This is a genomic window from Pseudomonas putida (genome assembly GCA_041879295.1).
GTDB classification, from domain to species: domain Bacteria; phylum Pseudomonadota; class Gammaproteobacteria; order Pseudomonadales; family Pseudomonadaceae; genus Aquipseudomonas; species Aquipseudomonas putida_Y.
The window spans coordinates 2,120,997-2,232,616 of record CP047152.1; the positions used below are offsets into that span (position 1 = coordinate 2,120,997).

The following is a 111,620-nucleotide window of genomic DNA, read 5'->3' on the forward strand; positions in this document are numbered from 1 at the left end:
TCTGTTCCTTTGACAATTGAGAAGGCAAAAAGCCCGTAGAGGGTCATCTACGGGCTTTGCTGTGGTTCCACATGACCTGGCTCGGCCTGTCAGCCTTCGAACTGTATCACCATCCGGCCTTTGATCTTGCCCTCCAGCATCTCGTCAAAGATCTGGTTGATATCCTCGATCGGTCGCAGCGTCACCTTGGGCACCACTTTGCCTTCAGCGGCAAACTGGAAGGCTTCATGCAGGTCCTGGCGTGTACCTACCAGCGAGCCCACCACTTCGATCCCATCAAGCACCAGGCGGGGAATATTCAAATCCATGGATTCCGACGGAAGCCCGACGGCCACCAGTCGCCCGCCAGCGCGCAAGGCATCGACGGCTGAGTTGAACGCGCCTTTGGCCACAGCAGTAACGACGGCAGCATGTGCGCCGCCGGTTTTGGCCTGGATGACCTTCGCAGCATCTTCGTTGAGCGGGTTGACCACCAGATCCGCGCCCATCTCGCTGGCGAAGCGCAGTTGCTCTTCGTTGACGTCGATGGCGATGACTTTGGCGTTGAACACATTCTTGGCATATTGCAGGGCCAGGTTGCCCAAGCCGCCGAGCCCGTAGATGGCGATCCATTGGCCGGGGCGGACGTTGGAGATTTTCACTGCCTTGTAGGTCGTGACGCCGGCGCAGGTAATGCTGCTGGCGGCAGCGGAGTCGAGGCCGTCGGGCACTTTAACCGAGTAGTCGGCCTTGACGATGCAGGCCTCGGCCATGCCGCCGTCCACGGTGTAACCGGAATTCTTCACGTCGCGGCACAGGGTTTCGTTGCCGCTGTTGCAATATTCGCAATGTCCGCAACCCTGGTAGAACCAGGCAACGCTGGCTCGGTCGCCTGGCTTGAGCGAGGTGACGCCCGGGCCAACTTCCTGGACCACGCCAATACCTTCGTGGCCCAGTACTACACCGGTCTTGTCACCAAAGTCGCCATTTTTCACGTGCAGGTCGGTGTGGCACACACCGCAGCACTGCATCTTCAGCAGCGCTTCGCCGTGTTCGAGAGGGCGCAGGGTTTTCTCTACCACGTCCACGCGACGGCCTGGTGCAACGACAGCAGCTTTCATAAGAGCCTCCGTGTCTATCCGATGTGAGCTTGGGGTATCGCCGGGACAGCATAGACCTTGCCTGCCCAGGCAAAACTGCTTCAGGTCATGGTCGTGGTGGACGCGCCCATAAAATGCCTGCGTATGCCTGACTGGCATGTGCGGAAAAAAGAAAAGCCCGCGGCAATGATGCGGCGGGCTGCAAGAACGTACGGAGCAGGGTCAGTGTGCCAATCCGGATGTCGGCATTTCGTGAAGAACCATAAAAAAGCCCGCCATGAAAGGCGGGCAAAAGACGTTTGAAGGGAGAGCTTGCAGGCTGCGCCGTGCCGGTTAACCCAGGATTAAGCGACAACGCATTGACCCGGCACCCTGATCAGCCTATACAGGCCTGCCATTATCCCAGGAGCCAGCATGCGCGACGAAGACGACCTGCACGAACCCGAGCACGATCACCTGCTCGACCACGAATTCCTCTACGACGACGTGGCGCCCGAGGCAGATGCCCAGGGCGCCGAGGATGAAGTGGAGGAGGACGAAGAAACGCTGGACGACCTTGATGACGAAGAGCGCGATCACCCAGCCTGGTTCGACGATTGCGACGACTGACTCAGCGACCATCCACCGAGAACCGGCCGGGCCCGCTTACCGCCAGCAACAGCAGGCCGCCCATGATGCTGAGGTTTTTCAGAAACTGGGTCATGTTGGCGCTGCGCTCGGGGTCGACCATGTTCCAGAACGGGTGGCCAAGCAACGCGGTGCCCAGCACGAACAGTGCGAACAGGAACGCCAGCGGTCGCGTGTAGAAACCGAGGATCAACAGGATTGCGACGACAAACTCCATAATGACGGCAATCCCTGCCGCCAGCATCGGTGCAGGGGCGCCGAGTGAGGTCATATAGCCTACCGTGCCATCGAAGCCGGTCAGCTTGGCCCAGCCGGACAAGACGAACAGGATCATCAGCAGTATGCGGGCGATCAGGATAATAATGTCGCGTTGACCATCGAACAGGGAGTAGCGCATGGCGGCGTTCCAGTGGACGAGTACAAGCTCCACTTTAGCAGCTGCGCAAGACATTGCCGTCAGGCAGCAAAAAGGCGCCGCAAGGGCGCCTTTTCAACGAAGTTTGGTGCGAGTGGCGGGACTCGAACCCGCAAGGCTCACGCCGACAGATTTTAAGTCTGCTGTGTATACCAATTCCACCACACTCGCACGCTTGAAGGGGTCGCAACGACCAGCTCGCTTCTAAGCAGAAGGGCTTCGCAATCAAGCGCGCTTTATAACCCATTGTTATAGTTGAGTCAACTGCAGCACCTATGATCAACAGATAGAGGGGTCGATCAAACGGGCAATTGACACCTTGCCATCATCACGCAACTGTTGCCCGGTAAATGGCCCCGTGGGTGTTCCGCAATGACGCAGGGTGGAGTTGGCGAAGACATGGTGCGTCCACGGTTGTTCTGGCGGCTGCTGTTCGCGCAGGTGCTCGTGCTGGGTGCTTTTCTTTACATCAGCCTGATCAGCCTGGGCGGGTATCTGCTGTTGCTGGGCTTCGATGCAGAGCACTCACAGCAGCAGCGTATGTTGGCCCTGGCCGGCGGTGGTATGATCATGCTGCTTAGCCTGTGGTTGCTGAAAGTGGCCATGCCACGGCGCATCGGCCCGGTGCTGTCCGAGCCGGAACGCTGACTGCCTGTAGTGGTTCAACTGTCTACTGGCAGACACTCCGGGCTACGTTCATTTCCTCCCTCCTGCTGTGCCAGTGGAGTTTGCATGGTTCCAGCTGACTGTCTCGAATCTCCCGTCATGCCTGCCCATCGTTATGAACAGCTGGTTCAGTCGGTGGTGGATTATGCCATCTACATGCTCGACCCCTCCGGCCATGTGGTGTCGTGGAACGCCGGCGCGCAACGGATCAAGGGTTACCGTGGCGATGAAGTGATCGGCAAGCACTTTTCGTTGTTCTTCACCCCACAGGATTGTGCGGATGGCCGCCCCGATCAGTTGCTGCGCCAGGCGCTGGAGCAGGGTGTGGCGCAGGACGAAGGCTGGCGGGTGCGCAAGGACGGCACGCAGTTCTGGGCCCTGGCTGCACTGGATGTGATCCGTGATGAAAATGGCCAGATCATAGGCCTGGCCAAGGTGACACGCGATATCACTGACCGTCGCGAGTCGGCGCTGCAGCTGGACGCAGTGCGCGCCCAGCTGTTCCAGGCGCAGAAGCTTGAAGCCCTCGGCCAGTTGACCGGTGGTCTGGCGCACGACTTCAACAACATGTTGACCATCATCATCAGCTCGGCGCGCCTGGCGCTGGCCACCCAGGACCCGGCACGCGCCCAGCGCATGTTGCAGCACATCCTCGATGCCGGCCAGCGCGGCACCGAACTGACCCAGCAACTGCTCAGCTTTGCCCGGCACCGCAAGCTCGATGTGGCCAGCGTTGCCCCTTCAGACTTGGTTACCGCTACGCGTGGCCTGCTTGAGCATGCTTTGCCAGGCTCAATTGACTTGGAGGTATTGCTGCAACCGGACCTGCCGCTGATCGAGGTGGATGCCGGGCAACTGCAGATGGTGTTGCTCAACCTGTTGTTCAATGCCCGTGACGCCATCGAGGGGCATGGCCGGATCAGCCTGACTGTCGATGTGGTCGAGCTGCTCGGCGAAGTTGAAGGGCTCAAGGGCAGCTTCGTGCGCTTCAAGGTGGAAGACAGCGGCGAAGGTATACCCACAGAAATACTGCCGCGTATCTTCGAGCCGTTTTTCACCACCAAGCCTTTTGGCAAGGGTACCGGCCTGGGGCTTAGCCAGGTCTATGGTTTCGCCCGGCAAAGCGGCGGCGCCATTTGTGTCGATAGCGAGCCTGGCCGGGGAACTTGCATGCAACTGTACTTGCCAATGTATCAGGACCAGACGGATAGCCCACTCGACAGGTAGACAACATGGCACAGGCACTGAAGCGACTGGTAACGGGGATCGACGGGCTCGACGCGTTGCTCAAGGGTGGCCTGGTAGCTGGCGCCTCCTACATTATCCAGGGGCCACCGGGGGCTGGTAAGACCATCCTCGCCAATCAGTTGGCCTGCGGCCATGTGCGGGGCGGTGGTCGGGTGCTGGTGGCCACCTTGCTGAGCGAGTCGCATGAACGCTTGTTCCAGTACCTGTCCACGCTGGACTTCTTCGATCCGGCGCTGGTCGGCGACCAAATCCAGTTCGTCAGTGCCTTTGATACCCTTGAGCAGGACGGGCTGGAAGCGGTGGTGCGGTTATTGCGCCAGGAAATCGCCCGGCAACAGGCCAGCCTGCTGATCGTCGACGGTGTGCTCAATGCCCGGGTACGTGCGGAAACCGCGCTGGACACCAAAAAGTTCGTCTCTGAACTGCAGGGGCATGCAGCCTTCGCCGGCTGCACCGTTCTGCTGTTGACCAGTGCCCGGCTGGACGAAGGCAGCCCGGAACACACCATGGTCGATGGCGTGATCGAACTGGGTGAGCAATTGGTGGGCAGCCGCGCCGTGCGCCATGTTCAGTTGCGCAAGACCCGTGGCAGTGGCGCGTTGTCGGGGCGTCACGAATGCCTTATCGATGAGTCCGGCATGCAGGTCTATCCTCGCCTGGAAGCCTTGTTCAGCCACCCCAGCCAGTTGGGCAGCGGCACCTTGGCGCGTGTCAGCAGTGGTGTGCCAGCCTTCGATGAAATGCTTGGCGGGGGCTTGGCCACTGGGTCAGTCAGCCTGTTGATGGGGCCTTCAGGAAGTGGCAAGACGTCATTGGGCCTGGCCTTTCTCGGTGCCAGCACCCCGCAGGCGCCGGGGTTGCATTTCGGTTTTTACGAAACGCCCGAACGTCTGCGCAGCAAGGCCGCTTCGCTCGGTTACGATTTTGCCGCGATGGAGCAGGGTGGTAGCTTGCAACTGTGCTGGCAGCCGACCACCGAGGGCTTGCTGGACCAGGTTGGCGCGCGGCTGCTGGAGCGTGTGGCGGCGCAGGGCAGCAAGCGCGTGGTGATCGACAGCCTTGGTGCATTCAGCCGGCTGGCAATTGACTCGACGCGGCTCAATGCGTTTTTCCGCGCGCTGGCGGGTGAGTTGCGCGCGCGCGATGTCAGTGTGATGCTGACCTGGGAGATGCGCGACATCTTCGGCGCGGAAATCAGCGCCCCCGCACCGGACCTGTCGAGTATCGTCGACAACCTTATGCTGATGCGCTTTGTCGAACTGGACTCGCAACTACGGCGCATGCTGTCGGTCCTCAAAGTACGTGACAGCCACCATGACCCGGCCTTGCACGAGCTGCTGATCGGGCCGCAAGGCATTACCTTGCGCAAGGCGTTCGAAGGTGCCTGTGGTGTGCTCTCGGGAACGCCGATGCCGCAGGGGAGCGGGTGACGGACGAGCTGATGAATACCATCCTGATTGTCGATGACGAATACCTGATCGCCGATATCCTCGGTTTTGCCCTTGAGGACGAAGGTTTTCTGGTGGAAAAGGCGAGCAATGGCTGCAAAGCACTGGAGGCGTTAAAGGAAAAACGCGTGCAGCTGGTGATTACCGACTACATGATGCCGCTACTCAACGGCGAGGAGCTGGCGCGTGCCATACGCGAGGACCCGGCGTTAAGCGAGTTGCCGGTCATCCTCATGAGCGGCGCACAGGCCAGCCAAGGATGCCCGGCCCTGTTTGCCGCAATATTCGACAAGCCGTTCGACATGGATGAGATGATCGCCACTGTGCATCAGTTGCTGGGCACCTGAGACTGGCGGTCGAGCGCATCCATGCCCCTCGGGGGGAGGCTCAGTGGGAGTCTTCGTGCTTCTCCGGCGCCGGGCTACCGGCCTGGATGCGTTTGAAGATCTCTTCTCGATGGACCTGAACATCTTTCGGTGCATCGATACCAATCCTCACCTGCATCCCTTTGACGCCCAGAATGGTGACTTTGATGTCATCGTTGATGACGATGCTTTCGCCAACCTTACGGGTGAGTATCAGCATGTAGTTCTCCTTGGTGATATAAAAATCCGCAGGGCTAGTTGCCCCGGCGGCGGGAGCTTGTCCCTCTTCCTTCTCATTAAAGACGCTTTCGGCGGATATTAATTCCCCGACAGACAAATTCTGTTGCGTGTCTTCAGTTGCAGGTGCCAAAGCAAACCGTCAACGGTTTGTCGGCCAAGGCGCTCGCTGCCAAGAATAGGGGGGTTGGCGGCTAATGGGAAATTTCTTCGCATCATGGGCTGAATAGACAAGCTTAATGGTCCTCCTGTTCCTCGAGAGCCTGAAGAAACAACAGCAAGGCCACTTCCTCCGGGTCCAGGCCTTTGCGCACACGGTTTTTCGGCAAATTGGCCAGGCGCCCCAACGTATAGTGCTCCAGGACTGCCGGGTGGATGTAGCAGCGCCTGCACACTGCCGGCGTATTGCCCAGGCGCGTGGCTACCTGGCGGACTATCGCGGCGACCTGACGCTTGGCTTCACTCTCCGGCTCCCAGGCCAAGGGCCTCAGCAGGTGCAATGCCAGGCTGCTGCCGGCCCAGGTGCGATAGTCCTTGGCGGTGAAGTCGGCGCCGGTCAACTGCTGCAAAAACTGATTGACCTCGCTGGAGCCGACACTATGGCGCTGGCCGTTTTCGTCCAGGTACTGGAACAGCGCCTGTCCAGGCAGTTCCATGCAGCGTTTGAGCAAGTTGGCCAGGCGCCGATCGTTGAGGGTGACGTTGTGTTCGACGCCGCGCTTGCCGCGGAACTGGAAGCGAATGTTGCTGCCTTTGACCTGCACATGGCGATTGCGCAGGGTGGTCAGTCCATACGACTTGTTATCGCGCAGGTAGCGCTGGTTGCCAATCCGAATCAGGGTGTGGTCCAGCAGGCTCACTACCAGCGCCATTACCTTTTCCCGGTCCAGCCCTGGCCGCGCCAAGTGAGCTTCCAGCTGTGCGCGCAGCTTTGGCAGGGCCTGAGCGAACGCAAGCATGCGCCCGTATTTGTGCTGGTCGCGCAGTTCGCGCCACTGCGCATGGTAGCGGTACTGCTTGCGGCCACGGGCATCGCGGCCAGTGGCTTGCAGGTGGCCTTGCGGATCGGCGCAGATCCACACATCGGTGTAGGCTGGGGGAATCACCAGTGCGGCGATGCGCGAGAGGGTGTCGCTGTCGCGTACCCGTTGGCCATCGGCATCCAGATAGATGAAACGGTCGCGCCAGCGCCGACGGGTCAGGCCCGGCTGGCTGTCGTCAACGTAGTGCAGGGTGCGCGGCAGGGGGCAGTCGGGCATGGGCTGCAGGCCTCGATCGGGTCACAGCTCAATGGACAATACGCGCGCGAAGGATGCTCAACCCAAAAGGGCCACCGACTTGATCTGGGCGAACAGTACCTGCCCTGTGTGCAAGCCGAGCTGGTCTGCCGAGAAGCGGGTGATGCGTGCAAGCAAGGCATTGCCCCCGGCATCCAGGCTGACCAGCACATGCGCCGGGTTGGCCGCCGGGCGGCTCTCGCGCATACGTACCGGCAGGCGGTTGAGGATGCTCGATGCGCTGTCCGCCGCCAGTGCCAGGCTGACGTCCCGGGCCTGCACCTTGACGCGCAGGGTGCTGCCCATCACCTGTGCCGCGTGGGTGATGCGCAGCAGCGGCCCGCTGCTGCCGGGCAGGCGCAGGTCAAGCAGGCCATAGTGCGGGTCGTGCCCTACCACCATACCCTCGAACACTACCCCGGCATCGTCGCCCTGGGCCAGCGACAGGTCGAGGCGAGCCAGGGTTTCGCCGATCGGGCCGCTGGCGATCGCCCGGCCTTGTTCCAGCAACACCAGATGGTCGGCCAGCCGCGCGACTTCATCCTGGGCGTGGCTGACATATATCAGCGGGATGTCCAGTTCGTCATGCAGGCGCTCCAGGAAGGGCAGTATCTCGCGCTTGCGCGGGCCGTCGAGGGCTGCCAGCGGCTCGTCCATCAACAACAACCGTGGGCTGCTGAGCAGGGCGCGGGCAATACCCACCCGCTGCGCCTCGCCACCAGACAGGGTTGCCGGGCGGCGGTCCAGCAAGTGGCCGATACCCAGCAGTTGGCAAGCCTGGTCGAGGCTGACCTTGCGTTCAGCGGGTGCTACCCGGCGCCAGCCGAACGCAAGGTTGCCGCGCACCGACAGGTGTGGGAACAGGCTGGCCTCCTGGAACACATAGCCCACCGGACGCAGGTGCGGTGCCTGGAAGTGGCCACGGGTGCTGTCTTCCCAGACTTCGCCGTTGACCTCGATATAGGCGCTGGCGGCCCGTTCCAGCCCGGCCAGGCAGCGCAGGCAGCTGGTTTTGCCGGAGCCAGAATGGCCGAACAGCGCGCTGATGCCGCGCCCGGGCAGGTGCAGGTCGACGTCCAGGGTAAAGTCGTCGCGCGCCAGTTTCAGGCGCGCCACAATCGATGCGGTCATTTCAGCTCCAGCCAGCTTTGCCGCGGCGTCCAGCGTACAGCAGAAGCAGCACCAGGAAAGAGAACACCAGCATGGCACCGGCCAGCCAGTGGGCTTGCGAGTACTCCATGGCTTCGACGTGATCGAAAATTTGCACCGAAACCACGCGGGTCTTGTCGGGGATGTTGCCACCGATCATCAGTACGACGCCAAACTCGCCCACCGTGTGGGCAAAGCCGAGGATGCTGGCAGTGACGAAGCCAGGGCGGGCCAGCGGCAGCACCACATGAACGAAGGTGTCCCATGGGCTGGCGCGCAGGGTGGCGGCGACTTCCAGGGGCCGCTGGCCGATTGCGCCAAAGGCATTCTGCAGTGGTTGTACCACGAACGGCAGGGAGTATACCGTCGAGCCAATCACCAGGCCTGTGAAGCTGAACACCACAGTGCCCAGGCCCAGCGCCTGGGTGGCCTGCCCGAGCCAGCCGTGCGGGCCAAGGGCGATCAACAGGTAAAAGCCGATCACCGTAGGTGGCAGTACCAGCGGCAGTGCCACTACCGCACCCACCGGCCCGCGCAGCCATGAGCGCGTGCGCGCGAGCCACCAGGCGACGGGTGTGCCGATAACCAGCAGGATCAGGGTGGTCAGGCTGGCCAGTTTTACGGTCAGCCAGATGGCACCCAGGTCACTGGCATCCAGTGGCATCAGCGTTCATAACCATAGGATTTGATCACCGCTTCGGCTTTCGGGCCTTTGAGGTATTCGACCAGTGCCTTGGCGGCCGCATTGTCCTTGCCTTTGTTGAGGATGACAGCGTCCTGGCGGATCGGGTCGTGCAGGTCGGACGGCACGATCCAGGCCGAGCCATTGGCCACCTTGCCATCCCTGTAGATCTGCGACAGGGCGACGAAGCCCAGCTCGGCGTTGCCGGTGGAGACGAACTGGAAGGCCTGGGTGATGTTCTGGCCTTCGACGATCTTGCCTTTGGTGGCCTCGGTGAGCTTCAGCCTGTCCAGTACCTGCGTGGCGGCCAGGCCGTAAGGTGCAGCTTTCGGGTTGGCGATGGACAGGTGTTTATATGCGTTTTTCTTCAGCACTTCACCCTTGGCGTCTACGTAGCCTTCCTTCGCAGACCACAGGGCCAGGGTGCCGATGGCGTAGGTAAAGCGCGAACCGGGTACGGTTTCCTTTTCTGCTTCAAGCTTCTTGGGGGTGGTGTCGTCAGCGGCGAGGAACACGTCGAACGGAGCACCATGCTTGATCTGCGCATAGAACTGCCCGGTGGCGCCATAGGCCGCGACCAGTTTGTGGCCAGTGTCTTTTTCGAAGGCCTTGGCGATGGCCTGGACAGGGGCTGTGAAGTTGGCTGCGACCGCGACCTGGACTTCGTCGGCCCAAGCCGTGTTGAGGGCCAGCAGGCTGAGCAGGGCTGTAAAGGTCAACTGGGGTGAGCGCAAGCGCATGAAGACAGATCCTTGAGGTTATCGTTATAGCCATAACTATATAGCGATAAACCAGTTGCCGTGAAGAGGCCTGGCCTGCCTGTCAGAATGCCTGGTGACCGATCACTGCCAGTGCCTTCCCGGCGATTTCCCGGGTCAGCTCACCTGCTGGCATGTGCCGCCCCAGCCGCAAAGCCTGCCCCGACCAAAGATTACTGAAGTCACTATTACCCTGCGGATCGGTGATCGCCCGTAAAGGCATCAATGCCCCACCCGCCAGCGGAAAGCGCGGTACAAGTTCGCTCATCGGCCCCAGCTCGCGCATGATGCGATTGTTGATGCCACGTGCCGGGCGGCCGGTAAACAGGTTGGTCAGCGCGGTGTCGCTGGCAGGCGCGCTGTCCAGCGCCCGGCGATGCGCTGGCGACACCTTGGCCTCGGGGCAGAACAGGTAAGCCGTGCCGATCTGCACTGCCGAGGCGCCCAGGGCCAGTGCCGCCAACAGCCCGCGGTGGTCGCCGATACCACCGGCGGCAATCACCGGCACGCCGACGGCATCGGCCACCTGCGGTACCAGAGCGAAGGTGCCTATCTGGCTGGTGATGTCATCGCTGAGGAACATGCCGCGATGGCCACCGGCTTCATAACCCATGGCGATGATCGCGTCGCAGCCATTGCGCTCCAGCCAGACCGCTTCTTCCACGGTCGTGGCGCTGGACAGTACCTTGGCACCGCTGGCCTTTACCCGCTGCAGCAGCTCGGCCTTGGGCAGACCGAAGTGGAAGCTCACCACCTCCGGGCGCAAGGCTTCGACCAGTTGGCAGCTCTGCTCGTCGAAAGGCGCGCGGTTGGACACCGGGGTGGGCGCTGCGAAATCGGCGCCCACTTCGCTGTAATAGGACTCAAGTGCCTGCTTCCAGCGTGCATCGCGTTCGGCATCGGGCGCTGGCGGCTGGTGGCAAAAGAAGTTCAGGTTCAACGGGCGCCCCGGGCAGCCAGCGCGGAATGCGGCGATCTCGGCGCGCACCTGCTCGGCGCTGAGCATGGCGCAGGGCAGGGCGCCCAGGCCACCTGCCAGGCCCACGGCAATGGCCATGGCCGAGCCGGTGGCCCCCGCCATGGGGGCCTGCAGAATGGGCAGCTCGATGCCCAGCAGGTCGAGGATACGGCGGTCGGGCCAATGGCTCATGCGATTCTCCTTGCGTGGGGCGAGCGGTGCGGCGGGGGCTTGCGGAGAGTCTTACAGGGCCTTGCTGACCTGAATGTCGCTGATTTTGTCGGCGTCTTCGCCGTGGATCTTGCGCAGGGCCTCGAGGGCTTGCTCTTGCGAGGCATCGGGCATCAACGCGAAATCCCAGCGACGCTGGCCGTCGAGCTTGTATTTGATGACGTACTTGATGGTCTGGGTCATGGTGGCCTTATCTGAGTTTCGACGACGAGCGACGGATAATCTTGATCTTGTGGGTCAGGGTTGGCTTGCGGGTGACCGAGATCGGGCGAGTGGTCACGGTATCGATGGTGATGTTCCAGAAGCCGGTGCTGGGTACGGTTATCTTTGCCGGAAACTTCTCGAAATGGCCGCCGTGGTAAGTATGACGGCCGCCGTTCTTGAAGCTGCGGAAGTTGGCGTCGTTCATCAGGCGGATATTGCAGCGCTGGGAGCACTCGATGACGACGATATCGTCCTCGTTGAGGTGCTCGCGCTGGTGTACGAATTTCATGTGATGCTCCGCAAGGTTTGGATCTGCAAAAGCAAAAGATACCACGATGTGCCGTTACACTGCCGCGCTGATCACCAGGCGTGGATAATTCTGCCAAAGCAGGGAGCAAAACCGCCTGGATGTGGTCGAAGCGAATTCTTGAAGGCAGAGGTGCTGCAAATGAAGTGGATGGTGGCGGCGTTGTCGGTGGCGCTGGGTGGCTGCGTGAGTGTCGCGGAGCTGGAACAATCGCATGAAACGCTGGATGTGATCTCTGGCAAGAGCCCGCGTGCCTATGCCGATTGCGTAAAGCAGAAGCTGGCCGATACGCGTGACCCGCTGACCGAAGAGCAGCGTGGTGACGGTCTGCGGCTGATCGTACCGCAGAAAATCGCATCAAGTGCTGGCCCGGCGGCGCTGGTGGATATCGACAAGCGGGGCAGCGGCAGCAGCATCAAACTGCACGAGCGGCTGAATAACTTCCCACTGCGCCTTGGGGATGTGCGCACTGCCGCAACCGAATGCATCTCCGGAAGTTGATCTGAGGCAAAGGGTCTACCTTTCTCTGCTTATATGTTTTAAGCCTAAACATATAACAAAAGAAAAGGAGATTCGTGATGACACCGTTGAGACGCGTGATGATCGGCAGCCTGCTGATCCTGATCTGGCCCACGGCACATGCCGCTGACGGTCAGAAGGTCTTCACCCAGGGGGGAGCCAACCCCGCTGCCATGGCCTGCCTTGGTTGCCATGGCCCGGATGGCAAGGGCATTGCCGCCGCCGGCTTTCCACGGTTGGCCGGGCTTCCGGCCGGTTACCTTGCCAAGCAGTTGCATGACTGGCGCAACGGCAGCCGCAAGCAGCCAGTGATGGAGCCCTTGGCCAAGGCCTTGAGCGACGATGAAATCAAGGCCGTCAGTACCTACCTGGCCAGCTTGCCGGCAGCGCCCGCTGGCGACCTGCGCCGGCAGCAGATTGCCAATGACCCTGCCACCCGCATGGCCCTGTACGGCGACTGGAGTCGGCAAATTCCTGGCTGCGTGCAATGCCATGGGCCGGGAGGCGGCGGAGTGGGCGAACACTTCCCGCCCTTGGCCGGCCAGCCCGCCAGTTACCTGGTGGCACAGCTCAACGCCTGGCGTGACGGCAGCCGCAGCAATGACCCCAATCAGCTGATGGTCGGCGTGGCCAAGGCCATGACCGATGAGGAGGTCAAGGCCGTTGCCGAGTTCTTCGCTCGCCCCGCCAGCCAGGAGGTCACGCCATGAAAACCATGATTCCAGTCTTGTTGCTGCTGACCGTGGGCAGCGCCCAGGCCACGCCGATCGCCATGGAAGACCAGTCGCAGTTGAAGGTTCCCGCTGTGCAGGCGGCACCGCAGTTCGTGCCGCCCGCAGAGAGTGAATTGCCCGATAATGCCTTTGGCAAGATGGTGCGTGAAGGCCATGCCTTGTTTGTCGATACCCGCCGATTGATGCCCGAGGCTGTGGGCAATGGCATGAACTGCAGTAACTGCCACCTCGATCAGGGGCGGTTGGCGCATTCGGCGCCGCTGTGGGGCGCCTACCCGATGTACCCGGCGTATCGCAAGAAAAATGACAAGGTCAACACCTTCGCCGAGCGTATCCAGGGGTGTTTCCAGTTCAGTATGAACGGCAAGCCACCGGCCGCTGACAGCCCGCAGATGACGGCATTGGCAGTGTATTCATACTGGCTGTCGACCAAGGCACCGACCGGTGTGGAGATTGCCGGACGTGGTTATCCGGAGGTGGCACAACCCAAGGGCGGTTATGACTTCAAGCGCGGCCAGCAGGTTTACCGCGAACAATGCGCGATTTGCCATGGCGATAACGGTGAAGGGCAAAAGGTCGCAGGCGAGTACGTAATGCCGCCGCTTTGGGGCAAGGACTCCTATAACTGGGGGGCTGGCATGCACCGCATCAACACCGCTGCGTCGTTCATCAAGTACAACATGCCGTTGGGCAAGCCAGGCAGCCTCAGCGACCAGCAGGCCTGGGACGTGGCGGCGTGGATCAACCGCCACGAGCGGCCACAGGACCCGCGGCTGGTGGAGGGATCCATCGAGAAAACGCGGGTGAAGTTTCATGCCAATGATGGGGTGAACCTGTATGGTCAGCAGGTTGATGGGGTGCTGATCGGACAAGGGACGGGGAGTTGATGTAAGCCGGTGGCGGCCTTTTCGCCGGTGAACCCGTCGACGAGGCCGCCTCAGGCACGCTGATTTGCCTGTCATCCAACGGTCATGTATGACAGCAATATTCACGATCCCCCGGAACTATCTACACTGGGATATCTCTATGATGGCAATGGTCGTTATCGGGGGCATTGTAAGGTGACCGCCGCCTGATTAGACTGCGCCGAATTCCACAGGCCTAGCCTTTTGTAAGGACGTATATGATCAAAAAATGCTTGTTCCCGGCAGCCGGCTACGGCACTCGCTTCCTGCCTGCTACCAAAGCCATGCCCAAGGAAATGCTGCCGGTGGTCAACAAGCCACTGATCCAGTATGGCGTTGAAGAAGCATTGGATGCTGGTCTGAACGAGATCTCCATCGTTACCGGGCGCGGCAAGCGAGCCCTGGAAGACCACTTCGACATCAGCTACGAGCTGGAGAACCAGATCAAGGGCACCGACAAGGAAAAATACCTGGTCGGTATCCGTCGTCTGCTCGACGAGTGCTCGTTCTCGTACACGCGCCAGACCGAAATGAAAGGTCTCGGCCACGCCATCCTCACTGGCCGCCCACTGATCGGCGACGAGCCGTTCGCGGTGGTGCTGGCGGATGACCTGTGTGTCAACCCGGAAGGTGACGGCGTGCTGACGCAGATGGTCAAGCTGTACAAACAGTACCGCTGCTCGATCGTCGCCATCCAGGAAGTCGACCCGCAGGAAACCAACAAGTATGGTGTGATCGCCGGTGAAATGATCCGCGACGACATTTTTCGTGTGACCAACATGGTCGAAAAACCGGCTCCGGAAGACGCGCCTTCGAACCTGGCGATCATCGGCCGTTACATCCTGACCCCGGATATCTTCGACATCATCGCCAATACCAAACCAGGCAAAGGCGGTGAAATCCAGATCACCGATGCCCTGCTGCAGCAGGCCAAAGATGGCTGCGTGATTGCCTATAAGTTCAAAGGCAAGCGTTTCGACTGCGGTGGTGCCGAAGGCTACATCGACGCGACCAACTTCTGCTTCGAGAACTACTACAAGACTGGCAAGGCTTACTGACAAGCCCTGCTGGCCTCAAAGCCATCCTTCGGGGTGGCTTTTTTGTTTGCTGCGGCCAACGGCGGTATGCTGGACGCCTGCCTAGGAGAGTGAATACATGGCCTTCGATTTTGATCTGTTCGTGATTGGCGCCGGGTCCGGTGGTGTACGCGCAGCGCGTTTTGCTGCCGGTTTTGGCGCCAAAGTGGCAGTGGCTGAAAGCCGCTACCTGGGGGGGACCTGCGTCAACGTCGGTTGTGTGCCGAAAAAGCTGCTGGTGTACGGCGCGCACGTTGCCGATGAGCTGGAGCAGGCCGCGGGTTTCGGCTGGACGTTGGAAGAGGGGCATTTCGACTGGGGTACCCTGATTGCCAACAAGAATCGGGAAATCGAGCGCCTTAACGGCATCTACCGTAACCTGCTGGTCAACAGCGGGGTGACCCTGTTGCAGGGCCACGCGCGTCTGACGGGTGCCAATGAAGTGGAAGTGGACGGTCAGCGCTACACCGCCGAACACATCCTCATCGCTACCGGTGGCTGGCCGCAGGTACCGGACATCCCCGGCAAGGAACTGGCCATCACCTCCAACGAAGCCTTCTACCTCAAGAGCCTGCCGCGCCGCGTGCTGGTGGTGGGCGGGGGGTATATCGCCGTCGAATTTGCCGGCATCTTCCAGGGCCTGGGTGCCGACACCTCACTGCTGTACCGTGGCGACCTGTTCCTGCGCGGCTTCGATGGCTCGGTGCGCACCCACCTGAAGGAAGAGCTGGAAAAGCGCGGCCTAGACTTGCAGTTCAACGCCGACATCCAGCGCATCGACAAGCTTGAAGATGGCCGCCTCAAGGCCACGCTCAAGGACGGCCGCGAGCTGGTAGCCGACTGTGTGTTCTATGCCACTGGCCGGCGCCCGATGCTGGACAATCTGGGCCTGGAAAACACCGGCGTCGAGCTGGATGCGCGCGGCTACATCCGGGTTGATGAGCAGTACCAGACCACCGCGCCCTCGATACTTGCCATTGGCGATGTGATCGGCCGTGTGCAGTTGACTCCAGTGGCCTTGGCTGAAGGCATGGCCGTGGCGCGGCGCCTGTTCAAACCCGAGCAATACCGCCCGGTGGATTACCAGAACATCCCCACGGCGGTGTTCAGCCAGCCGCCAATCGGTACCGTGGGCCTGACCGAAGAGCAGGCGCTGGAGGCCGGGCACAAGGTGCAGGTATTCGAAAGCCGTTTCCGGGCCATGAAGCTGACCCTGACCGACATTCAGGAAAAGACCCTGATGAAGTTGGTGGTGGACGCCGAGACCGACAAGGTGCTGGGCTGCCACATGGTCGGTCCTGACGCTGGCGAGATCATTCAGGGCCTGGGCATTGCGCTTAAAGCCGGTGCGACCAAGCAGCAGTTCGACGAAACCATCGGCGTGCACCCGACGGCGGCTGAAGAGTTCGTGACCATGCGCACAGTCACCCGCTGATAACGCGGAGCCTGCTGTACAGCCTGTAGAAGCAGCCTTGTGCTGCGATGGGGCCCTTGTTCGGGCCTCTTTGCAGCAAAAAGGCTGCTACAGGGATGTGTACAGGGCCGGATCAATACACCCACACTTCGACCCGCCGGTTGCGCAGCCGGCCTTGCTCCAGTTCATTCCCGGCCACTGGCAATTCATCGCCCATCCCGGTCACCTGCATCACCTCCACCCCTCCGCGCGCGAGTTCGCGGCGCACCGCTTGCGCGCGCAGGCGGGAGAGCAGGGCTGCGCGCCCGGGGGTTTCCTTGGGGTCGCCGAACCCAACCAGCACTGCCTTGCCCTGTAGCTTCCCGGCCTGGCGCAGGTACTCTGCCACCCGCTGCACATCGCGCAGGGCCTTGTTGTCCAGGCTGGCGCTTCCTTCCTGGAAACGGAAGTTCACACTCAGGCGCTGCGCTTGCCGGGCCAAGGTACGATAGCGCGGTGGCATGTCACGTTGGGGGGCGACGGACACGGCCTTGACCTGCTGCGAAACGAAACCCTGCTGGGCGATGATCGCCTGGCCGGCCGGGCTCTGAGCGAAATCCGCCAGGGCCTTGGCCTGGGGCTTGGGGTTGGCTGGCAGGTAAAAGTACAGGCGCCGCGAGAGCGGGTAGTCCTCGCTGGCCACCCGTGCGCGCTCCGGCAGCATGGCCGGCGCGTCGCCCTCGGCCACCGCGAGCACCTTGGCCCCGTGTACGGCGGCCAAGCTGCTGAAACCGATGGCCTGGCGGTCGTTACCCACTCGCTCCGCCAGTTCGTCGCTGGACTCGAAGCGCCTGGCTTTGGCCGAAAGCTCGCCGTGCTGAGGTTCCAGCACCAGTGCCTTGAAGGTCTCGAAAGTCCCGGAACGGTCGTCTCGGGCATACAGGTGAATGGCCCCGCCCGGTATGCCCAGTTGTTCCCAGCGCTGAATCTGCCCGGAAAAAATTTGCGCCAGTTGCCGAGTGTTCAGTTGGGGAATTGGGTTGTCGGGGTGGACGAAGACTGCGACGCCGTCGAGGCCGATCACGTGTTCGGCGCCTGCTGCGCGCAGGTCACCCAGCGCCTGCAACTGGCGGACTTCACTGTCGTTGATCGGCCGCGAGGCAGCGGCCAGGTCCGCTTCGCCACGGCCCAGCGCGACAAAGCCGGTGCTTGAGCCGTGGGCGGCAATGTCGATGCGCAAGGGCTGGCCGTGCTCGTCGCGGGCGGTAATCACCCACTCGTTGGCAACCTTGCCCGGCTGTTGTTCGATGGCTGTGGCCTGCTGCGCGCGCAATTGCCCCTGTACCAGCGCCGGCAGCAAGGCCGCGCCGATGGTGTTGGAGCCTTGCACGCGCAGGTGCAGGGGCTCAGCCAAGGTCGCGAGTGGTAGCAGGGTGAGCAGCAAGACAAGCAGGCGGAGCATGCCGGGTGGCCTGTGGCATAGAGTTGGCCGGCAGATTACGACAATGGCGTGATGATAATGTGACGGGGTGTACGCCTCCAATCGTGCAGCGCCTGCCAGGTCGTGCGCCGCGCGGACGGTGCTCGATCTGGCAGGCGCTGCAATGCAGAAGAGCGTTAATGCGCCCCGGCCGACTTGCTCAGGTCACTCTCGGCCCATTCGGTATAAATGCAAGCGTCGGTCACTGCCCAGCGCACCTTCACGTTGTCGCCCGGCTGCATCGGCATGCCCGCCGCCGACAGTGCCTTCACGGTCAACTCGGTACCCCCTGCAGTTACCACGTGGCAGGTCTGGCTTTCACCCAGGAACAGCACTTCACCAACCTTGGCACTGACCTCGTTCCAACCCGCCGGCAGCGGCTCGCGCGTGGCCTGCTCAGCGGTCAGGGCCACGGCTTTTTCCGGGCGCACCATGATCAGTGCATCCTGCGAGGCGGTCAGCCCCGGGGTCAAGCGAATGGCCACTGGCTGGCCTTCGAAGCTGCCCGCGCCGTTGCTGCTGGCCTTGATCCGCAGGAAGTTGGAGTTGCCCAGGAACGATGCGACAAAGGCATTCGGTGGGTTCTGGTACAGGTCGTAACCGGTGCCCAGGCCGACGATCTTGCCGTGGCTGAAAATGGCGATGCGCTGTGACAGGCGCATGGCTTCTTCCTGGTCGTGGGTGACATAGACGATGGTGATGCCCAGGCGGCGATGCAACTGGCGCAGTTCGTCCTGCAGGTCTTCACGCAGTTTCTTGTCCAGCGCGCCGAGCGGCTCGTCCATCAGCAGGATACGTGGTTCGTACACCAGCGCCCGGGCAATCGCCACGCGCTGCTGCTGGCCGCCCGACATTTGCGAGGGTTTGCGGTGGGCGAACTGTTCCAGTTGCACCAGCTTGAGCATGGCGTCGACGCGCTTGGCGGTTTCGGCAGCGCCGAGTTTGCGAATGGCCAGTGGGAAGGCGATGTTGTCACGCACATTCAGGTGCGGGAACAGCGAGTACCGTTGGAACACCATGCCGATGCCACGCTTGTGCGGTGGCACGTTGACCAGCGACTGGCCGTCGACCAGGATCTCGCCGCTGCTCGGTGTTTCGAAGCCGGCCAGCATCGACAGGGTGGTGGACTTGCCCGACCCGCTGGAACCGAGGAAGGTCAGGAACTCGCCGTCCTGGATCTCCAGGTCGAGGTTGTCCACGGCGGTGAAGTCGCCGTAGTGCTTGTTCAGGCCGCGCAGGCTGACCAGGGCCTTGCCGTGCGCGTTGTCTTTGATCACTGCACTCATTGTTGTTATCTCCGCGCGCTCAGGCGTTGGTTTCGGTGCGCCGGCGCAAGGCGGCGGCAATGAACATGACAAGCAGCGACAGGCCAATCAGCAGGGTCGAGGCCACGGCGATCACCGGGCTGAGGTCCTGGCGCAGGGTGGTCCACATCTTCACTGGCAGGGTCTGCAGGTCGGGGCTGGCCATCATCACGCTCAGCACCACTTCATCCCATGACACCAGGAAGGCGAACAGGCCACCGGCGATCATGCCGGGGCGAATGGCCGGGAAGGTCACCTTGAAGATGGCCTGCAGGCGCGAGGCGCCGCAGATCACCGCGGCATCCTCTATCGACTGGTCGAACAGTTTCAGCGAGTTGATGATCGAGATGATGGTGAACGGCAGGGCGACGATCACGTGGCTGACCACGAACGCAAACAGCGTGCCGGTATAGCCAAGCTTGAGGAACAGCGCGTACACCGCCACGGCAATGATCACCAGCGGTACGATCATCGGCATGGTGAAGAGCCCGTATAGCAGCTCGCGGCCCGGGAAGCGGCCACGCACGAGGGCGAACGCGGTGGGCAGGCCCAGCAGCACGGCGGCGACCGTGGTCAGCATGGCCACCTTCAGGCTGGCCAGCGCGGCCTCCATCCACTCCGGGTTGGAAAAGAACTGGCCGTACCACTTGAAGGTCCAGCCCGGTGGCGGGAACACCAGCCACTGTGACGAGCCGAATGACAGCAACACGATGAACACCACCGGCAGCAGCAGGAAGGCCGCGATGACCCCGGTGGTCAGGTACAGGCCCGTACGCAGCGGGCGGCCCATGGCATTGGGAGACAGGAGCATGGCGGTTTACCTCGCGTTGCCAACCGGGGATTCCGGCTGCAGCTTCAGGTACAGGTAGAAGAGCACCAGGGTGATCGCTACCAGGAGTGCGGCGGCAGCGCTGGCCAGGCCCCAGTTGAGGAACGACTGCACCTGCTGGATGATGAATTCGGGCAGCATCATGTTCTGCGCACCCCCCAGCAGCGCCGGGGTGACGTAGTAACCGAGCGACATCACGAACACCATCAGTGCCCCGGAGAACAGCCCCGACCGGCACAGCGGCAGAAACACCTTCCAGAAGTTGGTCCACGGGCTGGCGCCACAGATCGAACCTGCCTGCAGCACCATCGGGTCGATGGCGTGCATGGTCGCCTGCAGTGGCAGCACGATGAACGGGATCATGATGTAGCTCATGCCGATCACCACGCCGGTGAGGTTGTGCACCATTTCCAGCGGGGCATCGATGATGCCCATGGCCATCAACGCCTTGTTGATCACCCCCGAGCCTTGCAGCAGCACCAGCCACGAGTAGGTGCGCGCCAGCAGGCTGGTCCACATCGACAACAGCACGATGTTCAGCAGCCAGCGGCCCCAGCCCTTGGGCACCAGGGTGATCGCCCAGGCCAGCGGGAAGCCCAGCAGCACGCTGATCAGGGTAACCACGCCGGCCACCGAAAAGGTGTTGAACAGCACACGCGCGTAGGCCGAGTTGGCAAACAGCTGCTCGTAATTACCCAGCCCCGGGGTGGGTTCCAGCACCCCGCGCAGCAACAGGCCGATCAGTGGCGCGAAGAAGAACACGCCAAGGAACAGCAGGGCGGGCAGCAGGTTGCGGCTGCCTTTCCAGCGCTGGCTCAGGCTTGCGCGGCGCGGGACGGTGCCTGGGGCGCCGGCACCCGTGGGGGCACCTTGCGCATTGTGCAGGGCGTTGATGGCGACTTTCATTTGACCAACCACTCATTCCAGCGGGCCGCGATGGCTTGACCGTTTTTGGCCCAGTAGGCGAAGTCGAGGGTGACCTGGTCCTGGGCGTAGGCAGTTGGCAGGTTTGGCGCGAGGTCTTTGTCCAGTTTGGCCACGCTGTCGACGTTGACCGGCGCGTAGGCGGTCTTGTTGGCGAATTCGGCCTGGCCTTCGGCGCTGCTGGCGTTGGCCAGGAATTTCATCGCCGCGTCCTTGTTCTTGGCGCCTTTGGGGATGACCAGGAAGTCGGCCATGACCAGGTTCTGCTTCCAGCTCACGCCCACCGGTGCACCGTCTTGCTGCAGGGCGTAGACGCGGCCATTCCAGAACTGGCCGAGCGAAGCTTCACCTGAGGCCAGCAACTGCTGCGACTGGGCGCCACCGCCCCACCAGACGATATCTTTCTTGATGGTGTCGAGCTTCTTGAAGGCGCGGTCCAGGTCCAGCGGGTACAGCTTGTCGGGGGCTACGCCGTCGGCCAGCAGGGCCAGTTCCAGCACGCCTGGGCTGGGCCATTTGTACAGGGCTCGCTTGCCGGGGTAGGTCTTGGTGTCGAACAGCGCGGTCCAGTCCACCGGCTTGTTGGCGCCGAGCTTGCCTTCGTTGTAGCCGAGCACGAAGGAGAAGAAGAATGAGCCGACGCCATGATCGGAGACGAAGCGTGGGTCGATCTTGTCGCGCTTGATCTGGGTGAAGTCGAGGGGTTCGAGCAGGCCTTCGCTGGCGGCACGCAGGGCAAAGTCGGCTTCGACGTCGACCACGTCCCACTGCACGTTACCGCTCTCGACCATGGCTTTGAGCTTGCCGTAGTCGGTGGGGCCGTCTTGCACGACCTTGATGTTCGTGGCTTTGGTAAACGGTACAGCCCACGCTTCTTTCTGGGCGTCCTGGGTCGTACCGCCCCAGCTGACGAAGTTGAGGCTGTCGGCGGCCTGGGCGGCCTGACATGCCAGGGTCAGCAGGCTGGCAGACAGCACTGCGGTTACACGTTTGCTTAACAGCATGGTTACGCCCTCGTTGCTTTTGTTATTCGAGGCGGGGCTTTTGGTGCGCCCGCCAATAGTGTTCGGGGAGCAGCTAAAACAAAGTGTTCTGGTGGCCGTTTTTAATTGTAGATGCCGGCCTGTAGACTCAAGGTCTACGGGATATCATATTATGGTATTCCAAGATTTTGGCAAGAGGTATGGGGCGACCGGCCATCACTCCGCCCTGTCAAAAGCACCAAGGGCCCTGTAGGAGCGGGTTTACCCGCGAATGCGTCGGTGGTGTCACCCTCGCATTCGCGGGTAAGCCCGCTCCTACAGGGCCCCGCTAAATCAATTGCTTGTGTGTTCTCAGCCATCCATCCCCGGGTCGAACGGGATGCTCTGCACCACCTCCAGCTCATAGCCCGCCAGCCCCGCGTATTTCAGCGGTGGCCCCAGGTGACGCAGCTTGCCCACGCCAAGGTCCTGCAGAATCTGCGCCCCGGTACCCACTTCGGAATACACCTTGGACTGGCCACGTTGATAGGGCCGCACAGGGTGGGTCAGTTGTGGCACGCGCTCAAGCAAGGCCTGGGAGGATTCGTGGTTGGCCAGGATCACCACCACGCCAGTACCTTCCTCAGCCACCTTCTGCAGCGCCGCCCACAACGTCCAGTTGGCAGGGCCTGCGTATTCGGCACCCACCAGGTCGCGCAGCGGGTCAATCACATGCACCCGCACCAGGGTCGGTTGTTCGCGGCGAATGTCGCCCATGACCATGGCCATGTGCACGCCTCCTTCGATGCGGTCTTCATAGGTGACCAGGCGGAAGGTGCCATGCACGGTCGGAAGCTCGCGCTCGCCGATGCGTTTAATGGTCTGCTCGGTGCTCAGACGGTAGTGGATCAGGTCGGCGATGGTGCCGATCTTGATGCCATGCCGGGCGGCGAACACCTCCAGATCGGGGCGGCGGGCCATGGTGCCGTCGTCGTTCAGCACTTCAACGATGACCGAGGCCGGGCTGAAACCGGCCAGTCGTGCAAGGTCGCAGCCGGCTTCGGTGTGGCCGGCACGCGTCAGCACGCCGCCTTCGCGGGCGCGCAGGGGGAAGATGTGGCCAGGTTGTACCAGGTCTTCGGGGCGAGCGTTGGGGGCCATGGCCGCTGCCACGGTGCGAGCCCGGTCAGCGGCGGAAATGCCGGTGGTGACCCCGGTGGCCGCCTCGATCGACACGGTGAACGCGGTGCTGAACACGCTACCGTTGGCCGGAACCATCTGCTCCAGGCCCAGGCGCTGGCAGTGATCGTCGGTCAAGGTCAGGCAGATCAGCCCGCGCGCCTCGCGGGCCATGAAGTTGATGGCCTGGGCGTCGCAACGCTCGGCGGCGATCAGCAGGTCGCCTTCGTTTTCCCGGTCCTCGTCATCCACCAGCAGGACCATCTTGCCTTGCCGGTAGTCCTCGAGAAGTTCCTCGATGGTGTTGAAAGCCATGGTGCACGCTCACTGTGGTGGGGTGAATTTTATGGTATACCATCATACACAAATATCGCCGTAACAGGAGAGCAGCACATGAAGGCCTACTGGATCGCCCATGTGGACGTGACCGACCCCGAGCAATACCAGCAGTACACCCAGCGCGCCCCGGCTGCCTTCAAGGCATTCGGCGGTCGCTTCCTGGCCCGTGGCGGGCGCAGCGAGGCGATGGAAGGGAGGGCTACACCTCAGCGTAGCGTGGTGATCGAGTTCGATTCGTACGCGCAGGCCGTCGCCTGTTACCGCTCCGCGCTGTACCAAGAGGCATGCAGCCATCGCCAAGGAGTGGCGAAGGCTGAGGTGATCATTGTGGAAGGGTTTGAGCCCTGAGCAGGATTTGCCGGCCCTTTCGCGGGTAAACCCGCTCCTACACAGGCCACCACAAAATTTGACGGTTGTGGTGGCCTGTGTAGGAGCGGGTTTACCCGCGAAAGGGCCGGACCTGCCGCACCGATGGCAGATTCATTGAAGCCTGCGGGCCGTTTCCGCAAATAGAAGCAAAAGACCCGCCCAGGCGGGTCTTTTGCTCATCGCCTCACTGCAGATGCACTTTAAGTTCGTTGCCCGCCTGCCGCAGCGCCGCCTTTACTGCCGGCACTTGGCTCAACGGGTTGAGCAGCCCATAGTCATGAATCATTCCGTTGTAGCGCACCGAGGTTACTGTCACGCCCGCCGCATTCAACTTGCGGGCATACGCCTCACCTTCATCCCGAAGCACATCGAACTCAGCCGTTTGCACCAGGGCCGGTGGCAAGCCCTTCAGCTGTTCGGCGGACGCCCGCAGCGGCGAGGCGTAAATCTGCGCCCGTGCCTTTGCATCAAGGGTGTAGTTGTTCCAGAACCACTTCATCATCCCGGTGGTCAGGAAGTGTCCTTCGGCAAACTGCTTGTACGACGCTGTCTCGAAGCTGGCATCGGTCACCGGCCACAGCAGCAACTGGAAGCGCAGGGCAGGGGTGCCGGCTTCTTTGGCCTTGAGTGCAACCACCGCCGCCATGTTGCCGCCAACGCTGTTGCCGGCTACAGCCAGGCGCTTGCCATCCACGCCGATCTCCTTGCCATGCTCGGCCACCCAGCGGGTCGCGGCGTACGCCTGGTTGATCGCCGTCGGGTAGTGCGCTTCTGGTGACGGGGTGTAGTCCACATAGACCGCCACTGCACCCGAGCCGACCACCAGGTCGCGGATCAGTCGCTGGTGGGTCGGGAAGTCGCCCAGCACCCAACCGCCGCCGTGGAAGAACATGAACACCGGCAGATCACCTTTGACATTGGTCGGGCGTACCACTTGCAGCTTGATCGACTGGCCGTTGGCCTCAATGGTGCGTTCCTTCACTTCGATGCCTGAGAGGTCGACCTTGACCGAGGCTTGGGCGCCGGTCAGTACTGCGCGGGCGTCGTTCGGGGTGAGCTGTTCCAGCGGCTTGCCACCCCCTTTCTCCAGGGCTTCGAGGAAGGCCTGGGTGTGTTGTTCGACACCTGGGCTGCCTGCGGCGAAGGCACTGGAAACGGACAGGGCCAGGAGGGAGGTGGTGAGGGCTTTGTGGACAATGTTCATGAGCGAATCCTTTTCTGTACAAGTGTTGGTAGTGGGCGTCTTGCCTGGCCTGTGGGGCCATCGCTGCGACTTGTGCGTAGATTAGGCAGATGCACTCGTGGGAAAAAGCCGCTATAAAGTGTTTGACTGTCAGCAAGAGCGAGACAATGAACCCTTACGAAGACATGCGGATCTTTGCCCAGGTGATGGAGGCCGGCAGTTTCACTGCTGCCGCCGACCGTCTGGGCATGTCCAAGCAATCGGTCAGCCGGCGCCTGATGCAGCTTGAAGAGCGCCTGGGCGTGCGTCTGCTCAACCGCTCCACCCGGCGCCTCGATGCCACGCCACTGGGGCAGCACTACTACCAGTCGGCCCTGCGCTTGCTGGGTGAAGTGCAGCAGGTCGAGCACGACATCAGCGGTCAGGCCCAGGTCCTGCGCGGCACCTTGCGCCTCAGTGCGCCGCTGTCGTTTGCCATGGCGCACCTGGGCTGCCTGCTGACCGAGTTTCTGCAACTGCACCCCCAGGTCGATGTGGAGGTAGACCTGAGCGACCGCGCCGTGGACCTGATTGGTGAAGGCTATGATCTGGCGCTGCGGATTGGTGCACTGGAGGACTCCAGCCTGATCGCCCGGCGTATCGCCAGTGTCGAGCGCGTCTACTGTGCAAGCCCGGCGTATTTGCAAGCACGGGGAGTGCCGGAAAAACCGGATGAGCTCGCCGCACATGACTGCCTGCCCTATGGCCATTCGCGGCAGGTGCAGTGGCAGTTCCACAAAGGTGGTAAAGCCCAGGCAATTCAGGTGACCGGGCGCATGCGGGCGAACAATGGCGAGTTGCTGCGGGGCGCTGCGATTGCCGGGATGGGGGTTACTTACCTGCCGACCTTTATCGTTGGGCAGGCGTTGGCGGAGGGGCAACTGGTGACGGTTCTGGATGGGTGGCGCCCGCCCGCGCTGCAGCTGTCGGCGGTGTATCCGCAGCACCGGCAGGTGGCGCGGCCGGTGCAGGGTTTTGTCAGCTTCCTGCGTGCGCGGCTGGCGCAGCTCTGACCGTCGGTACAGGCTATGCTTGCCCTATGAGTACCCCTGTTCCTTTACGCCAACCTTGCCCCCCTGGCGCCTGCGACTGCGGCCGCGAACAGCTGGCCGACCATCCGCAGGCGGCCCAGCGTATCCTCCTGCTGACCCGGCAGGAGGAAAAACGCCTGCTCGAACGCCTGGAAAACCTGAAGGATCTGGAAGACCTCCAACGTCTGCAGCAGCGCCTGTACGAAAACCTCGGCATCCGCGTGCACATCACCCCCGGTTACAACGAGGTACGGACCATGCGCGGCATCGTCATCGAACTGGACGACCAGCCCGGGCTGTGCCGCAAGACCCGGCAGTCTATCCCGGCGGCGATCCGGCGCGGGCTGGAGCGTAATCCGCAGGTTGCGTTCCGATTGCTCGATACGCACGACCTGTTGCGTGATACCTGAGCGTTGATACCGGGACCGGCCGCGCCCGCATGGGAGCGAGTCAATTCCGTTAATTTTTACACCGCTTGCTACGTCTACTTGAAAGCCACTTTGCGCCAGGCGCGCAGCGGCATCATCATTAAAGGAGACAGGCAATGACTTCCGTTTTCGACCGCGACGATATCCAGTTCCAGGTAGTGGTCAACCACGAAGAGCAGTACTCGATCTGGCCCGACTACAAAGCCATCCCCAACGGCTGGCGAGCCGTGGGCAAAAGCGGCCTGAAGAAGGACTGCCTGGCCTACATCGATGAAGTCTGGACCGACATGCGCCCGCTGAGCCTGCGCCAGAAAATGGCCGAAGCTGCCGCCCAGTGACCGTGCTGAACCTGCTGTGCCTGCCGTACTCCGGGGCCAGCGCCATGGTCTACAGCCGCTGGCGGCGCAAGCTGCCGGCCTGGTTGCAGGTGCGCCCGGTAGAGTTGCCCGGGCGGGGTGCGCGCATGGGCGAGTCGCTGCACACCGACATGCAAGGTCTGGCCCGGCAACTGGCCAGCGAGCAGCGGCTGGCGGCAAGTGCTCCTTATGCGCTGCTCGGCCACAGCCTGGGTGCACTGCTGGCCTTCGAGCTGGCCCATGAGCTGCAGGCGTTGGGCTGCCCGGCGCCGCTGGCCTTGTTCGCCTGCGGCACCGCTGCACCTACCCGGCGTGAAGACTACGACGGCAACAACTGGCGCGAGCCCAAGAGCGACGCTGAGCTGATCAGCGAGTTGCGCGAGCTGCAGGGCACGCCTGAGGAAGTATTGGCCAACGCGGAGCTGATGAGCCTGACCTTGCCGACCTTGCGTGCCGATTTTCTGTTGTGCGGCACTTATACATACCGCCAGCGACCGGCGTTGCAGTGCCCCCTGCATGTGCTGGGTGGCGTGGATGACCGGGCCAGTGATGAGCAACTGCGGGCATGGCGCAATGAAACCCACGGCGCGTTCTCGCTGCAGATGTTCCCAGGTGGCCATTTCTTCATCCATGAGCAGGAAGACCGTGTGCTCGCTGCGCTGACCGCGTCACTGCAGCCGCTTCGGCTGTCCGCCTGATTGACGTCACCGCTTGCTTGGGGGAGGCTAGGGTTTTTCCCAGGCAAGAGGCAGGCAATGCTGATCGATCCACTCAAGGCCACGCTGCTGGTCGTCGACATCCAGGAAAAACTCATCGGTGCCATGAGCGATCCCGAAGGCACTCGGGCACGGGCCCGCTGGTTGCTGGCGGCGACTGCCGAGCTGGCGCTGCCGACAGTGATTTCCGAGCAGTACCCCAAAGGCCTGGGCCATACCCTGGCTGAACTGCTGGCCGCAGCCCCGACAGCCGACGTGGTGGAGAAAAGTCACTTTTCCTGCGTGGCCGCCGAGTGCCTGCCAGCCAGCGTGATGGCGCGCGATCAAGTGATCGTCTGCGGCATGGAAACCCATGTTTGCGTGCTGCAAACCGTGCTTGGCCTGCTGGCGCTGGGCAAGCAAGTGTTCGTGGTCGAGGATGCCTGCGACAGCCGCACCCCGGCCAGCAAGGCCGCAGGCCTGGCGCGCATGCGTGCCGCCGGCGCGCAGGTGGTGACCCGCGAGATGGTGTTGTTCGAATTGATGGGCAGTGCCGGGCACCCGCAGTTTCGCCACATCAGCAAAACCTATCTGGTCGGTGAACAGCCCTGAACGGCCGGTTACTGGCCATTTCGGTGATGGCCCTGGTGCTGTTGCAAGGCTGTGCCGGGCGCCGCGAAGAAGCGCCCGAAGCGGACCCGGCGAAAGTCCGTGCGCAGCTGTTGCGGCTGTTACCCGCCCAGGTCAAGGACCGCGAGGGTTGGGCCAAGGATATCCAGGCAGCCTTCGAAGCCCAGCGCATAGCGCCCAGTAAAAGCAACCTGTGCGCAGTGCTGGCGGTGACCGAACAGGAGTCGACCTTCACTGCGGACCCGCAGGTGCCCAACCTTGGGCGTATCGCGCGCCAGGAGATCGACCGCCGCGCTGCGCGCCTGCATATTCCCAAACTGCTGGTCGACGGTGCGCTGAAGACGCCGTCGGGCAACGGCAAGAGCTACCAGCAGCGGTTGCAGACGGTGCGCAGCGAAAAGCAGTTGAGTGAACTGTACGACGAAGTCGTTGCACGCCTGCCGCTGGGCAAGACCTTGCTGGGCGGGCTGAATCCGGTGCACACCGGCGGGCCGATGCAGGTCAGCATCGACTTTGCCGAAAAGCATGCAAGGGATTACCCCTACAGCCATGAAGGCACGATTCGCCAGGAAGTGTTCAGCCGGCGCGGCGGCATGTATTTCGGTATTGCCCACCTGTTGGGCTACCCGGCCAACTACGAGCGTCAGCTTTACCGGTTTGCCGACTTCAACGCGGGCTGGTACGCCAGCCGCAATGCGGCATTCCAGGCGGCATTGAGCAAGGTCACGGGGGTGAAGTTGGCACTGGACGGCGACCTGGTGGCGCCGGGGGCGATCATGCCGGGAAGCACCGAGCTGGCCGCGCGCAAGCTGGGGGTGAAGCTGGGGCTGCGTAACCCGCAGATCCGAAGCCAGTTGGAGGAGGGTGACAGCCTGGCGTTCGAAGACAGCAAGCTGTACAGCGGGGTGTTTGCCCTGGCGGATGCCAAAGTCGGCAAACCGGTGCCCCGCGCAGTGCTACCGGGCATCGAGCTGAAGAGCCCGAAGATTACCCGCAAGCTGACCACGGCCTGGTTTGCCGGGCGGGTGGATGAGCGCTATCAGCGGTGCATGAAGCGTTAGTCATGTGTTGCCTCTGCCGGCCTCTTCGCGGGTAAACCCGCTCCCACAGGGTTAGCACTGACCATGAGGTCAGTGCAGTACCTCAAGGCCTTTGCAGGGATACCATTGGCTCGGAAGGCAGTGAGGTCCCTGTGGGAGCGGGTTTACCCGCGAAGAGGCCGGCGCAGGCACCATCAGCTTTCGCCCAATGCCCCCACCACCTGGTCGACACTGGCCTTCAACCCTGCAAACGCATCGTCAGGGTCACTCTCCACCACCACCAGCTTGGCTCCGGCTGCCTTGATCACTTCGGCCACCGCCGCGTCCGGCTGGCGGTGGTCCAGCACCAACGCGACATCCTGCGCTTTAAGATTTTCCTCCAACGCCTTGAGCGCGGCAGCATCCCACTCGGCCGGCAGCGGCTGCTCCACCACGTCCAGATTCAACCCGCTGGCGAGGTAACCCAGCCGGTCGGACAGGCTCACCACAGTCAGGTTGTCGACCTTGGCCAGGCGTGTCTGGCTGCTGGCCGAAAGCTCCAGCAACTGGCGTTTGAGGCCCGCCAGGTTGCCCTGGATCTTCGCTTTGTCACTTGGGGCCAGGCGCTCCAGATCGTTGGCCACCACATCGGCCATACGCCCCAGGTTGGTCGGGTTGAGCCAGGGGTAGGCGCCATAGGCGTCATCACCCGAGACCGCAATCCCTGGCAGCGCACCGTCCACCGGCCGTGCGGCATCGATTTCGACGATGCGGATGTTGCTGCGCCGGGCCATTGGGTACAGCGGGTCGTCTCGCCAGATCGAACGCACGCCGATCACCGCGTCGGCCTGCTGTGCGGCTTTCTCCAGGCTGGCGCCACCGCGCCCGCTGAAGTACGACGGCTGGCGGCTGGCCGGCAGGTTGGCCGGCGCCGCACGTTTTAGCTGTACTGCAGTGCCGTCGAGCAGGGCGCTGGCCAGGCTGTGGGTGACGGGCAGGGTTGTCAGCACTTGCGTGGCGAAAGACAGTGACGGCAGGCCGGCCAGTGCCAGCGCCAGGGTCAGGTGTTTGAAGTTCATGCCGGGTTTCCTTGCAGGCGGGGAACGAGGGCGCGGGCCAGGGCGGCCAGGGCAAAGCAGATGCCGGCGACCAGGATGATCGCGGCCCCTGAGGGTACTGGCAGGTCGAAAACGATCGGCAGCAGGATGCCGAACAGGGTGCTGATGGTGGCAATCAGCACCGACAGGAAGAAAAAGCCCTTGAGCGACTGGCTGACCAGGCGAGCGGCGGCGGCCGGGATGACCAGCAGCGCACCGACCAGGATGGCCCCGATCACCTTTACCGCAGCCACGGTCACCAACGTGACCAGCACCACGAACAGATAGTCCAGGGTCTTTACCGCTACCCCGCGCACAGCCGCCAGCTGCGGGTTGAAACTGGCCAGCATGATGCGGTTGTACAGCGGCAGGGCCAAGGCCAGTACCAGCACCGCGACGATGCCCAGCACAAGCAGGTCCTGGGCGCTAACGGTCAGCACCGAGCCGAACAGTACGTTCTCGAGGATGTGCACGTTGATCTTGCCCGCCAGCATCAGCAGCAGGCTGGCGCCCAGCGCCAGCGACACCGACAGGAACACGCCAATCAGTGTGTCCGGTGACAGCCCGGTGCGGTTGCGCAGGAAGTTGAGCAGGATGCCGAACAGCAGGCAGTAGCCGAAGAGGCTGCCGTAAGGGCCGGTATAGGGCTCACCCAGCAGGATACCGATGGCCACGCCGGTCAGCGCCGCATGGCCGACCGCTTCGGAGAAGAAGGCAAACCGCTTGACCACCACCAAGGTGCCCAGGCCGCCTAGCACCGGGCCGATCATCAGGCCGGCCAACAGGGCGTTGACCACGAAGCCGTAGGCCAGCGCCTCGGGCAGATAGCCGGCAGTGGCCCAGTCCTGGACCGTTTGGCGAAAGAATTCAAAACTCATCAGGCAAGGCTCTCGCTACGCGGGTGAACGGAGAACAGGCCAAGCAGGCGCTCCGGGGTCAGGGCTTGGGCAGGCGGCGCATCGAACAGCACCTGGCGGTTAAGGCCTGTTACCCGGTCCGCCAGACGCAACACGGCTTCCAGGTCATGCTCGATCCACAGAACGGTAGTGCCGGCCTGGCGCCAGCCCTGCAATAACTGTTCGAACACCTGGATACCGGCTTCATCGAGGGCCGACATCGGCTCGTCCAGCACCAGCAACTGCGGCTCGGGGATCAGGCCTTGGGCCAGCAGCACGCGCTGGCGCTCACCGCCGGACAGTGCACCCATGCGCCGCGTGCGCTTGTCGAGCATGCCAACCTGAACCAAGGCTGCATCAATGGCTGGCTTCACGCGCCGCGACAGGCCGAGGAAGGCCGGGCGGCGCTGGCACATGGCGGCCATGAAGTCGTCCACGGTCATTGGCAGGCCGCGGTCGAACTCCAGTGCTTGCGGCACGTAGCCAATCACTTCGCGCTCACCTGGCCAATGCAGGGTCAGCTGGCCCTGGTGTGGCATCTGCCCGAGCAGGGTCTTGATCAACGAGCTCTTGCCGCCGCCGTTGGGGCCGACGATGGCGTGCACGCTGCCTGCTGCCACGCTGAAACTGACCTGTTCGAGGATGCGTGTGCGGCCCAAGGTCAGGTCGATGCCGGCGAATTCGATGCGCGGCCCGCAGGCTGTCACCAGCTTGGCGGCAGCGGTCATGCGCGGTTCTCCTGAATGGCGCGGACTACCGTGTCGAGGTTGCGCTTCATTTCCACCTCGTACTTGTCCTTGGTGTAATCGCCGTAGGAGATATGCGTCAACGGATACAGGCGCACGCCGGACTCACGCTGAATGGTTTCGACATAGGCCGACGGGAAGTCCATTTCCGAGAAGATCACCCGCACGTCCAGTGCCTTGAGCTGGTCGATGGTCTTTTTCAGCTGTGCCGGGCTGGGCTCGATGCCATGGGCAGGCTCGACGACGGCCGTCACCTCTAGACCGAAGTCGCGCACCAGGTAGTCATAGGCAGCATGGATGGTGGCGACCCGGAACGTTGCGCCAGGGGCTTCGGTGACCTTGGCCAGGGCGTCGGCACGCAGGGCGCGCAGGCGCTTGGCGTAGGCACGGGCGTTTTGCGTGTAAAGCCTGGCGTTGTCCGGGTCGAGTTTGCCCAGTTCACGGGCGATGTTGTTCACCTGGGCGATGGTGGTGCTGATCGACAGGAAGGTGTGCGGGTTGACCACCTTGCCGGCACCGCGCGCGGCAATGCCGGTGGCCGCCAGCAACGGCACGTTCTGATTGGCTTCGATAGTGGCGATGTCGGGCTTTTCGCTGGTGGCGATCATGCGGTCTGCGAAATCGTCATGGCCAACACCGTTGAGCACCACCACGTCCAGGGTGCCGATGCGCTTGATGTCCTCGGCCCGCGGCTCGTAGGCGTGCGGGTTGAAGCCCGCCGGAATCAGGGGAACCACCTCGGCCTTGTCGCCGACAATATTGCTCACGTAGCTGTAGTAGGGGTGCAGGGTGATGCCGATACGCAGCGGCTTGCTGTTATCGGCCAGGGCCAGTGCCGGCAGGGCAAGGGCCAGGAGCAGGGCGAGGGCGGAGCGAAACATGGGCGAGTCCTTGGGTTCAGTGACGGTGTTCGCGGGTGACCCCGGCGTCGTAGTGGCTGACCACTTGTTGCCAGCCAGCGGCGATCAGGGCGGCCTGGCCGAGGTCGTCCGGGATCACGGCGGCGCTGTCGCGGCGCAGCCAGACATCGGCTTGGCCTGAACTGTCGGGTGGCAGGATCAGCAGCAGGCTGCCGGCAATTTCCGGGGCCTGGCTGCGGCCCAGGTAAGCGCCGGGTTCCAGCCATGACCATTGGTGGCCGCCACGGCTCTGGCTGCCGGCGTCGACCACGAACGGCGGCAGGCCTTCTTCGGCCAGGGTTTGTACGCTGGGGGCGACGGCGTTTTCTTCGCGCAGTAGCTGGATCTCGTCGAAGGCCACCCACAGGTCGGTGTACAGGCCTTGCTCGGCAGCGGTGAGGTCGCGGCGAGCGTCGATCTGGTGGCTGGCGATGGCCTGTTCGTCCTCGCGCTCACCGCGCAGCAGTACCACGCTGGCGGCGAGCACCACGATAAGCAGGCTTGCCAGCAGCACGTACAGGGTTTCGTGCCCGGCACCGGCCGGGCGAATGATTTGGGCGCGGCTCATGGCTGGGCGATATCGGCGTAGTCCACTTCCACCACGTGCCCGGGGCCAGCATCGAACAGCACGTAGAATTCGCCGTCCGGGCGCTTGAAGGTCAGCGTCGAGTCGTCGCCAAGCTTGCCGCCGACCAGCACCTCTTCGTCATATCCGATCACATCCAGGGTCACCCCGGGGGCACCGCTGCCGTCCGAGAAACCACCGGTACACTTGACCTGGCCGCTGGCCAGTTCTTCGCATTCGCACATCGGGTTGTGCGCCAGCGCAGGGCCGGCGGCCAGTACCAGGACGGGCAACGCCAGCGTGCGCATCAGGTGATTCATTTGTTTTCTCCTTGTTTCTCGAGCCATGCCACAGTGGCTGGCGATGCCTTGGTCAGGGGGATTGACGCCTGGTGCAGGGTGCCGTCCCAGCCTTCCAGGGTGATCCAGATGTGCGCGTCGGGTTTGGTGCGCGGTGGGATCGGCAACGAGGTACCCATGCTGTACGGTGCACCGAAGAAAAGGGTGCCGGCGGCGCGCAGGCTGCGTGGCTTGCCGATGCGCAGGTAGGCTGCCTTGACGTCCTTTATGCAGGCCTTGCACAGCGATGCATTGAACGATTTGAAGTAGCCGGCCGGGCCGTCGGCGCGTGGCGCCTCGTCACGCAGTTCGGCAAGGTCGAGGCTGTAGGGGCCGACCTGAATGTCACTGATCAGGTTGGCGCCAAGGCCAGCGTCACCGCGAAACAACCTGGCGTCGGCGAAGTATTTGGGCATGAAGCCCAGCGGAATCAGGATCAGCAGAATGTTCAGGTGAAAACGCCACTTCAGCCAAAGCTGCTTCAGCCGGCTGGTGGGCAGGGCCTTGGCCTGGCTCATGTGTGGGCCTCCACGGTGGTTTCACTGCGTAACGCACGCGGTGCGCGCTCGGTGCGCTTGAGGGCTGCGGCCGTGGCCTGGGCGGTGCGTTTGGTCCAGATCAGCAGGCCGCTGAGCACCATCAGGGTGAGGATCAGGCCGAAGAAGAACCACACCAGCTTGATCGGCAAGCCGCCAAAGTCGCCGGTGTGCAGCGGGCGCATGGACTCGGTGACGAACTCCAGGGCCGAGCGGTCGCTGATCAGGAACTGGCTGTCGACATCGCGTGTGTACGGATTCACCGAAGCACTCTGGAACATCAACGGGTACCAGCCCGGGCCTGACAGCGTGACGTGGCTGTAGGCGGTGGCGGGGAGCGAGATGGCGCTCACTTCCAGCCCTGGGATCGCCTGTCTGGCAAGGCGTGCCGCTTCATCCAGATCGATGCGCGAGGCGGGGCTGCCATCTGGCGTTTGTGGCACCTGTTCACGGGCGATCACTGGCACGTTGGGCCGGCTGGAAAGGGTGATGTGGTTGTCGGACAGGATCGCCTGGATCAGGAACCACGTGCCGGTGACGGAAATGACCGCAATGAACCAGATTGACCACACCCCGGACAGACGGTGCAGGTCACCCCAGAAAATCCGCGACCCGTGGCCGGTGCGTACAGGTTTGAAGAAGCCCTTCCAGAACTTTTTGTAAACCACCAGGCCGGTGACCAGCGAGGCCAGCATCGGCAGGCCGAGCAGCGAGACCAGGTACCAGCCCCAGCTGAAACCGTTGGTGAATGGCACCAGCCACCAGCCGTGCAGGGCGCGGGTGAAGGCTTCGAAGTTGAAGTCCGGGGTCTTGCCCTGAATGGTTCCGGTATAGGGGTTTACATACAGCGTCGGGCTGGTTCCATCAGGCAGGGTGACATTGGCTTTTACCGCGAAGTGCGAACCATCCGGCTGGCTCAGGCGCTCCACCACCATGTCCGGCTCGGCCTTGTTCAAGGCCTCCAGTACCTGCTGAAAGCTCATGCGCTCGGTGTCCGCGTCTGGCTTGTTGGCGCGCACAGCCGGATCGGCGAGCCAGACGATCTCCTGGCTGACCACGGCGAGCATGCCGGTGAAGCAGACGATCAGGACAAAGAACCAGATCGGCAAGGCGAGCCAGCTGTGGACCAGGAACCACAGCCTGGATTTGGATATTTTTGGTGATTGGGCCATCAGACGGTCTTCTGCCATGGGTGGTCGAGCGTGTGCCAACCAAAGAGTGCTGTACTGATAAGGACGAATGAGAATCGAAAACCTGCGGGTTAAAATGAAAGCAAATGTTTCAAAGCACAGACACCGGACTGCGCACGAGGCACCAGTCCGGCCTTGAAGGCTGTTTGTAGAGAGGGGTCAGGCGCGGGTCAGTGCCACTGCTGCTTGGGGCTTTTCGTGCAACTGCTCCAAGTCCTGGTACAGCGCTCGGCCAATTTCCGCAGCGCGGGCCGGCAGGACCGAAAGCAGGGTGTCACTCAGGCCGTGGCTGTTTTCGCAGAAGCCTTGCAGGTACACCGAGGCTTGCAGGTCCGGGCTGGCCAGTACGCGGTAGTTGCGGTCGACGCTGAAGTCCTCCAGGTAATCGGCCAGCGGCGCCAACAATTCACGGTGCGAGCGGCGCTCGTAGCCGGTGGCGAGGATAACGGCATCGTAGCGGTGGGTTTGCTGCTGGCCGGTGGCGAGGTCGCTCAGGGTCAGTTCCAGGCCTTCGCGGGTGGCCACCACCACTTCCACCTGGCGCCGACACAGCACGTTGTGGCGGTGCTGATGGGCAACTTTCTGCCGGTAGAGGATGCCGTAGATGCGCTCGATCAGGTTGAGGTCGACCACCGAGTAGTTGGTGTTGTGGTATTCGCCCAGCAGTTTGCTGCGCTGTTCGGCCGGTTCGTTGTAGACCAGGTCGGTATAGTCCGGCGAGAAAATCTCATTGACGAAAGGGCTGTCGTCGGCGGGCTTGAGGGCCGAGCCGCGCAGAATCATGTCGACCTTGACCGACGGGTAGCTGTCGTTGAGGTCGATGAACGCCTCGGCGGCGCTCTGGCCTGAGCCGATCACGGCAATGCGCATGGGTTTGCCAGCCGTGCACGGCAGTTTGGTCAGGCTGCTCAGGTACTGCGAGTGGTGGAAGACTCGTGGGTCGTCCTTGAAGGCACCGAAGTTTTCCGGGATTTTCGGCGTGCCACCGCTGCCCACCACCACCGAGCGAGTGGGGCGGCTGTATTCGCGGCCTCGTCTGTCACGCGTGATCACGCGCAGGTGTTGGGCCCGGCCTGCATGCACATACGGTTCGATGCGCAACACCTCCTGCCCATACACCGCCTGGGAGGCGAAATGCTCAGCGGCCCAGCGCAGGTAGTCGTTGTACTCCAGGCGGCAGGGGTAAAAGGTGCCGAGGTTGATGAAGTCGGCCAGGCGCTGCTTCTGGTGCAGGTAGTTGACGAAGCTGTAAGGGCTGGTCGGGGTGCGCAGCGACACCAGGTCCTTGAGGAACGAGATCTGCAACTCGCTCTGGGTAGCCAAGGTCTCGCCGTGCCAGTGGTAGTCTTGCTGCTTGTCGATGAACACTGCGTCGAGCGCATGGCCCCGGGATTCGGCGAGTTCTTCCAGGGCGATGGCCAAGGCCAGGTTGGAAGGGCCGAAGCCCACGCCGATCATGTCTTTGATGGTTTCCTGCTGTGAGGACTGGCTCATGGCTGCGATTCCCTGAATGGTCGAATATGACGCCCGCCGGGGCTCCGGCCCCTGCGCAAGTACATGAGTTGGAACGAGCCAACCGGGGGGGAATTTAAGCGGGCTAAAGAACAGCGCGAGGCGGCCGATGTGGTGGTTACGGCAAGGACCAGTCTTTCAGGCAAGGAATCGACATGAGCGGCATCACGGCAAGCAACCTGATGATCAATGGCGTTTCAGCGCAGACGCTTAGCACGAACGCAGCCACCGAGCGCGAGCAGGCGAAACAGGCCGGTGAGGCGGCGGGGCCGGTGAGCGTCAGCAGTGACAGCATGAAGGTGTCGGCGGGTAGCCAGGCGCAATCCGCCGACACTCAAAGCAGTGGCGAGTCGGTGGCGGTGGCCGAGCTGCGTCAACTGATCAAGGATCTGCAGAAGCAACTGGCAGAAGAGCAGAAACAGTTGGCTGCATTGCAGGACAGGAAGATGGACGAGGCTTCCAAGGCGGCAGCGGTTGGTGCCAAGCAGGCGAGCGTTGCCACCCTCAACGGGCAGATCATGGCGGCCACGGCGCAGTTGCTGGAGTTGTTGCAGCAAGAGGGCGGCAGCAGTGCGGGCGGGATGGTCAGTGCTACGGCCTGACAGTGATCTTGCTCAAAATTTGAAAAGCCTGCGCGGTCGCCTGTAGGGGAGGGTTCACCCGCGAAATGGCCGGGACTGGTGGCCAATTTCCACCCGCCGTTCACCGTTGCCGCCGCTACCGTATTCGCGGGTAAACCCGCTCCCACACGTTCCAGGATATGGCGGTTATTCGACCGCCAACCGCCCCTTGTTTTGCCGCTCTGCCTTGTACTGCATGGCCACTGCCGGTGCCGGCTTGGCGGCACCGGTTTCCAGCCATTGACGCATGCGGCTGGCATCGGCGAAGTGGGTGTACTTGCCGAAGGCATCGAGAATGACCATGGCCACCGGGCGGTTGTCCATGCGGGTCAGCAGTACCAGGCAGTGCCCGGCTTCGTTGGTGAAGCCGGTCTTGGTCAGCTTGATATCCCAGTTGCTCTTGTTCACCAGGTGGTCGGTGTTACGGAAGCCCAGGGTGTAATTGGGCTTGCGGAAGGCCACGGTCTTTTCGCGGGTGGTCGACAGCTCACTCAGCATCGGGTATTTGCGCGAGGCCATCAGCAGCTTGGCCAGGTCGCGGGCAGTGGAGACGTTCTGCGTCGACAGGCCGGTCGGCTCAACATAGCGGGTGTGGGCCATGCCCAGGCTGCGGGCTTTGGCATTCATTGCCTTGATGAACGCCGGATAGCCGCCGGGATAGGCGTTGGCCAGGCTGTTGGCCGCACGGTTTTCCGACGACATCAAGGTAATCAGCAGGGTTTCGCGGCGGTCCAGCTGGCTGCCCAGGCGCACGCGCGAGTACACGCCTTTCATTTCCGGGTTGTTGGCGATGGTCATGGTGAGCATTTCATCCATGGGCAGCTTGGCATCCAGCACCACCATCGCCGTCATCAGTTTGGTGACCGAAGCGATTGGCACTACGCGGTCCGCGTGGCTTGAATACAGCTCCTTGTTGCTGTTCAGGTCGATCAGCAGAGCGCTGCCTGAAGCCAGATGCAGTTTGGACGGGTCTCGTTGAACCTGGGCCGGGGGTTGTGCAGCAGCAGTCGACGGAAGGGTCGCGGTACCTGTGAGCAACAGCAGCAGGCTGAGGATAGACAGGGATGTTTTCACGTTGAGGCTCACTAAAAGTTTGTATGTCGTTGGCTGTGCAAGGGTTTTCCCCCTTAAAACCGATGCATTCTGGAGTATGGCTGATTTGCTGTCGAATGCCTTATGACTAAAGGGCGCAAGGTGAACGATATTTAATCCTGTACCCCTTCTGTATCCATAACGTTCTTTTCCAGTTTCGCCGGTTCCGCCCAATCGTTGGCAGAGTTCAACCACTTGGCGCGGGTCGAGAGAAGCACCTGCATCGAGTGCCCAAGCTGCCCAGCAATGAACGCTGGATTCGTGGTGACTAGCCAGAAGGCTGGAAGGTGAATGGCGACTCCGTCGAGGATCGTGTCCCGGGAAGTGGTGTAACTCATCATGGTTCTGGCCGCTGAGTTCGCCGTGTAGTTGATCACGGCCGACAGCTTGGCCTGTGGATTATCGCTGACAGCCTCAAAGGCCTCCAACTGCATGTAACGCCGTTGCAGGCACCATTTGTCGTTCTGCTCCAGCAGCATCGCGCTTACCAGATCGAGCGCCGCCCGCGCGGCGCATCGCGAGCTGGCGCTCGCTCCTACGTTTTTTTCGGGCCAATAACGCCTGTGCGGGAGCGCGCGACCGCCTGGTTTGTACGACGCGCTATCGAGCCATGCGCCAAGGCGTTCGCGCGCAAAATCCTCAGGAACAATTGGCCCGAAAAAAACGTAGGAGCGAGCGCCAGCTCGCGATGCGCCGCGCGGGCGGCGCTCGATCTGGCAAGCGCCAAAAACCTCATGACGAACAACTCCAGGCCCCACCGAACCCAACGCCATGATCGTCCGCTTCGGGTCCAGGCTGCGCACCGGACGTTTTCACACAGCCTGGGTCGATAGCCGCAAACCGCACCTGACCGCATTCGACCCTTCGCAGCCGTTCGAGGTGTCCAGGATACCTGTGGCGATTCAAATCAACGGCCAGGGGCGGCCTCCGAAGTCAGCGCTAATCAGGACGGGACAACTATCCGTCGAGTCAATATGGCCTAGTTCGAAGTCGCAATCTTGGTTCTGTCAGGCAGGGCCATGCATCACTACAGTGGGCACCGACAACACCTTTCCACTGCGAGCAACTACCCATGAAAAGCCGTATCGATTACTTCAAACTGTCCCCCCAGGCGTCCAACAAGTTGGTGGACCTTACCCTGCACCTGAGCAAGAAGCCGCTACTGGCCGAGCTTGCTCACCTCGTCATGCTTCGGGCGTCCCAGCTTAATGGCTGTGCGTTCTGCGTGGACATGCATGTGAAAGAGGCCAAGATTCATGGCGAGCGCGAGTTGCGTCTTCACCACGTTGCCGTCTGGCGTGAGTCGCAGCTGTTCTCGCCTGTCGAGCGCGCCGCGCTGGAGTGGGCCGAAGCTCTGACCCAGTTGCCACCCCATGGCATTCCTGAAAGCTTGTATGCGAAGGTGCGTGAACACTTTTCGGAACAGGACTTGTCGGATTTGACGTTCCTGATCGTCGCGATCAATGGTTGGAATCGCCTGAACGTGGCCTTTCAGGCGATCCCGGGTTCGTCCGATGAGGCATTCGGTTTGACCAAGGCCAACCTCAACTGAGCATCTTGCTGATCAAAGCGCCAAGCTGCTCGCTTTGGGCAGCCGTGGCGCAGTTTGTAAAGCTCAGCAGCAGCCCCGAATGACGTTGAGACGATAAATACCAGCGCGACAATGCCTGTACCGACACGCCCCTTGCCAACAATTGCTCGGCCAGGGCCGTGTCGCTTGTCTCTTCTGGTAGACGCAGCAGCAAATGCATGCCGCCTGGGGAGCGATCAACCTGAATGTGCTTCGGCAAACTTCGTTCCAGCGCTTCAATGGTCATCACTCGTCGTTCGTTATAGAGCCGGCGCATGCGCTGGATATGGCGGGTGAAATGACCCTCTGCGATGAACTCCGCCACCAGGGCCTGGGTAATCGATGGTGAACCGGCGGAAAATAACGTCCGACCCACGCGTTCAAACGCCGCTACCTGCGCCTGGGGCACCACCAAGTAAGCCAGGCGGATACCGGGAAACAGCACCTTGCTGAATGTGCCGGCATACAGAACCCTCCCATTGCGATCCAGACTGGCGAGCGCCGGAAGCGGACGACTGACATAGCGATACTCGCTGTCGTAGTCGTCCTCGACAATCCAGGCGCCGGTGCGGGCCGCCCAATCCAGGAGCAGCTGCCGTCGAGGCAGCGATAAGGCCATTGACAGCGGGCTCTGATGCCCCGGTGTAACCGTGGCTACCTGCGCAGGCTTGGACGTAGCGATAGCCTGTTCCACATTCATACCATCACCATCAACCGGGACTGCCTCCAAGTCCATCCCGAACTGGCGAAGTACCTGGCGCGTAATGGGATAACCCGGGTCTTCCACCCACGCGCGCTCGCATGACTGCAACAACGTCTGAGCGACGAAGGACAGGCTGTTTCGCCAACCACTCGTGATAAATACCTGATGGGCACCGCAATCGATACCTCGGGACATCTGCAAATACGAGGCGATGGCGCTGCGCAATGCCGGCAGACCGTGGGGCGCCGGATAATCCAGATCGCCCAGACGCATGCCGCGTAGATATCGAGCACCGAGACGTGCCCATATCTTTCGCGGAAATGCATCCATTGCGGGCACACCCATCTGGAACGGCAAAAGCTGGAGCGGTCGACGTATGGAGTCAGAATCGTCTGTAACCTCCAGCGTAGGGGGCATTGCGCTGACCGCCCTTTCAGGCGTGCGCAACTCGGGATTGACCACTGTGCCTCTCTGCCCGAGCGCCAGTAGGTAGCCCTCACTGGTCAGTAAAGAATAGGCAAGTTCGACGGTGCCGCGCGCAACACCTAATTCCTTTGACATGGCACGCGCGGACGGCAAGCGATCACCGGGAGACAGGGTGCCGGCAGCGATAGCGGTCAGCACTCGGTGGTAGAGCTGACGATACAAAGGAGAGCTGGATAGCTCATCCAGAGGCGCGAAAGGAGGCGAAGAAGAATTCGTCATGGCCTAGTTCATATTCCATTTCTTGGCTCAATCAAGTGGGCTAATCCTAGTTCAAGATAGCGCCATCACCTACTGGCAGAGGCTGGCTTTCATGACACTCACTCCTCACCAATTTGTACCCAGCGTGCTTGATCTGGCTGACGCCAACCTGCGCCCTCTGGATACCTCTCACGACCTGCACGCCGCGTTTCCGGTGATGCAGCAATTGCGCCCCCACCTGGCTAGCGAAGCCGACTTCATCAGTCGTGTCGAGCGTATGCGCACCGAGGGATATCTTCTGGTTGGTGCCTTCGACTCAGGCAGTCTGGTGGCGCTGGCTGGTTACCGCCTCCAGGAGAATCTGGTCTACGGCACATTTCTGTATGTCGACGATCTCATAACCGCTGAAACCCAGCGAGGTCATCAATGGGGAGCGCGGTTATTGAAGGCCTTGGAGCGGTTGGCGCGCGCCAGTGGCTGTGCCCGCCTTGTGCTTGATACCGGTTTGGCCAACGCCCGAGCCCAACGCTTCTACTCCCGTGAAGGCCTGCATAACAGTGCACTGCGCTTTCAAAAACAGTTCGACGCACCATGACTCTCGCCGTTATCAAACTGAGGCAATTACATGACTTCCCAGAAGCAGCCAATTGTTCCGTTGAGAGTTCTTCGCCTGGTCGCCAGCCCCAATGGTGACAGTTCGGAAAGTCTCAAACTGTCCCAACAAATTCTGTTTGCCTTGGCCCTCCATGCTGGCAGACGCGGTATCGAAGTGACGGATTTCGATCTCCACACATTAGCTCCAGTCGATGCCTCATACGCTCAGACTCTGGCCAATCAGCGAGCGGTCTCAGCGGGAGAACAAGAGGGGACGCTGAACCGTTCGAACGCACTCATCAATCAATTGCAGGAGTGCGACGTACTGCTGATTGCCACTCCAATGCACAACTACAGCGTGCCCGCCCCGCTCAAGGCCTGGATTGACCATGTAGTGCGCGTGGGCAAGACGTTCCTGAGCACCAGCGGAGGGAAGGTCGGTACGTTGGTGGATCGACCGGTCTATGTCGCCATTGCTTCCGGTGGCTACATCAATGGGCCGAGTGCCCGACAGCCCGACTTTCTGCGCCCCTACCTGACCGCCGTCCTTGCGACCATCGGCCTCAACCAAGTGCATTACTTCAGCGTTGAAGGTACTGCCAAGGGAAAGGCGTCCCTGGATGCTGCTAGAGAGCGTGGATACGGTGAGGTACAGGCTTTCTTCTCCAGTGTCACTAACGCTTTGCAAGGACAACGCCTATGAGTCGCCTCAATTGGTTTGCAGCATCGCCCGGCGCCGCCAAGGCCCTCGGGGGACTGCATCATTTCGTAACCACTGGGACAGACCTGCCGGCTCCATTGATCCATCTGGTTTTTCTCAGGGTTTCTCAACTCAACGGTTGCGCACATTGTATTGATCTGCATTCACGTGATTTGATCAAAGAAGGCATGTCGGTGGACAAACTGCTGCTGATACCGGTGTGGCATGAGGCGCAGTATCTGTTCTCGGAGCAAGAGCGCTCGGCATTGGCCTGGGCTGAGGAAGTCACGCGGGTAAGTGAAACTCACGTCTCTGATGAAGCATATGCAGCCGCATCGGCGGTATTTGCAGAAAAGGATCTGGTCGACCTGACAACGGCGATTGCCGCAATGAACGCTTTCAACCGTATGGGCGTCAGTTTCCGTGTACGGCCTGCTGCCAAGGCGTGATGGCTATGTTGGGGCCGCGCAGCGGCCTTGACCAAGATGTCTGCAATGGGTTGATTGCGGTCAGTTGCGGTTTTCCGCTATCGACCCTTACCAGAAATTGACAGCTGTCCTCTTCCCGGTTCGTTGCTTGTGCACGACTTTCTCATGCGTCGCTGAAAATGCAGGACTAGTGGAAAACCACCCAGCGAGTGCACAATAACTGTGCCCACGCAGCGCGGAGTTTTTCCGGCCATCTTTCGTCACAGGAGTGAGCATGAAAGAACACAGTTATGCTGTCACCGTAAATTGGATAGGCAACACGGGTGATGGTACTGCCAGCTACACGGCATACCAGAGAGACTTCAATGTGGAAGCTCCAGGCAAAGCACCTATCCTTGGCTCCGCCGACCCTGCCTTTCGCGGAAATCCCGAACGCTGGAACCCGGAAGACATGTTGCTGGCCTCGATCTCGGCTTGTCACAAGCTTTGGTATCTTCATTTGTGCGCAGTCAACAATGTGAACGTATTGGAATACGTCGACCACCCGATGGGCCGGATGGTTGAAGCTGACGGCCAGCGCAAAGGCCATTTCAAGAACGCAGAGTTAAGGCCTTCGGTCATCATTAGCAACGAATCGGATCTGGATCTGGCAAAACGTCTCCATGACGATGCTCACCATGAGTGTTTTATTGCCAATTCGGTCAACTTCCCCATCACATGCAGTGCTGTTGTCAAGCATCGAAACTAGATCTTTTGCGCGCACTGGCTGCGGCTCTGATCTGATCGTACGGTACTCAATTCCCGGCCCCTGGGCGCGACTAGTATTGAGGCAAGTGTCCACTATGGGTCGGTAGTAGCCGATCGCGACAGCCCGCCATCGACCCAAACGGATATTGCCGGTCTTTTTGGTCCGATTCGAGGCAGGCGAGCAGGATGGTTCATATTTTTACAGATGCTTGGCATCATAAGGTCTTTATGACCCACCGAAGGATCACCATGCTGCGCATTCTGCTTGTGTTAGCAGTGCCACTAACCATCACCGCCTGTTCAGGTAGCGTTTACCAGTATGAGAGTCCTGAGGCTAGGCACCAGATGAAACAAGACTTGAAATTGAACACCATCATCGACTCTTCGAGAATGAACTGGTGCCTTCATCCATACGGCAGCGCTCCCGGGTGCAAGCCTGAAAAGGGAATTGGCATCGTCACACCGGATGCTCTGGTGATGGCCCATTTTGTCAATGGCCAGTATGTACTGGACCGCGTTCTCAGATCCAAAGATGTCCTCTGCTCAACCGTCCCGGGCGGAAGAGCTGCGAATGGCATTTTTTTTGCTTTTACGGCCTCTGACGCATACATGCTGGGACCACTGCAAGCAGACCGAGATGAGATCAACACTCGCTTCAAAAGCCGAATGTTTGATTACTTGCACAGTGATGGACAACAAAGCTTCAGCGGGCCGGAGATAAACTTCCAAAGGCCTTCCGGAGTAAAAGTAAGGAAGACAACGATTGCTCCAGCTGGTCCGTCTACCTTGATTTTGAATGACATGGTTGATGTGCTGGAGGTCTATAGCCCATGCTCACATACGTAAGTTGAGGGAGGACGCCGACGACACCTATCCCTGAAAGTGCGTGATCTGGTGAGGGCGTTGATACCGTGTATCGACCACAGCATTGCTCATACGGAACCACTTGAACTTCTCAGGGCGGTCGCCCAGGTTCAGGGCCCTTTGCTCGGCGTACTCTTGTTAGGAGCGTTGGGATTTTAAATGCCGTCGCTGGCCCAGGAGCCAAAACCATAGGCCGCCGAACTTGCTTTGGGCGCTTAGATACTCATCCTGAAGGGCAACTATGGGTCGTTAGCTGCCTGCAATGAAGGGCAGCTTCCGGCCAACAGCAGTCATTAGCCGCCGAAAAGCTAGGCCACCGGCCACGTCATTCAGCGCAGAGCTAGACTGAGCCCAGTATTCTGAATCGCTAATGGTGGTTCCCATGAAGCACTGGCTTCCCCTGCTGCTCACCCTGCCTCTGTCGCACACCCAAGCTGCGGGACCTGCCTTCAACTGCACTCAGGTCGAGGCCGGCAGCATCGAACAACAGATCTGCCAGAGCGAGCCGCTCTCGGCACTGGACCGGAAAATGGCCGAGGTCTACACAGCCGCGCAGCAGAAGGCCGGCAATGAACATCCGCCGGTGCTCAAGACCGAGCAACGGGGCTGGATCAAAGGCCGCAACGATTGCTGGAAAAGCGCGGACCAGCCCGCCTGCATCGCCGACAGCTACCGCCTGCGCATCGCCGAACTGCAGGCGCGCTACCGGCTGGTCGAGGCCACCGGCCCGGTGTTCTACCAGTGTGACGGCAACCCGGCCAAGGAAGTGGTTGCCCGCTTCTTCCGCACCGAGCCGCCCACGGCCATCGTCGAGTTCGGTGACCGCAGTTCGCTGATGTACCTAGAACAGACCGCAAGCGGCGCGCGCTACCAGGGACAAAATGAGAGTTTATGGGAGCACCATGGCGAGGCCATCGTGGTGTGGGGCTATCAGGAGCCGGAAATGCACTGCACAGCGCGTTGAAAGCCGCCGCTATGACCCATTGCAGAAATTCTCCAGGGGTAGCTATCGGCCAATATCGAACTTTGATGTGGTCCGCCACGAGGACATCATCCAGAACACAGGCGCGCCCTGCTTCCTTAAAGCTGCATTACGGCGAGCGCCCTGCGCAGAGGCTCGTCGGATATCTGGATAGGACCGTGAAATGGTACGTCCATATCCAATACCAGATACACGGAGGCCGCGATAAGCATTGAAGAAACGACGAACATTCCTGTCACCATTGAATTACGTGGCGCTCGGTATCCAAAACTGGCGAAAATGAGCGTCAACCACGCAACCAGCATCCCAATGAGTGGGCCGGGAATTGCCCCCTCTGACTGCTCGACGATCCTCCAGCGTTGCTCGATAAGCGAATGATATTGCTGACGAATATCCTGAAGCATAGTTTCATGGTAGCGGTCCGGCGGCTTTATGGCAGCCAAAGATTTCCCTATGTCATCCAAGTATTTAGCTGCCTCGCTGTTACGATGTTGCAGCGCCTCGTCCCCCCGGTATGGCGTCTCGATAGCGTGCTCAAGATAGGTGACCAGTCGGTTGCGGGTGTCTTGTGCCGATTCGCCATAGCCCCGCAGTGTCCGATCAAATATGATCATGCTGGTTGCATACCCATGAAAGTTAGCGTCAATGGACTCGAAGGTATTTTTGGCAGAATTGATCATCAATCCAAAGACCAGCGATGTCATAACCACAAAAATGTTAGCTACCAGGCGAATCACTGTATTTGTGTCTTCGTCTCTGTGGTGGGATGCCAGCTTTGGGTACCACTGCATCATGAGAAGCGAGGCGGCAACCAAGCACCCAAAAATGGCCACTGCGATCCAGAGAGAATTCATGCATCAAGGCCTCGATCAATCTGACTCAAGTCTTAAAAGATAGACCGTGGCCGACCGCTTTGGGTCGGTTGCAGCCATTCGCGAGTGACCGCTAACGACCCAAAGCGGACATCTACATACTCTGATTGACTAAGCTATCGCCCACCGCACGATGGTGATCAACACTCGGACTTGAACGAATGACAGACAATCCTTTCCGTATTCCAACGGATGCTGAAATTGCTGACGCAGAGAGCAGGCTCAATTTTCGCTTTCCCGATGAATACATCCGCTTCCTGAAAGGTGGCAGCGATGTCGCAAACGCCGCATTTGAACCAGCGGTGATTTTGGGGGGATGCAGCCATCTGGATATCTTTGAAATTACCGAAGCCGCCTGGGCCCAAGGCGTTCCTCGAGATTGGTTGCCTTTCATTGAAGACAACAGCGACTACTTCTGCATATCGCGGGCTGGTGTTGTCCGGTACTGGTCACACAACGGAAGCACAAACGAAAGTTGGCCAACCTTTGCCGCCTGGTTCAAACAGGTCTGTATAGCCCTTGAGTAGCGTCTGTACGATATCTGCAACCCGTACCAAATGTTCGATTCTGGCCGAACACTGCCTTTCGTCCCCGGCAGCTATGGGTCGACAGCGGACTGTGGGAGGTGGATGTAGCTGACGACCAGGACAGATCTTGGTTGGCAGAACGCTTGGATGGGGGAGTAAAGCTGTCTAAAACCGCCCGAAAGCGTCTCGGTTTTATTGGGCCAAAGTCGCTGAAACTGGCTGAACCGTATTAGACAGGCCAGATGGTCCACCAGGCGGTCAAGACTCGGAAGGTAAAAGGGAGCAGCCCGAGGATCGCGACGATTGCGCGCAGACTCGGCCCTTTCGAGGCAGGCAGAGACCAGGCCCGCCGGACCCATCGCGGGCATCCAACGCCGAGCGCTATAGTTGTCACAAGCGCCCACTGGAGTAACTGCCAGTACAGTGTGTAAAGGCTGGCAGAAGTACTGTTCAGCCCAACTGATTGAAGCCCAGCCCCGCGCTGGGTTTTTGCATTCATGCGACGCCATGAGGCGCTTGTGATAGCAGGGCCGGGCATCGACGTTCAGCGGTGGATGAGCGAGAGCTCGCTGATGATGCAGATTGAGCCGTCCTCGACGGGTGTTGCGTCGGTGTAATCGACCTGGTTGTAGACCCCGCCGTGGAACTCGAACAGGTGTGAAGCCCAGGTGCTGTCGAGCTGCAAATTGCCCGACGAGGCGGTTACCCCGTTGCATTCGGCCGTCACGGTTACCACGCCTTCAGACGTGGTGTGAAGGCTGATGTGGAACGTCGCACCCAGTGGCACCCCCTTCAGGACTGTGGAATTCACCGGGTCGGTCTGGTTGAAGGTTCGCCGAAACCCCAGGGTGATGTTGCCCTTGTTCCAGAACACCTTTACCGGCGGGCCGTCATCCCCGCGTACGTGCATCTGGGCAATGACCACCTTCTGCGCGGAGTTGACCTTGGTCAGCGTCATGGTCTGGCGATTCCAGTGATTCTGGGCGCTGGCCAGCGTCCAGTCATGCGTTTCTGTCCATTCGCAGCGTGTCCTGTGGGTGCTTTTGCTCGAAGCACCTTTGGTGGGGGCTGAGAACTGGATCGAGCCATCGCTGAGCACCGTCACGATGCTGGGAAAGCGGGCAATCGCTTCAGCACCGTTTAGCTCCAGAGCAACGGGATTGGTTGAGGAGACGGCTACCGGTGTGGCAATGGTGAGGTTGCTGATATCTACGGCCATGGGGAACTCCTGGCGAAAGGGTTTGAGTGGTAGAGCAGCCGTGCAAATGGCTGCTGAACACAAAGTTAGCCCACGGCTAAAATCAAATCAATAGCTTTGGGCTAAAATAATTTCGCTTTGGGGGTATGTTACCTATTGGCGAAATTTTTAGCGGTGGGGCTTTACGCTGTATTTGGCGGTGAGATAAGCTTTCGCTGAGCACTGTACGAATATACAGCTATCAGGATAAGAATATGTCTAGGCACATGCAGTCGGAACCTCAACAGCGCCAGGAAATGACTGGAATAGAGCGGCTTAGCCTGCGGGTATCGTCAATGATCAACCACCCGCTCGCGCAGACGCAGCGTTGGGTAGTGGTGCACCGCCTGGATAACGACGGTGAAGCGGAATGGGAGGAGGTGATGGGCCAGTTGCGGGAAACGCCCGAGTTGCAGCTGACGTTTAATGATGACGCTAGCGTGACGGTGCGATGGGCGCGCAGCAGCGTGGAAGAGCGTGATGATTTTGTCGTCGAGCGCGACTGCGAGGTGCAGGTCGAGGAGGCGGCTCCTTTCTGAACTTCAGCAAAAGCCCGCCGGTCAGGGCGGGCTTCGGTTTATACCAGGTGGGCATTCCACACCAGGAGGACCCTGGCCTGTATGTAGGTCTCTTCCCGACGAATCATGCGATCTTTGTGCCGCGAGTTGTCGGAGATCATTTCGAAGTGGTCCTCGTCCGCGATCTGTAACCGCTTGATGTAGATGTGGTCGCCCCAGGAAAAGAAGTAGATGCCATCGCCGACGAACTCTCGGATGCTGACATCGACGATCAGCGGGTCGCGGTGCCTGATGGTTGGCTCCATCGACTGACCCCAGCCGGTCACCATCTTCAGGTGATAGTGCTCGCTGAACTCTACGCCCAGCTCGCGCAGGTGGCTGGGGCTGACGCGAACGTCCTTGAACATCTCAGGGTAGTCGTGGGGTATCTGGCCGCCGCCCATGGCAGCCCGCACGTCATAGTGGGCAATCCACACTTCGTCACCGACCAGGCCGGGGCGAAGCGGCTCGGCTTTCAGCAGCGTGGCATCTGCAGGCTCTTGCGCAGCTGCCAGCAGCCTTTGCCGGGTTTCTTCAGAAATCCCTTTGCCGCTTCGGGCAAGCATCTGCTTGACCAGGTCGGCTGCGGAGAGCCTGTTATCACCTGACTCGACTGCCGCTTGCACGTGTTCGCCTGGTGACAGTGCGTCGAACCAGCCCCGTGGCAAGCCTTCGATGCCCTCGATGCGGCGGGCCACGTCATCGCCCAGGTTTTTCACGGTCTTGTCGGAAAGAATCTGGCTCAGGTGTGCAGGCGCCATCCCCCAGCGCTCTGCGCAGGTGCCCTTTCTCTGGCTGCCGATCAGTTTCACCAGGTTGTGCTTGCGAATTTGGTAAATGTCCATGGGGTGAAGCATGCCAGTGTTTAGCTTGCTGCTAAATGTGCGCACGGCTAAATCTGCTCTTGTAGTAATGTTAGCTGTAGGCTAAATTAAACGCGCGAACAAGGAAAGCTATCGAGACATTTTTCTCCAGGGCTGATCACACCATCATCTGTAATGAGGTTCACATGGATCCGACCGACCTCGGCCCGGGCACCGTCACTTGGTTGGGCGGTACGGGGACTGTACTGCTAGGTGCGTTTCTTTGGCTGCGCAAGTGGTTGTCCCGCGATGCAGTCGACCGTGCGATGGACAATGCCGAGATTGCAGTCATCCGTCGTCTGACAGAACTCCTGGATATCGAACGGGACGCCCGAAGAGAGGCGCAGGCAAAAGCTGATCTGCTGACCAAGGAACGAAACGAGCTGGTGATGACCGTGGGCCGGCTGCAGGGCAAGGTCATGGTGCTGACCAGTCAGCTGGGCAGTAGCGGCCGAACACGAGGTGGCAACCCCGGCAATCCGTGAAGAACAAAAAAAAGCCCGCCAGTTTGGCGGGCAACAGGGCTTAGGGAGCAACGCACAACAAATTCGGGTCAGGCAGCCAAGGTGCCTGGCTGCAACTGTTCGGCCAGTGCCCGGGCTGAGGCGAGCGTCGGCATCGGGCCGCTGACGGCTTCACCGTTGCGAACCAGGTACCAGCACGCCAGCAGGCCCTGCTCACGCAGTGAGGCGGGAACGGCGCTACCGACAACGGACATGATCTGGATAGTGGCCATGGGGACCTCCTGTGAAACATGGCTTCACCATACGCAGCAGCCGGGGCTGTTTGAAATTAACTTCCTCGATAGTGATCATTGGTTCTATCAACCGTTACCACGTCCGGCCTTGTTACTTTGACTCCGTTGTTTGTCAACCGAGCACAGTGAAGCGGTAAAGGTTGTGTCAGGGGCGACCAGTGGCTGACTCTGTTACGCTGGATAAACGTTTCAGTCATGACTAAGGAGCCTGTTATGCCGACAACTCCAAGCCGGGACACCGTGCTTTGCATCTCTCTGGCCGGTCGCCCGGGGACCTTCGGTGTGCGCTTTCACAACCACCTGTACCAGCAGCTGGGCCTGGACTTCTACTACAAGGCCATGCGCACCGATGACCTGCCGGCGGCGGTGGCAGGGATCCGCGCTTTGGGTATTCGCGGCTGTGGGGTGTCGATGCCCTACAAGGAAGCCTGCATGGCTTTGGTCGATGAAATCGATCCCTCGGCGGCGGCCATTGAGTCGGTCAATACCCTTGTCAACTGCAATGGCCACCTGAAGGCTTACAACACCGATTACCTGGCCGTGCGCCAATTGCTGGTGCAGCACCAGGTCGATCCGGGCACTGCGTTTGCCCTGCGAGGCAGCGGGGGCATGGCCAAGGCCGTGGCCAGCGCCTTGCGCGATGCCGGCTTTGCCGAAGGCATTATCGTTGCACGCAACGAGCAGGCCGGGCGTCAGTTGGCGGATGTCTGTGGTTATCGCTGGATGCCTGAGCCTGGCGATATCTGCCCGCCGATGCTGGTAAACGTGACGCCGATCGGTATGGCAGGCGGGCAGGAGGCAGATGAGCTGGCGTTTCCCGAGCACGCCATCGCGGCGGCGGAGCGGCTGTTCGATGTGGTGGCGATGCCGGCGCAGACGCCGCTGATTCGTCGGGCTCAGGCGTTGGGCAAGCCGGTGATCACTGGGCTGGAGGTCATAGCGTTGCAGGCGCTGGAACAGTTTGTGTTGTACACCGGGGTAAGGCCATCGCAGGAGCAGGTGGATGCGGCTGTGGCGTACGCGCGCGCTATCTAGTTGCCCCGGCCCCCTTCACGGTTTCAACTGCGAAGGGGGCTGGCGAAACCAGGGTCAGAACACCTTGTTCCCGCCATCGAGCTGCTTGTCGACCAGTGCACGGCCGTGGGCCAGTGACACATGCTGCGCATTCTCAAGGTCGGAGAAGAACTGCATTGGCATCGACATGCGCTTGCTGGTGTGCCCATCAGGGGCCGTGATCAGGCAGCCGGCGGCATAGGGCAGGGGTGAGTCGGGGTGGGGCATCACGCTGGCGGTGATGGTGTGCTCGCGGTATTCACAGTGAAGAGATTGCATCGTCCTTACCTCGCTGTGGCATGTGAAGCAGTTACCTTCGTATACCACAGCAAGAGGCCGGGAGTTCCCGGCCCGACGAACGCGCCGCGACGAACGCTCAGCCTTTGAGCTCGGTTGGCTGGATTACTTCGACCCAGTAACCGTCCGGGTCCTTGACGAAGGCCAGGTGGTTCATGCGCCCGTCTTGCAGGCGTTTCTGGAACGGTACTTCCAGTTCCTCGAAGCGCGCGCAAGCGGCGCGTACGTCGGGTACCGAAATGCAGATATGGCCAAAGCCGCGTGGATCGGTGTTGCCATTGTGGTAGGCGAACTCGGCATCGTTTTCGGTGCCATGGTTGTGGGTCAGCTCCAGCACGCCGGGGATCGACTTCATCCACTGGTGGCGGGCGTTGTCATCAGCGGGGATCTGTGCCGGGTCGACCAGGGCCAGGAAGTACAGGCTGAAAGCGGCTTCAGGGAAGTCACGCTTGTCCACCAGGCGGAAGCCCAGCACGCGGGTGTAGAAGTCCAGCGACTTCTCGATGTCCTTGACCCGCAGCATGGTGTGGTTGAAGACGAACTGGGCGGTGGCGGCGTCAGGTTGTGCGGTGACGCCAGGCAGGGTTTGCAGATCGTGCAGGCTCATGGGAACTCCTGAGACGGGGCCGGGCGCAAGGCGCCGGCAAAACAGACAGGCTGGCCATGATACGGCAGTGCGACGATTGCGCAAATGAAAGCGCCCTGCAAAGGCAGGGCGCTGAAATTAGAGGCCCGCATGTGCGGGCGCGTGATGGGGTCGCTAATCCTTTAGCTGTTTCGATACTGAGCCAGTCCTTGTGAAAAAAGTGTGAAGCCTGTGTGCACATTTCATCAGCGTACCCAGCTTTCTACCGTGGCGGCCCCATACTGTTCTTTCCAGGCTTTGAGGCCGCGGTGGTTGCCGCCTTTGGTCTCGATTCGCTCGCCAGTGTGCGGGTTCTGATAGACCTTGACCACCCGCGGGCGGCGTTGTTGCTTGGGCGGTGTGCTGGAAGTGCGGGCCACAGCCTTCGGGTCGAGGATGGCGATGATATCGCGCAGGCTCTTGTCATAGCTTTTCATCAGGCCGACTAGTTTCTGCTCGAATTCGATTTCGCGTTTGAGGCCGGCATCCTTTTTCAACGCTTCCAGTTGCGCCATCTGTTCCTGGAGCGCTTTTTCGGCAGCACGAAACTCTGCAAGTCTGGACACTGTAATCACTCCTGTACGTCAGTCGTGGCAGGGCGTGACGAACATTGAAGAAGAGTAAAAACGCCGGCCACGCAGGTGGGTTCCACTGTTCGCTGATATCGAGTGTAGTCATTCATGGCTACTGGGTAAACTGCTAACTTTTTGTAAGTAATCCGGGAACTTTCCCAGTTTTGCGGGCGATATTTTGCAGTTTTTCTGCGGTTGCGCGACCGGATGCCTAGACCATGGTCCAATGGCCCGCACCAGAGCCTTTGCGCGATCATTTCAGATGATGGCCGACCCATGTTCGGACCTGCCGCAGTGCCGTGGCCAGCCTGTGCCACAGGTTGTTAACTCGTCTTCATTCTGGATGTTTCCTCGCATGTTTTCCCCTTTCCCCCTCGCTCCCGGGCGCCGTGTTACCGGCCTGTTTCTATTGTGTGCCGGTGTCAACGCCCAGGCTGCCGGGTTTCTTGAAGACAGCAGTGCCAGGGTCGAAGCACGCAATGTCTATTTCAACCGGGACTTCCGGGACGGTTACAGCAGTTCCAGCCAGGGCGCATCCAAGCGCGAAGAGTGGGCACAAGGCTTCATCCTCAATGTGCAATCGGGTTATACGCAAGGCCCGGTAGGTTTCGGTGTGGATGCGCTGGGCATGTTCGGCTTCAAACTGGATTCCAGCCCGGCCGACAGTAACAGTGGGTTACTGCCCTCGTCCGGTCACGATCCCCGGCACTCGGCCGACCAGTATGCGAAGATGGGCCTGGCGGCCAAGGTCAAGGTCTCCAGTACTGTGCTGAAGTACGGCTCAATGATGCCGGATGTGCCGTTGCTCAAGTACAACGATGGCCGTCTGCTCCCGACCCTGTTCCAGGGTGCCATGCTCACCTCCGAAGAACTGCACGACCTGAAGTTCACCCTGGCTCGCCTGGACAAATACACGGCTCGGGATTCCACCGACCGCCAGGACATCCGCGTGCATTGCAAGAACAAGCGTTATGCTTGCGGTACCGAAGCCGACCACTTCGACCTGGCCGGTGTCGACTATCGCTTCAACGAGCGTTTCAGCGCTCAGTACCAAGTGGCCAGGCTGGAGAACATCTATCGCCAGCACTTTCTCGGGCTGGTGGCCAGTCAACCGCTGGCGGTGGGCAGCCTGTCGGCTGACTTACGGCTGATCAAAAGTGATGACATCGGCAATGCCCGTGCGGGCGAAATCGACCATCGCGCCTTCAGCGGCATGTTTGGCTACAGCGTCGGTGGCCACAAGATCAGCGCCGGCTGGCAACGCATGTATGGCAATAGCGCCATGCCGTACCTGGATGGCAGCAACCCGTATCTGGTCAACTACGCCCAGGTCAATGATTTCGCCGCTGCCCAGGAGCGCTCCTGGCAAGTACGCTACGACTACGACTTCAAGGCGCTGGGTGTGCCCGGCCTGACCTTCTTCACCCGTTACATCAACGGCGACAATATCAAGGTGCCGGGCAGCCGTGCCGAAGGCAAGGAGTGGGAACGCGACACCGAGTTCAAGTACCAGGTACAAAGTGGCACTTTCAAGGATGTCAGCGTACGCCTGCGTAACTCCACCTACCGCAGTAACTATGAAAAGTGGGCGCGTGACATGGATGAGACGCGGGTCATTGTAAGTTACAATTTCTCGCTGTTCTAGACATCCTAGGGCAACGCATTCAATACTGCTGGCGCGCGGGGATGCAGGTGAGGACACCACGTCGTGTGAAGAAGTGCCCGAGCCTGTATCCTGTGCTGTGGTACTTTGCCATGTGGCGCAGTTTTTAATACCGGCAGCCCGACTTGAAAATATCCTTGCCTGCCAGTTGTGCCAAGGGGCTGTGCCCCTCGCTCGAGCTCCAGTAATAGACGTTATAGTTCATCGCAAAGGGGTCTCGACCATAGAGGCCGAAGAAGATTGTCTGTGTAGTACTGCGGTTGTCGTCTGCCACGCTTCGCACGACCCACAACGGCTTGTCGGGTTCGGTCGCTTCCACCTGAATGTAATAAGGGATCCGGAAGTTAGGATTTGGGTCCTTCCATTTTAACGTCATGGTGCCTGAGATTCCGTTGATGTTGTCTACGCACAAATCAGTAGGGGCTTTTTCAAGAGCAGGCGTTGTAAACGTTCCTTTGTCCTCGCGATCAGGTGCCTGGCCTTCGCTTTGATATATCTTGATGGTGTACTCGTACCGTGTGTCAGGGCGCAGATCATAAAGCGGTGTGGCGTTATTGGACAGGTTGTGGCGAGTGAAGGGTTGGCCATTCAAGGAGATTTCCACGAACGGTAGGCGAACGTCCCGCGGCCTGTTTTCGTACATAAGCAGTCCGCTGATTGCATTACCGCCTGGCTGGGTACTGAATTTGAATGTCGGCGGGGGCGGGAGCAGGTGCAAGGGAATCGTGGTCGGCGTGGCGTTATCGGTGTCGTTGTTGGTGACGACATTGACAACCAAACGGCCTCGCCCCTCGTCCAGCTCGGCCGTGAGGAACCCTCGCCGGAAGCTTGCCCCAGCGTCATATACTGGCGTGTCGCCAATGGGTTGCTTGACTCCGACGTTGTGGTGGTGGCCATGGAAGATGCTCAGGACCCGGTATTGTTTGACCAGGTTGTAAAACCGATTCCTGTCGGCTGCCGATCCGAATGTGGCATCCCCGGGCGAGCGATGCATGTTGATGACAATATATTTGCCATTTTTGTTTGCCACCTCCATCTGCTGCTCAAGCCAGGCGAGTGAAGAGGTAATTTCGAAACGGACCTCTCTGGGGTGAAGTGGGCTGCTGTTGCTGGAAAAACTGTTGGTGTAGTTATAGTGGTCGTTAAGCTGGATGAACATGATGCTGCCAATGGTTTTGCTGTAACCGTAGCTTCCGGTCCAGCGTCTGTAGTCAGGCCGGTCTTCATCTGTTATGTGGAATGCGTCAACCTGCCATCCTCTCACCGCGGCCTCAAGGTGCTGGATGGAGTCTCGTGCGCAGCCGTTGTTGGCGCACTTGCCAACATTGTTCTGATAATCGTGGTTTCCCAAACTCCAGTAAGTGCCGGGCACCGTCGCCAGGTGTTGGAACATCACGCCCCATTCGCTGCCGTGGCCGAACTCCGTCACGTCACCATTCAGAAAAACAGGGATGGTACCGCCTGAGGCATTTCGCCAGTGGTTGATAGCGTTATCTTGTTCTGTCATTAACTGTTTCGACAGTACCGGTTCGTCGGAGGAGTTTGGCCCACGAGGGTATTGGGTGTCCGCGCGTATGATGAAGCGTTGAATAGAATCTTGAGGGCTTGATACGTTCAATGCTTTCGGTGGAGCAAGCGAAGCGCATGCGGCCGTCGACAGGCCGGCCACAATCAGGGCAGCGCGTATCGTGTGTGTTGTAAGGTGCATTACCGGGAACCTGCATTTCAGACAAGGTCCCCGAGCGTATGGTTTTCCTTTGTTTTGAAATACTATCAGGTCCACCAGTTGCTGATGTACAAGGTATAAGGTAGATAAATGAATGCCAACATACTGTTGATAGGCATTGGGCCAGGCGATCCACGCCAGGTTACCTACGAGGCGGTGGAGGCGCTGCGACGCGCCACGCTGTTCTTCGTCCTTGCCAAGGGCCCGGAAACGGATGAACTGGTGCGCTTGCGCAAGGTTATCCTTGAACGGTACCGACCCGAAGGCGGATATCGCTTGGTGCAGGTGGATGACCCACGTCGCGAGGCTCAGGCCGAGGACTATGTGGGGGCTGTGCATGATTGGCACCGTCAGCGTGCAGCGCTTTATGCCCGGCTGATCGGCGAAGAAATGGCCCCTGATGATATTGGTGCCTTCCTGCTGTGGGGCGAGCCCACCCTGTACGACAGCACCCTGCGTATCCTCGACCTGGTCCGCGAGCGCGGCGTGACGCTGCGTTTGCAGGTCATCCCTGGCATCAGCAGTGTGCAGGCGCTGGCGGCGCGGCACCAGGTACCGCTCAACCGCATCGGCGAGCCCCTGACTGTGCTGCCGGGGCGGCGCCTGGCCGGGCAGGGGCCAATCGACAATGTGGTGGTGATGCTCGACGGGCAGTGCGCTTTTGCCGGGCTCGATGACCCGGCGTTGAACATCTATTGGGGTGCGTACCTGGGGACGGAGGATGAAGTGCTGATTGCCGGGCCGTTGCAGGCGGTGAAGGCACAGATATTGGAAGTGCGTGCGCGAGAGCGGGCGCGCAAGGGGTGGATCATGGATACCTATCTGCTGCGCAGAGCGCTGTGAGGTGGGTCGCCTGTGCCGGCCTCTTCGCGGGCAAGTCCGCTCCTGCAGGCGAAACAGGCGACACCGTGCTCAAGGGTTACCCAGAATACCTACTACCGTGTCCCGCAACTTGTCGATGCTGAAAGGTTTGCCGATCAGGTGCATGCCCTCCGGTACATTGAAGCTGTCGGCGTAGCCGCTGGCGAACAACACCGGTAATAGTGGCCGCAGTTCGCGCGCTTTTCCCGCCAGCTCTTCACCTCGCATGTCCGGCAGCCCCACATCGGTCATCATCAGTGCCAGCGCCTGGCTGGGGTCTTCAAGTACACGCAGGGCGGCTGTGGCGTCTTCTGCCTCGATGACCTTGTAGCCCAACTCGTCGAGCACTTCGACCATCAGCATGCGTACGATGTCGTCGTCTTCGACTACCAGAAGGTGCATGGTTCAAATCCTGTACAAATGAGTGTCTTTAATCTGTGCACCGCGCGGCATCAGAAGTTCCCGAGGATACCGCTCCATGCAAATAGATGGAACGATTGCCGAACGCAACCTTCAAATACTGGCTCAATGCCCTGCCAGACCTGTCAAAGCTGGTTAGACTCGCTTATCAGGACAGTGCAGTGGCAGATAACAATAACGACTGATCGGCCACTCTTTTCAATGGACTTTTCTAGCTCGGGCGTTTTCTCATGATTCAAGCAGCCTCGATGGACCAGCGAAGCTTTCGCAAGCTGTTGAGCCGCAACATCGGCCTTCCCCTGGGGGTTGGCCTGCTGGGGGCCGTGGCCTTCGTCGCGGTGATCAACTATCTGCTTTCGGCCATGCAGTGGGTCGAGCACACCGACCGGGTGATCGGCAATGCCAACGATACGGTCAAGCTGTCGATCGACATGGAAACGGGCATGCGCGGCTTCCTGATCACAGGCGACGAGCGCTTCCTTGACCCCTACGAAGTGGCCAAGCCACGCATTTTCGGCAGCCTGCAGAGCCTGCGCGGCATGGTCGAGGACAACCCCCAACAGGTCGACCGCATCGATCGGCTGATCGCCTTGCAGCAGGCCTGGAACGACTTCGGCAACCAGATGATCAACCTGCGCCGCAGCCAGGGCGATTACCAGACCTTGATCGGCAACGGCCGGGGCAAGCGCATCACTGATGAAATCCGCAAGGAATTCGACGACCTGATCAGTACCGAACAACAACTGCGCATGGCCCGCAACGAAAAAGTCAGTTCCGTCACTGTGATGGCGATCTCGTCTTTCGTGCTGTTCATTGTCGGCCTCAGCGCATTGCTGGCTTACCTGGGCCGTCGTGACCTGCTGGCACTTTCGGCCAGCTATGACGAAAACCTGCAGGCCCAGCAACGCTCGGCGCAGCGTCTGGAGCACCAGGCCTGGTTGCGCACCGGCCAGACCCAGCTGGCGCAGCAGGTGCTCGGGCAGCTGACCTTGCCCATGCTTGGCGAGAACATCCTGCGCTTTTTTGCCTCTTATCTGGGCAGCGTGGTGGGCGCCGTGTACGTGCGCGACGAGCATGGCCGGCTGGTGCGCGTGGCCTGTTATGGCCTGGGTGCCGAAGAGCAGGCCCGCGAGCAAGTCGAGCCGGACCACCATGGCCTGTTGGCCCAGGCGGTCCGCGAAGGCCGCTTGCTGCGCCTGGACGACCTGCCCGAAGACTTCTATCGCCTCAGTTCCGGCCTGGGTAGTGGCTTGCCGCGCAGTGCGCTGCTGATGCCGGCGACCGAAGACGGGCAGATCAACGGGGTGATCGAGCTGGGTTTCCTGCGCCCCTTGCAAGAGCGGGATGAAGAGCTGCTGGAGCGGGTCGGCGGCAACCTGGGCATGTCGATCGAGAGTGCCCGTTATCGTCAGCGCCTGCAGGAAGTGCTGGCCGAAACCCAGCAACTCAACGAAGAGCTGCAGGTACAGCAGGAAGAACTCAAGACTGCCAACGAAGAGCTCGAAGAGCAGTCACGGGTGCTCAAGGAGTCGCAGGCCCATCTGGAGACCCAACAGGCCGAACTCGAGCAGACCAACGAGCAGTTGTCAGAACGCACCGAAGCGCTGGACCGCAAGAACGATGAGCTGAGCCAGGCGCAACTGGAGCTGCAGGCCCGTGCCGACGACCTGCAGCGATCGAGCAAGTACAAGTCCGAATTCCTCGCCAACATGTCCCATGAGCTGCGCACGCCGCTCAACAGCTCGCTGATCCTGGCCAAGTTGTTGGCTGAGAACGGTGAGGGCAACCTCAGCGAAGAGCAGGTCAAGTTCGCCGAATCCATCTACTCGGCTGGCAACGATCTGCTTAACCTTATCAACGACATTCTTGATATCGCCAAGGTCGAGGCCGGCAAGCTTGAAGTACGGCCCGAGACCACCCAGGTCGAGCGCCTGGTCGAAGGCTTGCGCGGCATGTTCCAGCCACTTGCCGGTCACAAGGGGCTGGCCTTCGAGGTCAAGGTCGAGCCGCAGGTACCGACCACGCTGTTCACCGACCGTCAGCGCCTGGAGCAGATCCTCAAGAACCTGCTGTCCAACGCCATCAAGTTCACCGAGCGTGGCCAGGTCAGCATGAACGTCAGCTTCCAGGCTGGCAGCGGTATCGTGTTCGCGGTCCGTGACACCGGCATCGGCATTGCGGCCGATCAGCAGCAGGCGATCTTCGGCGCCTTCCACCAGGTCGATGGCACCAGCAATCGCCGCTATGGTGGCACTGGCCTGGGCCTGTCGATCTCCCGTGACCTGGCGCATTTGCTCGGTGGCCAGATCAATGTCGATAGCAGCCCTGGGCAGGGCAGTGTGTTCAGCCTGATTCTGCCGGAGCGCTATGCCGCCGAGGCCGAAGATGTCGAGCCGCAAAGCCTGCGCCCGGCTGTCGATGCGTTGCCGCCAGCACCGCAAGCGCCGCTGGCTGCCGCGGTCATGCGCCCGGCACCGGCCTTTGCCGACGACCGCGAGCGCGCACCTTTCGATACCCGTTGCATTCTGGTGGTCGAAGACGAGCCCAACTTTGCCCGCATCCTCTTCGACCTGGCCCATGAACTGGGCTATAGCTGCCTGGTGGCCCATGGCGCCGACGAAGGCTTCGAGCTGGCGGCCCAGTACATTCCGGATGCGATCCTGCTGGACATGCGCCTGCCCGACCACTCGGGCCTGACTGTCCTGCAGCGCCTCAAGGAGCAGGCCGGCACTCGCCATATCCCGGTGCATATCATTTCGGTGGAAGACCGCGTCGAGGCGGCCATGCACATGGGGGCGGTGGGGTATGCGGTCAAACCCACCAGTCGCGAGGAGCTCAAGGAGGTGTTCGCTCGCCTGGAAGCCAAGCTTACGCAAAAGCTCAAGCACATCCTGCTGGTGGAAGACGACGACCTGCAGCGCGAGAGCATCGCCCGGCTGATCGGCGACGACGATGTCGAGATCACGGCCGTGGCCATGGCCCAGGATGCCCTGGCGCTGTTGCGCCAGAACATCTACGACTGCATGATTATCGACCTCAAACTGCCAGACATGCTCGGTAACGAGCTGCTCAAACGCATGACAGCCGAGGATATTCGCGCCTTCCCGCCGGTGATCGTGTATACCGGCCGCAACCTCACCCGCGAGGAAGAAGCCGACCTGCTCAAGTATTCACGCTCGATCATCATCAAGGGCGCACGTTCGCCGGAGCGCCTGCTCGACGAAGTAACGCTGTTCCTGCACAAGGTCGAATCGCAGTTGTCCAACGAACGTCAACGCATGCTCAAGACCGCGCGCAGCCGCGACAAGGTGTTCGAGGGCCGCAAGGTGCTGCTGGTGGACGACGATGTGCGTAATATCTTCGCCCTGACCAGTGCCCTGGAGCACAAGGGCGCCATCGTCGAAATCGGCCGCAACGGGCGCGAAGCCATCGAGCGCCTGGAGCAGCACGACGACATCGACCTGGTGCTGATGGACGTGATGATGCCGGAGATGGACGGCTTCGAGGCCACCCGCCTGATCCGTCAGCAACCGCGCTGGCGCAAACTGCCCATCATCGCCGTGACCGCCAAGGCCATGAAGGATGACCAGCAGCGTTGCCTGCAAGCCGGTGCCAATGATTACCTGGCCAAGCCGATCGACCTGGACCGCCTGTTCTCGTTGATCCGTGTCTGGCTGCCGCAACTGGAGCGAATTTGACTAGCGAACGCAACACCGACATCGAGATCCGGCTGCTGATCGAGGCGATCTACCTCAAGTACAGCTACGATTTCCGCAATTATTCCGGTGCTTCGATCAAGCGCCGGATTCTCCACGCGCTGCGTCAGTTCGATTGCCTGACGGTGTCTGCGTTGCAGGAGCGCGTGCTGCACGACCCGGGCATGTTCATGCAGTTGCTGCAGTACCTGACGATCCCGGTCAGCGAGATGTTCCGTGACCCTGACCACTTCCTTGCCGTGCGCAACGAAGTGGTGCCGCTGCTGCGTACCTGGCCCTCGATCAAGGTCTGGATCGCGGGGTGCAGCACGGGGGAAGAGGTGTATTCCATGGCCATCCTGTTGCGTGAGGAAGGGCTGCTTGAACGCACCATCATCTACGCCACCGACATCAACCCGCATTCGCTGGACAAGGCCAAGCAGGGCATCTACTCGATGCAGAGCATGCGCGAATACGAGGAAAACTACCGTCTGGCCGGTGGCCGTCGTGACTTTGCCGAGTACTACACCGCCGCCTATGGCAACGCCATCATGGACAGCAGCCTGCGCGACAACGTGACCTTCGCCGACCACAGCCTGGCCACCGACAGCGTGTTCTCCGAGACCCAACTGGTGTCGTGCCGCAATGTGCTGATCTACTTCAACAAGGACCTGCAGGATCGGGCGCTGGGCCTGTTCCATGAATCGCTCTGCCACCGGGGTTTCCTGGTGTTGGGTAGCAAGGAGTCGGTGGACTTTTCGGCCTACAGCGAACGTTTCGAGCCGCTGGTCAAGCCCCAACGGATCTTCCGTAAATCATGAACGGCGTACGTGCAGTGGTGATCGGCGCCTCGGCGGGTGGCGTGGCGGCATTGTTCCAGGTGCTCGGCACGTTGCCATCGGCGTTCGCCATACCGGTGCTCTGCGTGCTGCACCTGCCGGACGATCGCCAAAGCCAGCTGGCTGGCGTGATGCAGCGGCGGCTGCATCGACCGGTGTGCGAGGCACGTGACAAGGAGAGGATCCGCAGCGGGCAGATCTATGTGGCGGGGCCGGGTTACCACTTGTCGGTGGAGCGCGACCTGACGCTGTCGCTGAGCCAGGAAGAACCGGTGCATTTCTCGCGCCCCGCGATTGACTTCCTGTTCATCTCGGCGGCCGATGCCTATGGCGACGGCTTGCTGGGTGTGCTGCTCACCGGGGCCAACGAAGACGGCGCCAGGGGCCTTGCCTACATCAAGAACAATGGGGGGCGCACGATCGTCCAGGACCCTCGTGACGCACAGGTTGCCCTGATGCCGGAGGCTGCTCTGGCCCTGCACCAGCCCGACCATATCCTTACTCTGAGCGGTATCGGGCAGTTGCTCGCGACCTTGGAATACAGCGCATGCTAAGCCACACCATCGCCAAACTGCTGATTGTCGACGACTTGCCGGAAAACCTGCTTGCGCTCGACGCCCTGATCCAGGGCGAGGACCGTGAGGTGCACCAGGCCCAGTCTGCCGAGGCTGCGTTGTCGTTGCTGCTCGAGCACGAGTTTGCCCTGGCCATTCTCGATGTGCAGATGCCGGGCATGAACGGTTTCGAACTGGCCGAGCTGATGCGCGGCACCGACAAGACCAAGCATATCCCGATCGTCTTCGTCAGTGCGGCGGGCCGCGAGATGAATTATGCCTTCAAGGGCTACGAGAGCGGGGCCGTGGACTTTCTGCACAAGCCGCTCGATACCCTGGCAGTGAAAAGCAAGGTCTCGGTGTTCGTCGACCTGTTCCGCCAGCGCAAGGTACTTGGCCGGCAGTTGGAAGCCTTGGAGCAGAGCCGCCAGGAACAGGAGCTGCTGCTCAGCCAGCTGCAGGTGGCGCGGTGTGAGCTGGAGCATGCCGTGCGCATGCGTGACGACTTCATGTCGATCGTCTCCCACGAGGTGCGTACGCCGCTCAATGGCCTGATCCTGGAAACCCAGTTGCGCAAGATGCACCTAGCACGGGGCAACCTGGACGCGTTCAGTGTCGACAAGCTGCAGGCCATGGTCGAGCGCGACGAACGGCAGATCAACAGTCTGATCCGGTTGGTCGAGGACATGCTTGATGTTTCGCGCATCCGTACCGGTAAATTGTCGCTGCGGCCCAAACTGTTTGACCTGGGCCAACTGGTGCGTGGGCTGGTGGAAAACTTCACGGCGCAGGCCATGGCGCTGGACACCCACATCGAATTGCAGCGTTGCGAAGCGCTGAAGGGGGAGTGGGACGAATTCCGGATTGAACAAGTAGTGGCCAACCTGTTGTCCAATGCAATGCGTTACGGCGAGCGCAATCCGGTGCAGGTACGGGTGTTCGAGCAGGACGGCATGGCCTGGGTGCAGGTACAGGATCACGGCATCGGTATCAGCGCCGTCAATCAGCAGCGGATCTTCCAGCAGTTCGAGCGGGTCGCTGCCCAGCAGGCCAGCGGAGGTCTGGGCCTGGGGTTGTACATCTCCGAGCAGATCGTCCAGGCGCACGGTGGCCGGATACAGGTTGAAAGCGAGGAGGGCAAGGGTGCCACATTCACCCTGCAATTGCCGCTGGCAACATTCAAAGAACAAAACGACCAGGCTCGGGCAACCTCTGTGTAAGCCTGGGGTCTGATGGCCAACTGTAAGTATTTCAAGGCGTTAACATGAGTGAAGATGCACAAGATGTGGTTCTGGTCGTCGAGGATGAACCGGCAATTCGCATGATTTTGCGCGATTACCTGGCGGGTGAGGGGTACCACGTCCTGGTGGCTGAAGATGGCGAGCAGGCGTTTGCGATCCTGGCCAGCAAACCGCACCTGGACCTGATGGTGACGGACTTCCGTTTGCCGGGAGGGATCTCGGGCGTGGATATTGCCGAGCCCGCGGTGAAGTTGCGGCCAGACCTGAAGGTGATCTTCATCAGCGGCTACCCGGCGGAGATTCTCGAGTCTGGTAGCCCGATCACCCGCAAGGCACCTATCCTGGCCAAGCCGTTTGACCTGGATACCTTGCACGAGCAGATCCAGTCGCTGTTGCGCTGAGGCATCCGGCCTCTTCGCGGGGCAAGCCCGCGCAGAGGCCATGGCAGGCTATCGCAGCGTCCGCTCAATCCCGCCGACCAGCAAGTTTTCCATCAGCTCCAACCCCTGCTCTTCAGGCATTGCTTTAAGTAACCCCGGCAGTTGGTTGAGAAGCGTCGCCAGTACATGCGCTGTGGCGTCCAACGCTTGCCCCGGCAGTTTCGCTTGCGGTGCGATCAGGCGCAGCAATCCTGCCTCATAACGCTTGCGCAACGCTGCCAGGTGCGCCTGTTGCGCCTCACTCAAACAACACAAATCCCGCTCGGCCAGCCGAAACTGCAGCGGCCGCTCGGCATGCAGCTGCCAGTGCGCAGCAATCAGGCAGCTCAACGCCGATGCCCCACGGGCCATGGCCCGACGGGCCTGGTCCAGCGTGGCTTGCAGCTCTTCGTACAACTCCTCGATCAAGTCGTACAGCAGGTCCTGCTTGCTGGAGAAGTGATGGTACAGCGAGCCGGCGGTCAGCCCCACATGGGCTGCCAGCTCGCGCATGCTGACCTGGCCAAAGCCCTTTTCGGCAAACAATGCCAAGGCCCGGTCACGTCGCTCCTCAAAGTTGGCACAGCGCATTGCGGCATTGACCGGGGGCATGGCGCTTGGTCCTCAGTAGGTGAAGAAACCGCGACCGCTCTTGCGCCCCAGCCAGCCGGCCGCGACCATTTCCTTGAGCAGTGGAGCAGGGCGGTACTTGCTGTCGTTGAAGCCGTCATGGAAGGCCTCCATGATCGCCAGCAGGGTGTCCAGCCCAATCAGGTCGGCCAGGGCCAGCGGGCCGATCGGCTGGTTGCAGCCCAGGCGCATGCCGGTGTCGATGTCCTCTGCACTGGCCAGACCTTCCTGGCGTACGAAGATTGCCTCGTTGATCATCGGCACCAGGATGCGGTTGACCACGAAGCCCGGGCGATTGCCGGCGGTGATCGGGGTCTTGCCGACTTTTTCGGTCACCACCAGCGCTTGGGCGTAGGTGTGGTCGCTGGTCTGCAGGCCACGAATGATCTCCACCAGCGCCATCATCGGTACCGGGTTGAAGAAGTGCACACCAATGAAGCGTTCGGGGTGCTCGATGCTCGCGGCCAGTTGAGTCACTGACAGCGACGAGGTGTTGGTGGCGATCAGGCAGTCGGCGGCGACGTTGGCTGCCACCTGCTGCAGGATGCGTTGCTTGAGCTGCAGGTTCTCGGTAGCCGCCTCGATCACCAGGTGGGCAGTGCTGAGCTGGGTGTAGTCGGTGCTGGTGCGGATGCGGGCTTTGGCGGCTGCGGCTTTGTCGGCGTCGAGGGTGCCTTTGCTGACCTGGCGCTCAAGGTTCTTGCTCAAGGTGGCCACGCCGCGCTCAAGCGCTGCATCGGAAACATCCACCAGCAGCACCTGGTAGCCGGCAATTGCGCACACTTGGGCAATGCCGTTGCCCATGGTGCCAGCGCCGATCACGGCGATCTGTTCAATGCTCATGTGTCAGCCTCCCTCAGACGCGCTCGAACACGACGGCGATACCTTGGCCACCGCCGATACACATCGTGGCCAGGGCGTAGCGGCCCTGGATGCGCTGCAGCTCATGGATGGCCTTGGTGGCGATGATCGCACCGGTGGCACCCACCGGGTGGCCCAGGGAAATGCCCGAGCCGTTGGGGTTGACCTTTTCCGGGTCGAAGCCCAGCTCGCGGGCAACGGCACAGGCCTGGGCGGCGAAGGCCTCGTTGGACTCGATCACATCCAGGTCTTGTAGGTTCAGGCCGGTTTTTTCCAGCACTTTGCGGGTGGCGGGGATCGGCCCCAGGCCCATCAGCTCAGGTTCCACCCCGGCGTGGGCATAGCCCACCAGGCGTGCCAGTGGCTTCAGGCCCAGGCGGCGTACCGCGTCACCTGTGGCCAACACCAGGCCGGCGGCGCCATCGTTGATACCGCTGGCGTTGCCGGCGGTGACGGTACCGTCTTTCTTGAATACCGGCTTCATACCGGCCAGTTGCTCGGCGGTTACATCAGCACGCACATGCTCGTCGACACTGAACTGCACGCTGCCCTTGCGGGTTTTCAGCTCCAACGCAACGATCTGGCTGGCGAAGCGGCCCTCGGCAATGGCCCGAGCAGCGCGGCGCTGGCTGGTCAGGGCCAATTCGTCCTGCATTTCGCGGGTAATACCGTGTTTGGCCGAAACGTTCTCGGCGGTAATGCCCATGTGGAAGTGCTGGAACGGGTCCTGCAGCACGCCGACGGTATAGTCGATGCCTTGCAGATCACCCATGCGTGCACCCCAGCGCGCTTGTGGCAGCAGGTAAGGGCCACGGCTCATGGATTCGGCGCCGGCCGCGACGGCCACGTCGGTGTCGCCCAGCAACAGGCCCTGGGCCGCAGAGACAATGGCCTGCAGGCCAGAGCCGCACAGGCGGTTGACGTTGAATGCCGGCGTTTCCTTGGGGATGCCGGCGTTCATTGCCGCTACCCGTGCCAGATAGGCGTCACGCGGTTCGGTGGGGATTACCGTGCCCATCACCAGGTGGCCGACTTGCTCGGCGGCCAGGCCCGAACGCTCGATGGCGGCGCGGGTCACGGCGCTGGCCAGGTCGGCCAGTGGCAGGTCCTTGAGGGAACCGCCGAAGCCACCAATGGCTGAACGGACGGCACTGACGACGTAGATTTCTGCGCTGCTCATAAGGGCTCCGATTGCGAAGGCGTGGCGGGACCGGGCCAGGCTCTGCGAGAATGGTCGGCGGCCCCGAAGTGGGTTCGAGTCTAGGCAAAGGCTCTGTTGCAGCCTATGCCGGATCTGTTCAAAGAACCTGGCACTTTTTGCCACTCAGCATAGACAGCGAAAACCGCCATGCGCGAAAGCGATTCAGTCGCCGTGTACTTTCTCAACGCCATGCTCCACGCTTTGCGCGACACCCCCGCCGAGCGTGATGCCCAGCTGCTTGCGGTGGGCATCGCCCCGCAGCTGCTCGATCAGCCTCAGGCACGGGTGCCGGCCAAGGCGTTCGCCCAGCTGTGGCTGGCGTTGATCCAGCGCCTTGACGATGAGTTCTTTGGCCTCGACAGCCATGGCATGCCGCTGGGCAGTTTCGCCCTGATTTGTCGGGGTTTGATCCTCGAGCCGAACCTGGAAAAGGCCTTGCGCCAGTGCATGGGGGGCTTCGGCCTGTTCCTGCGTGACCTGCATGGCAGCCTGACGGTACGTGGCGGGCGGGCGCTGATCAGTGTGCAGTCGAACATTGCCGACCCCTTGACCCGGGTCTATGCCGAGGAAACCTACCTGGTGCTGATGATCGGCATGCTGTGCTGGCTGGCCGGGCGGCGGATTGCCATCGACCGCACGGAGCTCGCAGTGTCGCGCCCGGCCCAGGAGGACGACTTGCTGCTGTGGGGGCCGGACCTGCGCCTGGGCAGCGGACGCACCGAGGTGGAGTTCGACAGTGCTTACCTGCGCCTGCCGGTGGTGCAGGACCGGGCGGCTTTGAAGACCTTCCTGCGCAGCGCGCCGCAGGGCCTGGTGATCCGCTTTCGCAATCAGAATGGGCTGGTGGCTGAGGTGTATCGGCACCTGCGGGCATTGCGCTATGGGCAGTGGCCGACATTGGCCGCGCTGGCGCAGCAGCAGGGGATCAGTGCCAGTACCTTTCGCCGGCAGCTGGAGCGGGAAGGGCGTTCGTACCAGCAGATCAAGGATGAAGTGCGCCGGGCCATGGCCTTCGAGCGGCTGCGCGAAGGCACGTTGAGCATTGCCGAAATTGCCGAGCAGGCGGGGTTTCAGGAACCGAGTGCCTTCCACCGGGCGTTCAAGAAGTGGACCGGGCAGAGCCCTGGGAGCTACCGGGCGCGGCTGGCCGGCCGTTGATGTGTCGTCTGTGCCGGCCCTTTCGCGGGTAAACCCGCTCCTACAGGTGCCGGGTGACCTTGAAACCTGCGCTGTCCCTGTAGGAGCGGGCTTGCCCGCGAAGCAACCAACGTGGTGGATGGCACCGGCTCTGCCGGTGTTCGCGGGTAAACCCGCTCCTACAGGTGCCGGGTGACCTTGAAACCTGCGCTGTCCCTGTAGGAGCGGGCTTGCCCGCGAAGCAACCAACGCGGTGGATGGCACCGGCTCTGCCGGTGTTCGCGGGTAAACCCGCTCCTACAGGTGCCGAGTGACCTTGAAACCTGCGCTGTCCCTGTAGGAGCGGGCTTGCCCGCGAAGAAACCAACGCGGTGGATGGCACCGGCTCTGCCGGTGTTCGCGGGTAAACCCGCTCCTACAGGTAACGAGTGACCTTGACGGCTGCGCTGTACCTGTGGGAGCGGGCTTGCCCGCGAACAGGCCTGCACAGGCCACCCGAAAGGATCAGGCCGGCACCATGGCAAAGCCGACGCCGAACCGGTTCCAGGCATTGATGGTGGCAATTGCCAAAGTCAGGTTGGCCACCTCGGCTGGCTCGAAGTGTTCCCGCAGGGCTTCATATTGCGCCTGCGGCGCGCCCTGCTCTGGCAAGCGGGTCAGGCTCTCGACCCAGGCCAGCGCAGCACGTTCACGCGGCGTGAAGTAGCTGGTTTCCTGCCACACGCACAGGGTCTGCAAGCGTGCTTCGGTCTCACCGGCCTTGCGTGCATCGTTGGCGTGCAGGTTGACGCAGTAGGCGCAGCCGTTGATCTGCGACGCGCGCAGGCGTATCAGCTCCAGCAGCGAGTTTTCAAGGCCGCTGTTGGCCAGGGCCTGCTCCAGGCCGACCATGGCTTTGTAGGCTTGCGGCGCGTGTCTGGCCCATTCGATACGGTTGTGCATGGCAGTCTCCAAAGTGCGGGGTGGGTATGGCGCTACTGTAGCGCCGCTCATTGGTCACCCCGATAGCCAATTTTGCGCATAAGCGGGAGGCCAATCGCCCATTCAGGTGGCCACTGACCTGCATCCAATCTCTTCATTTCTGCCAAGCCAGCCGAGCCGGGATAATGGCCAGTTCCTGCTTCAAGAGAACCGATTCACAATGAGAGCTGCATTGAACCTGTTGCTGGTGATCCTGCTGGCGTTGAACCTGCGGCCGATCCTGACCAGTATCGGCCCGTTACTCGAACCCATGCGCGCCAGCACCGGCCTGGGTTACCAGCAGGCCGCCCTGCTGACGGCGCTACCGGTGCTGTGCATGGGCCTGGTGCCCCTGTTGCAACCGTGGCTGCGACGCTGGGTCAGCGAGCATGGTGGCATGCTTGCAGGCCTGGCCGCGATTGCCTTGGCCTGCCTGTGGCGCCTGCAACTGGACAGTGCCTGGGCGCTGATCGCCAGTGCGCTGGTCGCCGGCCTGGGCGTGGCGGTGGTGCAGGGCATGATGCCGGGGCTGGTCAACCGCTGGTTCCCCGGGCGTCTGGCCGGGGCAATGGGGCTGTACTCGGCGGCGTTGATGAGCGGCGGCGGCTTGGCTGCAGTACTCGGTCCACACATCAGCGGCCATTTCGGTTACTGGCAGGCGGGCCTGGGCGTTTGGGCTGTCCCGGCCGTGCTGGCGGTGCTGGCCTGGGCCGTGCTGCGGCCAAGGCAGGAGGCGCCAAAGCTGTCTGGGGTCGCAGGCGGGCACTGGTTCGGCACCCGCCGGGCGTGGTTGCTGGCCTTGTACTTCGGCCTGATCAATGGCGGCTATACCAGCATGGTGGCCTGGTTGCCGGCTTACCACATCGAACACGGCGGCAGCGCCCAGGGCGGCGCCGACCTGGTGGGCTTGATGACCGTCTTCCAGGTGCTCGGTGCGCTCGGCTTGCCGCTGCTGCTGCGACGTTGGACAGACAGGCGTCCAGGGCTGTGGTTGGCGTTGACGATCCAGCTGGCGGGCTTCCTGGGGCTTCTGCTGATACCTACGGCGGCTTCCGGGTTTTGGGTAGCCATGATCGGCTTTGGCTTGGGTGCCTGTTTCAGCCAGTGCCTGACGTTGACCCTGGAACACCTGAAAACGCCTGCCGAGGCCGGCAGCCTGGCGGCGTTCGTACAGGGCATCGGCTTTATCATCACCGGCATCGTGCCGTATATCACCGGTTGGTTGCGGGATGTCAGTGGCGACTTCCAGGCTTCTTGGACGCTGTTGACCGTGACCGTGCTGGCAATGCTGCTGGTGACCGCGTGCTTCAACCCGCGCGGCTATACGGCAGCCATTGCCCGCCCGACTGCAACAGGCAAGGCCGCAGCAATCAACTGAGGCGTTGCAGGGTATCGCGCACCCGGTCCAGCGCCGGGTCGATATCCAGCAGTTCGATGGCGCCGAAGCCCATCAACAGCCCCGGCCGTACCGGCGCCTCGCTGAAGAATGGCGCCAGTGAATACAGGCCGACTTCTACCTTGCGCGCGAGATTGGCCAGCAGCTCCACATCCACCCCAGGTGTAGCCAAGGCACTGAGGTGGAAGCCGGCGCTGGCCGGGATGGTGCGGAACCACGGTGCCAGATCGCCGCCCAGGCGCGCCAGGATGCGCTCGCGGCGTGCGCTGTAGACCTCGTGGCAGCGGCGGATGTGCTTGTTCAGGTGGCCTTCGCCAAGGAAGCGCGCGAGCGCCCACTGCAGCAGGGTAGGGCTGTGCCAATCGCTGAGGTGCTTGGCCACGCAAGCGGCCTGCAGTACGGCAGGCGGCAATACGGCATAACCCAGGCGCAGCTCGGGCAGCAAGGTCTTGGAGAAGGTCCCGACATAGGCGACCAGCCCATGCCGGTCCAGGCGCTGCAGCGCGTCCGAGGCTGGCCCGTGGTAGCGGAATTCACAGTCGTAGTCGTCTTCGATGATCAGTGCACCCAGCTCGGCGGCCCGCGCCAGCAGGGCATGCCGGCGTGGCTCGCTCATCGGCATGCCCAGTGGGAACTGGTGTGAGGGTGTTACGTAGATCAGCCGGGTGCCTTCGGCGATCTGTTCCACGCACAGGCCCTCATCATCCACTGGCACCGATTGCAGGCGTGCACCCAGGGCCAGGAACAATTGCCGTGCCGGCGGGTAGCCAGGATCTTCCATGGCCACCTGGCAGCCCGGTTCGACCAGCACCCGGGCGATCAGGTCCAGCGCTTGCTGGGCGCCGTTGCATACCAGCAGGTCGGCTGCGCTGCAGTGCACCCCGCGTGAGTAGGCGATGTGGTGGGCAATGGCTTCGCGCAGTTCCGGCAAGCCCTGGGCCGGGAATTGTCGCTCGGCGTGGCGCTGGCTACGGCGCAGGGCGTAGTTCAGGCAACTGCGCCATTGGTCGAACGGGAACTGTGCCTTGCTCGAAGCACCACCGACGAAGTCATAGCGCGATGGCGCCTGCAACTGGCGTTGGCTGAGCACGGTGGCGCGCTGCTGCCAGCGCTCGAGGGATGCGGCGCCGGCCAGGGGGATGGTGGCTGATTCGTTGCTGCGCAGCGGATGGCGTGGGGTGACGAATGTGCCACGGCCGACCACGCCGTTGAGCAGGTTATCGTAGGTCAGCCGCGAATAGGCCTCGGCCACTGTCTTGCGCGATACGCCCAGTTGTTCAGCCAGCAGACGGGTGGGCGGCAGTTGGGAGCCGGCGGCCAGGTGGCCGCTGTCGATACCGTCGCGCAGTTGCTGGTAAAGCTGATCGGCCAGGCCTTTGCGGCCCTCCAGGCGAATGTGCAGTTCCATGGGCGGGTCCGGAGCGGAGGATTGCTCAGGATAGCGGATTGGCTGCGACTCAGGTGCTTGTCACAGGCTGCGATGATGCCACGTCAACCGCTCAGAACCGGGCGGTACTGACAGTGATATAGCCTTTTTCTGCCAGGGAAATGCGTATCACGGTTTCATCTTCCGGCGCGTTGCGGTTGCGCTTGATGCGCACGCCTTCTACCGTCGAAGCCTTCATATGCTCTGAAATGGCCCGCCCGTTCGCGTCGAAGAACACCTCGCTGGCCAGCAACTCGATACGTTCGATCAATTGCCGTGAATGTTCATCGGTGGCGCAGAAGAACATGACGCCCGACAAATGCGGGTCGTCGTCGGGGTTGGTCATGTCATGGGCCAACATTTCGCGCAGACTGCTGCGCAGTTCGGCGATGGGGCGGGCGTACGGGTGCATGCGGAGCCTCCTCTGGATCGCGACCTTGCGTCCTCCAGCGCCGATCATGTTTTCTCTGGGTAGGGACATCAAGTAAGGCGCTTCTGAGGCTCGTGTAGGAAATGCCTTTAAGGTGCTGAGGCGGGGGCGAATCGCAGGATCTACAAGGCGGTAGCCCCAGCCTTGGCCACTTGGGCATCCTGTTCGGATTTGACGCCTGATACACCGATGGCGCCCACCACCTGGCCTTTCACCCGCAGCGGTACGCCACCTTCCAGGCTGGTCAGCAGGGGCGCGGTCACGAATGCCGTACGGCCGCCATTGACCATCTCTTCATAATCCCGCGTCTCTTTGCGCCCCAGTGCGGCGGTGCGGGCCTTTTCCAGCGCGATGTAGGCACTGGCCGGTGCGCAGCCGTCCATACGTTCCAGGGCCAGTGGGTGGCCGCCGTCGTCGACCACGGCGATGGTCACGCTCCATTGCCGGGCCTGGGCTTCCTGGCGGGCGGCGCTCAGTACGCGGGCGATTTCGGCCTGGCCGATAACGGATTTGCTAAGCATGGGCGGGCTCCGGGTTCAAGGCTGCTTCGACAATTTCGATCCAGTGGCGCACGGGCGTGCGTCCAGCCCCGTCGAGGTGGGCCTGGCAGCCTATGTTGGCTGTGGCAATGAGGTGCGGCTTACCGCTTTCCAGCGCATTCAGACGATTGTCGCGAAGTTGCAGTGACAGTTCAGGCTGGGTCAGCGAATAGGTCCCCGCCGAGCCGCAGCACAGGTGGCCATCGGGCACTGAGGTCAGGGTAAAGCCGAGCCGCGTCAGCAACGCTTCTATCGCACCGCCCAGCTTCAGGGCGTGCTGCAGGGTGCATGGGCAGTGGAAGGCCAGGCGCTGTTCGGCGCACAGGGCCAATTGTTCGATCGGCTCATCGCGCAAGATTTCCACCAGATCGCGGGAAAGGGCGCTGACCCGGGCGGCCTTGACAGCGTAATGGGGGTCTTTTTCCAGCAGGTGCCCATAGTCGCGGACAAACGCACCGCAGCCGCTGGCGGTCTGCACGATAGCCTCGGCACCCGCTTCGATGGCGGGCCACCAGGCGTCGATATTGCGCCGTGCCCGCTGCAGACCTTGCGCCTGAGCATTCAGGTGATAGTCCACCGCGCCACAGCATCCGGCTTGCCGGATCGGTTGCACGCTGATGCCCAGGCGGTCGAGCAGCCGCGCAGCAGCGGCATTGGTATTGGGTGACAGGGCCGGCTGCACGCAGCCTTCCAGCATCAGTACCCGGCGCGCGTGGCGCACTGCCGGACGCTGGCCGGGTGGGGTGACCTGCGCCGGCAACTTGCGTTTGACTGAGGCCGGTAGCAGCGGGCGCAGCGCCTGGCCGCTGCGGGTCAGGGCCTTGAACAGTGCCGGGCGCGGCACCACCGCACGCAGGCCCAGGCGCAACAGGCGCTGGCTGAGCGGGCGTGGCACTTGCTGCTCGACCACCGCGCGGCCGATGTCCAGCAGATCGTGGTACTTCACCCCGGATGGGCAGGTGGTTTCGCAATTGCGGCAGGTCAGGCAGCGGTCCAGGTGCAGTTGGGTGCTGGCGGTGACCGGCTCGCCTTCGAGCATCTGCTTGATCAGGTAGATGCGCCCGCGCGGGCCGTCCAGCTCGTCGCCCAGCAACTGGTAAGTGGGGCAGGTGGCTGTGCAGAAACCGCAATGTACACAAGTGCGCAGGATGCGTTCTGCTTCGTCGGCGCGGGCCAGGCGGCGCGATGGTTCGCTAAGGTTGGTTTGCATGGTCTGGCCTCACAGGTCCGGGTACAGGCGGCCAGGGTTGAACACCCCCTGGGGATCGAGTTGCTGCTTGAGGGCGCGGTGGTAGCGCATCAGTGCAACCGGCAGTGGCGGGCTGCTGGTTGCACCGGGGGCGTAGCAGGTGGCGTGGCCACCCACCTTGGCCACCTGGTCGCGAATGGCCTGCGCTGGTGCGCGGGTCTTGAGCCAGCGCTGGGCACCACCCCAGTCGATCAGTTGCTGGCCGGGCAGTTTCAGCTCGCCGGTGATGGTGGGTACGGACAGGCGCCACAGGGGGGCGGCGTCGGTAAAGAACGCCAGGCGCTGCTCGCGCAGGTCGCTCCAGAAGCGGTTATCGAGTGTTTCGCCCCCCAGCCGCTGGCGTGCCGACTGCACCGACCCTTCGCCGCCTTCCAGGCGCAGGTACAGCGTTTCGCCGTCATGGCAGGCGGCGCTGATCGGCAGCGGTTGCTGGCCCCATTCGGCCAGCTCGGCCAGCGCTTCATTGCGGCCCATCGGCAGGCGCAGGCTCAGGCACAGGCGTGGCCGTGGCAGCACTTTCAACGAAACTTCGGTCAGCAGCCCCAGGCATCCGAAGCTGCCCGCCATCAGGCGTGACACATCGTAGCCGGCGACGTTCTTCATCACCTCGCCACCAAAGCGCAGCAGCTTGCCGTGGCCGGTGATCACCCGTGTACCCAGTACAAAGTCGCGCACCGACCCGGCCCACGGCCGTCGCGGGCCAGACAACCCGACCGCGACCATGCCGCCCAAGGTGGCCTCGGGGCCCAGGTGGGGCGGCTCGCAGGGCAGCATCTGGCCAGCCTCGTGCAGGGCTGCCTCGATGTCGCGCAGGGGGGTACCGGCGCGAGCCGTGAGTACCAGCTCGGTAGGGTCGTAGCTGACAATGCCGCGATGGTTGCGGGTGTCGAGTACTTCGCCGGCCACCGGGTTGCCGAGCATCGCTTTGCTGTTGCTGCCCTGGATACGCAGCGGCGTACCTTCGTTCAGCGCCTGGTTGACCTGCTCCAACAGCGTCTGGCTCATGTCGCGGTCCATGCTCATCAGAAGCGCTCCAGCTCGGGGAAGGGCAGTTGCCCATGGTGCACATGCAGGGCGCCGAATTCGGCGCAGCGGTGCAGGGTGGGAATGTTCTTGCCGGGGTTGAGCAGGCCCTGAGGGTCGAAGGCGGCCTTCACCGCGTGGAACAGGGTGATTTCGTCGCTGTTGAACTGCGCGCACATCTGGTTGATCTTCTCGCGCCCCACACCGTGTTCACCGGTGATGCTGCCGCCCACCTTCACACACAGCTCCAGAATCTTGCCGCCGATCGCTTCGGCACGCTCCAGCTCGCCGGGCAGGTTGGCATCGAAGAGGATCAAAGGGTGCATGTTGCCGTCGCCGGCATGGAACACGTTGGCCACCCGCAGTCCATACTTCGCGGACAGGTCGCTGATGCCCTTGAGCACCCGTGGTAACTCGCGGCGCGGAATGGTGCCGTCCATGCAGTAGTAGTCCGGCGAGATGCGCCCCACGGCCGGAAAGGCGTTCTTGCGTCCGGCCCAGAAGCGAACACGCTCGGCTTCGTCGCAGGCCTGGCGCACCTCGCGGGCCCCGGCTTGCGTCAGCACGGCGGCGACGCGCTGGCAGTCGTCGTGTACATCGGCTTCCACGCCATCCAGTTCGCACAGCAGGATCGCCGCCGCGTCCACCGGGTAACCGGCATGGATGAAGTCTTCAGCGGCGCGGATCGCCAGGTTGTCCATCATCTCCAGGCCACCGGGAATGATGCCGGCAGCGATGATGTCGGCGACTGCCCGGCCGGCGTCCTCGACGCTGTCGAAACTGGCCAGTATCACCCGCGCCACCTGGGGCTTGGGCAGCAGCTTGACGGTGACTTCGGTGACGATACCGAGCATGCCTTCGGAGCCGGTGAACAATGCCAGCAGGTCGAAGCCGGGGCTGTCCAAGGCATCGCTGCCCAGGCTCAGGCGTTCGCCCTCGACTGTGAGAATCTCCACCTTGAGCACATTGTGTACGGTCAGGCCGTACTTGAGGCAGTGCACGCCACCGGCGTTTTCGGCGACGTTGCCCCCGATCGAGCAGGCAATTTGCGAGGAAGGGTCTGGTGCGTAGTACATGCCATGGGGGGCGACGGCCTGGGAAATGGCCAGGTTGCGTACGCCCGGCTGCACGCGGGCGTAACGCCCCTGAGGGTTTACCTCGAGGATACGGTTGAAGCGCGCCATCACCAGCAGGATGCCCTTGGCCAGTGGCAGGGCACCACCCGACAGGCCGGTACCGGCACCACGCGCAACCACCGGGACGCCGCGCTGGTGGCAGAGCTTCAGCAGCGTCTGCACCTGCTCCAGGCGCTCGGGGAGCACCACCAGCAGTGGCACTGTGCGGTAGGCCGACAGGCCGTCGCATTCGTACGGTTTGAGGTCTTCATCGCGGTGCAGGATTTCAAGATCCGGCAGGGCATCGCGCAGCGCTTGCAACAGGGCGGCCCGGTCCACGTTGGGCAGCGCGCCATCGACGCGTTCGTCGTACAGGATATTCATCGGCTCACTCGGCAACGGTTTTTATTGTTGTTGGCAAAGCGGTCACCGATGCAGCGTGCGCGTGCTAGCGGCCGGGGTCGAGTGAGATTTTGACTGGTCCTACCAGTTTCTTCTGCCAGTGCTGTTTACTCACGGCTCTGTCCGGCTAGATTGGCGCTATAAGTCAAAGTGGTCCTACCAGCAGGAGTGTGTGCAGTGGGTACTGAAGGCAAGGTCAAGGTCGCCGACCAGGTGGCCGAACGGGTCGAGCGGCTTATCGTCGAGGGCGTGCTCAAGGTGGGGCAGGCGCTGCCATCGGAGCGGCGGCTGGTGGAGAAGCTTGGCTGTTCACGTTCGGCGTTACGGGAGGGACTGCGCGTTTTGCGCGGGCGCGGCATCATCGACACCGAACAGGGGCGGGGTTCGTTTGTCGCCGATCTCACCGGGCAGGCGGGTGCTACGCCTTTGATGCACCTGTTCAGTTCGCAACCGCGTACGCTGTTCGACCTGCTGGAGGTCCGGGCGTTGCTGGAGGCTGAGTCGGCGCGGTTGGCTGCGTTGCGCGCTACCGACGTCGACCGCCTGCTGATCCGCCGGCGCTATGAAGAAATGCTGGCTGCGCACGAGGCTGCGCCGGCGCTCGATGCCCGTGAGCATGCCCGTCGTGACCATGCCTTTCACCGGGCAATCAGTGAGGCGTCGCATAACCCGGTGCTGGTGCATACCCTGCAATCGCTCAGTGACCTGACGTTGAGCACTGTGTTTGCTTCGGTCAACAATTTGTACTGCCGGCCAGCGCAGAAACGCCAGATTGATCGGCAGCATGCGCGGTTGTATCGCGCGGTGATGGAGCAAATGCCCGAGCAGGCGCAGCGGGCGGCGCGTGAGCATATCTACGGCATACGCGACAGTTTGCAGGAGATCGAGCAGGAAGAGCAGCGCCTGGTCAGGGCGACCATGCGCATGGATGGCTGGGGGTGAAGCGGCACTGTACCGGCCCTTTCGCGTCGAACCGCCGCGAAAGGGCCGGTACAGGTTTACTCAATGGTCAGCCAGAGGGTCATCCTGCGACAGGATGGCCCGGGCCAGCTCCTCATCATTGGCCTGCAGCCCTGGATGGTCCTTGCGGGCCTGTTCAAGCGCCGACTCCACATAGGCGCCGCGGATGGCACCGCCGCTGGCGACGAACGCTGAAAGTTCGTCACGGGCCGGGATGATCCGTTTGTCATCCTTGAAGGTCGAATACAGCGAAGCGGAAATACCGGCCGAGGTGGCGACGTCGCCCGCATCGACGCGGGCCAGGGCAGCGCCGGCAGGCATCAGGAGCAGCAGCGCAGGGGCGAGCAGTAGGTGGCGCATGTCGTGTTCTCCAGTAGCGTGAAGCACAGGGAAATAAACCACTCAGTGTCTAAGACGGCCGGGGCGTTCAGGTAGTTCCCTGCTCTTGGGTGGAGCGTGTCGAGAGGGAAAGTGCACCTGCCGCTGACGAGGCGGCTGAACTCACGGTTTTCAAGGTGCCGGCGGAGTGCGTCATGGATTGACCGCGTCGGGATGCGCGTGATTTGCTTGGGTGGATGGCACTTCACGGGCAAGCCCGCACAGGGCCCTGCCGATCATTCAAAGGAAACTGAAGGTTCGCCCATGTCCGACTACAAGCTGCATTGCTTCGCCGAATCCGGCAACGCCTACAAGGTTGCGCTCATGCTTGAACTCACCGGCCAGAACTGGCAGCCGGTGTTCGTCGACTTTTTCCATGGCCAGACCCGTGAGCAAGCCTGGCGCGATGAGGTGAACGAGCAAGGCGAGGTGCCGGTGATGGAACACTCTGGCAAGCGCTTCACCCAATCTGCGCTGATCCTGGAATACCTTGCCGAACTGACCGGCCAGTTCGGGCCCCGCGATGAAGACGAAAAACGCGAGATCTGGCGCTGGATGCTGTTCGACAACCATAAGTTCACCAGCTACTACGCTATGCTGCGCTTTCTGTTCTGCCTGAAGAACACCGGTGAAACCGATGTCACGAGGTTCCTGCGCGAGCGTGCCAAGGCGGCTTACCGTATTGTCGACGCGCACCTGGCGAAGACGCCATTCATGGTCGGTGGCCGGTTGACCATTGCCGACCTGTCGTTGGCGGGGTATATGTTCATGCCAGAAGACACCGGTATCCCGCTGGCAGAGTTCACCCACATCGAGGCCTGGAAAGCCCGCATCCAGGCGCTGCCGGGGTGGAAGCACCCGTATGAGCTGATGCCGCGCACGGCATCCTGACTCGTTCGCGACCAAGGCCGTCTCTACTGCGGCCCCGCAAAATCAGGTGTGTGGCACACCCCGAGTGGGTGCGCCACCCGCATACTCCGGCTTCAGGTGCCCTTGCTCATCCAGCAGATAGGCGTCCATCACCTCCCGCACCACCGGCCCTGCGACTCGGCCCCCAGCCTCGCCGTTCTCGATCATCACCGCCACTACCACGCTGGGATGCTCGGCCGGAGCAAAGCCGACAAACAGGGCGTTGTCGCGGTGGCGCTCCAGGGTCTTGTTGCGGTTGTAACGCTCACCCTGCTTGATCGCCACCACCTGCGCGGTACCGCTTTTGCCGGCAATTCGGTACTGGGCACCGGCGGCCGCGGCGCGGGCAATACCGCGCGGGTCGTGCATGACCATCTGCATGCCCTGGTTGACCTGGTCCCAGGCATGCTTGTCGTGCAGAACGATGTCGGGCATGGGGTGGGGGTCGATCGGCGTGTCGCCGCCCACGGTCATGGCCAGGTGCGGGCGGTGCCATACGCCCTTGCTTGCCAACAGGCTGGTAGCCTGGGCCAGCTGCAGGGGGGTGACCTGCATATAGCCTTGGCCAATGCCCAGGATCAGTGTCTCGCCCGGGAACCAGGCCTGGCGTCGCGTAGCGCGCTTCCACTCGGGCGAGGGCATCAGCCCGGAGGCCTCCTCGAACATGTCCAGCGACACCTTCTGGCCCAGGCCGAACTCGGCCATGTAGTCGTGCAGGCGGTCGATGCCCAGCTTGTGCGCCAGGTCGTAGAAGTAGGTGTCGTTGGAACGCATGATGGCGGTGTACATGTCCACCCAGCCGTCGCCGCTGCGGTTCCAGTTGCGGTACTTGTGGTGATAGTTGGGCAGCTCGTAATAGCCCGGGTCGAATACCCGGCTGCCAGGGGTGATCACCCCGCTGTCGAGACCAGCGATGGCCACTTCAGGCTTCACGGTCGAGCCGGGCGCATACAGGCCGCGCAGGACGCGGTTGAACAGTGGGCGGTCGATGGAGTCGCGCAGCGCAGCATACTGCTTGAAGCTGATGCCCTTGACGAACAGGTTGGGGTCGAAGCTGGGGTTGCTGACCATCGCCAGTACGTCACCATTGGCCGGGTCCAGCACCACCACCGAGCCACGGCGGTCACCCAGCGCTTTTTCTGCGGCTACCTGCAAATGGGCGTCCAGGGTTAAAACTATGTCCTGCCCTGGGGTTGGGTCCTTGTGGTTGAGCACGCGCATCACCCGCCCTTGAGCGTTGGTCTCGACCTCTTCGTAGCCCACGTGGCCATGCAGTTGGCTTTCGTAGAAGCGCTCGATGCCGGTCTTGCCAATCGATTGGGTGCCGCGGTACTCCGTGCTGTCGAGCGTCTTGGCTTCTTTCTCGTTGATGCGCCCCACATAGCCCACTGAATGAGCGAAATGCTCGGCCAGTGGGTACTCGCGGATGAATTGCGGCTCTACATCCAGGCCTGGCAGGCGGAACTGGTTCACGGCGACCAGGGCGATCTGTTCCTCGCTCAAGCCCACCATAAGGGTCACGGGCTCGAACGGTTTGCGGCCGCGGCGCAGGTCCTTGTCGAACTGCTTACGGTCGTCTTCGGTCAGGCCCAGCACCTGCGTCAGGGTGTCGAGCACTTTGGCCGAATCGCCGCCGGCCCGCTCGCGGGTCATGGTCAGGTCGAAGCTGGGCTTGTTGTCGGCCAGTACCACGCCGTTGCGGTCGTAGATCAACCCGCGTTCGGGGGCGATGGGCAACACGTGCACGCGGTTGTTTTCCGACACGGCCGTTTGTTGGTCGTGCTGCAGCACCTGCAGCACATAGAGCCGGCCAACCAGGACGGCACACAGGCTGAACACCATGGCGGCGCAGGCCAGAAGCCGACGGTTGACCAGGTGTCTTTCCTTTTCGTGGTCCTTTAGAGGGATAGGTTGCGGCATCAGTGAATCGATCCTGAGGGGTAGCAGTACGCGCGCGATCGGGCCGCGGATGCTACGCAACCCGTACTGCCCCCTCAAGACGAGCCCCGGCTGCCCGCTGGCTGGCATCGGCTGTGTGCCCCATGATCAGGGCGCTGAGGGGGAACATGAAGATTTGTTCATTGCGCATTGATGAGGGTGGCACAAGTCTGGTTTGCGATGACTTTGTGGATCCATAATTGGATTTTGTGCGATAACCGAACATCAAGTTTCTAATGTTGCTATAGATTAAATCGTTGATTTAAATGGAAAAAATTATTGTGCTCACAGCTATTTACTGAAATTGGCCGCGGAAAAATTGAGATTCAGTGCTTTCGTCATGTTGTCTATGGATCCATTATCTGGTTGATTAGCGCCTGACAACGGCCGGAGCCCTCCTGCCGTATGCGATAACAATTACAAAAAGGGTCCAGTCATGAATGGCTATCCAACGGCACTGAACCGTCAGGGTTCCGCCTGCGCGTGCGCATCTTTCCTCTCGCCTGTGGCCAAGCCTGGCCGACAGGTGACCCCATGAATACCGATCTCAAGCAACGTCTGGACAACGACCCGATGGGCCGCTTTCAGTGCCTGGCCATTGGTATTTGCATCATCCTCAACATGATCGATGGCTTCGACGTGCTGGTCATGGCCTTTACCGCCGCCTCTGTGTCTGCCGAGTGGAACCTGAACGGGGCGCAGGTAGGGCTTCTGCTAAGTGCCGGCTTGTTCGGTATGGCGGCCGGGTCATTGTTCATCGCGCCGTGGGCTGACCGCTTTGGCCGACGCCCGCTGATCCTGCTGTGTCTGGCGCTGTCCGGTATCGGCATGCTGCTCTCGGCACTGAGTCAGAGCCCGTTGCAACTGGCGCTGCTGCGTGGCCTGACCGGGCTGGGCATCGGTGGCATCCTGGCCAGCAGCAATGTGATTGCCAGCGAATATGCCAGCAAACGCTGGCGCGGCTTGGCGGTGAGCCTGCAGTCCACTGGCTATGCGCTGGGCGCGACCCTGGGCGGTTTGCTGGCGGTATGGCTGCTGGGGCATTGGGGCTGGCGTTCGGTATTTCTGTTTGGCGGCATCGTCACCGTACTGGTGATCCCGCTGGTACTGCTGTGGCTGCCAGAGTCGCTGGACTTTCTGCTGGCGCGCCAGCCGGCCAATGCTCTGGCCCGGGTCAACCGTCTGGCCGTGCGCCTCGGTCAACCGGCATTGGCGCAACTGCCGGCCGTTGCCGCAAGGGCAGAGGGTGCCAGCAGCGGTTTCAGGCAACTGCTGGCGCCGGCCATGCGCCGCACCACGTTGGTGATCTGGTTGCTGTTCTTCCTGGTCATGTTCGGCTTCTACTTCGTCATGAGCTGGACGCCAAAACTGTTGGTGGCCGCCGGCTTGTCGGCCCAGCAAGGCATCACCGGCGGCGTGCTGTTGAGCGTGGGCGGCATCCTTGGCGCGGCGCTGATCGGCGGCCTGGCTTCGCGCTGGCCACTGACTCGCGTGCTGGCGTTGTTCATGCTCATTACCGCTGCGCTGCTGGTGCTGTTTGTGGCCAATGGTGCCTCGGTCACTGCGGCGCTGGCGTTGGGGCTGCTGATCGGGCTGTTTTCCAACGGCTGCGTGGCTGGGCTGTATGCCTTGTCGCCGGTGGTCTACGACGCCTCGGTACGCGCCACCGGCGTGGGCTGGGGTATCGGCATCGGTCGCATGGGCGCGATCCTGTCGCCGACCGTGGCTGGCGTGCTGCTCGATGGCGGCTGGCAACCCCTGCATCTGTATGGCGTGTTCGCCATCGTGTTCGTGCTTGCCGCGGGTTGCCTGCTGTTGCTGCGCCCGATGAACAAGCCGGCGTCCACCCTGCCTGCTGATGCACTGAGTCACTGAGTGCAACCCGGCCTGGCCGGGTATCTGAATGCAACTTCCTGCTCCGGGTCAAGCTGGCCTGGGGCGGCCTGCTGCGCCTATTGAAAGCGGAGAACAATAATAATGATGGATACAACTTGCACGCTGGCCCGTTCGGCCTTGGCAGTTTCGCTGGCGTTTGGTCTCGGTTTGCCGGCCTGGGCCGATGAAGGGGGCTTCTTTGAAGGAGCCAAGGGCGGGCTGACACTACGCAACTACTATTTCAATCGTGATTTCCGCGACCCGGGGGCCGCCAAGGGCAAGGTTGAAGAGTGGGCCCAGGGTTTTATCTTCAAGTTCAGCTCGGGCTACACCCCAGGGCTGATCGGGTTTGGCCTGGACGGTATCGCCCTGTTCGGCGTGAAACTGGACAGCGGCCGCGGTACCAGCGGCTCAGAACTGCTGCCGGTGCACGATGACGGGCGTGCGGCCGACGACTACGGTCGGGCAGGGCTGGCGGCGAAGTTGCGTATTTCCGCGACCGAGCTGAAAGTGGGGGAGTTGTTGCCGGATATTCCACTGCTGCGCTACGACGATGGTCGCCTGCTACCGCAGACCTTCCGTGGCGCGATGCTCGACTCGCGAGAAATCGAAGGCCTGAGCCTGCAGGCCGGCCAGTACCGCGAGGTGAGCCTGCGCCACTCTTCGGACATGCAGGACCTATCTGCCTGGGCCGCGCCCGGGGTCACCTCGGACGGCTTCAACTACGCCGGCGCCGAGTACAGCTTCAACCAGCAGCGAACACTGATCGGCGCCTGGCACTCGCAGTTGGAGGACATCTACCAGCAAAGCTACTTCAACCTGCTGCACAGTCAGCGGGTAGGGGAGTGGACGTTGGGGGCCAACCTTGGCTACTTCATCGACCGGGATGACGGACAGGCGCGCATCGGCGACATCCAGAGCCGCACCGGTTACGCTTTGCTGTCAGCTTCGCACATTGGCCACACGCTGTACCTGGGGTTGCAGAAGGTCAGTGGCGACAGTCAGTGGATGTCGGTTTACGGCAGCAGTGGGCGAACCCTGGGCAACGACATGTTCAACGGCAACTTCAGCAATGCTGACGAGCGTTCGTGGCAAGTGCGTTATGACTACAACTTCGCCGCGCTCGGTGTGCCAGGGCTGCTGGCCATGGTGCGGTACGGGCATGGCGAGAACGCCACCACGGCGGCGGGCAGCAATGGCAAGGAGTGGGAGCGCGATGCCGAGGTGAACTACACCTTCCAGAGCGGGGCTTTGAAGAACCTCAACATCCGGCTGAACAACGCGACCAACCGGCGCAGCTTCAACAGTGATCTCGACCAGACACGCCTGATCGTCAGCTATCCGCTGACCTTGTAGGGGCGGGTTCACCCGCGAACACCGGCGCAGCCGGTGCCATGTTCCGCGTTGCCTGCTTCGCGGGTAAACCCGCTCCTACATTTACGGCGCGTGTCTTGAGACAGGTTGGTTTCTTGGCGCGCGCCTCCCCCCGTAGGAGCGGGTTCACCCGCGAACACCGGCAAAGCCGGTGCCATGTTCCGCGTCGCCTGCTTCGCGGGTAAACCCGCTCCTACATTTACGGCGCATGTCTTGAGACAGGTTGGTTTCTTGGCGCGCGCCTCCCCCCGTAGGAGCGGGTTCACCCGCGAACACCGGCAAAGCCGGTGCCATGCCCCGCGTTGCCTGCTTCGCGGGTAAACCCGCTCCTACAACAGGCCTGCAGCAACCCCTCGGCTTGCGCTAAGATGCCCGTTCACGTCTTTGGAAGTCGCCTGGATGAGCAAACCCGGTCAGATGGTGCTGGTTGCGTTGCGCAAGATGATCGCTTCGGGCGAGCTGGCGGCCGGCGAGCGCTTGATGGAAGTCCCAACCGCTGAACTGTTCGGCGTTTCACGCATGCCGGTGCGCATGGCATTTCGCACCCTCGAACAGGAAGGCCTGCTGGTGCGCTTTGGTGGCCGGGGGTTTCAGGTGCGCTCGGTCAGCGCCGATGACATCGCGGGTGCGGTCGAGGTGCGCGGTGTGCTGGAGGGGTTGGCGGCGCGTCAGGCTGCAGAACGTGGCTTGTCGGTGCAAGCACGCGCTGCGTTGCAACAGTGCCTGGTCGACGGCGATCAGCTGTTCGACAAGGGCTTTGTGAGCGAAGACGACTTGCAGGTCTATCACGACCTGAACATGCGCTTTCATCAGGTGATCATCGACGCCAGCCACAACCCGGCCATTGCCGTTGCCCTGGCGCGCAACGACCACCTGCCATTCGCCTCGGTCACCGCACTGGCGGTGGACCGCCATGATCTGGCTCGCGAATACCGGCGCTTCAACTTCGCCCACATGCAGCACCACGCCGTGTTCGACGCCCTGGTCAACCGCCAGGGTGCCCGCGCCGAAGCGATCATGCGCGAGCACGCCAATGCCACCTTGCGCTATGCCGAAACCTTTGGTGGACCAGCGGCAGACGCGGGCATGAAAGTCATCCTGCCCTCGTCGTAAGCCGAGTCAGATATCCAGCACCAGCAGCGGCGTCTTCGAGCGCGAGCAGCAGGGCGTGAACTGATCGTTCAAGGCCTGCTCCTGTTCGGTGAGAAACAGATCGCGATGGTCCGGTGTACCCTGCAGCACGCGTGTCAGGCAGGTGCCGCAAATACCCTGCTCGCACGACAGGGCGATCTCGATACCGTTCTCTTCCAGCACCTGCACCACGGTCCGGTCGGCTGGCACCTCGAACACCTGGCCCGTGCTGCCCACCTGCACCGAGAAACTGCCGTCGTTGCTGGCATCCACCGGCGCTGCGGCGAAGTACTCGCGGTGCAGGTTGGCCTCCTGCCAGCCCAGCCCCTTCGCACTGTCCAGCACATGCTGCATGAAGCCGCCTGGCCCGCATACATACAGGTGCACATCATCTTGCGGGTTGCCCAGCACCTGGGCGATGTCCAGCGCTGTTTCCGGCTGCTCGTCAAAATGCACGAACAGCCGATCAGCGAACGGCGCACTGCGAATCCGCTCGACAAACGCTGCACGCTCGCTGGAGCGGGCACAGTAGTGCAGCTCGAAGGCATGGCCGCTGTGGGACAGTTGCTCGGCCATGCACAGGATCGGGGTAATGCCGATGCCGCCAGCAAACAGCAAACTGCGCTGCGCCCTCTCGGCCAGCGGGAACAGGTTGCGCGGCGCACTGATACGCAGCCGGGTGCCGGCCTGCACCTGCTCGTGCAGGCTACGTGAACCGCCCCGCGAAGCCGGGTCGTTGAGCACGCCAATCAGGTAGCGATGGCGTTCTGCGGGGTGATTGCACAGCGAGTACTGGCGCACCAGCCCGTCGGGCAGGTGCACGTCGATATGGGCGCCGGCGCTGAACGCCGGCAGCAGGCTGCCATCTGCCGCTGCCAGCTCGAAGCTGCAGATACCCTGAGCTTCATCGTTACGGGATACCACTACGGCATCGATCATGTCGGCTGTTCCTCAGGCAGGGGTGGCGCTGGTGGCGATCAGTTGCGGCTGCGGCGCCCGCTCTTTGGCGATGATCCGCTCCAGCACCTTGCGTGACTGCACGCCGCCGGCATCGATGTTCAGCTTCAGCAAGTTGCGCTCGGGGTAGGCCAGCAGGTTTTGCTGCTGACGTTCGAGCATTTCCAGGTCTTCGCTGAAAATCTTGCCCTGGCCCTCCCGGATGTTGTCGGTCAGGGCCTGGTCGTGCGCAGCGAAGTTGCGCGCCATGCCCCAGAAGTACCAGATCGAGGTATCGCTTTCCGGGGTGATGAAGTCGACCACGATGCTCGACGCCTTGTGCTGCGCATCGGCGTGGTAGCCACCCTTGCCGGCATGCGCCACACCCACTTCGATCAGTACGTGGCTGGGTGGGGTGAAACGGCAGATCTGCCAGCGGTCCACCGGTACATCATCGGCCAGGCCGTTGCCACGCAAGGCCATGCGCCAGAAGGGCGGCGCCATGATGTTTTCCATGTGCCGGGCGGTGACCACTTCGTCGCCGGTGACGGTGGTGACCGGCGGTGCTTCGTCGATCTCCTTCTGGCCAATGCTGGACGCGTGCACGTAGGTTTCATGGGTGAGGTCCATGAGGTTGTCGATCATCAGGCGGTAGTCGCAACCGATGTGGAACAGCCCGCCGCCGTAGGCCCACTCATCATTCACCGCCCATTCCAGATGCGGAATCAGCGCCGGGTCGGCCTGCGCCTGGTCGCCGGGCCAGACCCAGATGAAGCCATAGCGCTCGACAGCCGCAAAGGTCTTGTTGCAGGGGAAACCACGCACCCGCTGCCCCGGCATCGACACGGTCTTGCCGTCGCAACCCATGACCAGACCGTGGTAGCCGCACACCAGGTTGCCGTCCTCGACATAGCCCAACGACAACGGTGCGCCGCGGTGCGGGCAGAAGTCCTCGACGGCGGCCACTTGGTTTTCTTGGGCGCGGTAGAACACGATTTTTTCCCCGCAGATCTGCCGGCCCAGAGGTTTGGTGGCGATCTCATCGGGGGTGCAGGCGACGTACCAGGTGTTTTTGGGGTACATGGAAGGCTCTCCGGGGTTTTGTTTTTATTTAATGGATCCATTAGGGCTGCGCATGTAGTGAATGGTCAATGATTTTTGCTCGTATTAAGTTAATTCTGTGCGATTATCGGTTTTTAGTGGATCCATTGATGGGTGTCTCCAGCGATTCGAGGGGGCGGCTACAGCAGCACGTCGTCTGACCAGAAGAGCGTTGGCGAGCGCCGGTGCAGAAGCAGGCCTGGCCGAACCTGCTATGCCTAAAGGGACACCCAACCCATCAAGGCCACTCGATGCTAGCCATCGAAAAACTCTACAAATCATTCCCCACCCCCCAGGGCCCGCTCCCCATATTGCAGGGGGTCGATGTGCGCCTGGCGCGGGGCAGCAGCCTGGCGCTGATGGGCGAGTCGGGAAGCGGCAAGAGTACTTTGCTGCACCTGGTGGCTGGCCTGGACCGAGCTGACAGCGGCCAGATTCTGATCGACGACGTTCCGCTCGACGGCCGTTCGGAAGCTTCCTTGGCGCAGTGGCGGCGGGAAGGGATCGGCCTGGTATTTCAGCAGTACAACCTGATCAGTAGCCTGGACGTAGGCCTGAACCTCACTTTCCAGGCTCGCCTGGCCGGGCGGCATGACCCGCATTGGGCGGCTTACCTGGCGCAGCGCCTGGGCCTGGCGGACCTGCTTGAGCGTTACCCGGAACAACTGTCTGGCGGCCAGCAGCAGCGGGTCGCCATCGGCCGTGCGCTCGCAGGGCGCCCGGCCTGGCTGCTGGCTGACGAACCGACCGGCAGCCTCGATGAAGCCAGCAGTGACGAGGTGCTGAGTTTGTTGTTGCAGTTGGTCGCCGAAGCCGGCAGCGGGGTACTGATGGTGACCCACAGCCCGCGGCTGGCGGCGCGTTTGCAGCACCGTTGCTACCTGCAGGCCGGCCGTGTGCGGCCCGAGCAAGGGTGATGAAGCTTTTGTCGCTGGCGCTGTTGGCGCTGCTCAGCCACTGGCGGCGCCATCGTGTGCAGTGCTTCAGCATCTTCACTGGCCTGTGGCTGGCCACGGCGTTGTGGACCGGTGTGCAGGCGTTGAACAGCCAGGCACGCAGCGACTATGCCCGGGCCAGCGCGGTATTGACCGGGCCGCTGCAGGCGCAACTGATCGCGCGCAATGGCGAGCGCTTCGATCAGGCGTTGTACGTGCAACTGCGCAGGCAGGGCTGGGCTGTTTCGCCGGTACTGGAAGGGCGCTTGCGCTTGCCGGGCGAGCCCGCACGCAGTGTGCGGCTGATCGGCATCGAGCCGTTGAGCCTGCCGCCTGCCAGCAGCATTGCCGGGGTGCAGGTGCAGGCATTCGACCTGCAAGCGTTCATCGGCACGCCCGGGCAAGCCTGGGTTGGGCCAGATACCTTGCGTCAGCTGGACACAAGCCCCGGGCAGCCGACCCGCGACAGTGAAGGGCAGTTGCTGCCGCCTTTGGTTTTGCAGCCTGCGCTGGCACCTGGGGTCATCGTGGTGGACATCGGCCACGCGCAGACGTTGCTGAACGCACCGGGGCAGTTGTCCCGTCTGCTGCTGGCCGATACGTCCAGGCCGTTGCCTGCGGATATCGCCCGCTACCTTGAACTGCAGCCGCAGCAGGACGATGGCGGTTTGCAGCGCCTGACCGACAGTTTCCACCTCAACCTGACCGCGCTCGGCCTGCTGGCGTTCTTCGTCGGCTTGTTCATCGCCCACGCCGCGATCGGTCTGGCGCTGGAGCAGCGCCGTGGGCTGATCCGCAACCTGCGCGCGTGCGGCGTCAGCCTGAAGACCCTGCTGGGTGCTCTGGTGCTGGAGCTGGGCCTGTTCGCGGCATTGGGTGGGCTGGCCGGGGTGGCCAGTGGTTACGCATTGGCCGCGTGGCTGTTGCCCGACGTGGCCGCCAGCCTGCGTGGTCTGTATGGCGCCCAGGTCGCCGGCACGTTGAGCCTGCCGGCGGGGTGGTGGCTGCTGGGTGTGCTGGTGAGTGTACTCGGGGCATTGCTGGCGGGGCTGGAGAGTGTAATGCGTGCTGCCCGATTGCCTTTGCTGGCGCTGGCGCAACCCCAGGCCTGGCGAATGGCGCAGGGGCCGTGGTTGCAACGTCAGGCTCTGATAGCGGGCCTGCTGCTGTTGCTGGCCTTGGGCTGTGGTGTCTTCGGGGCTGGCTTGCTTAGCGCGTTCGGCATGCTGGCAGGGTTGCTGCTGGCGGCGGCGCTGCTGTTGCCGGCGTTGCTCGATCGGGTACTGGCCTGGCTGGCGCGTCGTTGCCACCGGCCCTTGGCGCAATGGTTCGTGGCTGACAGCCGCCAGCAGCTGCCAGCCCTGAGCCTTGCGTTGGTCGCCCTCTTGCTGGCGCTGGCTGCCAGTGTTGGCGTGGGCAGCATGACCGAGGGTTTTCGCAAGACCTTTGTCGGTTGGCTTGACCTGCGCCTCTCCGCCGACTTGTATGTCACTCCACGGGATACGGCCCAAGGCTTGCAGATAGTCGAGTGGCTCAAGCAGCAACCTGTGGCCAGCGTGGTCCTGCCCGGCTGGCGCGCAGACATGCAGCTGCAAGGTTGGCCGGTGCAAGTGCAGGGCATTGTCGATCACCCCGCCTATCGAACGCGCTGGCCATTGCTGGAACAGCATTCGCGCGCCTGGCAGCGACTGGCCAGCGGACAAGCCGTAATGCTCAGTGAGCAGTTGGCCAGGCGACTGAACCTGCAACTGGACGACAGCCTGCAACTGCCCCCAGACACGCCAGCCTTGCCCGTGGTGGGGATCTATGCCGATTACGGCAACCCCAAGGGGCATGTACTGGTCAATGCCGGCTGGTTGCGCGCCCACTGGCCACAGGCAACCCTGGCCGGCTTGAGTGTCGACCTGAGCGCTGAACGGGTGCCGGTGCTCAAGGCCGCGTTGCAACAGCACTTTGCCCTGGATGACAGCCGGGTGGTCGAGCAGGCGCGCCTGAAACGCTGGTCGACCGACGTGTTCAACCGCACCTTTGCCGCCACCGCAGCCCTCAACAGCCTTACCCTTGGCGTGGCCGGTGTGGCGTTGTTCATCAACCTGCTGACCCTGAGCCAGGCCCGGCTGGGCCAGTTGGCGCCGCTGTGGGCGTTGGGGGTGCGGCGCATGCAACTGGTCTGGCTGAGCCTCGGGCAGACACTCATGCTTAGCAGCTTCACCGTGTTGCTGGCAATCCCGCTTGGGCTGTTGCTGGCCTGGTGCCTGGTCGCGGTGGTGAATGTGCAGGCCTTCGGCTGGCGCTTACCGCTGTATGTGTTCCCTGTGCAACTGCTGCAGCTGACCGTGCTGGGCATGCTCACCAGCCTGCTGGCTTGCGCCTGGCCGCTGTGGCAACTGGCGCGCCGCCAGCCGCGCGAACTGTTGAGGCCGCTGGCCGATGAAGCTTAATGCGTGGCTGTTGCTGACCGGGTTGTTGTTGTGCGGCTGTGATCAGCCAGCACCGCAAAGCTATGCCGGGCTCGGGCAGCAGGCTGGCGAATTCAGCCAGGTGACCCGCGATCATCGTCTGGTCTTCCCGCATGACCACGGCCCCCACGATGGCTTTCATATCGAGTGGTGGTATGTCACCGCCAACCTCAAGGACGCCCAGGGCCGAGATTGGGGCGCCCAGTGGACACTGTTCCGCTCAGCCCTGCGCCCCGGCCCGGAGACCACCGGCTGGAACAGCCCGAACCTGTGGATGGGGCATGCAGCACTGACCGGGCCGGGTGGCCATCAGGCTGCGGAAACCCTGGCGCGGGGTGGTGTCGGCCAGGCCGGCGTGCAGGCCCAGCCGTTTCGGGCATGGATCAATGACTGGGTGTTACAAGGCCAGGGCGGTATTGAACAGCTGCAGATGGCCGCAAGTGGCGACGGTTTTCGCTATGACTTGCAGTTGCACAGCGATCTTCCCTTGGTGCTGCATGGGGAGCAGGGCTACAGCGAAAAATCAGGCAAGGGCCAGGCTTCGTACTATTACAGCCAGCCGTTCTACCACGTCCAGGGGCAGGTCCAGCGTGGCAGCCTGTGCATCGCGGTTACCGGGCAGGCCTGGCTGGACCGGGAATGGAGCAGCCAGCCGTTGGCGCCCGGGCAGACCGGCTGGGACTGGTTTTCCCTGCACCTGGACAGTGGCGCCAAGCTGATGCTGTTCCAGGTACGGGAGACCCACGGGGAACCGTATCGCGCCGGGACCTGGGTAGAGCCACAAGGGGACGTGGTGGCACTGGACGCCGCACAGATCAAGCTGCAGGCGCTAGCCTGGTCTGCGCAGAAAAACGGCAAGCAGGTACCGACGCGCTGGCGGGTGCAAGTGCCGGAGCATGGGGTGGATGTGCAGGTCGATGCCGTTGAGCCGCAGGCGTGGATGCAGACACGGTTCCCGTATTGGGAAGGGCCGGTACGCTTGAACGGGAGTGCGGGCGGGCGCGGGTATCTGGAGATGACCGGGTACTAGTGCAACAACGTTCAAGCAAGACAGTTGCGCCCATGAAGATCGCACCAGCCCCTTCAATCCTTGATCATCCCTCGGAGCACTGCCCGCGCTTCTTCAGTACGCAAGCATTCGATGAACAGTCGGCTTTCCCGCGCCACCGTGGCCTCCAGCTCCGCCCGCTGGCTGTCCTTGAGCAGCCGCTTGCTGATCCGCAGTGCCGCCTGCGGGTAGCCTTGCAGCTGCCGCGCCAGCGTGCGGGCAGCGTCCAGGCACTGTTCGCCGTTTTCATGCAGCTCATTGGCCAGCCCCCAGGCCAGCATCTGTTCGCCATCCAGCAATGCATTGGTCAACAGCAAGCGTGCCGCCCGGGCCTGGCCAAGCACACGCGGCAGCAGCAGGCTGGAACCAAACTCCGGGCACACACCCAGCGGCGCGAAAGGCATGCGCAGCTTGGTCGAACGGCTGACCAGCACCTGGTCGCAGTGCAGCAACAGGGTGGCCCCGATGCCGATCGCCGCACCACTGACCGCTGCGATCAGCGGCTTGTCCAGGCCCATGACCACGTGCATCAGGCGGAACACCGGGCTGTCCAGGTCGCTGGGCGGGTTGTCGAGGAAGTCGCGAAGGTCGTTGCCAGCGCTGAAGCAGTGCGGCCCACCGGTGATGATGATGGCATCGACAGCGGGGTCTTCACCTGCTGCCAGCAACAGGTCACCCAGCAACTGGTACATGGCAGTGTTCAGGGCATTGAGCTTGTCGGGGCGGTTGAAGGTCAGGGTCAGCAGGCCTTGGTCCAGCTCGCGTGTGATCAGGTCGTTCATGGCAGCCGCTTTTGTTGTTGTGAGGGGGCCCTGCCGGGCAGTGGCGCTTAGGGTTTATCACGCAGTCCGGCTTGTTGTACAGTCGTTCAGCCCAGCCCCTAACCAGAGACCCACTGATGACTCAGGAAGCCCGCTACCACCGCATGCTGCCGGAATTGCGCAAAGCCAACCTGGTCGAGGCGACCCTGGTGTGCCTCAAACGCCATGGTTTCCAGGGGGCTTCGATCCGCAAGATCTCGGCCGAGGCCGGGGTCTCGGTCGGGCTGATCAGCCACCATTACGCGGGCAAGGACGAACTGGTTGCAGAGGCTTACATGGCCGTCACCGGTAGGGTGATGGGCCTGTTGCGTGAGGCCATGGCCCAGGCCGCGCCCAATGCCCGCGAGCGGCTGTCCGCGTTCTTTCGTGCCTCGTTCTGCGCCGAGCTGCTCGACCCGCAATTGCTCGATGCCTGGCTGGCCTTCTGGGGCGCGGTGAAGACCGCCGACGCGATCAACCAGGTGCACGACCACTCCTATGGCGAGTACCGCAACGAGCTTGGCCAGCTACTGGCCAGACTGGCCGAAGAGGAGGGCTGGCAGGGCTTCGATGCCGACCTGGCGGCCATCAGCCTGAGCGCCTTGCTCGACGGCCTGTGGCTGGAGTCGGGCCTGAACCCCGGCACCTTCAGCCCCGAGCAGGGCGTGATCATCTGCGAGGCCTGGGTCGACGGCCTGCAGGCCGGTGGCCGGAGGCGCTTCAGCCTGCCCGAGGGCTGTTGATCGCCTGTTCAGTAACGAGTACGCTGCTGTCGCGAGTGTGTAGAACAACACCAATAAAAAAGAGACAACACGCAATGACGCCTCGGGTATTGATCGTCGATGACGATCCGCTTATTCGTGACTTGCTGCAGGCTTACCTGTCCCAGGAAGGCTACGACGTACACTGCGCCGACACTGCCGAAGGGGCCGAAGCCCTGCTTGCCAGCCAGGATGTCGACCTCGTGCTGCTGGACATCCGACTGCCCGGCAAGGATGGCCTCACCCTGACCCGCGAACTGCGGGTGCGCTCGGAGGTTGGCATCATCCTCGTCACCGGGCGCAATGACGACATCGACCGCATCGTTGGCCTGGAATGCGGGGCAGATGACTACGTGATCAAACCGCTCAACCCCCGCGAGCTGGTGTCCCGGGCGAAAAACCTGATCCGCCGCGTGCGCCATGCCCGCGAGGCGCACCCCACCCCGGCCTGTGCGCAATCACTGAAGCAGTTCGCCGACTGGGCACTGGACACCGACCGCCGGCGCCTGATCGACGCCCGTGGCGGGCAAACCCTGCTGACCCACGGCGAGTTCCAGTTGCTCAGCGTGTTCCTGCGCAACAGTGGCCACACTCTCAGCCGCGACCAACTGATGGACCAGATTCGCAACCGCGAGTGGGTGCCCAACGACCGCTCCATCGACGTGCTGGTCGGCCGCCTGCGGCGCAAGCTGCATGACGACCCGGCCGAACCGCAGTTGATCATCACCATTCACGGCACCGGCTACCTGTTCACCGCCAGCGTGGCAGCATGATTCCTCGCGCCTGGCGGTTGGCGCTGGCCTTGACGTTGCCCACCCTGCACGCCAGTGCCAGTGAACCGGTGCGTTACTGTGACTACCCGGTGTACCCACCCATTTCCTGGAGCGATGGCCACCAGGTGCGTGGCCTGGCCCCGACCGTGGTGCGCGAACTGTTCGCGCGCCTGGGCTACGAGGTGCAAACCGTGGTGCTGGGCAACTGGAAGCGCTGCCTGATGGACGCCGCCGCCGGGCGGGTGGACGTGGTGCTGGCCTACAACAGTGACCAGCGTGACCAGCGCATGCGTTTTTCCACAGAGCCGGTGGTGCGCGAGGAAGTGGCCGTGTTCTACAACCGCAAGCGGCCGGTGCAGTTCCAGCAGCTGGAGGACCTGGCGGGTTACCGCGGCGGCCTGCTGTACGGTGAAAGCTATGGCGCCGAGTTCGATCGCTTCGTCGCCCGCCACCAGAACATCGAGCGGGTATCGTCCAGCCAGCAGAACTTCGGCAAGCTGATCCGCGGGCGCATCGACTATGTGATTCAGGAGCGGCGCACCGGGCTGCTGTTCATCGAACACCTGCCCGGGGCGCAGGATATTCGCGCATTGCCCACGGCACTGAGCGTGGACTACCTGCGGGTGGCGGTATCGCGACAGTCACCCTTGAGCCAGCGCATGGCTGAAATTGATGCGCAGTTGCAGCGGATGAACCAGGCGGGTGAGATCGCGCGTTGGCTGGAGCAAAGTGAGGTCACTTACCGCGACATGATCAACCTGCCGGCGGATGCACGATGATCCACCTGCGCACCGATGGCCTGCTGCGTCGCCTGCTGCTGTTCATCCTGCTGTTCAGCTTGTGCTTCACGGTGCTGGCCAGCGGCGTGCAGTTGTACTTCGAGTACCGTCGCGAAATGCGGGATATAGAGGCACGCATGGCGTTGATCCGTGCCGGCTACCTGGCCAGCCTGGAACGCAGCCTGTGGGACCTCGACGAGGCGCAGCTGGATGTTCAGTTGCGCGGCCTGGTGGACTTTTCCGATGTGGCGCGGGTGCGTCTGCTCAGTGATGATTTCCCGCTGTTGCGCGGTGAGCCCGACCCCCAAGGGCCGCTGCGCATCGAGCGCTTTCCCCTCGACTACCAGCCGCCCTCAGGGCCGGTCAGGCATCTGGGGGAGCTGGAAGTCAGCATCGACCTTGGTGCGGTACACCGGCGGCTTTACGCCACGGGCCTTGCCAGCCTGCTATGGATGGGCGTGTTTCTGTGCGGCCTGGCAGTGGCGTTGTCAGGGCTGTTCTACCGTCTGGTCACCCGCCACCTGCAAGTGATGGCCGAGTTCGCCCGCCGCATTGGCGCCGGCCAGTGGCAGGAGCCCTTGCGCCTTGGCCGCCGCCGCTCATCGCGCCCCGACGAAATCGACACTGTGGCCAACGCCCTGGACGATATGCGCCGCGCCATCCTCAGCGATATCGAGCGCCGTGAGCGTGACCGCCTGGAACTGCAGGACAAACGCGACGAATTGCAGGCCATGGTCGAGCGGCGTACGGCCAGCCTGGCTCGGGCCAAGGACGAGGCCGAGGCTGCCAACCTGGCCAAGTCGCGCTTCTTGGCGACCATGAGCCATGAACTGCGCACGCCGCTCAACGGTATTCTGGGCATGGCCGAACTGCTGCGCGGCGGGCGCCTGGAGGTCGCCGACCGCCAGCGTGTCGAGGCCTTGTACAAGGCCGGCGAAGGGCTGTTGGCGATTCTCAACGAAGTGCTGTATTTCGCCCGGCTCGAAGAAGGCGAGAGCCGCGCCGAACGGGTGGTGTTTTCCTTGCGTCAGTTGTGCCAGGAAGTGCTGGCGTTGCTCGAACCCATGGCCATGGAGAATGCCGACACCCTGCAACTGCAGGTCGATGAGCAACTGGCCGCGTACCAGTACGGCGCAGAGCAGTACCTGCGACAGGTGCTGAGCAATCTGCTGGCCAATGCCATCAAGTTCACTGAGCACGGCCAGGTACAGCTTACAGTGCAGGTGCTTGCCGGTAACGAATGCTCGCAGCGCTTGCGGCTGTCGGTCTGTGACAACGGTATCGGCATCGAGCCCGCCGTTCAGGCGAAGATCTTCGACCGTTTCGTCCAGGCCAGCGAAGCGGTGACGCAGCGCTATGGCGGCACTGGCCTGGGCCTGGCGATCTGCAAGCACCTGGTGGAGAAACTGGGCGGTAGCATCGGCCTTGAGAGCGTTCAAGGGCAGGGCAGCAGCTTTTGGTTCGAACTCGACATGGCTCGCGGGCAGCCTGTCTCGGCGGGTTTACCAGCCCCTTCGCCCTTGCCCAGCCTGGATATCCTGGTGGTCGAAGACGTTGCGCTGAACCGTGAGGTTGCCGGTGGCCTGCTGATGCGCGACGGTCACCGGGTAAGCTTTGCCGAAGACGCCGGGCAAGCCCTGCAGGCATGCGCGCAGCGGCGCTTCGACCTGGTTCTGCTGGACGTGCACTTGCCGGGCATGAGCGGGGTGGCGTTGTGCCGACAGTTGCGTACCTCGCCTGGGCCGAACCGCCACAGTCGGATCCTGGCGCTGACGGCCGGTGTGCAACCGGGCCAGGTAGCGGGTTATCTGGACGCTGGCATGCAGGGCGTACTGGCCAAGCCTTTGCGGCTGGACAACCTGCGCAGGGCGTTGGCTGACGTAGCGCCCGCTGAAGTGGCCAGCGCTGGCGCAGACATGGACTGGTCATTGCTCGACACCCACCGTTCACTGCTGGGGGAGCAGAAGTTGCAAGGCCTGCTGAAGGTCCTGCGCCAGTCACTGCAGCAGCACGCCACGGCGCTGGCCGAGGCGCTGCCAGCCCAGGACTTCACCGAAGTGCTGCACCTGGCCCACCGCCTTGCTGGCAGTTGCGATTCCCTGGGGTTTAGCGGGCTGGCTACGGTGTTGCGTGGTCTGGAGGAGGCGGCCCGGCAGCATGACCTACAGGCCATGCAAGCCCTCGGCAAGCCGCTGACCACCCAGCTAGGTCAGGCCAGTGCCACGCTGGAACAGTTGATCCAGAGGTGACGTACAAAAAACTTACGACTTTTTACATCTTCGATCCGTTCGTACAACGGCGCCTTACATCCGTTTCCAATAATCCATGGCAACCGTGTTGCACGCGGTCCATGAGGCTTATTGGAGACAAGAATAATGACATGCCGTAGCGCTCATCCCCTCATTCGAACCCTCCCACGCACCGGCCGCAAAGGCGAGGTGTGCCATGACTGACAGCGTTGAAAAGATCCAGCTCACCCGCGCCCTGAAAAGCCGACACATCTTCATGCTGTCGCTGGGTGGGGTTATTGGCACCGGCCTGTTCATGGGCTCGGGCGTAACCATCAATCAGGGGGGGCCGGTGGGCGCGATCCTGGCTTACCTGGTCGCGGGCTTGCTGATGTACCTGGTGATGGTCTGCCTGGGTGAGCTGTCGGTGCAGATGCCGGTGTCCGGTTCGTTCCAGGCCCACGCCACCAAGTACATTGGCCCGGCCACCGGCTTCATGATCGGCTGGGTGTACTGGATGAGCTGGGCCACCACCGTAGGCCTGGAGTTCACCGCTGCCGGCATGTTGATGACCCGCTGGTTCCCGGAGGTGCCGATCTGGTACTGGTCGGCACTGTTCGTGGTGGTGCTGTTCGGCCTCAACGCCCTGGCCACGCGTGCCTTTGGCGAGGCCGAGTACTGGTTCTCGGGCATCAAGGTGGCAACTATCCTCGGCTTCATCGTCATTGGCCTGCTGGTGATCTTCGGTGCCATCCCTCTGAGCAGTGGGGCACACGCACCGATGCTGAACAATCTGGTGGGCGAGTCGCTGTTCCCCCACGGCCTGTCGGCAGTGTTCGCGGTGATGATGACCGTGGTCTATGCCTTCCAGGGCTGCGAAATCATGGGGGTGGCTGCCGGTGAGACCGAGCACCCGGAAAAGAGCATCCCGCGGGCGGTGCGCAACGTGGTGTTCCGCGTGCTGATCTTCTATGTGCTGGCGATTGCCGTGCTGTCGGCCATTGTGCCGCACGAGCAGGCCGGGCTGATGGAAAGCCCGTTCGTGCAGGTGTTCGACATGGTCGGCATCCCTTACGCCGCCGACTTGATGAACTTCGTCATCCTCACGGCCATCCTCTCGGTGGGTAACTCCGGGTTGTATGCTTCCACGCGTATCCTCTGGGCCATGTCCAAGACTGGCATGGCACCGAAAAGCCTGTCGCCGCTGAGCAAGCGTGGCGTGCCGCTGCGGGCGCTGAGCATCACCCTGTGCTTTGCGCTGATCTCGCTGATGACCAGCTTCGTTGCGGCTGACACGCTGTTCATGGTGCTGATGGCGGTGAGCGGTATGTCCGGCACCGTGACCTGGATCGTCATCGCCCTGGCGCAGTACCGCTTCCGCAAGGCCTGGCTGCGCGACGGCGGGCAAGTGCAGGACCTGAAGTACAAGGCGCCGCTGTACCCACTGGTGCCGCTGCTGTGCATCACCCTGTGCAGTTCGCTGTTCGTGTTCCTGGCGCTGGATGAAACCCAGCGGCCGTCACTGTACTGGGGATTTGGCTTCATTGCCCTGTGCTATGCGGCGTACTTCTTCGTCAACCGCCGCCGGCAGGGGGCCTTCGAGCCCAGCGCACCAAGGGTTTGATGCCGTAGCTCGTCGGCGGCAGGTGTTGGTCGCTGCATTTTCAGTACCTGTGAGGTCTTGCGCCGCCTGTGCGGCGCGCGATCTCACAGGCCATAAAGCCGTCATGACGAACACCCTTGTGTAACGCCAAACACCGAGTTGTGCGAAGTTGTAACAGCCCATCCCGCCTTGCTGAACACTCGTTTAGTATCTCTCTCGTCAAGCCCTCCAAAACCATCACAACAACACCGAGGCCCCCCATGACCACCCCGTCGTCGTCACTGTTGAGCAAGGTCGAAGCCGGCGTTGCCTGGATCACCCTCAACCGCCCCGAGCAACGCAACGCGCTGGACATTCCCACCCTCAAGCAACTGCACGCCTTGCTCGACAGCCATGCCAGCGACCCCACCGTTCGCGTGGTGGTGCTGACCGGCAGCGGCCGCAGCTTCTGCGCTGGCGCCGACCTGGCCGAATGGGCAGCCGCCGAAGCGGCGGGCACCCTGGAGAGCTACGGCTGGACCGAAACTGCCCATGCCCTGATGTTGCGCCTGCACAGCCTCGACAAACCCACCATCGCCGCCATCAACGGCACCGCTGTGGGTGGTGGCATGGACCTCAGCCTGTGCTGCGACCTGCGCATCGCCGCCGCCTCGGCGCGCTTCAAGGCCGGCTACACCAGCATGGGCTACAGCCCCGATGCTGGCGCCAGCTGGCACCTGCCACGGCTGATCGGTAGCGAGCAGGCCAAGCGCCTGCTGTTCCTCGACGAGTTGTGGGGCGCCGATCGCGCCCTGGCCGCCGGGTTGGTCAGCGAAGTCTGTGCCGACGAGCAGTTGCCTGCCGTCGTCGCCGAGCTGGCCGGGCGCCTGGCCAACGGCCCGACCTTCGCCTATGCGCAAACCAAGCGGCTGATACGCGACGGTGCCCGGCGCACGCTGGCTGAACAGCTGGAAGCCGAGCGCCACGCCGGCCTGTTGTGTGGCCGCAGCCAGGATGGCGCCGAGGCCCTGCAAGCCTCGGTGGAACGTCGCGCCCCCCGTTTTATCGGCCAGTAATCCGATACCCGACCCTCATCAGGACCTTCGCAGATGAATTTCCAACTGACCCAAGAACAAGAAATGTTGGTGGAAGCGGTACGCAGCTTTGTTGCCAAAGAGCTGCTGCCCCATGAGGAAGCAGTGGACCGCGCCGACGCCGTGTCACCCGAGCTGGCAGCGCAGATCCGTGGCAAGGCCATCGCTGCCGGGTTCTATGCCTTCAACATGCCCGAGGAAGTGGGAGGGGGCGGCCTGGACTACCTGTCCCAGGCGCTGATCGAACGTGAGCTGTCCAAGGTGTCCTGGGCGCTGCATGTCTTCGTTGCGCGGCCGTCGAAAATCCTCATGGCCTGCAAGGACGAGCAGATCAACGACTACCTGTTGCCGTGTGTACAGGGCGAGAAGATCGACTGCTTCGCCCTCACCGAACCGGGCGCCGGCTCTGATGCCAACGCCATCAAGACCCGCGCCGTGCGCCAGGGCGATGACTTTGTCATCAACGGTAGCAAGCACTTCATCAGCCACGCGGGCCACGCCGATTTCGCCATTGTCTTCGCTGTCACCGACACCTACGAGCACAACGGGCGCAAGCGCAATGCGGTCACCGCCTTGCTGGTCGACCGGGGTACGCCGGGCATGACCATCCGCCGTGGTCCCAAGTGCGTGAGCAACCGTGGTTATCACACCTACGAGCTGTTCTTCGACGACTGCCGGGTGCCGGCCAGCAAGGTGCTGGGCGAAGTCGGCAAGGGCTGGGAAGTGGCCAACGCCTGGCTTACCGCCGGCCGGGTGATGGTCGCCGCCAACTGCGTGGGCCAGGCCCAGCGCGCCCTCGACCTGTCACTGCAATGGGCCGCCGACCGCAAGCAGTTCGGCCAGGCCATCGGCAGCTATCAGGGGGTGTCGTTCAAGCTGGCCGACATGGCCACGCAGATCCGCGCGGCCGAGATGCTCACCCTGCACACCGCCTGGAAGATGGACCAAGGCAACATGACCGACGGTGAGGCCGGTATGGCCAAGCTGTTTGCCAGCGAAGTGCTGGGTAAGGTCGCCGACGAAGCGGTGCAGATCTTCGGTGGCATGGGCCTGATGGATGAAGGGCCGGTTGAGCGCATCTGGCGCAACGCGCGTATCGAGCGCATCTGGGAGGGCACCTCGGAAATCCAGCGGCATATCATCGCCCGCGAACTGCTGCGCCCGCTGCTGCGCTGAGCGCCAGGAGAACACCCATGTCGCAATCGATTCGTGACAACCTCAAGCGCCTGCTGGCGCCCCGGCATCTGGCTTTTATCGGCGGGCGCAGCATGGCGCGGGCGCTCAAGCGATGCGTCGAAGGTGGCTTTGCCGGTGAGCTGTGGCTGGTCAACCCGCAGCATGAAAGCCTCGAAGGCATCCCCTGCGTGGCACGGGTGGCCGACTTGCCCTACGCCCCGGACGCAGTGTTCATCGCCACCAACCGTGAGCTGACCCTGCAGTGTGTTGCCGAGCTGGCTGCTCGCGGGGCCGGCGGCGCCATCTGCTATGCCTCTGGCTTTGCCGAAAGCGGGGAGGAGGGCTACCAGTTGCAGCAACGCCTGCTCGACGTCGCCGGCAACATGGCCTTGCTCGGCCCCAACTGCTATGGCTTGCTCGACTATCTGCACGGTGCCGCCCTGTGGCCGGTGGCGCATGGTGGCCAGCAGGTGGAGAAGGGGGTGGCGATCCTCACGCAAAGTGGCAACTTCGCCTATAACCTGTCCATGAGCGACCGCTCCCTGCCGGTGGCCTACATGGCCTCGGTCGGCAACCAGGCGCAACTGGGTGTGGCCGAGCTGATGGATGTACTGCTCGACGACCCACGGGTAACCGCCATCGGCCTGCACCTGGAGGGCCTGAAGAACGTGCCGGGCTTCGCCCGCGCCGCGTGCAAGGCGCTGCAGCAGGGCACGCCGATCATTGCATTGAAGACGGGCGTTTCGCAGATCGGCGCTGAACTGGCGCTCAGCCACACCAGCTCGTTGTCTGGCTCCGATGCGTTGTACGACAGCCTGTTCCAGCGCCTGGGGGTGATCCGCGTCAGCGGCCCGGTGAGCTTTGTCGAAACGCTCAAGGCCGCAGCTTGCGGACGCTTGCCGGCAGATGGCGAGCTGGTTGCGCTGGCCTGCTCAGGCGGCGATGCCGGGCTGATTGCCGACTATGCCGAACGCAACCAGTTGCAACTGCCGAAGCTCGAGCAAGGGCAGGTGGCGGCACTGGCGGAGGTGTTGCCGCGCTATGCCAACCTGGTCAACCCACTGGACTTCACCACTGCCATCTGGGGCGATGAGGCCGCCCTGCAACGCATGCTCGACAGCACCCTGAGCGGCGCCGCGGGCGCGGCGATGCTGGTGCTGGACTACCCGGCGGCGTTCACTGGCGAGCGCAAGGAATGCGACCTGCTGCTGGGGTTGTACTGCGATGCCGTTGAACGCCACGGCAAGATCGGCTTCGTCACTTCGGCTTTCCCGGAACTGTTGCCTGCCAGTGCGCGTGAGCGCCTGCATGCACGGGGCATCGCTGCCCTGCAGGGCGTGGAAGACGGACTGGCGGCCTGGGGCCGTATCGTCGCTTACCAAAGGAGCCGCCAGCGGTTGCTGGACCAGGGCGAGGCTGCGCGGGTACCGCTGTGCCCCCAGGCCCTCACGGGCGAAAGCCGACTGTTGGACGAATGGCAATCCAAGCAGGCCCTGCGCGCCTTCGGCCTGCCCGTGCCTGCGGGCGTGCTGAGTACACCCGAATGCGCCGTGGCAGACGCCGCCCGCGTGGGTTACCCGCTGGTACTGAAGGCTGTCAGCGCGCAGCTGCCGCACAAGACCGAAGCTGGCGCCGTGGCGTTGAACCTGCGCGATGCCCGCGCCCTGGAAGCTGCACTGGTGCAGATGCGCCAGCGCATCGCTACCTACGCCCCGCACGTCGCGTTCGACCAGGTGCTGCTCGAGCCCATGGCCGAGCCGCCCTTGGCCGAGCTCATAGTGGGCATCAAGCGTGAACACGACTTTGCCCTGGCCCTGGTGATCGGTGCCGGCGGCGTGCTGGTCGAACTGCTCAAGGACAGTGTCAGCCTGTTGCTGCCCACTACCGACAGCGCCATCCGGGCGGCGCTGCTTAGCCTGCGCAGTGCCGGCCTGCTGCAAGGCTTCCGTGGCCGTCCGGCCGCCAACCTTGATGCCTTGGTCTCGGCCATCCGCGCAGTCGCCGATTACGCCTGCGAAAACGCCGGGCAGTTGCTGGAGCTGGATGTGAACCCATTGATGGTCGGTGCCAATGGCACCACCGCGGTCGACGCGCTGATCCGCCTCGGCCAGGCGCAAGGAGAACGACATGAATGACCTTACCCTGACTGCCGGCCAGGCGCTGGTGCGGTTGTTGGCCAACTACGGCGTGGAGACCGTGTTCGGCATCCCCGGGGTACACACTCTTGAGCTGTACCGTGGTCTGCCGGGCAGCGGCATTCGCCATGTGTTGACCCGCCACGAGCAGGGCGCCGGTTTCATGGCCGATGGCTATGCGCGGGTCAGTGGCAAGCCGGGGGTGTGCTTCGTCATTACCGGCCCCGGCGTGACCAACGTCGCCACCCCCATCGGCCAAGCCTATGCCGACTCGGTGCCGATGCTGGTGATTTCCAGCGTCAACCACACCGCCAGCCTGGGCAAGGGCTGGGGCTGCCTGCATGAAACCCAGGACCAGCGCGCGATGACTGCGCCCATCACTGCGTTTTCTGCGGTGGCCCTGCGGGGCGACGACTTGCCCGAGCTGATCGCGCGTGCCTGGGCAGTGTTCGATAGCGAACGACCGCGCCCGGTGCATATTTCGGTGCCCCTGGACGTGCTGGCGGCATCGGTCAGCCGGGACTGGAGCGATGAGGTGGTACGCCGGCCGGGGCTTGGCCAGCCGTGCCGCGAAACCCTCGAACAGGCTGCCCTGAAGCTCGCCGCCGCCAAGCGGCCAATGATCATTGCCGGTGGGGGCGCGTTGCACGCGGCTGAACAGTTGCAGCAACTCAGTGCACGGCTGGCGGCGCCTCTGTTCACCAGCGTGGCCGGCAAGGGCTTGCTGCCGCCAGACGCGCCACTCAATGCCGGCGCCAGCCTGTGCGTCGAACCCGGCTGGCAGTTGATCAGCCAGGCTGATGTGGTGCTTGCCGTAGGCACCGAAATGGCCGACACCGACTTCTGGCGCGAGCGCCTGCCGATCCGCGGCGAGCTGCTGCGCGTCGACATCGACCCGCGCAAGTTCAACGATTTCTACCCCTGTGCCATTGCCCTGCAGGGCGATGCCCGGCAAACCGTGGACGGTTTGCTCGAACACCTGCCCGCACTTCAGCGTGACCCGGCTCAGTCCAGTGAGGCGGTGGCCAACCTGCGCCAGGCCATCCGCAGTGGGCATGCCCCGTTGCAGGCCACGCACCAGGCCATTCTGGACCGTATCGCCGCCGTACTGCCCGACGATGCCTTCATCAGTAGCGACATGACCCAGCTGGCCTATACCGGCAACTACGCCTTCGCCAGCCGGGCACCACGTAGCTGGCTACACCCCACCGGCTACGGCACCCTCGGCTACGGCCTGCCGGCCGGCATTGGTGGCATGTTCGCCAGCGACCACCGCCCCGGCCTGGTACTGGTGGGTGATGGCGGCTTCCTGTACACCGCGCAGGAACTGGCCACTGCCGTCGAGGAGCTGCACCGGCCGCTGGTGGTACTGCTTTGGAACAATGACGCCCTCGGCCAGATCCGCGACGATATGCTCGGCCTGGATATCGAGCCGGTCGGCGTGCTACCGCGCAACCCGGATTTCATCGGCCTGGCCCGCGCCTTCGGTTGCACAACGCACCAGCCACGCGACCTGGACGCGTTGCAGGCCGACCTGGCCAGCGGCTTCGCCACACCCGGCGTGACGTTCATCGAACTCAAACACACCTGCGTCTGTTAAGGCGCGCACAACGACAAGAACACGAGTAACCACCATGCCCTTTCGCCGTACCCTTCTGGCTGCATCCCTGGTACTTCTGATCACCGGCCAGGCCCCCCTGTATGCGGCACCCCCGTTGTCGATGGACAACGGCACCAACGCCCTGACCGTGCAAAACAGCAACGCCTGGGTCGAGGTCAGTGCCAGCGCCCTGCAACACAACATCCGCACCCTGCAGGCTGAATTGGCTGGCAAGTCCAGGCTGTGCGCCGTGCTCAAGGCCGATGCCTATGGCCATGGTATCGGTCTGGTGATGCCGTCGATCATCGCCCAGGGCGTGCCCTGCGTAGCGGTGGCCAGCAACGAGGAGGCCCGGGTGGTCCGCGCCAGCGGCTTCACCGGGCAACTGGTGCGGGTCCGTGCGGCCAGCCTGAGCGAGCTGGAAGATGCCTTGCAGTACGACATGGAAGAGCTGGTGGGCAGCGCTGAGTTCGCCCGCCAGGCTGATGCCATCGCCGCGCGCCATGGCAAGACCCTGCGCATCCATCTGGCCTTCAACTCCAGCGGCATGAGCCGTAACGGGGTGGAGATGGCTACCTGGTCCGGCCGCGGTGAAGCGCTGCAGATCACCGACCAGAAGCACCTCGAACTGGTTGCGCTTATGACCCACTTCGCCGTGGAAGACAAGGACGATGTACGCAGGGGCCTGGCGGCATTCAACGAGCAGACCGACTGGTTGATCAAGCACGCCAGGCTAGACCGCAACAAGCTCACCCTGCACGCTGCCAACTCGTTCGCTACGCTGGAAGTGCCGGAAGCGCGCCTGGACATGGTACGAACGGGGGGCGCGTTGTTCGGCGACACCGTGCCGGGGCGTACCGAGTACAAACGTGCAATGCAGTTCAAATCGCGCGTGGCGGCGGTGCACAGCTATCCGGCCGGCAACACCGTGGGCTATGACCGCACCTTCACCCTGGCCCGTGATTCGCGCCTGGCCAACATTACGGTCGGGTACTCCGACGGCTACCGCCGGGTATTCACCAACAAGGGCCATGTGCTGATCAACGGCCACCGTGTGCCGGTCGTGGGCAAGGTGTCGATGAACACGTTGATGGTCGATGTCACGGACTTCCCTGATGTGAAGGGGGGTAACGAAGTGGTGCTGTTCGGCAAGCAGGCCGGGGGCGAAATCACCCAGGCCGAGATGGAAGAAATCAACGGCGCGTTGCTCGCCGATTTGTACACCGTATGGGGCAGTTCCAACCCGAAGATGCTCGTCGACTGAAATTGCCATTGAAAGGAGATTGCCATGCGCTACGCCAAGCTCACCCAACGCATCGCCGGCGACGGGGCCGCGGCCTGGGACATCCACTACCGCGCCCTGGCGCTGCAGGCCGAGGGTAAGGACATCCTGCTGCTGTCGGTGGGTGACCCGGACTTCGACACGCCCGCGCCTATCGTCGAGGCGGCCATCGACAGCCTGCGCGCTGGCCATACCCATTACGCCGATGTACGCGGCAAGCTGGCGCTGCGCGAGGCCATCGCCAACCGTCACCGGCAACGCAGCGGCCAGGCGGTGAGCGCCGACCAGGTGACGGTGCTGGCGGGTGCCCAGTGCGCGTTGTTCTGCGTGGCCCAGTGCATACTCGACCCAGGCGACGAGGTGATCGTTGCCGAACCGATGTATGTCACTTACGAGGCCGTGTTCGGTGCCTGCGGCGCCAAGGTGGTGCCGGTACCGGTCAAGCCCGAGAATGGCTTTCGCGTGTGCCCGCGTGACGTCGCCGAGTGCATTACCCCGCGCACCCGCGCCCTGGCCCTGAACAGCCCGCACAACCCTTCAGGGGCGAGCCTGCCGCGTGCCACCTGGGAAGCGCTGGCCGAACTGTGCGTTGCCCATGATCTGTGGCTGATCTCTGACGAGGTCTACAGCGAGCTGCTGTATGAAGGCGAGCATGTCAGCCCCGGCAGCCTGCCGGGTATGGCCGAGCGCACCGCAACGCTGAACAGCCTGTCGAAATCGCATGCCATGACCGGCTGGCGCATGGGGTGGGTGGTTGGTTCGACAGCGCTGGCCACGCATCTGGAAAACCTCGCCCTGTGCATGCTCTACGGTTTGCCGGACTTCATCCAGGATGCCGCCATGGTGGCGCTGGAGCACCCGTTGCCCGAACTGGACGCCATGCGCGAAGCCTACCGCCAGCGGCGCGACCTGGTGTGCGAGCAGTTGGCCGGCTGCCCGGGCCTGAAGGCGTTGAAGCCTGATGGTGGCATGTTCGTGATGGTCGACATCCGTGAAACCGGCGTTAGCGCCCAGGCCTTCGCCGACTACCTGTTGGACAGCCAGGGCGTGTCGGTGCTCGCCGGCGAGGCATTCGGCCCTAGCGCTGCCGGGCATATTCGCCTGGGCCTGGTGCTGAGCAACGAGGCGCTGGTCGATGCCTGCCAGCGCATTGCCCGCTGCGCCGGCGAACTGATGCACGGGCAGAATGATGCGTGAGCACACTGTCCAGCGTACGCGCCGCCTGGGTCTGGAGGAAGGCGCGTGCTGCTGAACCACTGCGGCAAGATAACCTGTTTTGTGTGAGGAGAATGCTTGTGAATGTACTGATCGTCCATGCTCACCCCGAGCCGCAATCGTTCACGGCTGCCCTGCGTGATCAGGCGGTGGAAACCTTTCGCGCCCAAGGCCATCAGGTGCAGGTCAGCGACTTGTACTCGATGGGCTGGAACCCGGTGGCCAGTGCCGATGACTTTACCCAGCGCGAGAACCCCGAGTACCTCGTGTATGCGCTGGAGCAGCGTCAGGGCGTCAAGCGCGGTGCCCTTGCCGCAGACATCCAGCAGGAGCTGGACAAACTGTTGTGGGCCGATTTGCTGGTGTTGAACTTCCCGATTTTCTGGTTCTCGGCACCGGCCATGCTCAAGGGCTGGATCGACCGGGTGCTGGTGTCGGGGGTGTGCTATGGCGGCAAGCGCTTCTACGACCAGGGCGGGTTGGCCGGCAAGAGGGCGCTGGTGACCGTGACCCTGGGCGGGCGCGAGCACATGTTTGGCGACGGCGCGATTCACGGGCCGCTGGAAGACATGCTGCGGCCGATTCTGCGTGGCACGCTGGCCTATGTCGGGTTCGAGGTGCTGCCGCCGTTCGTGGCGTGGCATGTGCCGTACATCAGTGCTGATGCGCGGCAGGACTTTCTGCAGCAATACCGGCAGCGTCTGGAGCAGCTCTCGGACGACCAACCTCTGGTGTTCCCGCGCCTGGCACAGTTCGATGAAGCGTTGTACCCCCTCAGCTGACACCCCACGCTGCTCTCAAGGCTGGCGGTAAGCCTGCAGAAGGTTGCCCAGCCTTTGGAGCCCTCGCTAAGTCAACGCATTAGCGGTTGTTCCCTGAGAGCAGCACTAAATACGGCTACCCACACATTCGGGGTATGTCACCCTTGGGCGAATCCACCGATAGTGAACTCATCGGCTCGATCCGGAGCACTCACACGATGGAGTTGCCATGCGCAAGGTACTGAAGGTGATGGGCGGTCTGCTGCTGGCGTCTGGCGCCAGCCTGGCCCAGGCGGCAGAGGTGGACAGCGGTAACACGTTACGGTTGTACAACTGGACCGACTACATCGGCGAAACCACCCTGGCCGACTTCGAGAAGGCCACCGGCATCAAGGTCATCTACGACACCTTTGATGGCTACGAAACGGTACAGACCAAACTGCTCACCGGCCGTTCCGGCTACGATCTGGTCATGCTCAATGCCGCGCTGGTACCCCCGCTGATCAGCGCCGGCGTGTTCCAGGCACTGGACAAGCAGCAACTGCCTAGCTGGCAAAACCTCGATCAGCAGGTGGTCAACAACCTGCAGGGCTACGACCCTGGCCTGAAGTACTCGGCGCCCTATACCTGGGGCAGCTCGGGGGTAACCTACAACGTCGACAAGATCACCGCGCGCATGCCCGACGCGCCGATCGGTTCGCTGGCCATGCTGTTCGACCCCAAGATCGTCTCGCGCTTCGCCGACTGCGGCGTCACCCTGATGGACGCGCCCACCGAGGTCATTCCGCTGGCCCTGCAGTACCTGGGCAAGGACCCACGCAGCGCGTCGCCTGCCGACCTCAAGGCGGCCGAGCAACTGCTGCTGGGCATCCGCCCCTACATTCGCAAGTTCGATTCGGTGAATTACCTCACCAGCCTGCCCAACGGCGATGTCTGCCTGGCGCTGACCTGGTCCGGTGACTATGCCACCGCCCAGGCCCGCGCGGTGGAAGCGAAGAAGGACATCAAACTGTCGTTCTTCATCCCCCAGGAAGGTTCGCTGATCTGGTTCGACAACCTGTACATCCCCAAGGATGCGCCGCACGCGGCCAACGCGCACCGCTTCATCGAGTTCTTGTTGCAGCCGCAGACCATGGCCAAGGTCACCAACTACATCCACTACGCCAACAGCAACGCTGCCGCTACCGCGCTGGTGCGTGATGACATTCGCCAGGACCCGGTCATCTACCCCGACGCACCCACCCGCGAACGGCTGTTCGCACAGAAAACCCAGAGCCCGAAGGACATGCGCGCCATCACCCGGGTCTGGAGCACGGTCAAGACCGGTTTCTGAACACCGCCCAACGATTCCCGCCAAGGAGCTGCCCATGGCCACCCCAAGCAAAGCATTCGCCATTGCCCACGACCCGCTGGTGGACGCCGACAAGGCCCACTACATGCACGGCTACCATGTGTTCGACGAGCACCGCGAGCAAGGTGCATTGAACATCGTCGCCGGTGAGGGCGCCTACATTCGCGACACCCATGGCAACCGTTTCCTCGATGCCGTCGGCGGCATGTGGTGCACCAACATTGGCCTGGGCCGTGAGGAAATGGCCGTGGCCATCGCTGACCAGGTGCGCCAGCTGGCCTATTCCAACCCGTTCTCCGACATGGCCAACGACGTCGCCATCGAACTGTGCCAGAAGCTCGCGCAGCTGGCGCCGGGTGACTTGAACCATGTGTTCCTCACCACGGGCGGCTCGACCGCGGTCGATACGGCCTACCGGCTGATCCAGTACTACCAGAACTGCCGCGGCAAGCCGCACAAGAAGCACATCATCGCCCGTTACAACGCCTACCATGGCTCCACCACCCTGACCATGTCGATTGGCAACAAGGCCGCCGACCGGGTGCCGGAGTTCGATTACCACCACGACCTGATCCACCACGTCTCCAACCCCAACCCGTACCGCGCGCCAGACGACATGGACGAGGCGGAGTTCCTCGACTTTCTGGTAGCGGAGTTCGAGGACAAGATCCTTTCGCTGGGTGCCGACAACGTGGCGGCGTTCTTCGCCGAGCCGATCATGGGCTCGGGCGGGGTGATCATTCCGCCCGAGGGCTACTTCCAGCGCATGTGGCAGCTGTGCCAGACCTACGACATCCTGTTCGTCGCCGACGAAGTGGTGACCTCGTTCGGGCGTCTGGGCACCTTCTTCGCCAGCGAGGAACTGTTTGGCGTCACCCCAGACATCATCACCACCGCCAAAGGCCTGACCTCGGCGTACCTGCCGCTGGGCGCGTGTATTTTTTCCGAGCGCATCTGGCAAGTGATTGCCGAGCCGGGCAAGGGCCGTTGCTTCACCCACGGTTTCACCTACAGCGGCCACCCGGTGTGTTGCACGGCGGCGCTGAAGAACATCGAGATCATCGAGCGCGAGCAACTGCTCGATCATGTCAAGGACGTGGGGGGATACCTTGAGCAACGTTTGCAGAGCCTGCGCGAGCTGCCGCTGGTGGGGGATGTGCGCTGCATGAAGCTGATGGCCTGTGTCGAGTTCGTCGCCAACAAGGCCAGCAAGGCACTGTTCGCCGATGAGGTGAACATCGGCGAGCGGATCCACAGCAAGGCGCAGGGAAAAGGCTTGCTGGTGCGTCCGATCATGCACCTGAACGTGATGTCGCCTCCGTTGATCATCACCCATGCACAGGTGGACGAGATCGTCGAGACCCTGCGCCAGTGCATCATCGAAACCGCGCGTGAACTCACGGCACTTGGCCTGTACCAAGGCCGATGAACCTGGCGCAAAGGGCTGTGCGCGGGCGTGCCTGGCAGGCTAGACTGCCGGGCATGACCCAGGCCTCTCCCGACACCCCGCTTACCCTCACAATGGGCGCGCTGCAGCAGTGGCACGCGGCGTTGCAACGCGCCCTGGCCCATGGCGAAACCCCCGAGGCGCTGGAGTATGTGGCCGCTGCCATCGGCCAGTTGGTGCAGGTGGAGTCGATGATGATCAGCCTTGAGTGCCAGGGGCGGGCACCGCAGTTGCTGTACCAGCAAGGCATCCCCGAACGGCACCGGGCCGCCGTGCTGGAGCGCTATTTCAGTGCCGGCTACCTGCTGGACCCTTTCTGCCTTGCCGTGCAAAGCGGCCTGGCCGAAGGTTTCTACCACCTGCAGGAAATCGCCCCCGACAACTTCTTCGAAAGCGACTACTACAAGGCCTATTACCTGGGTACAGGTTGCAGTGAAGACAGCTACTACATCGTCGACCTCAGCCCAGGCCGCAAGCTGTCGCTGAGCCTGTTCCAAGGCTGCAGCGGCAAGCGCCTGAATGCCGGGCAGGTCGACCTGTTGCGTGCGCTGGAGCCGATGGTGCGCGAACTGCTGGGGCGTTATGCCCGGCACAACCTGGAACCGGGCGCTGCATCAACCGAGCGTGGCAGCCTGCA

General features: G+C 62.3%; 112 protein-coding genes, 1 tRNA gene and 1 pseudogene (1 of these 114 only partly in view). 61 read left to right on the forward strand and 53 right to left on the reverse strand.

Annotated elements, in window-relative coordinates; translation table 11 throughout:
* Positions 1–89: 89 nt before the first annotated feature.
* Positions 90–1,100: an alcohol dehydrogenase AdhP gene (gene adhP / locus GST84_09540; protein ID XGB12594.1), complete on the reverse strand. Its 1,011-nt coding sequence runs from the start codon at positions 1,098–1,100 to the stop codon at positions 90–92.
* Positions 1,101–1,493: 393 nt separating this feature from the next.
* On the opposite strand from adhP, the gene GST84_09545 reads away from it, so the two are divergent.
* Entirely contained in the window at positions 1,494–1,688 is a 195-nt protein-coding gene (locus GST84_09545; GenBank protein ID XGB12595.1) for a hypothetical protein, read from the forward strand.
* 1 nt (position 1,689) lies between these two features.
* On the opposite strand, the gene GST84_09550 is transcribed toward GST84_09545, so the two are convergent.
* Both GST84_09550 and GST84_09555 read right to left on the reverse strand, forming a co-directional pair.
* The gene (locus tag GST84_09550; GenBank protein ID XGB12596.1) at positions 1,690–2,103 is read right to left on the reverse strand and encodes a DoxX family membrane protein; all 414 of its coding nucleotides are present in this window, start codon (positions 2,101–2,103) and stop codon (positions 1,690–1,692) included.
* Between the two features lie 104 nt (positions 2,104–2,207).
* Positions 2,208–2,292, reverse strand: a tRNA-Leu gene (locus GST84_09555).
* A 201-nt stretch (positions 2,293–2,493) separates the two neighbouring features.
* Here GST84_09555 and GST84_09560 point away from each other — a divergent pair.
* The 4 genes from GST84_09560 to GST84_09575 all read left to right on the forward strand — a co-directional run bounded on the left by GST84_09560 (position 2,494) and on the right by GST84_09575 (position 5,830).
* Positions 2,494–2,769: a hypothetical protein gene (locus GST84_09560; GenBank protein XGB12597.1), complete on the forward strand. Its 276-nt coding sequence runs from the start codon at positions 2,494–2,496 to the stop codon at positions 2,767–2,769.
* An 84-nt stretch (positions 2,770–2,853) separates the two neighbouring features.
* Positions 2,854–4,014 (forward strand): PAS domain S-box protein, encoded by a 1,161-nt coding sequence (locus GST84_09565; protein XGB12598.1) that lies wholly within the window; start codon positions 2,854–2,856, stop codon positions 4,012–4,014.
* A 5-nt stretch (positions 4,015–4,019) separates the two neighbouring features.
* On the forward strand, positions 4,020–5,465 hold the full coding sequence (locus GST84_09570) for a serine/threonine protein kinase (protein ID XGB12599.1): 1,446 nt from the start codon (positions 4,020–4,022) through the stop codon (positions 5,463–5,465).
* A gap of 11 nt (positions 5,466–5,476) precedes the next feature.
* A complete protein-coding gene (locus tag GST84_09575) occupies positions 5,477–5,830 on the forward strand; it encodes a response regulator (GenBank protein ID XGB12600.1) in 354 nt (117 codons plus the stop codon).
* Positions 5,831–5,870: 40 nt separating this feature from the next.
* Here GST84_09575 and csrA read toward each other — a convergent pair whose 3' ends face one another.
* From csrA to GST84_09610, 7 genes are all read right to left on the reverse strand, one after another.
* Positions 5,871–6,068, reverse strand: coding sequence for a carbon storage regulator CsrA (gene csrA / locus GST84_09580; GenBank protein XGB12601.1), 198 nt, complete (start codon positions 6,066–6,068; stop codon positions 5,871–5,873).
* 253 nt (positions 6,069–6,321) lie between these two features.
* Positions 6,322–7,344 (reverse strand): DNA topoisomerase IB, encoded by a 1,023-nt coding sequence (locus GST84_09585; GenBank protein ID XGB12602.1) that lies wholly within the window; start codon positions 7,342–7,344, stop codon positions 6,322–6,324.
* Positions 7,345–7,401: 57 nt separating this feature from the next.
* Positions 7,402–8,493: a molybdenum ABC transporter ATP-binding protein gene (modC, locus tag GST84_09590; protein ID XGB12603.1), complete on the reverse strand. Its 1,092-nt coding sequence runs from the start codon at positions 8,491–8,493 to the stop codon at positions 7,402–7,404.
* A 1-nt stretch (position 8,494) separates the two neighbouring features.
* A complete protein-coding gene (modB, locus tag GST84_09595; GenBank protein ID XGB12604.1) occupies positions 8,495–9,175 on the reverse strand; it encodes a molybdate ABC transporter permease subunit in 681 nt (226 codons plus the stop codon).
* Complete coding sequence (gene modA, locus GST84_09600; GenBank protein XGB12605.1) at positions 9,175–9,933, reverse strand: molybdate ABC transporter substrate-binding protein; 759 nt, start codon at positions 9,931–9,933, stop codon at positions 9,175–9,177. The genes modB and modA overlap by 1 nt, the downstream gene beginning before the upstream one ends.
* A gap of 82 nt (positions 9,934–10,015) precedes the next feature.
* Positions 10,016–11,101, reverse strand: a complete 1,086-nt coding sequence (locus tag GST84_09605) for a DUF561 domain-containing protein (GenBank protein XGB12606.1) — start codon at positions 11,099–11,101, stop codon at positions 10,016–10,018.
* 229 nt (positions 11,102–11,330) lie between these two features.
* Positions 11,331–11,633: a DUF1883 domain-containing protein gene (locus GST84_09610; GenBank protein ID XGB12607.1), complete on the reverse strand. Its 303-nt coding sequence runs from the start codon at positions 11,631–11,633 to the stop codon at positions 11,331–11,333.
* A gap of 159 nt (positions 11,634–11,792) precedes the next feature.
* Between GST84_09610 and GST84_09615 the strand changes: the two genes are divergently transcribed.
* The 5 genes from GST84_09615 (at position 11,793) to gorA (ending at position 16,320) form a co-directional block, all read left to right on the forward strand.
* Entirely contained in the window at positions 11,793–12,152 is a 360-nt protein-coding gene (locus GST84_09615; GenBank protein ID XGB12608.1) for a hypothetical protein, read from the forward strand.
* 77 nt (positions 12,153–12,229) lie between these two features.
* Positions 12,230–12,880: a c-type cytochrome gene (locus GST84_09620; protein XGB12609.1), complete on the forward strand. Its 651-nt coding sequence runs from the start codon at positions 12,230–12,232 to the stop codon at positions 12,878–12,880.
* Positions 12,877–13,791: a c-type cytochrome gene (locus tag GST84_09625; protein XGB12610.1), complete on the forward strand. Its 915-nt coding sequence runs from the start codon at positions 12,877–12,879 to the stop codon at positions 13,789–13,791. The genes GST84_09620 and GST84_09625 overlap by 4 nt, the downstream gene beginning before the upstream one ends.
* Positions 13,792–14,027: 236 nt before the next feature.
* Positions 14,028–14,867 carry a UTP--glucose-1-phosphate uridylyltransferase GalU gene (galU, locus tag GST84_09630; protein XGB12611.1) on the forward strand — a complete coding sequence of 280 codons (840 nt, stop codon included), beginning with the start codon at positions 14,028–14,030 and terminating at the stop codon, positions 14,865–14,867.
* Positions 14,868–14,964: 97 nt separating this feature from the next.
* Positions 14,965–16,320: a glutathione-disulfide reductase gene (gorA, locus tag GST84_09635; protein XGB12612.1), complete on the forward strand. Its 1,356-nt coding sequence runs from the start codon at positions 14,965–14,967 to the stop codon at positions 16,318–16,320.
* 112 nt (positions 16,321–16,432) lie between these two features.
* Here gorA and GST84_09640 read toward each other — a convergent pair whose 3' ends face one another.
* From GST84_09640 to GST84_09665, 6 genes are all read right to left on the reverse strand, one after another.
* Positions 16,433–17,740 carry an OmpA family protein gene (locus GST84_09640; protein ID XGB12613.1) on the reverse strand — a complete coding sequence of 436 codons (1,308 nt, stop codon included), beginning with the start codon at positions 17,738–17,740 and terminating at the stop codon, positions 16,433–16,435.
* Between the two features lie 155 nt (positions 17,741–17,895).
* The gene (locus tag GST84_09645; protein XGB12614.1) at positions 17,896–19,044 is read right to left on the reverse strand and encodes an ATP-binding cassette domain-containing protein; all 1,149 of its coding nucleotides are present in this window, start codon (positions 19,042–19,044) and stop codon (positions 17,896–17,898) included.
* Positions 19,045–19,063: 19 nt separating this feature from the next.
* Positions 19,064–19,873, reverse strand: coding sequence for an ABC transporter permease subunit (locus tag GST84_09650; protein XGB12615.1), 810 nt, complete (start codon positions 19,871–19,873; stop codon positions 19,064–19,066).
* 6 nt (positions 19,874–19,879) lie between these two features.
* Entirely contained in the window at positions 19,880–20,797 is a 918-nt protein-coding gene (locus GST84_09655; protein XGB12616.1) for an ABC transporter permease subunit, read from the reverse strand.
* Positions 20,794–21,819 (reverse strand): extracellular solute-binding protein, encoded by a 1,026-nt coding sequence (locus GST84_09660; GenBank protein ID XGB12617.1) that lies wholly within the window; start codon positions 21,817–21,819, stop codon positions 20,794–20,796. Before GST84_09660 ends, GST84_09655 begins: the two co-directional genes overlap by 4 nt.
* A gap of 330 nt (positions 21,820–22,149) precedes the next feature.
* On the reverse strand, positions 22,150–23,271 hold the full coding sequence (locus GST84_09665) for a bifunctional 3,4-dihydroxy-2-butanone-4-phosphate synthase/GTP cyclohydrolase II (protein XGB12618.1): 1,122 nt from the start codon (positions 23,269–23,271) through the stop codon (positions 22,150–22,152).
* Positions 23,272–23,349: 78 nt separating this feature from the next.
* Between GST84_09665 and GST84_09670 the strand changes: the two genes are divergently transcribed.
* Positions 23,350–23,643 carry a DUF1330 domain-containing protein gene (locus tag GST84_09670; GenBank protein ID XGB12619.1) on the forward strand — a complete coding sequence of 98 codons (294 nt, stop codon included), beginning with the start codon at positions 23,350–23,352 and terminating at the stop codon, positions 23,641–23,643.
* Positions 23,644–23,848: 205 nt separating this feature from the next.
* Here GST84_09670 and GST84_09675 read toward each other — a convergent pair whose 3' ends face one another.
* Positions 23,849–24,868: an alpha/beta hydrolase fold domain-containing protein gene (locus tag GST84_09675; protein ID XGB12620.1), complete on the reverse strand. Its 1,020-nt coding sequence runs from the start codon at positions 24,866–24,868 to the stop codon at positions 23,849–23,851.
* 146 nt (positions 24,869–25,014) lie between these two features.
* On the opposite strand from GST84_09675, the gene GST84_09680 reads away from it, so the two are divergent.
* From GST84_09680 to GST84_09705, 6 genes are all read left to right on the forward strand, one after another.
* Positions 25,015–25,899: a LysR family transcriptional regulator gene (locus tag GST84_09680; GenBank protein XGB12621.1), complete on the forward strand. Its 885-nt coding sequence runs from the start codon at positions 25,015–25,017 to the stop codon at positions 25,897–25,899.
* A 26-nt stretch (positions 25,900–25,925) separates the two neighbouring features.
* Positions 25,926–26,327: a hypothetical protein gene (locus GST84_09685; protein ID XGB12622.1), complete on the forward strand. Its 402-nt coding sequence runs from the start codon at positions 25,926–25,928 to the stop codon at positions 26,325–26,327.
* A 134-nt stretch (positions 26,328–26,461) separates the two neighbouring features.
* Positions 26,462–26,683 carry an MbtH family NRPS accessory protein gene (locus tag GST84_09690; protein ID XGB12623.1) on the forward strand — a complete coding sequence of 74 codons (222 nt, stop codon included), beginning with the start codon at positions 26,462–26,464 and terminating at the stop codon, positions 26,681–26,683.
* Complete coding sequence (locus GST84_09695) at positions 26,680–27,399, forward strand: alpha/beta fold hydrolase (GenBank protein XGB12624.1); 720 nt, start codon at positions 26,680–26,682, stop codon at positions 27,397–27,399. The genes GST84_09690 and GST84_09695 overlap by 4 nt, the downstream gene beginning before the upstream one ends.
* Positions 27,400–27,456: 57 nt before the next feature.
* Positions 27,457–28,008 carry an isochorismatase family protein gene (locus GST84_09700; protein XGB12625.1) on the forward strand — a complete coding sequence of 184 codons (552 nt, stop codon included), beginning with the start codon at positions 27,457–27,459 and terminating at the stop codon, positions 28,006–28,008.
* Positions 28,009–28,034: 26 nt separating this feature from the next.
* Positions 28,035–29,087, forward strand: a complete 1,053-nt coding sequence (locus GST84_09705) for a DUF1615 family protein (protein ID XGB12626.1) — start codon at positions 28,035–28,037, stop codon at positions 29,085–29,087.
* Between the two features lie 173 nt (positions 29,088–29,260).
* Here GST84_09705 and GST84_09710 read toward each other — a convergent pair whose 3' ends face one another.
* The 9 genes from GST84_09710 to GST84_09750 all read right to left on the reverse strand — a co-directional run bounded on the left by GST84_09710 (position 29,261) and on the right by GST84_09750 (position 36,806).
* On the reverse strand, positions 29,261–30,124 hold the full coding sequence (locus tag GST84_09710; GenBank protein ID XGB12627.1) for a zinc ABC transporter solute-binding protein: 864 nt from the start codon (positions 30,122–30,124) through the stop codon (positions 29,261–29,263).
* Entirely contained in the window at positions 30,121–31,020 is a 900-nt protein-coding gene (locus tag GST84_09715; protein XGB12628.1) for an iron chelate uptake ABC transporter family permease subunit, read from the reverse strand. Before GST84_09715 ends, GST84_09710 begins: the two co-directional genes overlap by 4 nt.
* Positions 31,020–31,766, reverse strand: coding sequence for an ATP-binding cassette domain-containing protein (locus GST84_09720; GenBank protein ID XGB12629.1), 747 nt, complete (start codon positions 31,764–31,766; stop codon positions 31,020–31,022). The genes GST84_09715 and GST84_09720 overlap by 1 nt, the downstream gene beginning before the upstream one ends.
* Complete coding sequence (locus tag GST84_09725; GenBank protein XGB12630.1) at positions 31,763–32,665, reverse strand: zinc ABC transporter solute-binding protein; 903 nt, start codon at positions 32,663–32,665, stop codon at positions 31,763–31,765. The genes GST84_09720 and GST84_09725 overlap by 4 nt, the downstream gene beginning before the upstream one ends.
* Before the next feature lie 16 nt (positions 32,666–32,681).
* Positions 32,682–33,251 (reverse strand): hypothetical protein, encoded by a 570-nt coding sequence (locus tag GST84_09730; protein XGB12631.1) that lies wholly within the window; start codon positions 33,249–33,251, stop codon positions 32,682–32,684.
* Positions 33,248–33,568 (reverse strand): hypothetical protein, encoded by a 321-nt coding sequence (locus GST84_09735; protein ID XGB12632.1) that lies wholly within the window; start codon positions 33,566–33,568, stop codon positions 33,248–33,250. The genes GST84_09730 and GST84_09735 overlap by 4 nt, the downstream gene beginning before the upstream one ends.
* Positions 33,565–34,104 (reverse strand): thiamine pyrophosphate-binding protein, encoded by a 540-nt coding sequence (locus GST84_09740; GenBank protein XGB12633.1) that lies wholly within the window; start codon positions 34,102–34,104, stop codon positions 33,565–33,567. Before GST84_09740 ends, GST84_09735 begins: the two co-directional genes overlap by 4 nt.
* Positions 34,101–35,294 (reverse strand): PepSY domain-containing protein, encoded by a 1,194-nt coding sequence (locus GST84_09745; GenBank protein XGB12634.1) that lies wholly within the window; start codon positions 35,292–35,294, stop codon positions 34,101–34,103. The genes GST84_09740 and GST84_09745 overlap by 4 nt, the downstream gene beginning before the upstream one ends.
* Before the next feature lie 177 nt (positions 35,295–35,471).
* Entirely contained in the window at positions 35,472–36,806 is a 1,335-nt protein-coding gene (locus GST84_09750) for a SidA/IucD/PvdA family monooxygenase (GenBank protein XGB12635.1), read from the reverse strand.
* Between the two features lie 173 nt (positions 36,807–36,979).
* On the opposite strand from GST84_09750, the gene GST84_09755 reads away from it, so the two are divergent.
* Positions 36,980–37,426 (forward strand): hypothetical protein, encoded by a 447-nt coding sequence (locus GST84_09755; protein XGB12636.1) that lies wholly within the window; start codon positions 36,980–36,982, stop codon positions 37,424–37,426.
* A gap of 165 nt (positions 37,427–37,591) precedes the next feature.
* On the opposite strand, the gene GST84_09760 is transcribed toward GST84_09755, so the two are convergent.
* Complete coding sequence (locus GST84_09760; GenBank protein ID XGB12637.1) at positions 37,592–38,518, reverse strand: D-alanyl-D-alanine endopeptidase; 927 nt, start codon at positions 38,516–38,518, stop codon at positions 37,592–37,594.
* 386 nt (positions 38,519–38,904) lie between these two features.
* A pseudogene (locus GST84_09765) lies at positions 38,905–39,027 on the reverse strand (IS256 family transposase).
* 581 nt (positions 39,028–39,608) lie between these two features.
* Between GST84_09765 and GST84_09770 the strand changes: the two are divergent.
* The gene (locus GST84_09770) at positions 39,609–40,088 is read left to right on the forward strand and encodes a carboxymuconolactone decarboxylase family protein (protein ID XGB12638.1); all 480 of its coding nucleotides are present in this window, start codon (positions 39,609–39,611) and stop codon (positions 40,086–40,088) included.
* Here GST84_09770 and GST84_09775 read toward each other — a convergent pair.
* Positions 40,081–41,514 carry an aminotransferase class I/II-fold pyridoxal phosphate-dependent enzyme gene (locus GST84_09775; protein ID XGB12639.1) on the reverse strand — a complete coding sequence of 478 codons (1,434 nt, stop codon included), beginning with the start codon at positions 41,512–41,514 and terminating at the stop codon, positions 40,081–40,083. The two genes, GST84_09770 and GST84_09775, sit on opposite strands and share 8 nt — an antisense overlap.
* Before the next feature lie 91 nt (positions 41,515–41,605).
* Between GST84_09775 and GST84_09780 the strand changes: the two genes are divergently transcribed.
* From GST84_09780 to GST84_09805, 6 genes are all read left to right on the forward strand, one after another.
* Positions 41,606–42,088 (forward strand): GNAT family N-acetyltransferase, encoded by a 483-nt coding sequence (locus GST84_09780; protein ID XGB12640.1) that lies wholly within the window; start codon positions 41,606–41,608, stop codon positions 42,086–42,088.
* A 30-nt stretch (positions 42,089–42,118) separates the two neighbouring features.
* Entirely contained in the window at positions 42,119–42,790 is a 672-nt protein-coding gene (locus GST84_09785) for a flavodoxin family protein (protein XGB12641.1), read from the forward strand.
* Positions 42,787–43,236: a carboxymuconolactone decarboxylase family protein gene (locus GST84_09790; protein ID XGB12642.1), complete on the forward strand. Its 450-nt coding sequence runs from the start codon at positions 42,787–42,789 to the stop codon at positions 43,234–43,236. Before GST84_09785 ends, GST84_09790 begins: the two co-directional genes overlap by 4 nt.
* A gap of 253 nt (positions 43,237–43,489) precedes the next feature.
* Positions 43,490–43,963, forward strand: a complete 474-nt coding sequence (locus GST84_09795; GenBank protein XGB12643.1) for an OsmC family peroxiredoxin — start codon at positions 43,490–43,492, stop codon at positions 43,961–43,963.
* Positions 43,964–44,211: 248 nt separating this feature from the next.
* Positions 44,212–44,808 carry a hypothetical protein gene (locus GST84_09800; protein XGB12644.1) on the forward strand — a complete coding sequence of 199 codons (597 nt, stop codon included), beginning with the start codon at positions 44,212–44,214 and terminating at the stop codon, positions 44,806–44,808.
* A gap of 400 nt (positions 44,809–45,208) precedes the next feature.
* The gene (locus GST84_09805; protein ID XGB12645.1) at positions 45,209–45,790 is read left to right on the forward strand and encodes a DUF1311 domain-containing protein; all 582 of its coding nucleotides are present in this window, start codon (positions 45,209–45,211) and stop codon (positions 45,788–45,790) included.
* 116 nt (positions 45,791–45,906) lie between these two features.
* On the opposite strand, the gene GST84_09810 is transcribed toward GST84_09805, so the two are convergent.
* The gene (locus GST84_09810) at positions 45,907–46,662 is read right to left on the reverse strand and encodes a hypothetical protein (protein XGB12646.1); all 756 of its coding nucleotides are present in this window, start codon (positions 46,660–46,662) and stop codon (positions 45,907–45,909) included.
* A 179-nt stretch (positions 46,663–46,841) separates the two neighbouring features.
* On the opposite strand from GST84_09810, the gene GST84_09815 reads away from it, so the two are divergent.
* The gene (locus GST84_09815; protein ID XGB12647.1) at positions 46,842–47,207 is read left to right on the forward strand and encodes an SMI1/KNR4 family protein; all 366 of its coding nucleotides are present in this window, start codon (positions 46,842–46,844) and stop codon (positions 47,205–47,207) included.
* Between the two features lie 544 nt (positions 47,208–47,751).
* Here GST84_09815 and GST84_09820 read toward each other — a convergent pair.
* Positions 47,752–48,426 carry a polysaccharide lyase family 7 protein gene (locus GST84_09820; GenBank protein ID XGB12648.1) on the reverse strand — a complete coding sequence of 225 codons (675 nt, stop codon included), beginning with the start codon at positions 48,424–48,426 and terminating at the stop codon, positions 47,752–47,754.
* Between the two features lie 233 nt (positions 48,427–48,659).
* On the opposite strand from GST84_09820, the gene GST84_09825 reads away from it, so the two are divergent.
* The gene (locus GST84_09825; GenBank protein XGB12649.1) at positions 48,660–48,983 is read left to right on the forward strand and encodes a DUF1654 domain-containing protein; all 324 of its coding nucleotides are present in this window, start codon (positions 48,660–48,662) and stop codon (positions 48,981–48,983) included.
* A 38-nt stretch (positions 48,984–49,021) separates the two neighbouring features.
* On the opposite strand, the gene GST84_09830 is transcribed toward GST84_09825, so the two are convergent.
* Positions 49,022–49,846, reverse strand: coding sequence for a phage repressor protein (locus GST84_09830; protein XGB12650.1), 825 nt, complete (start codon positions 49,844–49,846; stop codon positions 49,022–49,024).
* A gap of 164 nt (positions 49,847–50,010) precedes the next feature.
* Here GST84_09830 and GST84_09835 point away from each other — a divergent pair, with 164 nt between their 5' ends.
* The gene (locus GST84_09835) at positions 50,011–50,349 is read left to right on the forward strand and encodes a chemotaxis protein (GenBank protein ID XGB12651.1); all 339 of its coding nucleotides are present in this window, start codon (positions 50,011–50,013) and stop codon (positions 50,347–50,349) included.
* 68 nt (positions 50,350–50,417) lie between these two features.
* Here GST84_09835 and GST84_09840 read toward each other — a convergent pair whose 3' ends face one another.
* Positions 50,418–50,600, reverse strand: coding sequence for a hypothetical protein (locus tag GST84_09840; GenBank protein XGB12652.1), 183 nt, complete (start codon positions 50,598–50,600; stop codon positions 50,418–50,420).
* A gap of 234 nt (positions 50,601–50,834) precedes the next feature.
* On the opposite strand from GST84_09840, the gene GST84_09845 reads away from it, so the two are divergent.
* The gene (locus tag GST84_09845; GenBank protein XGB12653.1) at positions 50,835–51,656 is read left to right on the forward strand and encodes a shikimate 5-dehydrogenase; all 822 of its coding nucleotides are present in this window, start codon (positions 50,835–50,837) and stop codon (positions 51,654–51,656) included.
* Between the two features lie 54 nt (positions 51,657–51,710).
* Here the strand turns inward: GST84_09845 and GST84_09850 are convergent, their stop codons facing one another.
* From GST84_09850 to GST84_09860, 3 genes are all read right to left on the reverse strand, one after another.
* Complete coding sequence (locus tag GST84_09850; protein ID XGB12654.1) at positions 51,711–51,953, reverse strand: hypothetical protein; 243 nt, start codon at positions 51,951–51,953, stop codon at positions 51,711–51,713.
* Positions 51,954–52,050: 97 nt separating this feature from the next.
* Positions 52,051–52,578 carry a lactoylglutathione lyase gene (gene gloA / locus GST84_09855; GenBank protein ID XGB12655.1) on the reverse strand — a complete coding sequence of 176 codons (528 nt, stop codon included), beginning with the start codon at positions 52,576–52,578 and terminating at the stop codon, positions 52,051–52,053.
* 224 nt (positions 52,579–52,802) lie between these two features.
* Positions 52,803–53,162 (reverse strand): transcriptional regulator, encoded by a 360-nt coding sequence (locus GST84_09860; protein ID XGB12656.1) that lies wholly within the window; start codon positions 53,160–53,162, stop codon positions 52,803–52,805.
* A 361-nt stretch (positions 53,163–53,523) separates the two neighbouring features.
* On the opposite strand from GST84_09860, the gene GST84_09865 reads away from it, so the two are divergent.
* The gene (locus tag GST84_09865; GenBank protein XGB12657.1) at positions 53,524–54,813 is read left to right on the forward strand and encodes an outer membrane porin, OprD family; all 1,290 of its coding nucleotides are present in this window, start codon (positions 53,524–53,526) and stop codon (positions 54,811–54,813) included.
* Positions 54,814–54,937: 124 nt separating this feature from the next.
* Here the strand turns inward: GST84_09865 and GST84_09870 are convergent, their stop codons facing one another.
* On the reverse strand, positions 54,938–56,539 hold the full coding sequence (locus GST84_09870; GenBank protein ID XGB12658.1) for a hypothetical protein: 1,602 nt from the start codon (positions 56,537–56,539) through the stop codon (positions 54,938–54,940).
* Between the two features lie 108 nt (positions 56,540–56,647).
* Here GST84_09870 and cobF point away from each other — a divergent pair, with 108 nt between their 5' ends.
* Entirely contained in the window at positions 56,648–57,400 is a 753-nt protein-coding gene (gene cobF, locus GST84_09875) for a precorrin-6A synthase (deacetylating) (GenBank protein ID XGB12659.1), read from the forward strand.
* A gap of 69 nt (positions 57,401–57,469) precedes the next feature.
* Here the strand turns inward: cobF and GST84_09880 are convergent, their stop codons facing one another.
* Positions 57,470–57,820: a response regulator gene (locus tag GST84_09880; GenBank protein XGB12660.1), complete on the reverse strand. Its 351-nt coding sequence runs from the start codon at positions 57,818–57,820 to the stop codon at positions 57,470–57,472.
* A gap of 248 nt (positions 57,821–58,068) precedes the next feature.
* Here GST84_09880 and GST84_09885 point away from each other — a divergent pair, with 248 nt between their 5' ends.
* Genes GST84_09885 through GST84_09905 form a run of 5 tightly spaced genes read left to right on the forward strand, consistent with a single transcriptional unit; the run spans position 58,069 to position 64,568 of the window.
* Positions 58,069–61,536: a response regulator gene (locus tag GST84_09885; GenBank protein XGB12661.1), complete on the forward strand. Its 3,468-nt coding sequence runs from the start codon at positions 58,069–58,071 to the stop codon at positions 61,534–61,536.
* A complete protein-coding gene (locus GST84_09890; protein XGB12662.1) occupies positions 61,533–62,354 on the forward strand; it encodes a protein-glutamate O-methyltransferase CheR in 822 nt (273 codons plus the stop codon). Before GST84_09885 ends, GST84_09890 begins: the two co-directional genes overlap by 4 nt.
* Positions 62,351–62,926, forward strand: coding sequence for a chemotaxis protein CheB (locus GST84_09895; GenBank protein ID XGB12663.1), 576 nt, complete (start codon positions 62,351–62,353; stop codon positions 62,924–62,926). Before GST84_09890 ends, GST84_09895 begins: the two co-directional genes overlap by 4 nt.
* A complete protein-coding gene (locus GST84_09900) occupies positions 62,920–64,146 on the forward strand; it encodes a response regulator (GenBank protein XGB12664.1) in 1,227 nt (408 codons plus the stop codon). Before GST84_09895 ends, GST84_09900 begins: the two co-directional genes overlap by 7 nt.
* A gap of 44 nt (positions 64,147–64,190) precedes the next feature.
* Positions 64,191–64,568: a response regulator gene (locus GST84_09905; protein ID XGB12665.1), complete on the forward strand. Its 378-nt coding sequence runs from the start codon at positions 64,191–64,193 to the stop codon at positions 64,566–64,568.
* A gap of 48 nt (positions 64,569–64,616) precedes the next feature.
* Here the strand turns inward: GST84_09905 and GST84_09910 are convergent, their stop codons facing one another.
* The 3 genes from GST84_09910 to GST84_09920 are packed head-to-tail and all read right to left on the reverse strand — an operon-like array spanning position 64,617 to position 67,257.
* A complete protein-coding gene (locus tag GST84_09910) occupies positions 64,617–65,198 on the reverse strand; it encodes a TetR family transcriptional regulator (protein XGB12666.1) in 582 nt (193 codons plus the stop codon).
* Positions 65,199–65,210: 12 nt separating this feature from the next.
* Positions 65,211–66,059 carry a 3-hydroxybutyryl-CoA dehydrogenase gene (locus GST84_09915; protein ID XGB12667.1) on the reverse strand — a complete coding sequence of 283 codons (849 nt, stop codon included), beginning with the start codon at positions 66,057–66,059 and terminating at the stop codon, positions 65,211–65,213.
* A gap of 13 nt (positions 66,060–66,072) precedes the next feature.
* A complete protein-coding gene (locus GST84_09920) occupies positions 66,073–67,257 on the reverse strand; it encodes an acetyl-CoA C-acyltransferase (GenBank protein ID XGB12668.1) in 1,185 nt (394 codons plus the stop codon).
* A 168-nt stretch (positions 67,258–67,425) separates the two neighbouring features.
* Here GST84_09920 and GST84_09925 point away from each other — a divergent pair, with 168 nt between their 5' ends.
* Positions 67,426–68,436, forward strand: coding sequence for a helix-turn-helix domain-containing protein (locus tag GST84_09925; protein XGB12669.1), 1,011 nt, complete (start codon positions 67,426–67,428; stop codon positions 68,434–68,436).
* A gap of 483 nt (positions 68,437–68,919) precedes the next feature.
* On the opposite strand, the gene GST84_09930 is transcribed toward GST84_09925, so the two are convergent.
* Positions 68,920–69,357, reverse strand: a complete 438-nt coding sequence (locus tag GST84_09930) for a carboxymuconolactone decarboxylase family protein (GenBank protein XGB12670.1) — start codon at positions 69,355–69,357, stop codon at positions 68,920–68,922.
* 199 nt (positions 69,358–69,556) lie between these two features.
* Between GST84_09930 and GST84_09935 the strand changes: the two genes are divergently transcribed.
* The gene (locus GST84_09935; protein XGB12671.1) at positions 69,557–70,753 is read left to right on the forward strand and encodes an MFS transporter; all 1,197 of its coding nucleotides are present in this window, start codon (positions 69,557–69,559) and stop codon (positions 70,751–70,753) included.
* On the opposite strand, the gene GST84_09940 is transcribed toward GST84_09935, so the two are convergent.
* From GST84_09940 to glcD, 6 genes are all read right to left on the reverse strand, one after another.
* A complete protein-coding gene (locus GST84_09940) occupies positions 70,746–72,179 on the reverse strand; it encodes an aminotransferase class I/II-fold pyridoxal phosphate-dependent enzyme (protein XGB12672.1) in 1,434 nt (477 codons plus the stop codon). The genes GST84_09935 and GST84_09940 overlap by 8 nt on opposite strands.
* A 91-nt stretch (positions 72,180–72,270) precedes the next feature.
* On the reverse strand, positions 72,271–72,609 hold the full coding sequence (locus GST84_09945) for a hypothetical protein (protein XGB12673.1): 339 nt from the start codon (positions 72,607–72,609) through the stop codon (positions 72,271–72,273).
* A 140-nt stretch (positions 72,610–72,749) separates the two neighbouring features.
* Positions 72,750–73,148, reverse strand: coding sequence for a hypothetical protein (locus GST84_09950; GenBank protein XGB12674.1), 399 nt, complete (start codon positions 73,146–73,148; stop codon positions 72,750–72,752).
* Positions 73,141–74,376, reverse strand: coding sequence for a glycolate oxidase subunit GlcF (gene glcF, locus GST84_09955; GenBank protein XGB12675.1), 1,236 nt, complete (start codon positions 74,374–74,376; stop codon positions 73,141–73,143). The genes GST84_09950 and glcF overlap by 8 nt, the downstream gene beginning before the upstream one ends.
* A 9-nt stretch (positions 74,377–74,385) precedes the next feature.
* Positions 74,386–75,438: a glycolate oxidase subunit GlcE gene (gene glcE / locus GST84_09960; protein XGB12676.1), complete on the reverse strand. Its 1,053-nt coding sequence runs from the start codon at positions 75,436–75,438 to the stop codon at positions 74,386–74,388.
* A complete protein-coding gene (glcD, locus tag GST84_09965) occupies positions 75,438–76,937 on the reverse strand; it encodes a glycolate oxidase subunit GlcD (GenBank protein ID XGB12677.1) in 1,500 nt (499 codons plus the stop codon). Before glcD ends, glcE begins: the two co-directional genes overlap by 1 nt.
* 195 nt (positions 76,938–77,132) lie before the next feature.
* Here glcD and glcC point away from each other — a divergent pair, with 195 nt between their 5' ends.
* Positions 77,133–77,897, forward strand: a complete 765-nt coding sequence (gene glcC / locus GST84_09970) for a transcriptional regulator GlcC (protein ID XGB12678.1) — start codon at positions 77,133–77,135, stop codon at positions 77,895–77,897.
* Between the two features lie 60 nt (positions 77,898–77,957).
* Here glcC and GST84_09975 read toward each other — a convergent pair whose 3' ends face one another.
* Positions 77,958–78,275 (reverse strand): DUF2388 domain-containing protein, encoded by a 318-nt coding sequence (locus GST84_09975; protein ID XGB12679.1) that lies wholly within the window; start codon positions 78,273–78,275, stop codon positions 77,958–77,960.
* Positions 78,276–78,557: 282 nt separating this feature from the next.
* On the opposite strand from GST84_09975, the gene GST84_09980 reads away from it, so the two are divergent.
* Positions 78,558–79,184, forward strand: a complete 627-nt coding sequence (locus GST84_09980) for a glutathione S-transferase (GenBank protein ID XGB12680.1) — start codon at positions 78,558–78,560, stop codon at positions 79,182–79,184.
* A 42-nt stretch (positions 79,185–79,226) separates the two neighbouring features.
* On the opposite strand, the gene mrdA is transcribed toward GST84_09980, so the two are convergent.
* Positions 79,227–81,122, reverse strand: coding sequence for a penicillin-binding protein 2 (mrdA, locus tag GST84_09985; GenBank protein XGB12681.1), 1,896 nt, complete (start codon positions 81,120–81,122; stop codon positions 79,227–79,229).
* 552 nt (positions 81,123–81,674) lie between these two features.
* On the opposite strand from mrdA, the gene GST84_09990 reads away from it, so the two are divergent.
* The 3 genes from GST84_09990 (at position 81,675) to GST84_10000 (ending at position 85,502) form a co-directional block, all read left to right on the forward strand.
* Positions 81,675–83,015, forward strand: a complete 1,341-nt coding sequence (locus tag GST84_09990; protein XGB12682.1) for an MFS transporter — start codon at positions 81,675–81,677, stop codon at positions 83,013–83,015.
* Positions 83,016–83,117: 102 nt separating this feature from the next.
* Positions 83,118–84,371: an outer membrane porin, OprD family gene (locus GST84_09995; protein ID XGB12683.1), complete on the forward strand. Its 1,254-nt coding sequence runs from the start codon at positions 83,118–83,120 to the stop codon at positions 84,369–84,371.
* A gap of 417 nt (positions 84,372–84,788) precedes the next feature.
* Complete coding sequence (locus GST84_10000) at positions 84,789–85,502, forward strand: FCD domain-containing protein (protein ID XGB12684.1); 714 nt, start codon at positions 84,789–84,791, stop codon at positions 85,500–85,502.
* 6 nt (positions 85,503–85,508) lie between these two features.
* Here the strand turns inward: GST84_10000 and GST84_10005 are convergent, their stop codons facing one another.
* On the reverse strand, positions 85,509–86,459 hold the full coding sequence (locus GST84_10005) for a 2Fe-2S iron-sulfur cluster binding domain-containing protein (protein ID XGB12685.1): 951 nt from the start codon (positions 86,457–86,459) through the stop codon (positions 85,509–85,511).
* 12 nt (positions 86,460–86,471) lie between these two features.
* On the reverse strand, positions 86,472–87,539 hold the full coding sequence (locus tag GST84_10010; protein ID XGB12686.1) for a Rieske 2Fe-2S domain-containing protein: 1,068 nt from the start codon (positions 87,537–87,539) through the stop codon (positions 86,472–86,474).
* A 269-nt stretch (positions 87,540–87,808) separates the two neighbouring features.
* Here GST84_10010 and GST84_10015 point away from each other — a divergent pair, with 269 nt between their 5' ends.
* From GST84_10015 to GST84_10025, 3 genes are read left to right on the forward strand one after another with little or no spacing between them, the layout of a single operon-like run.
* Positions 87,809–88,474, forward strand: coding sequence for an ATP-binding cassette domain-containing protein (locus GST84_10015; GenBank protein XGB12687.1), 666 nt, complete (start codon positions 87,809–87,811; stop codon positions 88,472–88,474).
* The gene (locus tag GST84_10020; protein ID XGB12688.1) at positions 88,474–90,933 is read left to right on the forward strand and encodes an FtsX-like permease family protein; all 2,460 of its coding nucleotides are present in this window, start codon (positions 88,474–88,476) and stop codon (positions 90,931–90,933) included. Before GST84_10015 ends, GST84_10020 begins: the two co-directional genes overlap by 1 nt.
* Positions 90,923–91,981, forward strand: a complete 1,059-nt coding sequence (locus GST84_10025; GenBank protein ID XGB12689.1) for an iron ABC transporter permease — start codon at positions 90,923–90,925, stop codon at positions 91,979–91,981. Before GST84_10020 ends, GST84_10025 begins: the two co-directional genes overlap by 11 nt.
* Before the next feature lie 53 nt (positions 91,982–92,034).
* Here GST84_10025 and GST84_10030 read toward each other — a convergent pair whose 3' ends face one another.
* Positions 92,035–92,781 carry an enoyl-CoA hydratase gene (locus GST84_10030; protein ID XGB12690.1) on the reverse strand — a complete coding sequence of 249 codons (747 nt, stop codon included), beginning with the start codon at positions 92,779–92,781 and terminating at the stop codon, positions 92,035–92,037.
* 116 nt (positions 92,782–92,897) lie between these two features.
* Here GST84_10030 and GST84_10035 point away from each other — a divergent pair, with 116 nt between their 5' ends.
* The 15 genes from GST84_10035 to GST84_10105 all read left to right on the forward strand — a co-directional run.
* Complete coding sequence (locus GST84_10035; GenBank protein ID XGB12691.1) at positions 92,898–93,542, forward strand: TetR family transcriptional regulator; 645 nt, start codon at positions 92,898–92,900, stop codon at positions 93,540–93,542.
* Positions 93,543–93,616: 74 nt separating this feature from the next.
* Positions 93,617–94,333, forward strand: a complete 717-nt coding sequence (locus GST84_10040) for a response regulator (protein ID XGB12692.1) — start codon at positions 93,617–93,619, stop codon at positions 94,331–94,333.
* Positions 94,330–95,112, forward strand: coding sequence for a transporter substrate-binding domain-containing protein (locus GST84_10045; GenBank protein XGB12693.1), 783 nt, complete (start codon positions 94,330–94,332; stop codon positions 95,110–95,112). The genes GST84_10040 and GST84_10045 overlap by 4 nt, the downstream gene beginning before the upstream one ends.
* Positions 95,109–97,361 (forward strand): hybrid sensor histidine kinase/response regulator, encoded by a 2,253-nt coding sequence (locus GST84_10050; GenBank protein ID XGB12694.1) that lies wholly within the window; start codon positions 95,109–95,111, stop codon positions 97,359–97,361. The genes GST84_10045 and GST84_10050 overlap by 4 nt, the downstream gene beginning before the upstream one ends.
* Positions 97,362–97,557: 196 nt before the next feature.
* The gene (locus GST84_10055; protein XGB12695.1) at positions 97,558–98,964 is read left to right on the forward strand and encodes an amino acid permease; all 1,407 of its coding nucleotides are present in this window, start codon (positions 97,558–97,560) and stop codon (positions 98,962–98,964) included.
* 239 nt (positions 98,965–99,203) lie between these two features.
* On the forward strand, positions 99,204–99,998 hold the full coding sequence (locus GST84_10060; GenBank protein ID XGB12696.1) for an enoyl-CoA hydratase/isomerase family protein: 795 nt from the start codon (positions 99,204–99,206) through the stop codon (positions 99,996–99,998).
* Positions 99,999–100,031: 33 nt separating this feature from the next.
* A complete protein-coding gene (locus GST84_10065; protein ID XGB12697.1) occupies positions 100,032–101,192 on the forward strand; it encodes an acyl-CoA dehydrogenase in 1,161 nt (386 codons plus the stop codon).
* 17 nt (positions 101,193–101,209) lie between these two features.
* Entirely contained in the window at positions 101,210–103,327 is a 2,118-nt protein-coding gene (locus GST84_10070) for a CoA-binding protein (protein XGB12698.1), read from the forward strand.
* Positions 103,320–104,927: a 5-guanidino-2-oxopentanoate decarboxylase gene (locus tag GST84_10075; GenBank protein XGB12699.1), complete on the forward strand. Its 1,608-nt coding sequence runs from the start codon at positions 103,320–103,322 to the stop codon at positions 104,925–104,927. The genes GST84_10070 and GST84_10075 overlap by 8 nt, the downstream gene beginning before the upstream one ends.
* A gap of 34 nt (positions 104,928–104,961) precedes the next feature.
* Entirely contained in the window at positions 104,962–106,191 is a 1,230-nt protein-coding gene (alr, locus tag GST84_10080) for an alanine racemase (protein ID XGB12700.1), read from the forward strand.
* A 24-nt stretch (positions 106,192–106,215) separates the two neighbouring features.
* Positions 106,216–107,406 (forward strand): aminotransferase class I/II-fold pyridoxal phosphate-dependent enzyme, encoded by a 1,191-nt coding sequence (locus tag GST84_10085; protein XGB12701.1) that lies wholly within the window; start codon positions 106,216–106,218, stop codon positions 107,404–107,406.
* Between the two features lie 98 nt (positions 107,407–107,504).
* Positions 107,505–108,206 carry a flavodoxin family protein gene (locus GST84_10090; protein XGB12702.1) on the forward strand — a complete coding sequence of 234 codons (702 nt, stop codon included), beginning with the start codon at positions 107,505–107,507 and terminating at the stop codon, positions 108,204–108,206.
* 208 nt (positions 108,207–108,414) lie between these two features.
* On the forward strand, positions 108,415–109,518 hold the full coding sequence (locus GST84_10095) for an extracellular solute-binding protein (GenBank protein ID XGB12703.1): 1,104 nt from the start codon (positions 108,415–108,417) through the stop codon (positions 109,516–109,518).
* A 34-nt stretch (positions 109,519–109,552) separates the two neighbouring features.
* Positions 109,553–110,965, forward strand: a complete 1,413-nt coding sequence (locus GST84_10100; GenBank protein XGB12704.1) for an aminotransferase — start codon at positions 109,553–109,555, stop codon at positions 110,963–110,965.
* Positions 110,966–111,018: 53 nt separating this feature from the next.
* Positions 111,019–111,620, forward strand: the 5' portion of a protein-coding gene (locus GST84_10105; protein XGB12705.1) for a LuxR family transcriptional regulator. Its footprint extends 247 nt past the window's final position; the window shows 602 of its 849 coding nt (coding positions 1–602); its start codon is at positions 111,019–111,021; its stop codon lies off the right edge, out of view.

Excerpts from the sequence above, each read along its gene's own strand:
- GST84_09720 (XGB12629.1), bottom strand. The coding sequence starts at position 31,766 with ATGACCGCTGCCGCCAAGCTGGTGACAGCCTGCGGGCCGCGCATCGAA.
- GST84_09975 (XGB12679.1), bottom strand. The coding sequence starts at position 78,275 with ATGCGCCACCTACTGCTCGCCCCTGCGCTGCTGCTCCTGATGCCTGCC.
- GST84_09850 (XGB12654.1), bottom strand. The coding sequence starts at position 51,953 with ATGCAATCTCTTCACTGTGAATACCGCGAGCACACCATCACCGCCAGC.
- GST84_09920 (XGB12668.1), bottom strand. The coding sequence starts at position 67,257 with ATGAGCAGCGCAGAAATCTACGTCGTCAGTGCCGTCCGTTCAGCCATT.
- GST84_10070 (XGB12698.1), top strand. The coding sequence starts at position 101,210 with ATGTCGCAATCGATTCGTGACAACCTCAAGCGCCTGCTGGCGCCCCGG.
- GST84_09645 (XGB12614.1), bottom strand. The coding sequence starts at position 19,044 with ATGAGTGCAGTGATCAAAGACAACGCGCACGGCAAGGCCCTGGTCAGC.
- GST84_09840 (XGB12652.1), bottom strand. The coding sequence starts at position 50,600 with ATGGCCACTATCCAGATCATGTCCGTTGTCGGTAGCGCCGTTCCCGCC.
- GST84_09925 (XGB12669.1), top strand. The coding sequence starts at position 67,426 with ATGCGCGAAAGCGATTCAGTCGCCGTGTACTTTCTCAACGCCATGCTC.
- GST84_09615 (XGB12608.1), top strand. The coding sequence starts at position 11,793 with ATGAAGTGGATGGTGGCGGCGTTGTCGGTGGCGCTGGGTGGCTGCGTG.
- GST84_09820 (XGB12648.1), bottom strand. The coding sequence starts at position 48,426 with ATGGCCGTAGATATCAGCAACCTCACCATTGCCACACCGGTAGCCGTC.
- GST84_09650 (XGB12615.1), bottom strand. The coding sequence starts at position 19,873 with ATGCTCCTGTCTCCCAATGCCATGGGCCGCCCGCTGCGTACGGGCCTG.
- GST84_09725 (XGB12630.1), bottom strand. The coding sequence starts at position 32,665 with ATGTTTCGCTCCGCCCTCGCCCTGCTCCTGGCCCTTGCCCTGCCGGCA.
- GST84_10020 (XGB12688.1), top strand. The coding sequence starts at position 88,474 with ATGAAGCTTTTGTCGCTGGCGCTGTTGGCGCTGCTCAGCCACTGGCGG.
- GST84_09740 (XGB12633.1), bottom strand. The coding sequence starts at position 34,104 with ATGAGCCAGGCCAAGGCCCTGCCCACCAGCCGGCTGAAGCAGCTTTGG.
- GST84_10005 (XGB12685.1), bottom strand. The coding sequence starts at position 86,459 with ATGATCGATGCCGTAGTGGTATCCCGTAACGATGAAGCTCAGGGTATC.
- mrdA (XGB12681.1), bottom strand. The coding sequence starts at position 81,122 with ATGCCGCAACCTATCCCTCTAAAGGACCACGAAAAGGAAAGACACCTG.
- GST84_10025 (XGB12689.1), top strand. The coding sequence starts at position 90,923 with ATGAAGCTTAATGCGTGGCTGTTGCTGACCGGGTTGTTGTTGTGCGGC.
- GST84_10085 (XGB12701.1), top strand. The coding sequence starts at position 106,216 with ATGCGCTACGCCAAGCTCACCCAACGCATCGCCGGCGACGGGGCCGCG.
- GST84_09750 (XGB12635.1), bottom strand. The coding sequence starts at position 36,806 with ATGAGCCAGTCCTCACAGCAGGAAACCATCAAAGACATGATCGGCGTG.
- GST84_10015 (XGB12687.1), top strand. The coding sequence starts at position 87,809 with ATGCTAGCCATCGAAAAACTCTACAAATCATTCCCCACCCCCCAGGGC.
- GST84_09815 (XGB12647.1), top strand. The coding sequence starts at position 46,842 with ATGACAGACAATCCTTTCCGTATTCCAACGGATGCTGAAATTGCTGAC.
- glcE (XGB12676.1), bottom strand. The coding sequence starts at position 75,438 with ATGAGCATGGACCGCGACATGAGCCAGACGCTGTTGGAGCAGGTCAAC.
- GST84_09730 (XGB12631.1), bottom strand. The coding sequence starts at position 33,251 with ATGAGCCGCGCCCAAATCATTCGCCCGGCCGGTGCCGGGCACGAAACC.
- GST84_09880 (XGB12660.1), bottom strand. The coding sequence starts at position 57,820 with ATGCACCTTCTGGTAGTCGAAGACGACGACATCGTACGCATGCTGATG.
- GST84_10055 (XGB12695.1), top strand. The coding sequence starts at position 97,558 with ATGACTGACAGCGTTGAAAAGATCCAGCTCACCCGCGCCCTGAAAAGC.
- GST84_09605 (XGB12606.1), bottom strand. The coding sequence starts at position 11,101 with ATGAGCCATTGGCCCGACCGCCGTATCCTCGACCTGCTGGGCATCGAG.
- GST84_09930 (XGB12670.1), bottom strand. The coding sequence starts at position 69,357 with ATGCACAACCGTATCGAATGGGCCAGACACGCGCCGCAAGCCTACAAA.
- GST84_09675 (XGB12620.1), bottom strand. The coding sequence starts at position 24,868 with ATGAACATTGTCCACAAAGCCCTCACCACCTCCCTCCTGGCCCTGTCC.
- cobF (XGB12659.1), top strand. The coding sequence starts at position 56,648 with ATGAATGCCAACATACTGTTGATAGGCATTGGGCCAGGCGATCCACGC.
- GST84_09935 (XGB12671.1), top strand. The coding sequence starts at position 69,557 with ATGAGAGCTGCATTGAACCTGTTGCTGGTGATCCTGCTGGCGTTGAAC.
- GST84_09870 (XGB12658.1), bottom strand. The coding sequence starts at position 56,539 with ATGCACCTTACAACACACACGATACGCGCTGCCCTGATTGTGGCCGGC.
- GST84_09995 (XGB12683.1), top strand. The coding sequence starts at position 83,118 with ATGATGGATACAACTTGCACGCTGGCCCGTTCGGCCTTGGCAGTTTCG.
- csrA (XGB12601.1), bottom strand. The coding sequence starts at position 6,068 with ATGCTGATACTCACCCGTAAGGTTGGCGAAAGCATCGTCATCAACGAT.
- GST84_09845 (XGB12653.1), top strand. The coding sequence starts at position 50,835 with ATGCCGACAACTCCAAGCCGGGACACCGTGCTTTGCATCTCTCTGGCC.
- gorA (XGB12612.1), top strand. The coding sequence starts at position 14,965 with ATGGCCTTCGATTTTGATCTGTTCGTGATTGGCGCCGGGTCCGGTGGT.
- GST84_09640 (XGB12613.1), bottom strand. The coding sequence starts at position 17,740 with ATGCTCCGCCTGCTTGTCTTGCTGCTCACCCTGCTACCACTCGCGACC.
- GST84_09905 (XGB12665.1), top strand. The coding sequence starts at position 64,191 with ATGAGTGAAGATGCACAAGATGTGGTTCTGGTCGTCGAGGATGAACCG.
- GST84_09620 (XGB12609.1), top strand. The coding sequence starts at position 12,230 with ATGACACCGTTGAGACGCGTGATGATCGGCAGCCTGCTGATCCTGATC.
- GST84_10010 (XGB12686.1), bottom strand. The coding sequence starts at position 87,539 with ATGTACCCCAAAAACACCTGGTACGTCGCCTGCACCCCCGATGAGATC.
- GST84_09700 (XGB12625.1), top strand. The coding sequence starts at position 27,457 with ATGCTGATCGATCCACTCAAGGCCACGCTGCTGGTCGTCGACATCCAG.
- GST84_09755 (XGB12636.1), top strand. The coding sequence starts at position 36,980 with ATGAGCGGCATCACGGCAAGCAACCTGATGATCAATGGCGTTTCAGCG.
- GST84_09825 (XGB12649.1), top strand. The coding sequence starts at position 48,660 with ATGTCTAGGCACATGCAGTCGGAACCTCAACAGCGCCAGGAAATGACT.
- GST84_10100 (XGB12704.1), top strand. The coding sequence starts at position 109,553 with ATGGCCACCCCAAGCAAAGCATTCGCCATTGCCCACGACCCGCTGGTG.
- GST84_09585 (XGB12602.1), bottom strand. The coding sequence starts at position 7,344 with ATGCCCGACTGCCCCCTGCCGCGCACCCTGCACTACGTTGACGACAGC.
- GST84_09690 (XGB12623.1), top strand. The coding sequence starts at position 26,462 with ATGACTTCCGTTTTCGACCGCGACGATATCCAGTTCCAGGTAGTGGTC.
- GST84_09835 (XGB12651.1), top strand. The coding sequence starts at position 50,011 with ATGGATCCGACCGACCTCGGCCCGGGCACCGTCACTTGGTTGGGCGGT.
- GST84_10040 (XGB12692.1), top strand. The coding sequence starts at position 93,617 with ATGACGCCTCGGGTATTGATCGTCGATGACGATCCGCTTATTCGTGAC.
- GST84_09865 (XGB12657.1), top strand. The coding sequence starts at position 53,524 with ATGTTTTCCCCTTTCCCCCTCGCTCCCGGGCGCCGTGTTACCGGCCTG.
- GST84_10095 (XGB12703.1), top strand. The coding sequence starts at position 108,415 with ATGCGCAAGGTACTGAAGGTGATGGGCGGTCTGCTGCTGGCGTCTGGC.
- GST84_09550 (XGB12596.1), bottom strand. The coding sequence starts at position 2,103 with ATGCGCTACTCCCTGTTCGATGGTCAACGCGACATTATTATCCTGATC.
- GST84_09665 (XGB12618.1), bottom strand. The coding sequence starts at position 23,271 with ATGGCTTTCAACACCATCGAGGAACTTCTCGAGGACTACCGGCAAGGC.
- GST84_10000 (XGB12684.1), top strand. The coding sequence starts at position 84,789 with ATGAGCAAACCCGGTCAGATGGTGCTGGTTGCGTTGCGCAAGATGATC.
- GST84_09885 (XGB12661.1), top strand. The coding sequence starts at position 58,069 with ATGATTCAAGCAGCCTCGATGGACCAGCGAAGCTTTCGCAAGCTGTTG.
- GST84_09780 (XGB12640.1), top strand. The coding sequence starts at position 41,606 with ATGACACTCACTCCTCACCAATTTGTACCCAGCGTGCTTGATCTGGCT.
- gloA (XGB12655.1), bottom strand. The coding sequence starts at position 52,578 with ATGAGCCTGCACGATCTGCAAACCCTGCCTGGCGTCACCGCACAACCT.
- GST84_09735 (XGB12632.1), bottom strand. The coding sequence starts at position 33,568 with ATGAATCACCTGATGCGCACGCTGGCGTTGCCCGTCCTGGTACTGGCC.
- GST84_09560 (XGB12597.1), top strand. The coding sequence starts at position 2,494 with ATGACGCAGGGTGGAGTTGGCGAAGACATGGTGCGTCCACGGTTGTTC.
- GST84_09710 (XGB12627.1), bottom strand. The coding sequence starts at position 30,124 with ATGAACTTCAAACACCTGACCCTGGCGCTGGCACTGGCCGGCCTGCCG.
- glcF (XGB12675.1), bottom strand. The coding sequence starts at position 74,376 with ATGCAAACCAACCTTAGCGAACCATCGCGCCGCCTGGCCCGCGCCGAC.
- GST84_09680 (XGB12621.1), top strand. The coding sequence starts at position 25,015 with ATGAACCCTTACGAAGACATGCGGATCTTTGCCCAGGTGATGGAGGCC.
- GST84_09800 (XGB12644.1), top strand. The coding sequence starts at position 44,212 with ATGCTGCGCATTCTGCTTGTGTTAGCAGTGCCACTAACCATCACCGCC.
- GST84_09785 (XGB12641.1), top strand. The coding sequence starts at position 42,119 with ATGACTTCCCAGAAGCAGCCAATTGTTCCGTTGAGAGTTCTTCGCCTG.
- GST84_09830 (XGB12650.1), bottom strand. The coding sequence starts at position 49,846 with ATGGACATTTACCAAATTCGCAAGCACAACCTGGTGAAACTGATCGGC.
- adhP (XGB12594.1), bottom strand. The coding sequence starts at position 1,100 with ATGAAAGCTGCTGTCGTTGCACCAGGCCGTCGCGTGGACGTGGTAGAG.
- GST84_09990 (XGB12682.1), top strand. The coding sequence starts at position 81,675 with ATGAATACCGATCTCAAGCAACGTCTGGACAACGACCCGATGGGCCGC.
- galU (XGB12611.1), top strand. The coding sequence starts at position 14,028 with ATGATCAAAAAATGCTTGTTCCCGGCAGCCGGCTACGGCACTCGCTTC.
- GST84_09810 (XGB12646.1), bottom strand. The coding sequence starts at position 46,662 with ATGAATTCTCTCTGGATCGCAGTGGCCATTTTTGGGTGCTTGGTTGCC.
- GST84_09805 (XGB12645.1), top strand. The coding sequence starts at position 45,209 with ATGAAGCACTGGCTTCCCCTGCTGCTCACCCTGCCTCTGTCGCACACC.
- GST84_09570 (XGB12599.1), top strand. The coding sequence starts at position 4,020 with ATGGCACAGGCACTGAAGCGACTGGTAACGGGGATCGACGGGCTCGAC.
- GST84_09655 (XGB12616.1), bottom strand. The coding sequence starts at position 20,797 with ATGAAAGTCGCCATCAACGCCCTGCACAATGCGCAAGGTGCCCCCACG.
- GST84_10060 (XGB12696.1), top strand. The coding sequence starts at position 99,204 with ATGACCACCCCGTCGTCGTCACTGTTGAGCAAGGTCGAAGCCGGCGTT.
- GST84_09895 (XGB12663.1), top strand. The coding sequence starts at position 62,351 with ATGAACGGCGTACGTGCAGTGGTGATCGGCGCCTCGGCGGGTGGCGTG.
- GST84_09715 (XGB12628.1), bottom strand. The coding sequence starts at position 31,020 with ATGAGTTTTGAATTCTTTCGCCAAACGGTCCAGGACTGGGCCACTGCC.
- modB (XGB12604.1), bottom strand. The coding sequence starts at position 9,175 with ATGCCACTGGATGCCAGTGACCTGGGTGCCATCTGGCTGACCGTAAAA.
- GST84_09915 (XGB12667.1), bottom strand. The coding sequence starts at position 66,059 with ATGAGCATTGAACAGATCGCCGTGATCGGCGCTGGCACCATGGGCAAC.
- GST84_09775 (XGB12639.1), bottom strand. The coding sequence starts at position 41,514 with ATGACGAATTCTTCTTCGCCTCCTTTCGCGCCTCTGGATGAGCTATCC.
- GST84_09610 (XGB12607.1), bottom strand. The coding sequence starts at position 11,633 with ATGAAATTCGTACACCAGCGCGAGCACCTCAACGAGGACGATATCGTC.
- GST84_09670 (XGB12619.1), top strand. The coding sequence starts at position 23,350 with ATGAAGGCCTACTGGATCGCCCATGTGGACGTGACCGACCCCGAGCAA.
- GST84_10050 (XGB12694.1), top strand. The coding sequence starts at position 95,109 with ATGATCCACCTGCGCACCGATGGCCTGCTGCGTCGCCTGCTGCTGTTC.
- GST84_09565 (XGB12598.1), top strand. The coding sequence starts at position 2,854 with ATGGTTCCAGCTGACTGTCTCGAATCTCCCGTCATGCCTGCCCATCGT.
- GST84_09910 (XGB12666.1), bottom strand. The coding sequence starts at position 65,198 with ATGCCCCCGGTCAATGCCGCAATGCGCTGTGCCAACTTTGAGGAGCGA.
- GST84_09705 (XGB12626.1), top strand. The coding sequence starts at position 28,035 with ATGGCCCTGGTGCTGTTGCAAGGCTGTGCCGGGCGCCGCGAAGAAGCG.
- alr (XGB12700.1), top strand. The coding sequence starts at position 104,962 with ATGCCCTTTCGCCGTACCCTTCTGGCTGCATCCCTGGTACTTCTGATC.
- GST84_09950 (XGB12674.1), bottom strand. The coding sequence starts at position 73,148 with ATGCTTAGCAAATCCGTTATCGGCCAGGCCGAAATCGCCCGCGTACTG.
- GST84_09940 (XGB12672.1), bottom strand. The coding sequence starts at position 72,179 with ATGGAACTGCACATTCGCCTGGAGGGCCGCAAAGGCCTGGCCGATCAG.
- GST84_10045 (XGB12693.1), top strand. The coding sequence starts at position 94,330 with ATGATTCCTCGCGCCTGGCGGTTGGCGCTGGCCTTGACGTTGCCCACC.
- GST84_09625 (XGB12610.1), top strand. The coding sequence starts at position 12,877 with ATGAAAACCATGATTCCAGTCTTGTTGCTGCTGACCGTGGGCAGCGCC.
- GST84_09945 (XGB12673.1), bottom strand. The coding sequence starts at position 72,609 with ATGCACCCGTACGCCCGCCCCATCGCCGAACTGCGCAGCAGTCTGCGC.
- GST84_10035 (XGB12691.1), top strand. The coding sequence starts at position 92,898 with ATGACTCAGGAAGCCCGCTACCACCGCATGCTGCCGGAATTGCGCAAA.
- GST84_09660 (XGB12617.1), bottom strand. The coding sequence starts at position 21,819 with ATGCTGTTAAGCAAACGTGTAACCGCAGTGCTGTCTGCCAGCCTGCTG.
- GST84_10065 (XGB12697.1), top strand. The coding sequence starts at position 100,032 with ATGAATTTCCAACTGACCCAAGAACAAGAAATGTTGGTGGAAGCGGTA.
- glcD (XGB12677.1), bottom strand. The coding sequence starts at position 76,937 with ATGAATATCCTGTACGACGAACGCGTCGATGGCGCGCTGCCCAACGTG.
- GST84_09790 (XGB12642.1), top strand. The coding sequence starts at position 42,787 with ATGAGTCGCCTCAATTGGTTTGCAGCATCGCCCGGCGCCGCCAAGGCC.
- modC (XGB12603.1), bottom strand. The coding sequence starts at position 8,493 with ATGACCGCATCGATTGTGGCGCGCCTGAAACTGGCGCGCGACGACTTT.
- GST84_09545 (XGB12595.1), top strand. The coding sequence starts at position 1,494 with ATGCGCGACGAAGACGACCTGCACGAACCCGAGCACGATCACCTGCTC.
- GST84_10075 (XGB12699.1), top strand. The coding sequence starts at position 103,320 with ATGAATGACCTTACCCTGACTGCCGGCCAGGCGCTGGTGCGGTTGTTG.
- GST84_09900 (XGB12664.1), top strand. The coding sequence starts at position 62,920 with ATGCTAAGCCACACCATCGCCAAACTGCTGATTGTCGACGACTTGCCG.
- GST84_09770 (XGB12638.1), top strand. The coding sequence starts at position 39,609 with ATGAAAAGCCGTATCGATTACTTCAAACTGTCCCCCCAGGCGTCCAAC.
- modA (XGB12605.1), bottom strand. The coding sequence starts at position 9,933 with ATGCGCTTGCGCTCACCCCAGTTGACCTTTACAGCCCTGCTCAGCCTG.
- GST84_09745 (XGB12634.1), bottom strand. The coding sequence starts at position 35,294 with ATGGCCCAATCACCAAAAATATCCAAATCCAGGCTGTGGTTCCTGGTC.
- GST84_09795 (XGB12643.1), top strand. The coding sequence starts at position 43,490 with ATGAAAGAACACAGTTATGCTGTCACCGTAAATTGGATAGGCAACACG.
- GST84_09575 (XGB12600.1), top strand. The coding sequence starts at position 5,477 with ATGAATACCATCCTGATTGTCGATGACGAATACCTGATCGCCGATATC.
- GST84_09980 (XGB12680.1), top strand. The coding sequence starts at position 78,558 with ATGTCCGACTACAAGCTGCATTGCTTCGCCGAATCCGGCAACGCCTAC.
- GST84_10030 (XGB12690.1), bottom strand. The coding sequence starts at position 92,781 with ATGAACGACCTGATCACACGCGAGCTGGACCAAGGCCTGCTGACCCTG.
- GST84_09685 (XGB12622.1), top strand. The coding sequence starts at position 25,926 with ATGAGTACCCCTGTTCCTTTACGCCAACCTTGCCCCCCTGGCGCCTGC.